This window comes from Proteus sp. TSJ240517, from assembly GCF_047921575.1.
Classification (GTDB): Bacteria; Pseudomonadota; Gammaproteobacteria; order Enterobacterales; family Enterobacteriaceae; genus Proteus.
Genome location: NZ_JBLRMH010000009.1, coordinates 1 through 115,343 on the forward strand (window position 1 = coordinate 1; position 115,343 = coordinate 115,343).

Annotated in this window: 104 protein-coding genes and 1 riboswitch (1 of these 105 running past the window's edge); of the genes, 58 read left to right on the forward strand and 46 right to left on the reverse strand. The window is 38.7% G+C overall.

Annotation, left to right across the window (positions count from 1 at the left end; genetic code table 11):
* Positions 1 to 209 precede the first annotated feature (209 nt).
* Together murI and btuB are read right to left on the reverse strand one after the other, a co-directional pair.
* Positions 210 to 1,076 carry a glutamate racemase gene (gene murI / locus ACNARN_RS14845; protein ID WP_109373439.1) on the reverse strand — a complete coding sequence of 289 codons (867 nt, stop codon included), beginning with the start codon at positions 1,074 to 1,076 and terminating at the stop codon, positions 210 to 212.
* Positions 1,021 to 2,877, reverse strand: coding sequence for a TonB-dependent vitamin B12 receptor BtuB (gene btuB / locus ACNARN_RS14850; RefSeq protein WP_109373438.1), 1,857 nt, complete (start codon positions 2,875 to 2,877; stop codon positions 1,021 to 1,023). The genes murI and btuB overlap by 56 nt, the downstream gene beginning before the upstream one ends.
* A 68-nt stretch (positions 2,878 to 2,945) precedes the next feature.
* A riboswitch (cobalamin riboswitch) is annotated at positions 2,946 to 3,154 on the reverse strand.
* A 112-nt stretch (positions 3,155 to 3,266) separates the two neighbouring features.
* Here btuB and trmA point away from each other — a divergent pair.
* Positions 3,267 to 4,364: a tRNA (uridine(54)-C5)-methyltransferase TrmA gene (gene trmA, locus ACNARN_RS14855; RefSeq protein ID WP_198626437.1), complete on the forward strand. Its 1,098-nt coding sequence runs from the start codon at positions 3,267 to 3,269 to the stop codon at positions 4,362 to 4,364.
* A gap of 123 nt (positions 4,365 to 4,487) precedes the next feature.
* Here trmA and ACNARN_RS14860 read toward each other — a convergent pair whose 3' ends face one another.
* On the reverse strand, positions 4,488 to 4,889 hold the full coding sequence (locus tag ACNARN_RS14860) for a YijD family membrane protein (protein ID WP_109373436.1): 402 nt from the start codon (positions 4,887 to 4,889) through the stop codon (positions 4,488 to 4,490).
* A complete protein-coding gene (fabR, locus tag ACNARN_RS14865) occupies positions 4,889 to 5,575 on the reverse strand; it encodes an HTH-type transcriptional repressor FabR (RefSeq protein ID WP_069366914.1) in 687 nt (228 codons plus the stop codon). Before fabR ends, ACNARN_RS14860 begins: the two co-directional genes overlap by 1 nt.
* A gap of 199 nt (positions 5,576 to 5,774) precedes the next feature.
* Between fabR and sthA the strand changes: the two genes are divergently transcribed.
* Positions 5,775 to 7,172, forward strand: coding sequence for a Si-specific NAD(P)(+) transhydrogenase (sthA, locus tag ACNARN_RS14870; protein ID WP_416304629.1), 1,398 nt, complete (start codon positions 5,775 to 5,777; stop codon positions 7,170 to 7,172).
* On the opposite strand, the gene oxyR is transcribed toward sthA, so the two are convergent.
* The 5 genes from oxyR to argC form a co-directional block, all read right to left on the reverse strand.
* Complete coding sequence (gene oxyR / locus ACNARN_RS14875; RefSeq protein ID WP_109373434.1) at positions 7,164 to 8,081, reverse strand: DNA-binding transcriptional regulator OxyR; 918 nt, start codon at positions 8,079 to 8,081, stop codon at positions 7,164 to 7,166. The two genes, sthA and oxyR, sit on opposite strands and share 9 nt — an antisense overlap.
* 190 nt (positions 8,082 to 8,271) lie before the next feature.
* Entirely contained in the window at positions 8,272 to 9,654 is a 1,383-nt protein-coding gene (gene argH / locus ACNARN_RS14880; protein WP_198626436.1) for an argininosuccinate lyase, read from the reverse strand.
* 93 nt (positions 9,655 to 9,747) lie between these two features.
* Positions 9,748 to 10,956, reverse strand: a complete 1,209-nt coding sequence (locus tag ACNARN_RS14885; protein ID WP_198620358.1) for an argininosuccinate synthase — start codon at positions 10,954 to 10,956, stop codon at positions 9,748 to 9,750.
* Between the two features lie 75 nt (positions 10,957 to 11,031).
* Positions 11,032 to 11,805, reverse strand: coding sequence for an acetylglutamate kinase (gene argB / locus ACNARN_RS14890; RefSeq protein ID WP_198620357.1), 774 nt, complete (start codon positions 11,803 to 11,805; stop codon positions 11,032 to 11,034).
* 20 nt (positions 11,806 to 11,825) lie between these two features.
* Complete coding sequence (gene argC, locus ACNARN_RS14895; RefSeq protein WP_198620356.1) at positions 11,826 to 12,830, reverse strand: N-acetyl-gamma-glutamyl-phosphate reductase; 1,005 nt, start codon at positions 12,828 to 12,830, stop codon at positions 11,826 to 11,828.
* A gap of 100 nt (positions 12,831 to 12,930) precedes the next feature.
* Between argC and argE the strand changes: the two genes are divergently transcribed.
* Positions 12,931 to 14,094: an acetylornithine deacetylase gene (argE, locus tag ACNARN_RS14900; RefSeq protein ID WP_165121916.1), complete on the forward strand. Its 1,164-nt coding sequence runs from the start codon at positions 12,931 to 12,933 to the stop codon at positions 14,092 to 14,094.
* 62 nt (positions 14,095 to 14,156) lie between these two features.
* On the opposite strand, the gene poxB is transcribed toward argE, so the two are convergent.
* Complete coding sequence (gene poxB / locus ACNARN_RS14905) at positions 14,157 to 15,881, reverse strand: ubiquinone-dependent pyruvate dehydrogenase (protein ID WP_198620354.1); 1,725 nt, start codon at positions 15,879 to 15,881, stop codon at positions 14,157 to 14,159.
* 567 nt (positions 15,882 to 16,448) lie between these two features.
* Between poxB and ACNARN_RS14910 the strand changes: the two genes are divergently transcribed.
* Genes ACNARN_RS14910 through ACNARN_RS14920 form a run of 3 tightly spaced genes read left to right on the forward strand, consistent with a single transcriptional unit; the run spans position 16,449 to position 18,894 of the window.
* Entirely contained in the window at positions 16,449 to 17,270 is an 822-nt protein-coding gene (locus tag ACNARN_RS14910) for a DUF3100 domain-containing protein (RefSeq protein WP_023583450.1), read from the forward strand.
* Positions 17,267 to 17,716, forward strand: coding sequence for a hypothetical protein (locus ACNARN_RS14915; protein ID WP_109373426.1), 450 nt, complete (start codon positions 17,267 to 17,269; stop codon positions 17,714 to 17,716). Before ACNARN_RS14910 ends, ACNARN_RS14915 begins: the two co-directional genes overlap by 4 nt.
* Complete coding sequence (locus tag ACNARN_RS14920) at positions 17,716 to 18,894, forward strand: M20 metallopeptidase family protein (protein ID WP_109373425.1); 1,179 nt, start codon at positions 17,716 to 17,718, stop codon at positions 18,892 to 18,894. The genes ACNARN_RS14915 and ACNARN_RS14920 overlap by 1 nt, the downstream gene beginning before the upstream one ends.
* 61 nt (positions 18,895 to 18,955) lie before the next feature.
* Here ACNARN_RS14920 and ACNARN_RS14925 read toward each other — a convergent pair whose 3' ends face one another.
* Positions 18,956 to 19,969, reverse strand: coding sequence for a LysR substrate-binding domain-containing protein (locus ACNARN_RS14925; RefSeq protein WP_109373424.1), 1,014 nt, complete (start codon positions 19,967 to 19,969; stop codon positions 18,956 to 18,958).
* A 709-nt stretch (positions 19,970 to 20,678) separates the two neighbouring features.
* Here ACNARN_RS14925 and proP point away from each other — a divergent pair.
* On the forward strand, positions 20,679 to 22,181 hold the full coding sequence (proP, locus tag ACNARN_RS14930; protein ID WP_198620353.1) for a glycine betaine/L-proline transporter ProP: 1,503 nt from the start codon (positions 20,679 to 20,681) through the stop codon (positions 22,179 to 22,181).
* Positions 22,182 to 22,191: 10 nt separating this feature from the next.
* Positions 22,192 to 23,619 carry a deoxyribodipyrimidine photo-lyase gene (gene phrB, locus ACNARN_RS14935; protein WP_416304630.1) on the forward strand — a complete coding sequence of 476 codons (1,428 nt, stop codon included), beginning with the start codon at positions 22,192 to 22,194 and terminating at the stop codon, positions 23,617 to 23,619.
* An 82-nt stretch (positions 23,620 to 23,701) separates the two neighbouring features.
* Here phrB and ppc read toward each other — a convergent pair whose 3' ends face one another.
* From ppc to metB, 3 genes are all read right to left on the reverse strand, one after another.
* On the reverse strand, positions 23,702 to 26,338 hold the full coding sequence (gene ppc / locus ACNARN_RS14940) for a phosphoenolpyruvate carboxylase (RefSeq protein ID WP_198620351.1): 2,637 nt from the start codon (positions 26,336 to 26,338) through the stop codon (positions 23,702 to 23,704).
* A gap of 920 nt (positions 26,339 to 27,258) precedes the next feature.
* Positions 27,259 to 29,697 carry a bifunctional aspartate kinase/homoserine dehydrogenase II gene (locus ACNARN_RS14945; RefSeq protein ID WP_416304631.1) on the reverse strand — a complete coding sequence of 813 codons (2,439 nt, stop codon included), beginning with the start codon at positions 29,695 to 29,697 and terminating at the stop codon, positions 27,259 to 27,261.
* Positions 29,698 to 29,706: 9 nt separating this feature from the next.
* Positions 29,707 to 30,867: a cystathionine gamma-synthase gene (gene metB, locus ACNARN_RS14950; RefSeq protein WP_198620349.1), complete on the reverse strand. Its 1,161-nt coding sequence runs from the start codon at positions 30,865 to 30,867 to the stop codon at positions 29,707 to 29,709.
* Positions 30,868 to 31,150: 283 nt separating this feature from the next.
* Here metB and metJ point away from each other — a divergent pair, with 283 nt between their 5' ends.
* Positions 31,151 to 31,468 carry a met regulon transcriptional regulator MetJ gene (metJ, locus tag ACNARN_RS14955; protein ID WP_006534139.1) on the forward strand — a complete coding sequence of 106 codons (318 nt, stop codon included), beginning with the start codon at positions 31,151 to 31,153 and terminating at the stop codon, positions 31,466 to 31,468.
* A gap of 201 nt (positions 31,469 to 31,669) precedes the next feature.
* Here metJ and yjjJ read toward each other — a convergent pair whose 3' ends face one another.
* The gene (yjjJ, locus tag ACNARN_RS14960) at positions 31,670 to 32,974 is read right to left on the reverse strand and encodes a type II toxin-antitoxin system HipA family toxin YjjJ (RefSeq protein ID WP_416304660.1); all 1,305 of its coding nucleotides are present in this window, start codon (positions 32,972 to 32,974) and stop codon (positions 31,670 to 31,672) included.
* Positions 32,975 to 33,188: 214 nt separating this feature from the next.
* Positions 33,189 to 33,401, reverse strand: a complete 213-nt coding sequence (gene rpmE / locus ACNARN_RS14965; RefSeq protein WP_006534140.1) for a 50S ribosomal protein L31 — start codon at positions 33,399 to 33,401, stop codon at positions 33,189 to 33,191.
* 203 nt (positions 33,402 to 33,604) lie between these two features.
* Between rpmE and priA the strand changes: the two genes are divergently transcribed.
* The 7 genes from priA (at position 33,605) to rraA (ending at position 41,623) form a co-directional block, all read left to right on the forward strand.
* Entirely contained in the window at positions 33,605 to 35,806 is a 2,202-nt protein-coding gene (gene priA / locus ACNARN_RS14970; RefSeq protein ID WP_416304632.1) for a primosomal protein N', read from the forward strand.
* A 305-nt stretch (positions 35,807 to 36,111) separates the two neighbouring features.
* Entirely contained in the window at positions 36,112 to 37,143 is a 1,032-nt protein-coding gene (gene cytR / locus ACNARN_RS14975; protein WP_100157721.1) for a DNA-binding transcriptional regulator CytR, read from the forward strand.
* Positions 37,144 to 37,213: 70 nt separating this feature from the next.
* Positions 37,214 to 38,005, forward strand: coding sequence for an SPOR domain-containing protein (locus tag ACNARN_RS14980; RefSeq protein WP_198630433.1), 792 nt, complete (start codon positions 37,214 to 37,216; stop codon positions 38,003 to 38,005).
* 112 nt (positions 38,006 to 38,117) lie between these two features.
* A complete protein-coding gene (hslV, locus tag ACNARN_RS14985; RefSeq protein WP_006534149.1) occupies positions 38,118 to 38,648 on the forward strand; it encodes an ATP-dependent protease subunit HslV in 531 nt (176 codons plus the stop codon).
* A 12-nt stretch (positions 38,649 to 38,660) separates the two neighbouring features.
* Positions 38,661 to 39,995 carry an HslU--HslV peptidase ATPase subunit gene (hslU, locus tag ACNARN_RS14990; RefSeq protein ID WP_099073971.1) on the forward strand — a complete coding sequence of 445 codons (1,335 nt, stop codon included), beginning with the start codon at positions 38,661 to 38,663 and terminating at the stop codon, positions 39,993 to 39,995.
* A 97-nt stretch (positions 39,996 to 40,092) separates the two neighbouring features.
* The gene (locus tag ACNARN_RS14995) at positions 40,093 to 41,010 is read left to right on the forward strand and encodes a 1,4-dihydroxy-2-naphthoate polyprenyltransferase (protein WP_109373415.1); all 918 of its coding nucleotides are present in this window, start codon (positions 40,093 to 40,095) and stop codon (positions 41,008 to 41,010) included.
* Positions 41,011 to 41,119: 109 nt separating this feature from the next.
* Positions 41,120 to 41,623 (forward strand): ribonuclease E activity regulator RraA, encoded by a 504-nt coding sequence (gene rraA / locus ACNARN_RS15000; protein ID WP_100157725.1) that lies wholly within the window; start codon positions 41,120 to 41,122, stop codon positions 41,621 to 41,623.
* Between the two features lie 94 nt (positions 41,624 to 41,717).
* Here rraA and zapB read toward each other — a convergent pair whose 3' ends face one another.
* Entirely contained in the window at positions 41,718 to 41,960 is a 243-nt protein-coding gene (gene zapB / locus ACNARN_RS15005) for a septal ring assembly protein ZapB (RefSeq protein WP_109373414.1), read from the reverse strand.
* Positions 41,961 to 42,254: 294 nt separating this feature from the next.
* On the opposite strand from zapB, the gene ACNARN_RS15010 reads away from it, so the two are divergent.
* Complete coding sequence (locus tag ACNARN_RS15010; protein WP_198620347.1) at positions 42,255 to 43,070, forward strand: MIP/aquaporin family protein; 816 nt, start codon at positions 42,255 to 42,257, stop codon at positions 43,068 to 43,070.
* Positions 43,071 to 43,112: 42 nt separating this feature from the next.
* On the forward strand, positions 43,113 to 44,645 hold the full coding sequence (glpK, locus tag ACNARN_RS15015; RefSeq protein ID WP_151436595.1) for a glycerol kinase GlpK: 1,533 nt from the start codon (positions 43,113 to 43,115) through the stop codon (positions 44,643 to 44,645).
* A 116-nt stretch (positions 44,646 to 44,761) separates the two neighbouring features.
* Here the strand turns inward: glpK and emrD are convergent, their stop codons facing one another.
* On the reverse strand, positions 44,762 to 45,946 hold the full coding sequence (gene emrD / locus ACNARN_RS15020) for a multidrug efflux MFS transporter EmrD (protein ID WP_198620346.1): 1,185 nt from the start codon (positions 45,944 to 45,946) through the stop codon (positions 44,762 to 44,764).
* 337 nt (positions 45,947 to 46,283) lie between these two features.
* On the opposite strand from emrD, the gene fpr reads away from it, so the two are divergent.
* Positions 46,284 to 47,030, forward strand: a complete 747-nt coding sequence (gene fpr, locus ACNARN_RS15025) for a ferredoxin--NADP(+) reductase (RefSeq protein WP_198620345.1) — start codon at positions 46,284 to 46,286, stop codon at positions 47,028 to 47,030.
* Between the two features lie 73 nt (positions 47,031 to 47,103).
* Here the strand turns inward: fpr and ACNARN_RS15030 are convergent, their stop codons facing one another.
* A complete protein-coding gene (locus ACNARN_RS15030; protein ID WP_198620344.1) occupies positions 47,104 to 47,535 on the reverse strand; it encodes a DUF805 domain-containing protein in 432 nt (143 codons plus the stop codon).
* Between the two features lie 97 nt (positions 47,536 to 47,632).
* Here ACNARN_RS15030 and ACNARN_RS15035 point away from each other — a divergent pair, with 97 nt between their 5' ends.
* Positions 47,633 to 48,268: a DUF1454 family protein gene (locus tag ACNARN_RS15035; RefSeq protein WP_198620343.1), complete on the forward strand. Its 636-nt coding sequence runs from the start codon at positions 47,633 to 47,635 to the stop codon at positions 48,266 to 48,268.
* 106 nt (positions 48,269 to 48,374) lie between these two features.
* Entirely contained in the window at positions 48,375 to 49,145 is a 771-nt protein-coding gene (tpiA, locus tag ACNARN_RS15040) for a triose-phosphate isomerase (protein WP_069366847.1), read from the forward strand.
* 101 nt (positions 49,146 to 49,246) lie between these two features.
* Here the strand turns inward: tpiA and ACNARN_RS15045 are convergent, their stop codons facing one another.
* On the reverse strand, positions 49,247 to 50,248 hold the full coding sequence (locus ACNARN_RS15045) for a sulfate ABC transporter substrate-binding protein (protein ID WP_416304633.1): 1,002 nt from the start codon (positions 50,246 to 50,248) through the stop codon (positions 49,247 to 49,249).
* Positions 50,249 to 50,505: 257 nt separating this feature from the next.
* Positions 50,506 to 51,483 (reverse strand): 6-phosphofructokinase, encoded by a 978-nt coding sequence (gene pfkA, locus ACNARN_RS15050; RefSeq protein ID WP_075673000.1) that lies wholly within the window; start codon positions 51,481 to 51,483, stop codon positions 50,506 to 50,508.
* A 532-nt stretch (positions 51,484 to 52,015) separates the two neighbouring features.
* On the opposite strand from pfkA, the gene fabG reads away from it, so the two are divergent.
* The 3 genes from fabG to ACNARN_RS15065 all read left to right on the forward strand — a co-directional run bounded on the left by fabG (position 52,016) and on the right by ACNARN_RS15065 (position 54,717).
* A complete protein-coding gene (gene fabG, locus ACNARN_RS15055) occupies positions 52,016 to 52,771 on the forward strand; it encodes a 3-oxoacyl-ACP reductase FabG (protein ID WP_416304634.1) in 756 nt (251 codons plus the stop codon).
* A gap of 126 nt (positions 52,772 to 52,897) precedes the next feature.
* Positions 52,898 to 54,055: a glycosyltransferase gene (locus ACNARN_RS15060; RefSeq protein WP_368887966.1), complete on the forward strand. Its 1,158-nt coding sequence runs from the start codon at positions 52,898 to 52,900 to the stop codon at positions 54,053 to 54,055.
* A gap of 137 nt (positions 54,056 to 54,192) precedes the next feature.
* Positions 54,193 to 54,717 (forward strand): serine acetyltransferase, encoded by a 525-nt coding sequence (locus tag ACNARN_RS15065; RefSeq protein ID WP_368887967.1) that lies wholly within the window; start codon positions 54,193 to 54,195, stop codon positions 54,715 to 54,717.
* 131 nt (positions 54,718 to 54,848) lie between these two features.
* Here the strand turns inward: ACNARN_RS15065 and cpxP are convergent, their stop codons facing one another.
* Positions 54,849 to 55,412 carry a cell-envelope stress modulator CpxP gene (gene cpxP / locus ACNARN_RS15070; RefSeq protein ID WP_416304635.1) on the reverse strand — a complete coding sequence of 188 codons (564 nt, stop codon included), beginning with the start codon at positions 55,410 to 55,412 and terminating at the stop codon, positions 54,849 to 54,851.
* A 198-nt stretch (positions 55,413 to 55,610) separates the two neighbouring features.
* Between cpxP and cpxR the strand changes: the two genes are divergently transcribed.
* The 12 genes from cpxR (at position 55,611) to trmL (ending at position 67,535) form a co-directional block, all read left to right on the forward strand.
* Complete coding sequence (cpxR, locus tag ACNARN_RS15075) at positions 55,611 to 56,309, forward strand: envelope stress response regulator transcription factor CpxR (RefSeq protein WP_023583423.1); 699 nt, start codon at positions 55,611 to 55,613, stop codon at positions 56,307 to 56,309.
* A gap of 12 nt (positions 56,310 to 56,321) precedes the next feature.
* Entirely contained in the window at positions 56,322 to 57,713 is a 1,392-nt protein-coding gene (gene cpxA, locus ACNARN_RS15080; protein WP_416304636.1) for an envelope stress sensor histidine kinase CpxA, read from the forward strand.
* Between the two features lie 342 nt (positions 57,714 to 58,055).
* A complete protein-coding gene (locus tag ACNARN_RS15085; RefSeq protein WP_198620337.1) occupies positions 58,056 to 58,940 on the forward strand; it encodes an ATP-grasp fold amidoligase family protein in 885 nt (294 codons plus the stop codon).
* Complete coding sequence (locus ACNARN_RS15090) at positions 58,937 to 60,139, forward strand: lipopolysaccharide biosynthesis protein (protein WP_269814413.1); 1,203 nt, start codon at positions 58,937 to 58,939, stop codon at positions 60,137 to 60,139. Before ACNARN_RS15085 ends, ACNARN_RS15090 begins: the two co-directional genes overlap by 4 nt.
* A 13-nt stretch (positions 60,140 to 60,152) precedes the next feature.
* Positions 60,153 to 60,950 (forward strand): glycosyltransferase, encoded by a 798-nt coding sequence (locus ACNARN_RS15095; protein WP_198620335.1) that lies wholly within the window; start codon positions 60,153 to 60,155, stop codon positions 60,948 to 60,950.
* Positions 60,947 to 61,456 (forward strand): acyltransferase, encoded by a 510-nt coding sequence (locus ACNARN_RS15100; protein WP_198620334.1) that lies wholly within the window; start codon positions 60,947 to 60,949, stop codon positions 61,454 to 61,456. The genes ACNARN_RS15095 and ACNARN_RS15100 overlap by 4 nt, the downstream gene beginning before the upstream one ends.
* Positions 61,453 to 62,610, forward strand: coding sequence for a glycosyltransferase (locus ACNARN_RS15105; RefSeq protein WP_198620333.1), 1,158 nt, complete (start codon positions 61,453 to 61,455; stop codon positions 62,608 to 62,610). Before ACNARN_RS15100 ends, ACNARN_RS15105 begins: the two co-directional genes overlap by 4 nt.
* Positions 62,597 to 63,781 (forward strand): hypothetical protein, encoded by a 1,185-nt coding sequence (locus tag ACNARN_RS15110; RefSeq protein WP_198620332.1) that lies wholly within the window; start codon positions 62,597 to 62,599, stop codon positions 63,779 to 63,781. The genes ACNARN_RS15105 and ACNARN_RS15110 overlap by 14 nt, the downstream gene beginning before the upstream one ends.
* Positions 63,759 to 64,826, forward strand: coding sequence for a glycosyltransferase (locus tag ACNARN_RS15115; RefSeq protein ID WP_198620331.1), 1,068 nt, complete (start codon positions 63,759 to 63,761; stop codon positions 64,824 to 64,826). Before ACNARN_RS15110 ends, ACNARN_RS15115 begins: the two co-directional genes overlap by 23 nt.
* Positions 64,826 to 65,992 carry a nucleotide sugar dehydrogenase gene (locus tag ACNARN_RS15120; protein ID WP_198620330.1) on the forward strand — a complete coding sequence of 389 codons (1,167 nt, stop codon included), beginning with the start codon at positions 64,826 to 64,828 and terminating at the stop codon, positions 65,990 to 65,992. The genes ACNARN_RS15115 and ACNARN_RS15120 overlap by 1 nt, the downstream gene beginning before the upstream one ends.
* Positions 65,993 to 66,017: 25 nt before the next feature.
* Positions 66,018 to 67,028, forward strand: coding sequence for an NAD-dependent epimerase (locus ACNARN_RS15125; protein WP_198620329.1), 1,011 nt, complete (start codon positions 66,018 to 66,020; stop codon positions 67,026 to 67,028).
* A 3-nt stretch (positions 67,029 to 67,031) separates the two neighbouring features.
* Positions 67,032 to 67,535 (forward strand): tRNA (uridine(34)/cytosine(34)/5-carboxymethylaminomethyluridine(34)-2'-O)-methyltransferase TrmL, encoded by a 504-nt coding sequence (gene trmL, locus ACNARN_RS15130; RefSeq protein ID WP_036933349.1) that lies wholly within the window; start codon positions 67,032 to 67,034, stop codon positions 67,533 to 67,535.
* 73 nt (positions 67,536 to 67,608) lie between these two features.
* Here trmL and ACNARN_RS15135 read toward each other — a convergent pair whose 3' ends face one another.
* The 5 genes from ACNARN_RS15135 to ACNARN_RS15155 all read right to left on the reverse strand — a co-directional run bounded on the left by ACNARN_RS15135 (position 67,609) and on the right by ACNARN_RS15155 (position 71,077).
* Positions 67,609 to 68,169 carry a serine acetyltransferase gene (locus tag ACNARN_RS15135; protein ID WP_198620328.1) on the reverse strand — a complete coding sequence of 187 codons (561 nt, stop codon included), beginning with the start codon at positions 68,167 to 68,169 and terminating at the stop codon, positions 67,609 to 67,611.
* Positions 68,169 to 68,990, reverse strand: coding sequence for a serine O-acetyltransferase (gene cysE, locus ACNARN_RS15140; RefSeq protein ID WP_036914561.1), 822 nt, complete (start codon positions 68,988 to 68,990; stop codon positions 68,169 to 68,171). The genes ACNARN_RS15135 and cysE overlap by 1 nt, the downstream gene beginning before the upstream one ends.
* A gap of 93 nt (positions 68,991 to 69,083) precedes the next feature.
* Positions 69,084 to 70,100, reverse strand: a complete 1,017-nt coding sequence (gpsA, locus tag ACNARN_RS15145) for an NAD(P)H-dependent glycerol-3-phosphate dehydrogenase (protein ID WP_198620326.1) — start codon at positions 70,098 to 70,100, stop codon at positions 69,084 to 69,086.
* Positions 70,100 to 70,570, reverse strand: a complete 471-nt coding sequence (gene secB / locus ACNARN_RS15150) for a protein-export chaperone SecB (protein ID WP_006534205.1) — start codon at positions 70,568 to 70,570, stop codon at positions 70,100 to 70,102. Before secB ends, gpsA begins: the two co-directional genes overlap by 1 nt.
* Positions 70,571 to 70,639: 69 nt before the next feature.
* Complete coding sequence (locus ACNARN_RS15155) at positions 70,640 to 71,077, reverse strand: rhodanese-like domain-containing protein (protein WP_109373443.1); 438 nt, start codon at positions 71,075 to 71,077, stop codon at positions 70,640 to 70,642.
* Between the two features lie 359 nt (positions 71,078 to 71,436).
* Between ACNARN_RS15155 and rimO the strand changes: the two genes are divergently transcribed.
* The 3 genes from rimO to ACNARN_RS15170 all read left to right on the forward strand — a co-directional run bounded on the left by rimO (position 71,437) and on the right by ACNARN_RS15170 (position 75,241).
* A complete protein-coding gene (gene rimO / locus ACNARN_RS15160; protein WP_006534208.1) occupies positions 71,437 to 72,765 on the forward strand; it encodes a 30S ribosomal protein S12 methylthiotransferase RimO in 1,329 nt (442 codons plus the stop codon).
* Between the two features lie 215 nt (positions 72,766 to 72,980).
* Positions 72,981 to 74,273, forward strand: a complete 1,293-nt coding sequence (envC, locus tag ACNARN_RS15165) for a murein hydrolase activator EnvC (RefSeq protein WP_198620325.1) — start codon at positions 72,981 to 72,983, stop codon at positions 74,271 to 74,273.
* Between the two features lie 2 nt (positions 74,274 to 74,275).
* Positions 74,276 to 75,241 (forward strand): divergent polysaccharide deacetylase family protein, encoded by a 966-nt coding sequence (locus ACNARN_RS15170; RefSeq protein ID WP_416304637.1) that lies wholly within the window; start codon positions 74,276 to 74,278, stop codon positions 75,239 to 75,241.
* Between the two features lie 51 nt (positions 75,242 to 75,292).
* Here ACNARN_RS15170 and tdh read toward each other — a convergent pair whose 3' ends face one another.
* Positions 75,293 to 76,318: an L-threonine 3-dehydrogenase gene (tdh, locus tag ACNARN_RS15175; protein WP_368887976.1), complete on the reverse strand. Its 1,026-nt coding sequence runs from the start codon at positions 76,316 to 76,318 to the stop codon at positions 75,293 to 75,295.
* A 9-nt stretch (positions 76,319 to 76,327) separates the two neighbouring features.
* Positions 76,328 to 77,527: a glycine C-acetyltransferase gene (locus ACNARN_RS15180; protein ID WP_198620322.1), complete on the reverse strand. Its 1,200-nt coding sequence runs from the start codon at positions 77,525 to 77,527 to the stop codon at positions 76,328 to 76,330.
* Between the two features lie 270 nt (positions 77,528 to 77,797).
* Here ACNARN_RS15180 and rfaD point away from each other — a divergent pair, with 270 nt between their 5' ends.
* Genes rfaD through rfaC form a run of 3 tightly spaced genes read left to right on the forward strand, consistent with a single transcriptional unit; the run spans position 77,798 to position 80,754 of the window.
* Positions 77,798 to 78,736 (forward strand): ADP-glyceromanno-heptose 6-epimerase, encoded by a 939-nt coding sequence (gene rfaD, locus ACNARN_RS15185; RefSeq protein WP_198620321.1) that lies wholly within the window; start codon positions 77,798 to 77,800, stop codon positions 78,734 to 78,736.
* Between the two features lie 9 nt (positions 78,737 to 78,745).
* A complete protein-coding gene (rfaF, locus tag ACNARN_RS15190) occupies positions 78,746 to 79,798 on the forward strand; it encodes an ADP-heptose--LPS heptosyltransferase RfaF (RefSeq protein WP_198626412.1) in 1,053 nt (350 codons plus the stop codon).
* The gene (gene rfaC / locus ACNARN_RS15195; RefSeq protein WP_416304638.1) at positions 79,795 to 80,754 is read left to right on the forward strand and encodes a lipopolysaccharide heptosyltransferase RfaC; all 960 of its coding nucleotides are present in this window, start codon (positions 79,795 to 79,797) and stop codon (positions 80,752 to 80,754) included. The genes rfaF and rfaC overlap by 4 nt, the downstream gene beginning before the upstream one ends.
* A gap of 21 nt (positions 80,755 to 80,775) precedes the next feature.
* Here rfaC and ACNARN_RS15200 read toward each other — a convergent pair whose 3' ends face one another.
* Both ACNARN_RS15200 and ACNARN_RS15205 read right to left on the reverse strand, forming a co-directional pair.
* Entirely contained in the window at positions 80,776 to 81,849 is a 1,074-nt protein-coding gene (locus tag ACNARN_RS15200) for a glycosyltransferase family 9 protein (protein WP_416304639.1), read from the reverse strand.
* Position 81,850: 1 nt separating this feature from the next.
* Positions 81,851 to 82,813, reverse strand: a complete 963-nt coding sequence (locus tag ACNARN_RS15205) for a polysaccharide deacetylase family protein (RefSeq protein WP_416304640.1) — start codon at positions 82,811 to 82,813, stop codon at positions 81,851 to 81,853.
* A gap of 159 nt (positions 82,814 to 82,972) precedes the next feature.
* On the opposite strand from ACNARN_RS15205, the gene rfaQ reads away from it, so the two are divergent.
* From rfaQ to coaD, 6 genes are all read left to right on the forward strand, one after another.
* Entirely contained in the window at positions 82,973 to 84,040 is a 1,068-nt protein-coding gene (rfaQ, locus tag ACNARN_RS15210; protein WP_416304641.1) for a putative lipopolysaccharide heptosyltransferase III, read from the forward strand.
* The gene (locus tag ACNARN_RS15215; protein ID WP_349443264.1) at positions 84,040 to 85,173 is read left to right on the forward strand and encodes a glycosyltransferase family 4 protein; all 1,134 of its coding nucleotides are present in this window, start codon (positions 84,040 to 84,042) and stop codon (positions 85,171 to 85,173) included. The genes rfaQ and ACNARN_RS15215 overlap by 1 nt, the downstream gene beginning before the upstream one ends.
* Entirely contained in the window at positions 85,170 to 86,273 is a 1,104-nt protein-coding gene (locus tag ACNARN_RS15220) for a glycosyltransferase (RefSeq protein ID WP_416304642.1), read from the forward strand. The genes ACNARN_RS15215 and ACNARN_RS15220 overlap by 4 nt, the downstream gene beginning before the upstream one ends.
* Before the next feature lie 81 nt (positions 86,274 to 86,354).
* Positions 86,355 to 87,632 (forward strand): lipid IV(A) 3-deoxy-D-manno-octulosonic acid transferase, encoded by a 1,278-nt coding sequence (waaA, locus tag ACNARN_RS15225; protein WP_349443263.1) that lies wholly within the window; start codon positions 86,355 to 86,357, stop codon positions 87,630 to 87,632.
* Positions 87,632 to 88,411 (forward strand): glycosyltransferase family 2 protein, encoded by a 780-nt coding sequence (locus tag ACNARN_RS15230; protein ID WP_198626405.1) that lies wholly within the window; start codon positions 87,632 to 87,634, stop codon positions 88,409 to 88,411. The genes waaA and ACNARN_RS15230 overlap by 1 nt, the downstream gene beginning before the upstream one ends.
* Positions 88,401 to 88,886: a pantetheine-phosphate adenylyltransferase gene (gene coaD / locus ACNARN_RS15235; protein WP_109419621.1), complete on the forward strand. Its 486-nt coding sequence runs from the start codon at positions 88,401 to 88,403 to the stop codon at positions 88,884 to 88,886. Before ACNARN_RS15230 ends, coaD begins: the two co-directional genes overlap by 11 nt.
* On the opposite strand, the gene mutM is transcribed toward coaD, so the two are convergent.
* Positions 88,883 to 89,707, reverse strand: a complete 825-nt coding sequence (mutM, locus tag ACNARN_RS15240) for a bifunctional DNA-formamidopyrimidine glycosylase/DNA-(apurinic or apyrimidinic site) lyase (protein WP_198620311.1) — start codon at positions 89,705 to 89,707, stop codon at positions 88,883 to 88,885. The genes coaD and mutM overlap by 4 nt on opposite strands.
* Positions 89,708 to 89,808: 101 nt before the next feature.
* On the opposite strand from mutM, the gene rfaL reads away from it, so the two are divergent.
* On the forward strand, positions 89,809 to 91,071 hold the full coding sequence (rfaL, locus tag ACNARN_RS15245) for an O-antigen ligase RfaL (RefSeq protein WP_198620310.1): 1,263 nt from the start codon (positions 89,809 to 89,811) through the stop codon (positions 91,069 to 91,071).
* A 1-nt stretch (position 91,072) separates the two neighbouring features.
* On the opposite strand, the gene ACNARN_RS15250 is transcribed toward rfaL, so the two are convergent.
* The 7 genes from ACNARN_RS15250 to radC all read right to left on the reverse strand — a co-directional run bounded on the left by ACNARN_RS15250 (position 91,073) and on the right by radC (position 97,100).
* Entirely contained in the window at positions 91,073 to 92,242 is a 1,170-nt protein-coding gene (locus ACNARN_RS15250; RefSeq protein ID WP_198626439.1) for a glycosyltransferase family 4 protein, read from the reverse strand.
* Positions 92,242 to 93,345 carry a glycosyltransferase family 4 protein gene (locus ACNARN_RS15255; protein WP_198620309.1) on the reverse strand — a complete coding sequence of 368 codons (1,104 nt, stop codon included), beginning with the start codon at positions 93,343 to 93,345 and terminating at the stop codon, positions 92,242 to 92,244. Before ACNARN_RS15255 ends, ACNARN_RS15250 begins: the two co-directional genes overlap by 1 nt.
* Before the next feature lie 3 nt (positions 93,346 to 93,348).
* Positions 93,349 to 94,350, reverse strand: coding sequence for a glycosyltransferase family 9 protein (locus ACNARN_RS15260; RefSeq protein ID WP_416304643.1), 1,002 nt, complete (start codon positions 94,348 to 94,350; stop codon positions 93,349 to 93,351).
* A 138-nt stretch (positions 94,351 to 94,488) separates the two neighbouring features.
* Positions 94,489 to 95,616, reverse strand: coding sequence for a glycosyltransferase family 4 protein (locus ACNARN_RS15265; RefSeq protein ID WP_198620307.1), 1,128 nt, complete (start codon positions 95,614 to 95,616; stop codon positions 94,489 to 94,491).
* A gap of 149 nt (positions 95,617 to 95,765) precedes the next feature.
* Positions 95,766 to 95,933, reverse strand: coding sequence for a 50S ribosomal protein L33 (gene rpmG / locus ACNARN_RS15270; RefSeq protein WP_006534250.1), 168 nt, complete (start codon positions 95,931 to 95,933; stop codon positions 95,766 to 95,768).
* Positions 95,934 to 95,944: 11 nt separating this feature from the next.
* Positions 95,945 to 96,181: a 50S ribosomal protein L28 gene (gene rpmB / locus ACNARN_RS15275; RefSeq protein WP_036914542.1), complete on the reverse strand. Its 237-nt coding sequence runs from the start codon at positions 96,179 to 96,181 to the stop codon at positions 95,945 to 95,947.
* A gap of 247 nt (positions 96,182 to 96,428) precedes the next feature.
* Positions 96,429 to 97,100, reverse strand: a complete 672-nt coding sequence (gene radC, locus ACNARN_RS15280) for a RadC family protein (RefSeq protein ID WP_198620306.1) — start codon at positions 97,098 to 97,100, stop codon at positions 96,429 to 96,431.
* Between the two features lie 302 nt (positions 97,101 to 97,402).
* On the opposite strand from radC, the gene coaBC reads away from it, so the two are divergent.
* The 3 genes from coaBC to slmA all read left to right on the forward strand — a co-directional run bounded on the left by coaBC (position 97,403) and on the right by slmA (position 99,771).
* Positions 97,403 to 98,614, forward strand: a complete 1,212-nt coding sequence (coaBC, locus tag ACNARN_RS15285) for a bifunctional phosphopantothenoylcysteine decarboxylase/phosphopantothenate--cysteine ligase CoaBC (protein ID WP_198626401.1) — start codon at positions 97,403 to 97,405, stop codon at positions 98,612 to 98,614.
* Positions 98,598 to 99,056: a dUTP diphosphatase gene (gene dut, locus ACNARN_RS15290; RefSeq protein WP_088494130.1), complete on the forward strand. Its 459-nt coding sequence runs from the start codon at positions 98,598 to 98,600 to the stop codon at positions 99,054 to 99,056. The genes coaBC and dut overlap by 17 nt, the downstream gene beginning before the upstream one ends.
* Positions 99,057 to 99,168: 112 nt before the next feature.
* Entirely contained in the window at positions 99,169 to 99,771 is a 603-nt protein-coding gene (slmA, locus tag ACNARN_RS15295; protein ID WP_109373373.1) for a nucleoid occlusion factor SlmA, read from the forward strand.
* A gap of 308 nt (positions 99,772 to 100,079) precedes the next feature.
* Here the strand turns inward: slmA and pyrE are convergent, their stop codons facing one another.
* Both pyrE and rph read right to left on the reverse strand, forming a co-directional pair.
* A complete protein-coding gene (gene pyrE / locus ACNARN_RS15300; protein WP_099073912.1) occupies positions 100,080 to 100,724 on the reverse strand; it encodes an orotate phosphoribosyltransferase in 645 nt (214 codons plus the stop codon).
* 81 nt (positions 100,725 to 100,805) lie between these two features.
* On the reverse strand, positions 100,806 to 101,522 hold the full coding sequence (gene rph / locus ACNARN_RS15305; protein ID WP_072064701.1) for a ribonuclease PH: 717 nt from the start codon (positions 101,520 to 101,522) through the stop codon (positions 100,806 to 100,808).
* A gap of 126 nt (positions 101,523 to 101,648) precedes the next feature.
* On the opposite strand from rph, the gene ACNARN_RS15310 reads away from it, so the two are divergent.
* Positions 101,649 to 102,512: a YicC/YloC family endoribonuclease gene (locus ACNARN_RS15310; protein ID WP_196533674.1), complete on the forward strand. Its 864-nt coding sequence runs from the start codon at positions 101,649 to 101,651 to the stop codon at positions 102,510 to 102,512.
* Between the two features lie 102 nt (positions 102,513 to 102,614).
* On the opposite strand, the gene murQ is transcribed toward ACNARN_RS15310, so the two are convergent.
* Positions 102,615 to 103,514 carry an N-acetylmuramic acid 6-phosphate etherase gene (murQ, locus tag ACNARN_RS15315; protein ID WP_198630104.1) on the reverse strand — a complete coding sequence of 300 codons (900 nt, stop codon included), beginning with the start codon at positions 103,512 to 103,514 and terminating at the stop codon, positions 102,615 to 102,617.
* Positions 103,515 to 103,622: 108 nt separating this feature from the next.
* Between murQ and ACNARN_RS15320 the strand changes: the two genes are divergently transcribed.
* Entirely contained in the window at positions 103,623 to 104,360 is a 738-nt protein-coding gene (locus tag ACNARN_RS15320) for a tetratricopeptide repeat protein (RefSeq protein WP_349443258.1), read from the forward strand.
* A gap of 94 nt (positions 104,361 to 104,454) precedes the next feature.
* Here the strand turns inward: ACNARN_RS15320 and ACNARN_RS15325 are convergent, their stop codons facing one another.
* Entirely contained in the window at positions 104,455 to 104,913 is a 459-nt protein-coding gene (locus tag ACNARN_RS15325) for a GNAT family N-acetyltransferase (protein ID WP_109373364.1), read from the reverse strand.
* 131 nt (positions 104,914 to 105,044) lie between these two features.
* Between ACNARN_RS15325 and ACNARN_RS15330 the strand changes: the two genes are divergently transcribed.
* Positions 105,045 to 106,532, forward strand: a complete 1,488-nt coding sequence (locus ACNARN_RS15330) for a PLP-dependent aminotransferase family protein (protein WP_416304644.1) — start codon at positions 105,045 to 105,047, stop codon at positions 106,530 to 106,532.
* A 50-nt stretch (positions 106,533 to 106,582) separates the two neighbouring features.
* Here the strand turns inward: ACNARN_RS15330 and ACNARN_RS15335 are convergent, their stop codons facing one another.
* Positions 106,583 to 107,146, reverse strand: coding sequence for a class I SAM-dependent methyltransferase (locus tag ACNARN_RS15335; protein WP_109373362.1), 564 nt, complete (start codon positions 107,144 to 107,146; stop codon positions 106,583 to 106,585).
* Positions 107,147 to 107,617: 471 nt separating this feature from the next.
* Here ACNARN_RS15335 and asd point away from each other — a divergent pair, with 471 nt between their 5' ends.
* The 3 genes from asd to pepT all read left to right on the forward strand — a co-directional run bounded on the left by asd (position 107,618) and on the right by pepT (position 112,006).
* The gene (gene asd / locus ACNARN_RS15340) at positions 107,618 to 108,724 is read left to right on the forward strand and encodes an aspartate-semialdehyde dehydrogenase (protein WP_100157779.1); all 1,107 of its coding nucleotides are present in this window, start codon (positions 107,618 to 107,620) and stop codon (positions 108,722 to 108,724) included.
* Positions 108,725 to 109,185: 461 nt separating this feature from the next.
* Positions 109,186 to 110,730 (forward strand): AbgT family transporter, encoded by a 1,545-nt coding sequence (locus ACNARN_RS15345; protein ID WP_198620297.1) that lies wholly within the window; start codon positions 109,186 to 109,188, stop codon positions 110,728 to 110,730.
* A gap of 40 nt (positions 110,731 to 110,770) precedes the next feature.
* Positions 110,771 to 112,006, forward strand: a complete 1,236-nt coding sequence (gene pepT / locus ACNARN_RS15350; RefSeq protein WP_232797631.1) for a peptidase T — start codon at positions 110,771 to 110,773, stop codon at positions 112,004 to 112,006.
* Positions 112,007 to 112,080: 74 nt separating this feature from the next.
* Here the strand turns inward: pepT and gyrB are convergent, their stop codons facing one another.
* Positions 112,081 to 114,495: a DNA topoisomerase (ATP-hydrolyzing) subunit B gene (gene gyrB, locus ACNARN_RS15355; RefSeq protein WP_198620296.1), complete on the reverse strand. Its 2,415-nt coding sequence runs from the start codon at positions 114,493 to 114,495 to the stop codon at positions 112,081 to 112,083.
* Positions 114,496 to 114,515: 20 nt separating this feature from the next.
* A protein-coding gene (gene recF / locus ACNARN_RS15360) for a DNA replication/repair protein RecF (RefSeq protein ID WP_109373358.1) crosses the window boundary here: on the reverse strand, positions 114,516 to 115,343 show its 3' portion. Its footprint extends 261 nt past the window's final position; the window shows 828 of its 1,089 coding nt (coding positions 262–1,089); the start codon falls outside the window, past its right edge; the stop codon is at positions 114,516 to 114,518.

The window sequence follows — 115,343 nt, forward strand, 5'->3', positions numbered from 1 at the left end:
CTGTTGCGAGGAGGTGCATTCTACATCTTCCTCATTCAGTGTCAAGCGTTTATTTTCAAGGCTTTTCACTTTTTTTCTTCGTTCTCTCGGCTAACTCACTTAGCGTGGTTTGCCGTGACAACGAGGGCGCATTATAGGGAGTTTTGTGAAGCTGGCAACACTTTTTTTGAGTTTTTTTACTGACCGTTGAATTTTCAATCAAATTGCACTTAAAGAGCCAGTTTTCTGAGCGATTCAAAACCAAAACCCGCTAAAACAGGTTTTAATAATTCGCTATTCTCATCTTCTTTTAAGCAATAAGCGAAGTTAATTTCATTTGAACCCTTTATTTTCGCTTGATTTACGACTAACCACGCAGTTCTTCGTGCAATTGCAGCGCCAGAATCGATAATTCGGGTACCATCAGGTAAAACAGAAAGAAGTTCATCAGCTAATAAAGGGAAATGAGTACAACCTAATACCACAGTATCCGGTGGCTCTTTCATTTTTAGCCAAGGTGTAAGGATTTTACGTAGCTCGTCTAAAGAAACGGCTTCACCATGAAGTTTTCTCTCAGCCAATTCCACCAGCTCTGCCGAACCTAAAGAGTGAACTTTGCAATCAGTCGCAAAGCGTTCAATAAGTTCATGGGTATAAGGACGTTTAACTGTTGCTCTTGTTGCTAATAATCCAACTACTCCATTACATGTTAATTTAGCTGCTGGTTTAATAGCAGGTACAACGCCCACAATAGGAATATCAGTAAACTTGGCACGTAAAGCAGGGAGGCTCACTGTGCTTGCTGTATTACAAGCAATAACGATGGTCGCGAGATCATGTTTTTCAGCAACCGCGCTAACTATTCGAACAACACGGTCAATAATGAAGTCTTGTGATTTCTCACCATAGGGGAAAGCTTCATTATCGAAAACATAGATATAGTGAGCATCCGGTAATTTTTCACGGATCTCACGATAAACAGATAAACCGCCAACCCCTGAATCAAAAACCAATACAGTAGGGTTAGCGGTAAGTTGTGCATCAGAAGTTGTAGCTTCCTGTGAGGAAGTATTCACGTCCTGGCGTGCGATAGCCATAAGCTGTCTCATAATCTTTATCAAACAGGTTGGCTATTCTACCACGAATTGAGAGATGTGATGTAATAGGATATGAAGCAGTTAAATCCCAAATACTCACACCACCTAAAGAAACATTCTCATAAGTCCCATAATCTTTATCTGTCCGTTGACCGATATATTGGTAAGTCACCCCCATATCGAGTTTCTCGACTTGCCAATCAAGCTGATATTTCAGTTGTTGACGAGCGCGACGATCAAGACGTTGATGCGTTTCTTTATTTCTTGCATCTATATATTGAAGGTTAAAGGTGTGATGAAAAATCCACGTATCCATTTCACCCGTAAATTCCACACCTTTAATTAAGGCCTTACCAACATTGTAGTTACGGTATGGATAACTCGATTCACCTTGGATCAAAGAATTTACATCATTACGATACGCAGTTAATCGCCACGCTAAAGGCCCCGTTAATCCTTCAAAGCCCCCTTCCCACTGTTTACTCTTTTCAGGTTGTAAGTCTGGATTACTTCCCCACTCACTATAAAGTTGCATCAATGTCGGTGCTTTAAATGCCGTACCATAACCACCAATCACACGATAACCCTCAACAAATTCCCAACCTAGGTTAGTTTGCCAAGTCGTATGCCAGCCATATTCAGAGTGTTTGTCCGAGCGTACTGATGCTTCAGCAATAATATCGCCTAACTTTTGCTGTCCAGTTAGATACAAACCTGTATTGTCGAAGTGTTCTTTATTAGGAAATCCACTAGAGCCAGCTTTAATAGATTGACGTTGCCAATCGACACCACCACCGATACTGCCATTCCCTAATAAAAGGTGATTTCCCCACTGCACATTATATTGTTCAGAGTTGGTAAAACGGCTTCCTTTACCATAGCGACCATAACGAGGATCATAGTCATAATCTTTGGTGTAGTTATAGCTGGTATTTAAAGAAGAAGAGTAGTTATCACGATTAAATTTCACACCACCATCATAAGTACGACTAAATAATGCTCTTGTATCCGTTAACATATCGTTATAACTGTCATAATAAGCATCATAAGCCGTGCGATTATCAAAACCATAAGCGCGTGCATATAAAGAAACATCATCGTTAATATCGTGATTAACCCCTAGCCATAATGACTTGTTCATAAAGCCATCACGATCAGGTTGTGGATGTCCACCAGTATTTCCATTCGCTTCTACATCATAACCTTTGGTATAGAGATAACTGCCAGCGGCTGTTAATGTGGTTTTATCACCGACTTTTTGTTTTATCGAGCCATCATATTCTTGATAACCATGAGAACCCATTGTGGCATTAAGTGTTCCTCCTTCCGTTTTTCTTTCTGTGAGGATATTAATCACGCCACCAATCGCATCAGAACCATAAACAGAAGAACGAGGCCCTCTTATATATTCAATACGTTGAACAAGAGAAAGAGGAATTTGGCTGATATCAGAACTACCAGACACATTCGCCTGATTTAAACGCACACCATCCACTAAAATAAGAACATGACGAGATTCAGCTCCACGTACATAAATAGAGCTCATCTGCCCTATTCCACCGTTTTGCCCCACATCAATCCCTGGCATTCTGCGTAATACATCAATAACACTATTACTCTGCCAACGTTCGATTTGTTCACGTTCAACAACTGTTATCGGCGCTAAAATAGAAGAGTTAGGCTCTTGAAAGCGGTTTGCTGTCACGCTTAACGTATCACTGTTATTTGCAAACGCACCAAAACTGCCCGCCATAACACTCAAAGCCACACTGGAAATGAAAAAAACTTTTTTATTATTCATGAAAATCTGCATCCAACAGAATAAGTAGCAGGATGCCGCCAAAATTAAATAAAACGCGTATTTAATTTAAGATGCGACAGGTCTTCGGCAGGTCTTCGGACTTTAGGTTAAAGAAACAAATTTATGTCTTTAAGATAATGACTTCCCACTGCACTTATATAAGTGCTTTGCAGTGTCTTTTATTATCCTTGATCCTATTACCGCTGCGCGTCAGTTCTGGCTTTGCACCAGATTCCCTTTTAACTCCTATTAGGAGACCGAATAACTATGCTACGATTTCAAATCCACTGAGTCCAGAAATTGAACATGAAGAATACTGGACATCTTCATGAGGATCTCTACAATTTCGCTCGCTTAACTTTATTACTGCCAAAAAAAGGCGAGATACCATGCAGAATTCATTACCAACGCAAACATATCAGTCTCAACTGAATGAAAAAACACAACGTCTACAAACAATGATGGCTCCTTTTAATGCGCCTGAAGCAGAGGTTTTTTCATCACCAGAACAGCATTATCGTATGCGTGCGGAATTCCGTATCTGGCATGAAGAAGATTCTCTATATCATATTATGTTTGACCAAGAGACTAAGCAGCGTATTCGTGTTGACCAATTTCCGGTTGCCAGCCAGCTTATTAATAAAATGATGGTTGCCTTGTTGGCAGAAATAAAAGATAAACCAACACTCAGAAAGAAACTGTTTCAGATTGATTATCTTTCTACGTTGAGTAATAAAATTATTGTTTCCCTGCTTTATCACAAGAAAATTGATGAAACTTGGCAGCAAGAAGCAATAGCATTACGCCAATCATTAATTGTTCAAGGCTTTGATGTTCAATTAATTGGTCGAGCTTATAAAACAAAAATTATGCTCGATAATGATTTTATTGATGAAGTGTTACCAGTGGCAGGTAAAGAGATGATTTATCGCCAAGTTGAAAATAGCTTCACGCAACCTAATGCACAGGTCAATATTAAGATGTTGGAATGGGCATTAAAAGCAACAGAAAATGCAAAAGGCGATCTGCTTGAACTGTATTGCGGCAACGGTAACTTTTCATTAGCGCTTGCACGTAATTTTGAGCGAGTACTGGCAACAGAAATTGCAAAACCGTCTGTTCATGCAGCCCAATACAATATTGCAATGAATCACATTGATAATGTGAAAATTATTCGCATGTCCGCAGAAGATTTTACGCAAGCAATGAATGGTGTAAGAGAATTTAAACGCTTAGAAGGGATTAATTTAAAAGATTACCAATGTGAAACCATTTTTGTTGACCCTCCTCGTAGTGGTTTAGATGAGAAAACTGTAGAATTGGTTAAAACTTACCCTAGCATTTTATACATTTCTTGTAATCCAGAAACACTGTGCGAAAATCTAGAAACCCTAATTAAAACACATAAAATCAGTAAATTAGCATTATTCGACCAATTCCCCTACACCCACCATATGGAATGTGGCGTATTATTAGAAAAAAGATAACAGCTTATTTCTCACGTTAGAATAGAAAATCTTTCAATAACGCCAATAAAAACAAAAACACCAGCAAGATAGCTTGCTGGTGTCAAAATTTCGCTGTGTTTACAACAAAGAGAGGAGTACAGGCTAGTACTGTTCTGCTCGTGATGCTTTTTCAGCTTCTTCTGCCTGTATACGTAAGCGTTGACGCTGTTTGAATTGACGATAAATCCACAATGCAACGATAACGATACAAACTGAAGAGAAGAAATTTGAACCCCATTCAGGGTTAACGGTTCTGGTGTAAGCGTTATAACCGAATAAGCCTAATAAAAAGAATGAAAAAATCAGCTTAGGCATACCATCGGTCATGGGTTGATTTAAGTAGCGCTGATATAAACAGTAAACTGCCAAAATTAAGCTGACGAGTGGGAAAACTGACCACGTCTCAATAAACGGGTTAAAAAGGCTTGAATAAGTACCATGTAAAGCGACACCAATGACTGTGGCAAGTAATAGCGTGCTTTTTTCACAGCGATTTTGTTCCATCATTTGTCTCCTTTCTGATGCGTTTTTTTCTTTATCTCTGGGTTATCTTGTAGAGGTATTTGCGTTTCTTGCTCACGTCGATACCAATAATAGGCACCTTTAGCAATCATTCGCAGTTGTATAACTAATCTTTCTTCTAATTGTTGACGCTTTTCAATATCGATATCCAGTGCTTCTGCGCCTGCACTAAATACAATAGTGACCATTGCTTCAGATTGCATTTCTGTAAAATAACGTGGCATATGGCTTTCTTGCTCAAGATAGTCTGCCAGTTCTGCAATAAAATGTTGGATCTCTCGTGCGACAGCCGCACGAAACTCAGCTGAAGTCCCTGAACGTTCACGAAGTAATAATCGAAACGCATTAGGATTATTACCAATGAATTCCATAAAAGTTGCTACTGATGTTCTGATAACACTGCCACCTTTCGCAATGCGTTGACGTGCTTGGCGCATTAGTTGACGTAACATCAATCCACTTTCATCAACCATGGTGAGCCCAAGTTCATCCACATCTTTAAAATGACGATAAAATGAGGTGGGTGCAATACCAGCTTCTCTAGCCACTTCTCGTAAACTTAGACTTGTAAAGCTACGCTCGGCACTGAGTTGGCTAAAAGCAGCTTCAATTAAAGAGCGACGGGTTTTTTCTTTTTGTTTAGCTCTGATGCCAATATTATTACTCACAGAAATCCTGATAATCCTAATTTGGTTTATACCCAATATATCAAACTTTGTTAAAAAAGCAGTGCGTACAATCATCTCTCAAGACACATTCTCATAAAAACTCAACAAAGTGTGACTAATGCCCTTAATGTCAGTTGGGCTATTATTCATTCTAATGTTAATATAGCGTTGTCGGTTTGTATAAAACAGGTCTTTTCCTATGCAACATTCTCATTTCGATGCAATTGTGATCGGTTCAGGTCCTGGTGGTGAAGGCGCGGCCATGGGGCTTGTTAAACAAGGAAAGCGCGTCGCAGTTATAGAACGTTATAACAAAGTCGGTGGGGGCTGTACTCACTGGGGAACCATTCCTTCAAAAGCCCTACGTCACGCAGTAAGTCGTATCATAGAATTTAATCAAAATCCGCTTTACAGTGACCAATCTCGCCTTATTAACTCCTCTTTCTCTCAAATACTTCGTCAAGCCAGTACCGTAATTAGTCAGCAGACTAAAATGCGTCAAGGTTTTTACGAGCGTAATAATTGTACGATGTATTCGGGTGAAGCTGCATTTATTGACGAGCACAGGATCAGCGTGCGTTATCCTGATGGTACGTGCGATATTCTTTCAGCTGATAGTTTTATTATTGCAACAGGCTCACGTCCTTATTGCCCGCAAGATGTCGATTTCTCTCATTCTCGTATTTATAACAGTGACACTATTCTCGATTTAGAGCATGAGCCTCACCATGTCATTATTTATGGTGCTGGTGTCATTGGTTGTGAATATGCCTCTATTTTTAGAGGATTAAGAGTAAAAGTAGACTTAATTAATACTCGTGATCACCTATTGTCTTTCCTTGATCAAGAGATGTCTGATGCACTTTCTTATCACTTCTGGAATAACGGTATTGTTATTCGTCATAATGAAGAATATGAAAGCATTGAAGGTGTCGATGATGGTGTTATTGTTCATCTAAAATCAGGTAAAAAAGTCAAAGCAGATTGCCTACTTTATGCGAATGGTCGAACAGGAAATACTGACACACTGGGCTTAGAAAACGTGGGTATTAAAACAGATAGTCGTGGACAAGTTTCTGTTAATGCTCATTACCAAACCAGTTGTGAACACATTTATGCCGTCGGTGATGTAATTGGTTATCCAAGTCTAGCTTCTGCCGCCTATGATCAAGGTCGAATTGCTGCTTTGGCAATTACCACTGGAAAATCAGAAACACATTTAATCGAAGATATTCCAACTGGGATCTATACCATTCCTGAAATTAGTTCTGTTGGTAAAACAGAGCAACAACTCACTGCAATGAAAATTCCTTATGAGGTGGGACGTTCTCAATTTAAACATCTGGCAAGAGCACAAATTGCAGGTATGAATGTAGGGAGTTTGAAAATTCTCTTCCACCGTGAAACCAAGCAAATTTTAGGTATTCACTGCTTCGGTGAGCGTGCTGCTGAAATTATTCATATCGGTCAAGCGATTATGGAGCAAAAAGGTGAAGGCAATACTATCGAGTATTTCGTTAATACTACCTTCAACTATCCAACAATGGCAGAAGCCTATCGTGTTGCCGCACTTAATGGTTTAAACCGCTTATTTTAATGCACTCTGTTTTTCTGCATAAAATGCGGTCATATGTTCACGGATTGTCTCTGCTAACTGTTCATAACGATTACGCAAAGGCGATCCGGGACGATAAACCAAAATAATAGAACGTGATGGATTGGGATCAGTACATTCTAGATAACAAACCCCATCACGTTTTTGTTCTTGAGGTACCGATAAATCAGGTAATAAGGTTATTCCACTACCAGCAGCGACCATATTACGCAGAGTCTCTAAACTCGTTGCTCTAAAATGAGTATCTTCTTTTGCACCCGCTTGGAAGCAGAACCCTAACGCTTGATCGCGTAAACAGTGCCCATCTTCTAACATTAATAAGCGCTGACCCGCTAAGTCGCCCATCGGCACAGATCCACGCTCATTCCACGGGTGTCCTTCATAAATTGCTAATTTCATTGGCTCTTCAAATAGGGGCACTTCAATAAACGGCGCACTCTCTTTTACCATTGCTAAAATAGCACAATCGAGTTTTCCGCTATCTAATTGAGCTAATAAGCTATGAGTTTGTGCTTCATGAAGATACATCTCTAACTTAGGGTAGTTTTTATGTAATTCAGGAATGATATGAGGCAATAAATAAGGGCCAACAGTAGGGATAAGCCCAATATGTAAAGGCCCTGCCATACTTTCGCCTTGCAATGAAGCCATTTCTTGTAGCACTTTGACTTCACGTAAAACGGTTTTCGCTTGATCCACCAGCAACAAACCTTGTTGAGTAAACAGAACCTTACGGCTAGTTCTTTCAAGCAACATCACACCAAGTTCATCTTCAAGTTTACGAATTTGACCACTTAATGTTGGCTGACTCACATGGCAAGAATCTGCCGCACGACGAAAATGTTTATGCTCAGCTAGAGCCACCAGATATTCCAAGTCACGGATATTCATTGCAGATCCCACATTTATTGCTGATAGTTAATGTCTATAGATAATATAGTAACTGATAAATTTTTCTATCAGTCGAATGTTATTCTGCCTCTCTTTTTCGATATTATCGGCAATTTAAAATAAAAGAACAGAGTGAGATCCACCCTGTTCTTTTTGAATAACAGTAAGTTGTCTTAGGTAAACGCTTTGCTTATTTATCCATATTTAAGACTTCTTTGGCTTTTACTATCGCATAAGCGACCTGTTTTTGAGAAACGCCCCCTTTTGCAAGACGTTTATCTAAACAAGATTGAAGCGATAAAATATCGTACACATCAATCATAATTTTACTATTAAACATCTGTAATTCAGAAAGAGGGAGCTCTTCAATCGCTTTACCTTGCTCAATGGCGCAAACCACCACTTCACCTACAATATGGTGAGCTTCACGAAATGGCACACCTTTCGCAACAAGATAATCGGCCAATTCAGTGGCATTAGCATAACCTTGCTTCGCGGCTTCTTCACAACGAGGGCGACGGATTTGGATCCCATCAAGAACAAGCGTTGCCATATGCAAACAATCAGACCATGTATCGATAGCGTCAAACAGCCCTTCTTTATCTTCTTGCATATCTTTATTGTAAGCGAGAGGCAGACCTTTTAAGGTCATCATCATGCCAGTTAATGCACCTTGCACTCGTCCACATTTTCCACGGATAAGCTCAAGTGCATCTGGGTTTTTCTTTTGTGGCATTAATGATGAGCCAGAAGTTACCTTGTCTGATAATTCAATAAAACCCGCTTCACCACTATTAAAGAAAATAAGATCTTCTGCAAAACGCGATAAATGCACCATACCAATGGCCGCAGAAGATAATAGCTCTAAGACATGATCACGATCGGAGACACTGTCTAGACTATTGTTGGTTGCACTCGCAAAACCCAGCCATCCAGCTAATTGTTCACGATCGATATCATAAGCCGTACCTGCCAGCGCACCACATCCTAATGGGCTGACATCTAAACGCTTCAACGCATCAGCTAAACGGCTTTCATCTCTAGCTAGCATTTCATTGTATGCTAAACACCAATGTGCAAAAGTCACCGGCTGAGCACGCTGTAAATGGGTGTAACCTGGCATCACCGAATTTTGATTTTGTTCTGCGGTGATAACTAAGGCTTTTTGTAGCTCAACAATGGCTTGGCGTAGATGAATAACTTCTTCTTTACACCATAATTTTAAGTCTGTTGCGACCTGATCATTACGGCTACGACCCGTATGTAATTTTTTACCTAAATCACCCACTTTGGCAATAAGCTTACTTTCAACCCAGCTATGAATATCTTCCGCATCACTCTGCAAAATAGACTGCGGGTTTGCTGTTACTTCTTCTGATAATTCATTTAAAGCTTGCTCAAGTTGAGCTTGTTCATCTTGCGACAATACGCCAACTGTGACTAACGCTTTAGACCAAGCTACTGAGCCAAAGATATCCTGTTGTGCCAGTCGAAAATCAAACCGCAGTGAATCATTGAATTGTTTAAACCGTTGATCAGCTTCCTGACTAAAACGTCCACCCCAGAGTGCCATAATCGCTTCCTGTATTTATTCTATGTAATAAAAGAGTGAGAGTGATGCCTTATATACTTATATAGATATATAGCATCACTCTATTGTTTAACCTTATTTCTTACTCAATGCACGGATACGTGATGGTAAGGAATATAAACGGATAAACCCTTCAGCATGGCTGTGATCGTAAACTTCATCTTCACCAAAGGTTGCAAACTCTTCAGAATACAGACTGTTATCTGATTTCTTCTGAATAGCATTAACATGACCTTTATACAGCTCTAATACCACTTCACCATTCACATCTTTTGCCAGTGACTCTGCCGCCGCTTGCAGTGAAGCGCGAATTGGCGTGAACCAACGACCATCATAAGCCACATAAGACATCTCTAAGCCCAGCTGTTGACGCCATTTAAAAGCATCTCTATCGAGTACAAGTTGCTCAACACCACGCAGAGCCGCCATCATGATAGTGCCCCCCGGAGTTTCATAGCAGCCACGAGATTTCATTCCCACTAAACGGTTTTCAACAATATCAATACGACCGATACCATGTTTAACGCCTAATGCATTTAAGGTATCTAAACATTCAAAAGGTGATTGTGTTTTACCATTTACGGCAACGACTTCCCCCGCTTTTACGGTGACAGTAACGAGTTCTGGTGTTTCTGGTGCTTTCTTCGGATCAACCGTCCATGCCCAACAGTCTTCGTTTGAGGCATTCCACGGACTTTCTAATACACCACCTTCTGTTGAGATATGCCATGCGTTTTCGTCACGGCTATAAATTTTCTCAAGCGTTGCTGTGGTTGGGATATTACGAACTTTCAGATAATCCAGTAATGCTTCACGAGAACGTAAATCCCACTCTCTCCAAGGCGCGACCACTTTAAGTTGTGGAGCAAGTGCCGCATAAGTACTTTCGAAACGAACCTGATCGTTACCTTTACCTGTTGCACCATGAGCAACTGCATCGGCACCGAGTTTTAAGGCTAGTTCAACTTGCGCTTTAGCGATAACAGGACGTGCCATTGAAGTACCTAATAAGTAGCTACCTTCATATAACGCACCCGTTTTTAATACTGGGTAAACATAGTCTTTGATAAATTCTTCGCGTAAATCGACAATATGACACTCAGAAGCACCTGATGCTAAGGCCTTTTGTTCCACACCCACTAAATCATCACGGCTTTGACCCACATCCGCGACAAAAGCGACAACTTCACAGTTATCATAATGTTCTTTTAGCCAAGGAATGATTGCCGAAGTATCCAATCCGCCAGAGTACGCCAATACGATTTTTTTTATACCTTTAGTCATAGTGATAACCTTCAATTCCTAATTTGTTTAAATTCTGCCAACTATCAAATAGCGATAAGGTTTCTAGAAAGATTTTTAAGCTAAAATACGGGTTCCGACTGCAACACCATTAAACAGAGCCGTTAGTTTTTCAGCATGGCGCCAACTTGCAATTTCAACTGGTCGTCCTAACGTTTTAGCCGCTTCCAATGCTGCGTTTACTTTCACTATCATGCCGTCAGTGATAATGCCTTGGTCGATTAATGTCTGTGCTTTTTCTGCTGACATCTCGGCTATCTTCTGGCCTTTACCATCTAAAATGCCACTGACATCTGAAAGCAACACTAAATCAGCACCTAACGTTTCAGCGATAGCAGTTGCCGCTTGGTCAGCATTCACATTCATCAGTTCACCTTTTTCAGTCATACCGATAGAACTGATAATAGGTAGATAGCCAGCACCCAATAATAAATTGAGTAAATCAGGAGAGCCGGGATTTGCATTTCCTACATGGCCTAGCTCTTCATTGATTTGAGTGACTTTAGCTAATTGTCCATCACCCAAAGAAAGCCCCACACCATTAAGCCCAAACTGAGTTGCCCACGATAACAAGGTTTTATTGGCACTTCCGGCAAGTGCCCCTGTGATGATGTCTATTTGATCAGCCGGTGTGACACGAAGCCCCTGCTTTTTCACCACAGGCAATTGCAATTTACCCATCAACTCATCCACCAAACAGCCACCACCATGTACGATGACTAAGGGGCGAGAATGTGTTGAACGATACTGTTGTAATGCAGTGAAAAACCGCGTTAACGCTTCTTCATTATCAAGGAGCACACCACCCAGTTTGATAATTAATGGTTCCATGAAACTTCCCTACTCATTATTTAAATAAGTGATTCGGTTTCAGCGAAACCAAACCGAATGTTCATACATTGCACCGCTTGTGCAGCAGCCCCTTTCAACAAGTTATCTTCAACACCGACCACAATCAGATGTTCACCTTGTTGAGCAAATCCGATATCACAGAATGCAGTTCCTACAACCGCTTTTAATGCAGGTAACCCTTTTTCATAAACACGCACTAATGGTTTATCTTGATAAGCATCTTCAAAGACTTGTCTTACATCCTCTTGTGTCACACCCACTTTTAACTTACAGGTGATAGTGGCTAAGATCCCTCTGGCAAAATTACCCAGATGAGGTGTAAAAATGACATCAATACCCAGATGTGTTGCAATTTCAGGTTGATGGCGATGCGTAAACACGCCATAAGGTTGCAAGCTCACTTCGCAAAAGCTACTGGTTAAAGAGGCTTTTCTACCAGCACCACTCACACCGCTGGTGGCATTAATCACTGGCCACTGTGCTGTATCTAAAAGTCCTGCTTCCACAAGCGGTTTTAGAGACAACTGAGACACCGTTGGATAACAACCCGGCACTGCAATTAATTGAGCCTGACTAATAATGTCGGCATTCCATTCAGCTAACCCATAAACTGCCTGTGATAACCAATCAGTATTCTTATGCTCGAATCCATAGTATTGTTGATAAAAATGCTTGTTTTGTACTCGATAGGCGCCAGATAAGTCGAACACCACGCAACCTTGCTCTAGAAAAATAGGGGCAATGTCATGGCTGACTTCATGTGCTGTTGCTAAAAAAACGATATCAATATTTTCAACGGCTTTAGCCACATCAACCATCGGCTCTAGTGGGAGATCTACTAAACCACGATATTGTGGATGAAGTTCAGAAAAGCACTTTCCTGCATCTGCACTTTGAGCTGATACCATCAGTCTGCTCAAATTCACATGAGGATGCTGCTGAAGATAGGCGGCTAATTCAGCGCCAGTGTAACCACTTGCTCCTACAATCAGAGTATTTAACATGTCATTCTTACCTTGTACTATGAACACAAACCGATTAATGTATTTTTATTCAAAAAAAGTGCATGAATATTGATACTATTATGAAGAAAGGCTGTCAACAGTGAATATTAAATTACCTACATTTATTGAGATTTATCGTCAATTAATTGCAACTCCCTCTATCAGTGCAACAGATGCTAAAAACGATCAAAGCAACGAAGCATTGATTAACCTGCTTGCTAATTGGTTGGAAACATTAGGTTTTTCAATTGAAATTCAACCTGTACCCGAAACGCGAGGAAAATTTAACCTTCTCGCAACATTAGGGACGGGGAAAGGCGGATTATTACTCTGTGGTCATACTGACACTGTGCCGTTTGATGAAGGCCGTTGGACGCAAGATCCTTTTACGCTGACAGAAAAAGAAAATAAGTTATACGGTTTAGGTACAGCGGATATGAAAGGCTTTTTTGCCTTTATTCTTGACGCATTACGTGACGTGGATACTAAAACACTAACGCATCCACTTTATATACTTGCTACCGCTGATGAAGAAACCTCTATGGCAGGGGCGCGTTATTTTGCCGCTAATACAGCAATCCGCCCTGATTTTGCCATTATTGGCGAACCGACATCGTTAAAACCTATTCGTGCTCATAAAGGGCATTTATCAAATGCAATACGCATTACTGGGCAATCAGGACACTCTAGTGATCCAGAAAAAGGGGTGAACGCGATAGAACTGATGCATGAGTCTATTACTCACCTTAGTACACTGCGCGATACGTTAAAAACTCGCTATAACAACCCTGCGTTTGTTATCCCTTATCCAACGATGAACTTTGGTTATATTAATGGCGGTGATGCAGCAAATAGAATTTGTGCTTGCTGTGAATTACATATGGATATTCGCCCATTACCGGGATTAACACTGCAAGACTTGGATGATTTACTTCACGAAACATTAGCGCCAGTCAAAGCACGTTGGCCGGGTCGTTTAAGTGTTGAGGCATTACACGATCCTATTCCGGGTTATGAGTGCCCAACCGATCATAAAATGGTTGCCGTGATCGAAAAACTATTGGGTGAGAAAGCGCAAACTGTAAATTACTGTACTGAAGCGCCGTTTATTCAAGATCTCTGCCCTACCTTAGTTTTAGGCCCAGGTTCTATTGAGCAAGCACATCAACCTGATGAATTTATTGATATGGCATTTATTGAGCCGACGCGTGAATTAATGGGGCAATTAATTGAAAACTTCTGTTTAACAGAGAAAGCCCAATAATAATAAAATAACCCTATCGATTTATTTTGATAGGGTTATTTATCTTCAATCTGACTTAATAACTAGCGTAACCAATTAGTTTTCGCGAGTTGAACAATCTCATCACCGCGACCATTAATAATCGCTTTCATCATATACAAGCTAAACCCTTTCGCCTGTTCGAATTTAATTTCAGGGGGCATTGAAAGCTCTTGTTTTGCGGTTACCACATCCACAATCACAGGGCCATCATGTTCAAAAGCTTCTTTCAGTGCATTATCCAGATCTTCACCTTTCTCAACGCGAATACCTTTGATGCCTGATGCGTTAGCAATGGCGGCAAAATCAGGATTATGCAAATCCGTACCATCCGTCAAATAGCCACCCGCTTTCATCTCCATCGCGACAAAACCTAATACACTGTTATTAAAAATAATCACTTTTACAGGCAAATTCATTTGAGCTAATGAGATAAAATCCCCCATTAACATGGTAAATCCACCATCACCACACATTGCCACAACTTGACGCTTTCTATCTAACGCCTGTGCACCAATGGCTTGAGCCATCGCATTTGCCATAGAGCCGTGATTAAACGAGCCCAGTAAACGACGTTTGCCATTCATACCCACATAACGTGCCGCCCATACCGTTGGTGTACCTACGTCACAAGTAAAAATAGCATCATCATTTGCCAATTCACTTAATCGACGAGCCAGATATTGTGGATGAATAAGCTCACGTTCACTAGGTTGTGCAAGTGCATCCAGATCTTCTCGTGCTTTAGCATAATGTTTCAGTGAAGCATCAAGATGAGTGGTATCTGTTTTCTCTTTTAAACGAGGCTGTATCGCATTGAGTGTGGCTTTAATATCGCCAATCATCGCCATATCGACATGGCAATGCGAACCAAGGCTACTTGGATTAATATCAATTTGAATAATATTGGCTTTTGATGGATAAAATGCACGATAAGGGAATTGCGTACCTAATAACACTAACGTATCGGCATTTTCCATCGCATGATAACCCGATGAAAAACCAATTAATCCAGTCATTCCTACACTATAGGGATTTTTCCACTCAATGTACTCTTTCCCTCGCAATGCGTGTACAACAGGGGCTTTTAATGTTTGAGCTAGTTTAATCACTTCGTCGCGAGCTTGAGCACATCCAGCACCGCACATTAAAGTGATATTTTTTGCATTATTTAGCGCATCGGATAATTTTTCAATTTCGAAACGATTTGGCATGATGAGTGGAGATTGCAACGGATACCAGTTTTCATGCGCATCTTCTGGGGCTGGTTTTAGTGCAACATCTCCCGGTAAAACAACAACAGCGACTCCTTTTTTCAAAATAGCGGTTCGCATTGCAATAGCAAGCACTTGGGGGATCTGCTCTGGGTTTGAGACTAATTCACAATAATGGCTACATTCGCGAAAAAGCTCTTGAGGATGTGTTTCTTGAAAGTAATTACTACCAATTTCAGCAGAAGGAATATGCGCAGCAATGGCTAACACTGGAACATGATTACGATGGCAATCAAAAAGCCCATTGATAAGATGTAAATTTCCTGGTCCACAAGAGCCAGCGCAAACCGCTAATTGACCATTAACTGCTGCTTCTGCTCCTGCGGCAAAAGCCGCGACTTCTTCATGACGGGTTCCCATCCATTCAATCGTTCCCATCTTTCGCAAGCTATCACTTAATCCATTGAGAGAATCGCCTGTCACGCCCCAAATACGTTTCACACCTGCATTATGGAGTACTTTAGCAATATAAGTTGCAACTGTTTGCTTACTCATGGTGATGTCTTTCCTCAGTTTTGGGTGAATTACGCCTCTGCGAGCTACACTTATCTCCTTCCCATATTCTGTTTCTCTTCCTCATCAGCTTGCAGAGAAAATTATCTTACTAACTAAAATATAAAGAATAACACCAATCACTATAATGTCACTGTGGGGATAAAATCAGCCCTCAAAAATACAAAAAATAAAATATCACTTCCAAATACATTCATTAAATTTATAATAACCGCATCAAATAAGAATACATCTCATTAATAACATATTATTCTTTATTAAATTATAGACAATACTTTCTTATAGTATTATTTTAATAATTAAAATAATTTTTAATTATGATTTTTCTCTTCACATTTTTATTAACAATTAAGCTGACTCATTTCAGCCTTACTCACTGTCTTTATTAAAAAATTTAACTTTCTCCTATTTGTTAATAAATTTATCACCATTGTATTATTTCATGCACCATGAAAAAGAGGTATGAAATAAACATGACATTGGTCACGCTACCTTTTGCTTTTTGTCCTCTAGAATAAAGCCTGATTATTTTTCAACGGAGATTAACGGATGGACAAAAGTAGAAGTCCGATAAAGGTTTTCTTTATTAGTATTCTTGCAGTCCTTTTCTTAATTTTTATTTCACAATATGTCATTGGTAAAAAAGAAATTAAGATTGGCATTGCGGTAATACCTATTTTACCAATGCTATTTGCTGTAATTATTGGTATGTGTATATCTGCTGGATTTACCCGTAAAAAAATTAAAGTATGGGGTAAATTATTCACAGAAAAAGAAGAAGGCTTCTGCGGTAAAATGGTAGGTTTCAGCCTACTTATTTTAGGTACGCAATATGCGGGAATGATTGTTCCTAATATTAAAATGATTTTAAGTGTCGGTATTCCTTTATTTGTTCAGGAACTCGGTAACTTATTGCCAGTATTAATTGCGGTACCATTAGCCATTAAATTTGGATTTGGTCGTCGTGCAATTGGTGCTTGTTCATCTATTAGCCGTGAACCGTCTATCGCTGTTATCCAAGGTAAATTTGGTACAGGCTCTCAAGAATATATTGGTGTATTAGCCATTTATTTATGTGGTTCTGTTATCGGTACTTTATGGTTTAGCGTATTAGGTAGTATTGCTCCACTAACTGGATTACATCCACTTGCTCTTGCAGCAGGCTCTGGTGTGGGTTCTGGTTCAATGTTAAGTGCTGCATCAGGCGCATTAATTAATGGTCTTGATGAAGCATTAGCACAGCAAGTATTAAGTGTTGCCGCTGCATCTAATTTATTATCTTCCGCATTAGGCGCACTGTCATTAACCTATTTAGGTTTACCTCTTTCAGAAAAAATTTATAAAATTTTCACCAGAGGCAAAACTGCATGAAAAATATAATTATTGATATGAAGTTTGTATTCGTTGCTATTTTACTGGCAATGTTTACTCAAACATTAACATCAGGGATCGCTCTTTATGCAATGTGGGATAGCTTTATTGCTATGTCATTAGTGGTATTTATTTCACTCGTTGCAAAACATTATTTACCTTCATCTTTACCCACATTTGCTTATGCAACAATTATCGGGATCCTTATTTGTTTACCCGAAACTCCGGTAAGAGATTTCTTTATTAGTTCTATTGGTAAAGTTTCTTTCTTATCTTGTTGTGTTCCTTTATTAGCATTTGCGGGTTTATCTGTTGGTGGTCAATTAGAAGAACTTAAGAAAATGTCATGGAAAGTTATTCTTATTTTCATGATTGTTTCAACTTGTTGTTTCTTTGGAGCATCAATCGTCGCGCAAATTGGATTTAGTATCCAGGGAGTTATCTAATGAATAATATTTATAATGTCAGTGAAAAACTCTTTCAATTAAATGACTTTAGTAAAAAAACACGACAAGACCTGCACAAAATACCTGAGCTATCAGGTGAAGAATATAAAACATCTAAATACTGTCGTGAATTAATGGAAAGTTTTGGTTATAAAATTAAAACTTTTGATGGATATACTGGTTTCACAGCAGACTTAATTGTTAATTCTGAATTTCCATTAATTGCTATCCGTGCTGATATGGACGGACTAGAAATGCCAGACTTAACCAATAATGAACACAGTTCAGTTCACCAAGGTTGTGCACATAACTGTGGCCACGATACCCATATGACCATGGCATTAACCAGTGCTAAGTATCTTGCCGAAAATAAAGAAGAGATGACGTCAAATGTCCGCTTTATTTTCCAAATGGCGGAAGAAGATATGCGTGTACCTGGCGCTGAAAAAATGGTGGAAATGGGTTGTATGGAAGGCGTTGATGAAACATACGCACTTCATAATGATGCCGCTATCGAAACAGGTTGTGTTCGCTTTAATGATGGTGTGATGTCGTCTTATGGTTCAGCATGGACATTAGATGTTTATGGTGTTTCTGCACATGGTTCAACACCACACAAAGGGTTAGATGCCATTCGTGAAGCAACGCGCTTAATTGACTATATGGATTATGTTGTTGCGAAAAAGACAGATCCATTTAGCCCTGCGGTATTTGGTTGTGGCATGATCAATGGGGGAACAATCCCTAATGCATTAGCTGATCACGTACAAGCGCGCGGTACTATCCGTTCTATGGATGAAAATACCGATCAAATACTGAAAGCCAGCTTCGACGAAATTGTTGCCCGCAGTACGGCTGGTGGATTTAAAACCACATTAAGCTATAGCGGATACCCAGCTGTTGTGAATCATCCAACTGCACATCAGCGTTTATTAGATGCGATGCGTAAATTCTTACCAGAAGAGAATATTGAATCAAACGGTAAGCCAATGACAGGCAGTGAAGACTTTAGCTATATGGTTAACGCCACAAAAGGTAAGGTCGGTGCCATGTTCTTCTTAGGAAGTGGTAACCAAGCGAAAGGGATTAATAATTACCTTCACGCCAATCCTTATTTTGTCGATGATGATTGTTTATTAGTGGGTGCTCAGATTTTTGTGAATATTCTGACTCGCTAATCTTTCTCTTGTTCTGCCTAAGCCCGTTATTGCCCCCGCAAAACGGGCTTTATTATTACTTTTATTCTGTCGCGATATTATTAATATTCACAGAACGCAAATCAGGCAATCCCTGATAGACCTCTTTACTGTGCCATTGTGTTTCCCACTGCTCTGGCATCTGAATAATATTTCTATCAATATGGGGGGCATAGAGAGAAATAAACTCATGCATATAATCTTTCATATGGGTATGTTTACTGACACAAATATGGGTATAACTCGGTTGCACTAAGTGATCGATATTAATACATTTTAGTGCGCCACCATCTTCTGTCTCATCATATGAAGCAGCTGCAATAACGCCGATACCTAAATGTCGCTTAACATAGTATTTAATAATCTCTGTATCCGTCGCAGTTAACGCCACATTAGGCTTAAGATTATTTTTATAAAATACCTTGTCTAATTTAGATCCTCTTGTAAAACCAAAAACATAAGTAATCAGTGGATACTCCGCCATCTGCTCGATGGTAACCAGCTCATCGTCTTTCAATAAAGCAAGAGGGTGGTCATAAGGGACTAATAAGCTACGAGTCCAGCGGTAACAAGGCAGTGTAATTAGATCTTCATAAAGGTGCATAGATTCTGTGGCAATCGCAAAATCCACATCACCATTTTTAACCATTTCCGCTAATTGAGCTGGTGCGCCTTGATGAAAATGTAGAGAAATATTGGGGTAATAGCGACGAAAGTGATCAATCACATTCGGCAATGAATAACGAATTTGCGTATGCGTTGTCGCAATATGTAAATCAACTTTTTTATTACGATCTTCTTCCGCCACAATGCTTTTGATTCGGTCAACTTGCCCAAGAATATCACAAGCAATTTTATGGACTTCTTTACCCATCGGGCTTAATGCTAATAAGTTATTATTTTTACGAACAAACAGCGATACACTTAATTCATCTTCTAATATCTTTAGTTGCTTGCTGATTGTCGGTTGTGAGGTATAAAGTTTTTCAGCCGCATTAGTAATGTTGAAATTATTTTTCACGACTTCAACAAAGCTTTTCAGTTGATTAATGTTCATAGAGGTACCTGGGTTAATTTGCACAAATACGCGGTTAATTATTAAATTTATAAGTTGTTATTCTAAATATGGGGAATGACGAGGCTATCTTTAATATCTCTGTCATGAGATCCCGTCATACTATCTTGATGTAATCAATAATAAGAATAGCGAGATCTATTCTATTATCCACATTTTCATCTTCACTATTCGAAAGAATAATAAAGTAAAATAAGGCGTTATTATTTTCTATTTACCTTTCGGTATTTGTATTATGCATAATGCTCATATAAATGCGTTAGCCTGTATCAAAAAACACAACAAATTAGATTAACCAATTGTTATTTATGATAAAAATCGATCTTATTTTTTGATTTTTCTTTTCGATATTTTAAGTTTACTTAACGTAAATTTAAAACCTCTCACACTACAAATTTTACACAAAAGCAGAATTACGTTATGATAACGATCACATTTTAATACTAGAGGCTATGTTTTGTTATATCAAAACGACAAAGAAAACTTCCTAAAATCTTATTTAATCTCATCTATACTTAATAAATATTCTCTTATCTATTAGCTTAATACCACTATTTAAAATAGGTAGAAGTAAGCTGTTTTTTAGTGAATTTTTATTACTCACTCTTCTCGCTATCAAATAGTCACTTCATTTCTTTTAATTAATTGAATAACAAGAAATTACGAATACCTTAATAAAAGGTCACTTAATATGAAAATGAAGAAGAAAAGAAACAAACCATTACAAATCAATGATATAACAATTATTGATGATAGTAAGCTGAAAAAAGCCATTACCGCCGCGGCATTAGGTAATGCCATGGAATGGTTCGACTTCGGTGTCTACGGCTTTCTCGCTTATGTTTTAGGTCAAGTGTTTTTCCCTGGCGCATCTCCAGGTGTGCAGATGATTGCAGCCCTTGCCACATTCTCTGTACCTTTCCTTGTAAGACCATTAGGTGGCATTGTGTTTGGGATGCTAGGGGATAAATTTGGTCGTCAGAAAGTGTTATCTGTCACCATCATTATTATGGCGCTCAGTACGTTTGCCATTGGTCTGATCCCTGCTTATGAAACTATTGGGATCTGGGCTCCCGTTTTATTATTACTCGCTAAATTAGCACAAGGTTTCTCCATTGGTGGTGAATATTCAGGAGCGGCGATTTTCGTTGCTGAATACTCACCAGACCGTAAACGTGGATTTATGGGAAGCTGGTTAGACTTTGGTTCTATTGCTGGTTTTGTTATGGGTGCAGGTGTTGTTGTACTTATTTCTACTATCCTTGGAGAAACAGCATTCCATGAGTGGGGGTGGCGTATCCCGTTCTTCTTAGCATTACCATTAGGTCTTATTGGTTTGTATTTACGTCATGCTTTAGAAGAAACGCCTGCATTCCAACAGCATGTTGATGAAATGAACAGCGATGACCGTAAATCTATCGAAAATCCACCGCGTGTTTCATTACGTGAAATCGCCTCAAAATATTGGAAAAGTTTGACCGTCTGCGTGGGTTTAGTGATTGCCACTAACGTCACCTACTATATGTTATTAACGTATATGCCGAGTTATTTATCCCATAACTTAAACTATTCGGCAGATCACGGTGTTTTGATTATTATCGCGATTATGATAGGGATGTTATTTGTACAGCCTGTGATCGGCTTACTCAGTGATAAAATTGGCCGTAAACCGTTTGTTATCGGTGGTAGTATTGGGTTGTTTATTCTTGCTTACCCTGCGTTTATGATGATTAACAGTGATGAAATCGGTTTAATTTTCTTAGGATTATTAATTCTTGCGGTTCTACTCAACTGTTTTACTGGGGTAATGGCGTCTATTTTACCTGCCATATTCCCAACGCATATTCGTTATAGTGCATTAGCTATTGCATTTAATATTTCTGTATTAGTGGCAGGTGCAACACCAACGGCAGCGGCATGGTTAGTTGAAGCAACTGGTGACTTATATATGCCTGCTTATTATCTGATGATTGTCGCCGTTGTCGGTTTGATCACAGGGATTAAGATGATTGAAACCGCAAATAAACCTTTACGAGGTGCAACACCTGCGGCATCAGATAGATCAGAGGCAAAAGAAATTCTGTCTGAGCATTATGATAATATCGAGCAACGTGTTGAAGATATTGAAGCTGAAATTGAGGCATTACAGAAAAAACGCCAAGCGCTTATCGATCAACATCCTAAATTAGATTAAGAGAGGTCACATGCACCCGTCTTCTGTTCATTTGGTCTGGTTTCGTAATGATTTAAGAGTGACGGATAACAAAGCACTCTTTAACGCTTGCCAAGATAAACAAGCACAGGTGCATGCTCTTTTCACCGTAACGCCTGAACAATGGAAAGCCCACAATATGGCTTTGTCATGTCAGGCGTTCATTCATAATGCTTTGCTGGATCTTTCAATATCACTGGCAAAACTCAATATTCCACTGACAATCGTGATTAGCGATACTTATTCAAATGCAGCCGATAAAGTGGCTGAGTATTGCCAACAGCATCAAGCCACCGCCCTTTTTTTCAATCACCAATATGCCTTTAATGAACAACGCCGTGATGAAAAAGTCACTGAGTTACTGAAGAATAAGACAACCGTTTATGCTTATCATGACAATGTGTTTATTCCACCAGGTAATGTAGTCACCCAACAAGGGGAGATGTATAAGGTTTTTACTCCCTTTAGAAATGCATTCCTTCGGCTCTTTTTTTCACAAAATAACGCTTCGTTACCTATCCCAGAGATCAGGACACATCAAAAAGCGGTATCACCTTTAAAAGCACCGCTATTTTCACTTGAAAATACAAGCTTGCCCTCTTTTATCTCTACTGAAGAAGAGGCACTTAAACGCTTAAAGCAATTCTGTTATGAAAGCGTCCCACATTATGCAAAATGGCGAGACATTCCCGCAGTTGATGGTACAAGTCGATTATCCCCCTATCTTTCGATTGGATTACTGTCTATTCGACAATGTTTTAATCGCCTTTATCAAACTGAACCTGATTTCTTAGAAAACAGCACATCAGGTGCATTTGTTTGGTTTAATGAACTTGTTTGGCGAGAGTTTTACCAACACTTAATTGTGGCAAATCCCAATTTATGCAAACACATTGCTTTTCAGCTTTGGACAGAAAAAATCAATTGGCGTAATAATCAAGATGAATTTAATGCTTGGACTCAAGGCTCAACGGGTTTCCCTATTATTGATGCTGCGATGCGACAGCTTAACCAAACAGGTTGGATGCATAACCGCTTACGTATGCTCACGGCGAGCTTTCTTATCAAAGACTTGTTAATTGATTGGCGTTGGGGTGAGCGTTATTTTATGTCACAACTGACTGATGGTGATTTCGCATCAAATAATGGGGGTTGGCAGTGGGCCGCATCAACAGGAACTGATGCCGTACCTTATTTTCGAATTTTTAATCCTACCACTCAAGGTCGTAAGTTCGATCCTGATGGTGAATTTATCCGCCATTGGCTTCCTGAACTCGCCAATGTGCCGAGTCGATATATTCATACGCCTCACGAATGGGCAGCAAAAACCAATAATTCTCTCGATTACCCATTACCCATAGTTGATCACGCAAAAGCACGAATAAGAGCTATTGAGTCTTATGAAGAAGCAAAAAAATAAAACCAATATCAGAGATAAGAAATAAAAAACAAAAAACAGCGCTATCATTACGCGCTGTTTTTATTTCTAAATACTGATGTCTCTAGCCTGTATTACGCATACCTGCCGCAATACCTGCAATAGTGACCATTAGTGCCTGTTCAATACGAGGATCCGACTCACTATGTGTACGAGAACGCTGTAATAACTCGGCCTGAAGTACGTTTAATGGATCAGTATAGACATTACGTAGTGCGATAGATTCTGCAACCCAAGGTAAATCTGCCATTAAGTGCTCATCTTTTGAAATCGCCAAAACACTCTTAATATCATCAGAAAGTTGCTGACGTAATTTAGCTCCTAGTGGCCATAAACGCTCTTCGACTAAACGTTGATCGTAATATTCCGCTAACCATAAATCCGCTTTAGCATAGACCATTTCCAACATCGCAATACGTGTATTAAAGAACGGCCAGTTCTCACACATATCGTCTAATACCGCTTGTTTCCCGCCATCAATTTCATGCTGTAATGCGGCACCAGCGCCCAACCAAGCAGGTAACATTAAGCGGTTTTGAGTCCATGCGAAGATCCACGGAATAGCACGCAAGGTTTCGACACCACCAGTAGGACGACGTTTTGCAGGACGAGAGCCTAATGGTAGTTTACCCAACTCGCCTTCTGGAGTTGCCGCTCTAAAGTAAGGAACAAAGTCTTCTTGCCCTCGCACATAGTCACGATACATTGCACAAGAAACGTCAGACAAAGAATCCATGACCTCAATCCAAGGTGCTTTTGGCTCTGGTGGTGGCAATAAATTGGCTTCTAAAATTGCACCAGCATAGTGAGCAAGACTGCTGATTGTGACTTGTGGTAGTCCGAACTTAAAGCGGATCATTTCACCTTGTTCTGTCACACGCAGACCGCCTTTTAAACTTCCTGGTGGTTGAGAAAGTAAAGCTGCATGTGCTGGCGCGCCACCACGACCAATCGTACCGCCACGTCCATGGAATAGTGTTAATGTTACGCCTGATTTTTCACAGAGTTTGATTAATGCATCTTGAGCACGATATTGCGCCCATGATGCCGCCATCACACCCGCATCTTTTGCTGAGTCTGAATAGCCAATCATCACCATTTGTTTGTCATCAATTAGATCACGATACCAAGGGATATTAAACAAACGGGTCATTACGCTTTCAGCGTTATTTAAGTCTTCAAGCGTTTCAAATAAAGGAGCAACAGGTAAGCGAATATTCGCACCAGCTTCTTTCAGTAATAGTTTTACCGCTAATACATCAGAAGGCACTTTTGCCATTGAAATCACATAAGAGGCAATAGAATCTTTAGGTGATTGTGCAATGACACGACAAGTCTCAAATACTTCTTGAGTCGCTGCGCTTGGTTGCCAATTTGTCGGGATCAATGGGCGTTTAGAATTTAATTCTTCAAGTAAGAAAGTTTGTTTTTGCTCTTCAGACCAATTTGCATAATCACCAAGCTCTAAATATTGTGTTAATTCAGAGAGTGCTTCAGTGTGATTGGTGCTTTCTTGGCGAATATCCAGTTTCACCAGTTGTAAGCCAAAACAACGAATACGGCGTAATGTATCTAACAGTTGCCCATTGGCAATAATACGCATACCACATTGAGTTAATGATTGATAACACGCGTATAACGGCTCCCAAAGTTCTTCATTATCAATCAATAAGCCTTCTGGCGGTAACGATTGTAGCCCTTTAATGCGTTGCTCTAGATAATCGCGAGTCACTTGTAAACGTGTACGCAATTGTTTAGCAATTTCACGATAAGGCTCTGCAACTTCAGCACCACCCGCTAATTCACGCAGTTCAGGTGTACTTTCTGTCATTGAAAGTTCTGAAACAAGGACTTGAATATCATTTAAGAATAAATCAGCAGCTTTCCAACGGCTTAATAGTAAAGCATGGCGTGTGATTTCAGCCGTCACATTTGGGTTACCATCACGATCTCCACCCATCCATGAGGTAAAACGAATAGGAGAAGCTTCTACTGGTAAGTTGTAATCAATGGACTCTCTAAGCTGCTCATTAAATTCACGTAAAAAAGCAGGAACACCTTCCCATAAGCTATTTTCAACAACCGCAAAGCCCCATTTTGCTTCATCAATTGGTGTTGGGCGAATTTTTCTAATTTCGTCAGTATGCCATGATTGAGCCACTAACTGGCGCAGACGGCGCATAATATTAGTACGCTCGTAATCCGCTAAATCATCGTGGTCGAGTTGAGATAAGCAGGTATTTACTTCAACTAATTTATGAATAAGTGTGCGACGTGCAATTTCGGTTGGGTGTGCCGTTAATACCAGCTCAATAGAGATTTGCTCTACGGCTTCTTTTAATTGCTCGTCGGTAAAATTCTTATCTTTTAGTCGGGTGATCAGTTTTGCCAATGCCACAGGATTGCTAGCCGCTTCGCCATGAGGCGAAATGCTATGGTATTGTTCTGCCACGTTCGTCAGGTTTAAGAATTGATTAAATGCTCTAGCAACAGGCAATAATTCATCATTAGAGAGATTTTGTAACGTCAACAACAGTTTTTGTCGCTGAACTTCATTACCTGCTCGTGACGATTTAGATAATTTTCGAATAGATTCAACCTTATCTAAAATTTCTTCACCGAGTGCTTCTTTTATCGTATCTCCAAGTAGCTTGCCAAGCATACTGACATTGCTACGCATAGCAGAATATTGTTGATTCATAAGACTCCTGACCTTGTCTTTGTGGCGGTAACAACATGCTTCTTCCTATTAGAAAAGTCATGTCCTCCCAGTTGTGTAATTAACTTTCATTTCTGATGTGACTTTATTTTGATTTTTGTGATAAGCCACACTGCTTTTTTTACTTAGCCTACTATTCATATCAGAAAATAATCGGTTTGGGGGATTTTTCTGAAATTTAATTACGGCTTTAGTGTTATAAGAATGGCTAATATTCATGTTGTTTTGGCTCAATTTTGCCAAAAATAAGGACATATTTTTGTTTCTTATCGACTAAGAAGCGTTTTTTACTAGAAAGGGCAAGATACGTGAGGGTTTATCTGGCGGTAAATTTAGATGATTTTTTTTAATATTGATAAATTGTCTGGTCTATTTTTTGATTCTTAGCTTATTTCACCGATGGGCTATAACTCATGTCTCTATTTTATTCCTTATTTTTCTTCTCTTTTACATTTTTACTCGATTAAATTTTCCGATTAAAATTTTCATAAGATAAAAACGAATAAAGCGCTGAATATCAGCGCTTTAAATTAAGAATAACGAATTGTTCTTTCAGTAAGTTAAGTTGTCTGTTGTAAAACATGTGGTAAATCGAATTGTACTCTTAATAACGTTTAAACACGTTGTAACTGTACTTCAACTTCCACTCAAGATGCTTAAATTTCACATCATGAGCTACTGACAAAAGTTCTCTTTAGCTTGATGGTTCACCTCCGTCATTTCATTTCTTAGTGGGACAATCTGTCTTACTACCTTTGACATCAATCGCTCCTTTGTGACTAGAGATAAATTAAGTATAGCCAAAGAAATTAAAAAAATTGGGTGATATGACACAAAAATGACAAAAGGTTATCAGCAGAAAATAACCCGCTGATAACCTTTATAAAAAAGAAATAATTAAATTACAGTAATTGAGAAAGACGGTTTAAATCTGACTGAATTGCGCCTGCGGTCACATCTCTGCCAGCTCCCGGCCCTCTGATCACAAGCGGATTATCACGATACCAACGACTTTCAATCGCAAATAAATTATCCCCTGGTAATAGCGAAGCGAGGGGATGATCTTTTCTCACGGCTTCAACACCGACTTTAGCTTTACCATTAGCATCAAAACGGGCGATATAACGTAATACCATGTCCATTTCATTTGCAGCAGCTAATCGTTGTGCCATTTGTTCATTAATCAGCGCACTGTTATCAAAAAATTCTCCTAGCGAACCAGTTTCAGCTTGCACAGGTACTAAAGATTCAACACGTACCTGCTCTGGCTCGATGTCATAACCCGCTTCACGAGCAAGAATAACCAGTTTACGCATCACATCTTGCCCTGATAAATCAATTCGTGGATCAGGCTCTGTTAATCCTTGTTGCCAAGCTTGTTCCACCAACTCACTGAAAGGAACTGTGCCATCAAATTGCAAAAATAACCAAGAAAGTGTGCCAGAGAAAATACCGCTAATGGATAAAATAGTGTCACCACTTTCACGCAGATCACGCACCGTATGATTAATGGGTAAACCCGCACCCACTGTAGCGTTATATAACCAATGGCGACCTGTTTTAGAAAACGCATCTCGTGTGGCACGATAGCGCACACCTGAAGCCGAGCCAGCAATCTTATTTGCACTGATAACATGAAAACCGTAGCTAGCAAAATCTTCATAAGAAGCGGCAAGAGACTCATTGGCAGTAATATCAACTACCACTAAATCATCATAAGGATGTGCTCTCATCCAAAGATAGAGTGACTCTTCCGTATGTTCAGTTGCTTCGTCATCAAAGAATGCCAAAGCACGACTAGGATTAATCCCTTGGTAGTCCAGCAAACTGCGACGGCTATCGACCACGCCCGCAAGGATAAATTCAAAATCACTGCGTGCTGATAAAGGCTCTTGTTCGCGAGCAAACAATTCTAACCAACGTGAACCAATATTCCCTTTACCAAACAGTACTAAGCCAATTTGTTTTTCAGCTCTAAATAACGTTTGATGCAAACCTTGCAGCAAGTGCTCAGTATAATTACGTAATACCGCAACTAAACTGATGTTATCTTCCGCATGCCAAATAAATTCAACTGGTTGGTCTTTAAGTTGTTGATAAAAACGATGACAATGCAGAGGATTTTTACAAACACCCGCCCCCACTAAAGCCACTAATGAGAAGCCTTCTCGTAAATGTAATTTACCTGGTAAAACTGCATCTTGTAGCACGTCCAATGCACTATTAGCCACTTCACTGGTATAGCAAAGTTGTAAAAGTTGACTGTCTTTATCCACACCAGTAGCTAAAGGGCGAATTTGTGCACGCTTAAGTAATTCATCAACCTCTTTCGCCACTTGTTCGAAATTTTGATGTGATGGAAGTTGGAGCTCAATCAAACAAACATCATCATGGCTAGTCACTATTTTAGCGCCCGTTCCTGATGCCAACACACGTTCTATACGTGTTGATCCTTGCTCTGGTTGATAGCTACAACGAAGTTGTAAATCAATATTACTGCCTGAAACGGGTTGAAGTGTACGCGTATGTAAAACTGGGGCGGCTAATCGAGCCAATTCACTCGCTTCATCTAAACGCAACAAGGGTAATAAACAAGCATCTTTTACTTTGCGAGGATCTGCACTATAAACACCCGCAACATCACTCCAAATTGTAACTTTACCAACATCGGCTAAAGCCCCAACTTGTGTTGCAGAGTAGTCACTACCGTTACGACCTAATAAGACCGTTTCACCTTGTTGATTGCGACTAATAAAACCCGTTACAACAAAACGGCTTTCAGGATGTTTAGCTAAGAGTGCTTGAAGTAATGGGCGAGATAACGTTTCGTTGACTTGTGGCTGAGCCGCCCTTTCAGCACACAAGAACTCACGCGCATCTAACCACACACTAGGTAAACCTTGCTCTGTAAGCAAATTCGCCATTAATCTTGCAGACCAAATTTCACCGTGGCCGACAACTTCTGCATAAGTTGCGTCTGTAATTGGTTTATCTAACAAATAACTTAAGCGTTCAAGATCAGCAATAAAGGCTTGGGAAAGTAATTCTGCATTCTCTTTTGAAAGTAACCCTTCAATTAAAGATAACTGGTAACGGCGCAACGTTTGCTGAACTTGATGGGCAGAAATACGATCACTTTGGCTAAGTTTCAGCCAGCTAATCAACTGATTCGTCGTGGAGCCCGCCGCAGAAACCACCATTAGGTCATTAGGTTGGCTATAGTTCGTCATGATATTCACGACACGTTGATAACATTTTATGTCCGCAAGACTGCTACCACCGAATTTATGTAACTGACGGCAAATCGGCTCCGCCTGTTGTTTAATCGCCACTACGCTCATGATCCATGGTTACCTTTTAGTTGCTGCATCAAACGCACTTTGCAAATCATTGATTAAATCCTGGCTATCTTCAATACCCACCGAGATACGAAGTAATGAGGGGCTGATCCCTGCTGTTTTTTTCGCTTCTTCTGACATACCTGCATGTGTCATGGTGGCAGGGTGACAAATTAAGGTTTCTACCCCACCTAAAGATTCTGCCAGTGTAAAGAGTGTTAATTGAGATAAAAAGAGTTTAATCACATCCAATCCCCCTTTTAACTCAAAACTTAACATTGCACCGAAACCTTGTTGCTGTTTTTTTGCTATTTGATGACCAACATGATTTTCCAGTGCGGGGTAATACATTTTTTCGACTAATGGCTGTGCTTGTAAAAACGCCACTAATGCCTGTGCATTTTCTTGCTGAAGTCGAATTCGAGGAACTAATGTTCTTATGCCTCGTAATAATAAATAGCTATCAAATGCGCCAGATGTGACGCCAATATTATTCGCCCACCAGCTTAGCTCCTCAAGCTGTTTCTGACACTGACAGATAACAACACCAGCGACAATATCTGAGTGTCCATTAAGATATTTTGTGCATGAGTGCACAACAATATCAGCGCCTAATGCTAACGGCTTTTGCAAGACAGGGCTCATAAAGGTGTTATCAGCAACCACTAAAGCACCTTGTTGATGAGCAAGTTCACTGATTTTTTGAATATCCGTTATTCTTAAAAGAGGATTACTTGGTGTTTCGATAAAAACAATTTTAGGCTGATGCGCTAAAGCTTGCTTAAGTGCAATATCATCATTTTGATCAACGAAAATCACACGGTAAGCACCACGCTCTTGTTGGCTGTTAAAAAGGCGATAGCTTCCTCCATAACAATCATGAGGCGCAACAATCACATCGCCAGGTTTTAGAAAAACCGTACAAATTAAATGAATAGCTGACATTCCACTGCTAGTGACAACTGCCCCCACTCCACCTTCTAGCTCGGCTAATGCCTTTTGCACCATATCGCGTGTTGGATTACCTCGACGAGAATAATCATGAGCACGGGGCTGATTAAACTCTAAAAAATTATAGGTACTAGAAAGATAGATAGGCGGTACGACACAACCAAATTGAGTGTCTTCATTTAGCCCATTATGGATAGCAATTGTTGCTGTTTTCTTCGTCATACAGGCACCTTGTCACAGCGATAAGTGGAAACGTCGAATGACAGCATATCCAATTAGACACCAAGACGTCAATACATCTAGCCATCTAAACTACTTTACGGATAGATTAAGTAATGGAATAATACACAGATTAAGAATATCGCCAGTGACTGTTACTTTTTCTCTCACCTTCAGCCAGAAGAGTCGGTGGTTTTAGAAAAGTCATGATAAACTGGTATTGCCCATCAGAATGTGGGTTAACCCTATTCTGACTTCAACTAAATGATATTAATTAAGGTAATCCATGGCTGAATGGAACGGTGAATATATCAGCCCTTACGCTGAGCATGGCAAAAAGAGTGAGCAAGTTAAAAAAATTACAGTTTCAATTCCATTGAAAGTGCTAAAAATTTTGACCGATGAACGCACTCGCCGTCAGGTTAATAACCTAAAACATGCAACCAATAGTGAATTATTGTGTGAAGCATTTTTGCACGCATTTACCGGACAGCCTCTCCCAAATGATGAAGACTTACGTAAAGAACGTAACGATGAAATCCCTGAAGAGGCAAAAGAAATAATGCGCCAGCGCGGGGTTGATCCCGATACTTGGGAGTATTAATCAGCGTCAGTTTTTGACTTATTGCTTGATTAACACGAACAAAAAAGCCCAAAGCAAAAACTTTGGGCTTCAGATTATGCCCCCCTAGCTTTTAGCGAGAGGGGGTTCTTTCGGTATGTATCGAAGATTGTTCTCATCAACCGCATGCACAAAATCCAGCAACACATCATCTTAAATTAATTTTTTTAGGTCTATTTGTCATCACCCTAGACGAGATATACGTGAACTTGCTTCATCAAGATGACTACGTAACGCTTTAAGGCATGGAGAAAAATTGTCAGAAAAACAATTACAGCTCTCAGCTAAAGTATAAAACTGCTCGGCCAACTCTAAACATTCCTGCCAGATTTCACAGCTGATCCCATCAAGTAATGTCACTGGACGAAGTGTATTGACTATTTCACCACCAGACTTAGGCGCAAATCCCATTGGTAAAATATCGTAGGCGGGTGAAAGCTCATATGGGCGGCCATGTCTACTGATAAACGATAAATTGCCATGATGCATATCAGTATTTCCAATCAACATACCAAATGCCCAACGGCGTGCCGTGCTAATCGCAGCCTCTGAATGAACTCGTTTTTGCTTAATTAGCTCATTAACTAATACTGGCCAAGGCTCCCTTGCCCGTCCTATAAACTCAGCATCTAGTGCTTGTAAAGAAAAAAGACCTATACGACCTAGTGGGCCTACACGATCAAATCGTGGGATTTCGAGGAAGCGTTGCCCTTCAAAATCAAATACCTCTGTTTCAACTCCAAGTACTTTTAATGCCAGATGCTCAGCTTGAAGCAGATCACGCCAACGCTCACTAACAGCATTATCGTCAGGCGCCGTAAATTTTACGATAACATGACCTTTCTCTGTATAGGTGCAGAATTTGGGTTGCTCCCCGCCAGCGGATGAACCAGGATCCTCTCCCGAACTAACAGCTCGTGCTAATGTGGGATAAGTTTTATCACGCTCAACAATTTCTGGTGTCTGCATACCCAAAAATTGATCTCTTGCCTGCTCTCCTATTAGGAGATTTCCCACTGCATCATGTCCATGAGTCAGTAATGCTCTGATTATATCGGTATCAGACCAACGATCTGGGTTTTGGGGCAAACCAAGCTCAGCCGAATAGGCTGAAGCATAAGCTCTCCCAAGATATCCTTGGGGGCGCATATCCAATAACCACCATGGCACACCTTCACTATGTCGGTTCACATTGTCTATCCGCTCCATGACGAAACCTTCTGGGAAAACTGGCGTCAATTTACCTAGCGGCTTGACCTTACCTTCTTCATTTATACGATAAATAGGAACTGAATTAAACCCACGGGAACTATCGCGTAAAGCATATTGAATAGAAGATCCTGAACCAATTCGCACAATATCATCACTTAGCGCGTTTAATGCCCGTGACAATGTTGGCTGGCTAATATTCATAATATCAGTAAGTTGTCTTGCTGACCTAGGTTCATTACGTAGTATTTGCCGTATCAATTCAGAGCGTATTGTCATGATATTAATTGCTTTATGAATAGGTAAGTGAATAGATGGATGAATAGATAATTTATCAGTTGTGATCTGGCTTGTCACTACCAAAAACGTTATCTAAAAAGAGAGGACTTTGCCCATAAAAAAAGCCCAAAGCAAAAACTTTGGGCTTTTCTTTTCAATTCCGAACTGTCTGCAAGATGCCAGACTAGGCTGACATCTTGTGACAACAAATATCTTATTTGCTGCCTGGAATTTTGAAGCGTTTGTTGAACAGATCAACACGACCACCAGTTGCAACATCACGTTGTTTACCAGTATAGAATGGGTGGCATTTGTCACAAACGTCCAGATTCAGGTTATGACCTGCAGTGGAGTTGATTTTCATAACGTTACCGCAAGAGCAAGATGCAGTAATTTCTTCGTATTTAGGATGGATATCTTTTTGCATGGAAAACCTCTACTAAGGCCGTGTCGCCATTCAGCCCACAGCCGAACACCACACGTCGTGTTGATTGAAATTAAGTGTTTGGTAATTTATCTACCAAAGGGGGCGGATCATACAGAATATCCGCTAAACGCGCAATGAAATCTGCACACTTTTTGTGATATTCTTAGTGTCATCTTTTCGCTAAAACTCTCGGAAACCCTGATATGACTATAGTTCAGGTAATTTTACCTGTACCACTATTCTCCTCTTTTGATTACCTGTTACCAGAAGGGATTGATGCGCCTGTTATCGGCAGTCGGGTGATCGTGCCTTTTGGTAATAAACGCCGCTCTCTTGGTATTGTCAAAGGACTCAGTACACACAGTGAGTTTCCTATCGAAAAGCTAAAGCCAATTGATGAGATCCTTGATAGCGAAACACTCTTTCCGGGTGTTTTGTGGGATATGTTAAATTGGGCATCGGCTTATTATCACTATCCTTTAGGGGAAGTGCTATTTCATGCTATGCCGATTTTATTACGACAAGGAAAACCCGCAGAATTCACACCATTATGGCAATGGTATGCTACTGAAGAGGGGATTAATCTCGATCTCAATAGTTTAAAAGGTGCAAAAAAACAGCAACAAGCATTAGCTGCCCTTCGCCGTACACCTTTATATCGCCATCAACTTGATGAATTTGAAATCACAACTGCAACACTTAATAACTTAAAAAAGAAAGAGTTTGCAGACCTTCGCCCTATTCAACCAGCTCCTATACACTGGCACAATGATCTTGCGGTTCAAGGCGAACGTTTTAAGTTAAACACAGAACAAACTATTGCAGTAGGTGCAATCACCGCGCAGGCTGACCAGTTCTCACCTTGGTTATTATTGGGTATTACAGGTTCAGGAAAAACGGAAGTTTATTTAAGTGTATTAGAAAAAATTCTCGCGCAAGGTAAACAAGCACTGGTACTGGTGCCTGAAATTGGTTTAACACCCCAAACAATCCGCCGTTTTAAAGCACGCTTTAATGCCCCTGTTGATGTGCTTCATTCAGGATTAAATGATACTGAACGCTTAGCCGTTTGGTTACGAGCAAAACGAGGTGATAACGCCATTATTATTGGCACACGATCGGCACTTCTAACCCCTTTTCAGCATCTTGGCATTATTATTATCGATGAAGAGCATGATGGCTCTTATAAACAACAAGATGGTTGGCGTTACCATGCTCGTGATCTCGCCGTTTTCCGAGCAAAGCAAGAAAACATTCCTATCGTGATGGGAACCGCAACCCCATCAATTGAAACTAGTTTTAATGTTGAGCAAAAGAAATATCAACAACTCACGCTGACTCAACGTGCAGGCAATGCAAAACCCGCAACAGAGCATTTAATTGATTTAAAAGGGCAACCGCTGACAACAGGGTTGTCTCCAATTCTGATTAAAGCAATAAAAGAGCACCTTAATGCAGGTAACCAAGTAATGCTCTTTTTAAATCGCCGAGGATTTTCACCTGCATTGTTATGCCATGAATGTGGTTGGATAGCAGAATGCCCTCGCTGCGATCACTATTATACTATCCACCAAAAACATGGCATGCTACGTTGCCATCAATGTGATAGTCAGCGACGAATTCCAGCACAATGCCCACAATGTGGTTCAACTAATTTAATCCCCGTAGGATTAGGAACCGAACAACTTGAGCAAGGGATTGGTGAATTATTTCCTGATACACCAGTGACGCGAATTGATAAAGATACAACAAGTCGCAAAGGTGCTTTAGAGCAACAACTGGAAGATATTTATCAGGGTGGCTCACGCATTCTTATTGGTACACAGATGTTAGCCAAAGGGCATCACTTTCCTGATGTCACCTTAGTGGCTTTACTTGATGTGGATGGCGCTCTGTTCTCCAGTGATTTTCGTGCAGCCGAACGCTTTGCTCAGCTTTATATACAAGTATCAGGTCGTGCGGGTCGTGCGGGTAAACAAGGCGCGGTGTATTTACAAACTCACCAGCCTGATCACCCTCTTTTGCTGACACTATTAGAAAAAGGTTATGACGCTTTCACTAAAGAAGCTTTGCAAGAGCGACAAGCGACTTTTTTACCGCCTTATTCTAGCCATATTATGATCCGCTCTGAAGATCACAATAATCAGCGTGCGCCTCAGTTCTTACGACAGCTCAAACAGTTTTTTGAACAACACCCAATGCGAGACGCGAATTTATGGGTAATGGGACCCGTTCCAGCAATTCAAGCTAAACGAGGTGGAAATTATCGTTGGCAATTATTGCTCCAGCATCCTTCACGGGGTTATTTACAAAAATTGATGTCTGTCACTTATCCTCAGATTGTCGCCTTACCTGAGAGTAAAAAAGTGAAATGGAATATTGATGTTGACCCAACAGACTGTTAAGGATCTTTCCTGCTCAAATTGGGAATATTTTAGTCAGACTTATGCTGCGGATACAATTTTGCTTGAATACTCGTTACAGCCCGAGATTATTTATCAATTTTGCGAACTACCTCATAAAAACGATTGGTATCACATTTTTTATGCAAACTAGGTAACAGTATCTATTTAAAAAGTGGGTAGAATAACAATTTAGAATATTTCTTGAATTAAAAACCGTCGATAAAATCCTTTTTTGAATATTGGCGGTTTTTTTGCAACAAAAAAGCAATCGTTTAACTAAACCATCCAGAAGGGAGGTATGGGGTTTGCAACAGAATAATAAAGATAATACGCAAGCAACAATGAAAGATGTTGCCCTTGCAGCCGGCGTGTCCACAGCAACTGTGTCACGTACTTTAATGAATCCGGAAAAAGTATCCTCACAAACCCGTCAGAAAGTTGAACAGGCTGTTCTTGATGTGGGCTATTACCCACATAACCTGTCAAAAAACCTTAAGCGTAACGAGTCAAAAACGATCCTTGTGATCGTACCTAACATCAGCGATCCATTTTTTACTGATGTTGTGTGTGGCATCGAAGAAACCGCTGCTCAACATGGTTATCTCGTGTTAATTGGTGATTGTAAACATCAGCAAAAACATGAAAATGCCTTTATTAATCTCATTATCACCAAACAAATTGACGGTATGTTACTTCTTGGCTCACATATCCCTTTTGATGTTTCCAAAGAAGAACAGAAAAATTTACCGCCGATGATCATGGCAAATGAGTTTGCGCCTGAACTCGAATTACCTACCGTGCATATTGATAATCTCACGGCATCTTTTAGAGCAACACACTATTTACAGCAAATGGGTCATAAGCGTATTGCATGTATTACAGGCCCTGAAGATATGCCTTTATGTCGTTATCGCTTGCAAGGCTATATTCAAGCCATGCGTAGAACAGGCGTACCTTTGCGTGAAGATTATATTATCCGTGGTGATTTTACCCATGAAAGCGGTGCAGAAAGTCTGAAAAAGCTGATTTCTTTACCTGAGCCACCAACAGCCGTGTTCTGTCATAGTGATATTATGGCAATTGGCGTTATGTGGCAGGCGAAAAAATTAGGATTAGAGCTCCCTAAAGATCTCTCTGTGATTGGTTTTGATAATCTTGATATCACACGTTATAGCGAACCAGCCCTAACAACAATGGAGCAACCTCGTTATCAAATTGGTCGTGAATCTATGTTGTTATTACTCGACCAACTACAAGGTAGACCTGTTGCACCTGGTTCTCGCTTATTAGATTGTGAGCTAATTATAAGAGAGAGTGTCTGTCGGCTTAAAAGCTAGGCAAAACACACTATGTTAAGTAACATATCGTTTGTGATACCTATTCCTTTAATTATCAGCGAATCGAACTGTGGCACAACGAGACTATGTGGGACGAGGGCAGACATCTGCTCGTCGTAAAAAGACAACGAAAAGTAAAAGCAAAAAGGCTGCTAAAGGGCTGCCTTTAACGACGCTTATTGCGGCAATCGCTATTGTGGCGCTGTTTATCGGCGGCCTCTATTTTATTACACATGATAAAAAAGAAGCCGTAGAAACAACGCCAACCATCACTGGGCAACATCCAGCGAATAGCCTACCGCCAAAACCGCAAGAGCGTTGGCAATATATTAAAGAATTGGAAAATCGTCAGGTCGGTACGCCTTTACAGCCTGAATATCCTTCATCGGGTAGCCAGATTAATCCGAAAGCAACACTTTCGCCTGAGCAGTTACGTTTTTTACAACAAATTGAAGCGGATAAGCGTCAACCTGCTGTTCAACTGCCAGAAGTGCCTTACAATGGTGAAGTACCGCGCTCACAAGTGGTTGTAACACCACCTGCAACAACAACACCTTCTGTTGCACAACAGCCTGTACAAACTCAACCACCGCAAGTACCTGCAATTGTTACACCGCCTAAACCTGCTGTTACTGAAGCAAACTTTTTAGTGCAATGCGGCTCATTTAAAAATACCGAACAAGCTGAATCAGTGAGAGCAACTCTGGCTTTTTCTGGTGTTGAAAGCCGAGTAACGAAAGGAAATGATGGTTGGATCCGCGTCTTATCAGGTCCTTACAGTAAAGAACAAGCCAACTCTGTGAGTAGACAAGCAGCTGGAGCTGGCGTATCAGGTTGTATTCTTCGCTCTTCTGGGGGTTGAAAAATAAATTTTCTCCCCCACCTATAATTCTAATTCACACAACGGGCAGTGCTTTATCTTAAATAAAGACACTTCCCGTCTCATTTTTATTGATTAAACCAGGGGCTGACTCATGACTACAATCGTAAGTGTTCGCCGTAAGGGCCAAGTTGTAATCGGTGGTGATGGACAGGCGACGATGGGTAATACCGTCATGAAAGGCAATGTTCGCAAAGTACGCCGTCTTTATAACGACAAAGTCATTGCGGGATTTGCTGGCGGCACTGCTGATGCTTTTACTCTTTTTGAACTGTTTGAGCGCAAATTAGAACTTCACCAAGGGCATTTAACTAAAGCTGCGGTAGAACTTGCTAAAGATTGGCGCACAGACAGAATGCTACGCAAATTAGAAGCGTTGCTTGCTGTTGCAGATGAAAATACATCTCTTATCATCACAGGTAATGGTGATGTGGTTCAACCAGAAAACGATTTAATTGCTATCGGTTCCGGTGGCCCTTATGCACAAGCAGCGGCTAGAGCTATGCTAGAAAATACTGAACTTTCTGCACGAGAAATTGCTGAGAAAGCACTTAGCATCGCTGGAGATATCTGTATTTACACTAACCATAATGTCAACTTTGAAGAACTCTCTTCAAAAGAGTAAGGATTAGAGAGCATGTCTGAAATGACTCCTCGCGAAATTGCCAGTGAACTTGATAGATTTATTATTGGTCAAGATAAAGCGAAACGTGCTGTGGCGATTGCCCTACGTAACCGCTGGCGTCGTATGCAGCTTGATGAAGCGCTACGCCATGAAGTCACACCTAAAAATATTCTGATGATTGGACCTACCGGTGTTGGTAAAACTGAAATTGCACGCCGTTTAGCAAAATTGGCAAATGCACCTTTCATCAAAGTCGAAGCAACTAAATTCACCGAAGTGGGTTATGTGGGTAAAGAAGTCGATTCTATTATCCGTGACTTAACCGACTCTGCGGTAAAAATGGTACGTAGCCAAGCAATTGAAAAAAATCGCTTCCGCGCTGAGGAAATGGCTGAAGAACGTATCCTTGATGTACTTATTCCACCAGCAAAAAATAACTGGGGCGTAACAGAACAAGCATCAGAACCTTCAGCAGCGCGTCAATCTTTCCGTAAAAAATTACGTGAAGGCCAATTAGACGATAAAGAGATTGAAATTGAGTTATCTGCAACACCAATGGGTGTTGAAATTATGGCTCCTCCAGGAATGGAAGAGATGACGAACCAATTACAATCTATGTTCCAAAATTTAGCGGGACAAAAGCAAAAAGCGCGCAAGATGAAAATCAAAGATGCGTTTAAGCTTATTGTTGAAGAAGAAGCTGCTAAATTAGTTAACCCTGAAGAGCTTAAACAGCAAGCTATTGATGCGGTAGAACAACACGGTATCGTCTTTATTGATGAAGTAGATAAAATCTGTAAACGTGGTGGACAAAGTTCTGGCCCTGACGTTTCTCGTGAAGGTGTACAGCGTGACCTCTTACCACTGGTTGAAGGTTGTACAGTTTCAACAAAACACGGTATGGTAAAAACAGACCATATTCTGTTTATTGCATCAGGCGCTTTCCAAGTTTCAAGTCCTTCTGATTTAATTCCTGAATTACAAGGACGTCTGCCAATTCGTGTTGAACTTCAAGCGCTGACAGCAGAAGATTTTGAGCGTATTCTAACTGAACCTAATGCATCGTTAACAAAACAGTATGAAGCATTAATGGCAACCGAAGGTGTGTCTATTAGCTTCACCGAAGACGGTATTCGCAAAATTGCTGAATCAGCATGGCGCGTAAACGAAACCACTGAAAATATCGGTGCTCGTCGTTTGCATACTGTTTTAGAACGTTTGATGGAAGAAATTTCCTACGATGCAAGTGAACGTCAAGGTCAATCAGTATTGATTGATGCAGAATATGTGAAACAGCATCTGGATGAGCTTGTCGCAGATGAAGATCTGAGTCGATTTATTTTATAATCAACTTGTGCGATCCTTATCAGCAATATTTACGTGGGAGGCTTGCCTCCCATTCTTATTTTTATAATAACAACGAACATGAGTATCGAATTTCAGCATGAGCTCTCTAAATTCCACTAGCCGGACCCAAGCCTGGCTTGAAAGTTTACGACCCAAAACTCTACCTTTAGGGTTAATTGCCATTGTGACTGGTTCCGCATTAGCGTATTGGATGGGTCATTTTGAGCTACCTATTGCACTGCTTGCTATATTGACAGCAGGAACGTTACAGATCTTATCAAACCTTGCCAATGACTATGGTGATGCCGTAAAAGGAACAGATACTGAAGAGCGTTTAGGGCCACTTCGTGGAATGCAAAAAGGCATAATAACAGCGGCTCAAATGAAAAAAGCGCTGATCCTAAATGTTATTATTTCCTGTATCTGTGGTATTGCACTGATTATTGTCGCCTGTAAAAAGCCAGAAGATGCTATTGGCTTCTTAGTGATGGGTTTACTCGCTATTGTTGCTGCGATTACTTATACCGTGGGTAAGCGCCCTTATGGTTATATGGGGCTGGGTGATATCTCTGTTTTAATTTTCTTTGGCTGGTTAAGTGTCATCGGAACTTATTACTTACAATCCAACACTTTTGATATTGTTACCCTACTTCCTGCCACAGCCTGTGGTTTACTTTCTGTCGCTGTTCTAAACATTAATAATATGCGCGATTTAGAAAGTGATATTCAGGCAGGTAAACATACATTAGCTGTTCGCTTAGGCCCTGCTGGCTCACGAACTTACCATACGTGTGTTATTTTTCTCTCTATTGCCTGCTTAATTATCTTCACTCTACTTTATATGCATCGCTGGACCGCGTGGTTATTTTTACTCGCCACCCCTATGCTTTTACTGCATATCAAACGTGTGAATGCCGATCATTCAGGTGAGGCGATGCGTCCACTACTCGAACATATGGTAAAAGCAGCACTGTTAACTAACGTTCTTTTCTCTTTAGGTTTAGTTTTAGAATAATTTCACTCGATTGTTGATTTGACTCACTGAATTTTCAGTGAGTCTTTTGCCAACCGCCCCTGTTAAGGGATATACTGGACTTTCCTGTGGCAACCTGACGTAATCTCCTATGAAATATGATACTTCTGAACTCTGTGATATCTATCAAGAAGATATCAATGTCGTAGAACCGCTTTTCTCAAACTTTGGTGGTCAAAGTGCCTTTAACGGGCAAATCATCACCGTTAAATGTTTTGAAGATAATGGCCTGCTTTATGACTTACTCGAAGAAAATGGCAAGGGTCGTATTCTTTTGGTCGATGGCGGTGGCTCTGTACGTAAAGCCTTAGTTGATGCTGAACTAGCGCGACTTGCTGTTTCTAATGAATGGGAAGGCATTGTCGTTTACGGCGCCGTACGTCAAGTTGATGCATTATCAGAGCTTGATTTAGGTATTCAAGCAATGGCTGCTATTCCTGCGGGTTGCCAAAGTGAAGGCATTGGTGAAAGTGATATCCGTGTTAACTTCGGTGGTGTTACCTTCTTCTCTGGTGATTATCTTTATGCTGATAACACAGGGATCATTTTATCTGAAGAGCCATTAGGCTTAGATGAAGATTTGATTGAAGAGTAATTGTTACTTTTTATCTGCGTTCTTACGATTTCAATACTCAAAAGCCACCTAACGGTGGCTTTTGTTTTTTTAGGCTTTAAGCAAATAAAGACAATTATTGCACGTCTTCCATTTTGCCTAACAGCGCGCGTAAACGCTCTTGCCAAGTTGATTGCTCTTGTTTCAGTTCTTCATTTTCACGAACAAGAGCTTCGCGTGATCCCGCTGCTTCTTGAACTTCTTGGCTCAGCGCGTTATTTTTTTCTTTTAACTCTTCGATTTCCATCTGTAATAACGTGATGGTATCAATTGCTTGTTGTACTTTTGATTCTAACTTCTCGAAAACTTCAAATGACATACTGTAATCCCCCATATAATCGATACTTCCGATTGTAAGTAGCCTATCAACAACTGTCTAGCATCTTCCGAGGAATTACATTCTTTTTTCAATTTATCAAAAATACTGGTCAGATCACATTACAAATGTCGAACAAGTCACTAATTAAGAGCGTTTTCACTCATTTTCTTGATGAGACACACAAATTTCAATTTCGCTTATTCTCGTTTACGCTCATTAACGATAAATTCACAGTTATCTTTTCAATTCGAAAAGAATACTAACAATAAATAACCCTCTTTCAGGATAGAATATATGAGCCAGACGAAAACCTCTCTTATGGGTCAATGCATTTCTGAATTTATCGGAACTGCGTTACTAGTCTTCTTTGGTCTTGGTTGTGTTGCTGCGGTACGTATTGCAGGCGCAGAGCTAGGACTGTGGGAGATAAGTATTATCTGGGGGCTGGGTGTTGCCTTAGCCGTTTATCTTACCGCGGGCACATCTGGTGCTCACTTAAACCCAGCAGTTACCGTTGCATTTTGGTTATTTGCTTGCTTTGAACGCAGAAAAGTTATCCCTTATATTATTGCACAAATGTTAGGTGGCTTCTTTGCCGCTGCTATTGTGTATTTTATGTACTACAGTGTTTTCCTCGACTACGAACAAGTTAATGGCATTGTCAGAGGCTCACAAGAAAGTCTCTTCACTGCTGGTGTATTTTCAACTTATCCTGCAGCTCAAATTTCCGTTGTACATGCCTTTTTTGTTGAAGTTATCATTGCCGTTATATTAGTTGGCTTAATTTTAGCCTTAACTGATGATGGCAACGGTGTACCTAAAGGTCCATTAGCACCTTTATTAATTGGTATCTTAATTGCCGTAATCGGTGGTGCATTTGGCCCATTAACTGGATTCGCCTTAAACCCAGCTCGTGACTTTGGTCCAAAACTGGTTGCGTACTTTGCTGGCTGGGGTGATATTGCGCTGACTGGTGGACGTGATATCCCTTATTTCTTAGTTCCAATGATTGCTCCATTTATCGGTGGTATCTTAGGTGCATTGGCTTACCGTAAATTAATTGGCCGTCACTTACCTTGCGATACCTGCAAAATTGAAGACGATAAATAAAATTAAGAGCAATATTGTTGATTATCAGAACAGGTTACTAACATGACGACAGAAACAAATACATCGAATACCGAGAAAAAATACATTGTTGCACTGGATCAGGGTACAACCAGTTCACGCGCCGTAGTCATTGACCACGATGCCAATATTGTCAGTATTTCACAACGTGAATTCACCCAAATCTATCCTAAGCCAGGCTGGGTTGAACACGATCCAATGGAAATTTGGGCGACACAAAGTGCAACCTTAGTTGAAGTATTAGCAAAAGCAGATATTCCATCCGACCACGTTGCAGGTATTGGTATCACAAACCAACGTGAAACCACCATTGTATGGGATAAAGAAACGGGGAAACCTGTTTATAATGCAATTGTATGGCAATGCCGTCGTACTGCGGATTTCTGTACTCGCTTAAAAGATAAAGAAGGTGTTGAAGAATATATCCGTCAAAACACGGGTTTAATGGTTGACCCTTATTTCTCTGGTACAAAATTAAAATGGATCCTCGACAACGTCGAAGGCGCTCGTGAAAAAGCAGAAAAAGGCGAATTGTTATTCGGTACTGTTGATACTTGGTTAGTTTGGAAAATGACACAAGGTCGCGTTCACGTTACAGATTTCACTAACGCCTCACGTACCATGTTATTTAATATCCACTCTTTAGATTGGGATCAAAAAATCCTCGATCTGCTGGATATTCCTCGCAATATGCTACCAAAAGTAGTGCCATCTTCAGAAGTTTATGGCCAAACAAACATTGGTGGTAAAGGGGGGACACGTATTCCTATCGCCGGTATGGCGGGTGACCAACAAGCTGCACTTTATGGTCAGCTTTGCGTACAAAGTGGCATGGCAAAAAATACCTATGGTACGGGTTGCTTCTTACTGATGAATACAGGTAAAGAAGCAGTTCGTTCTAATCATGGTTTGTTAACAACAATTTGTTGTGGTCCTCGCGGTGAAGTGAACTATGCCCTAGAAGGTGCGGTATTCGTTGGTGGTGCTTCTATTCAATGGCTACGTGATGAGCTAAAACTCATTGATGAAGCTACTGACTCTGAATACTTCGCAACTAAAGTTAATGATACTAATGGCGTCTATGTTGTTCCTGCATTTACAGGTTTAGGCGCACCATATTGGGATCCGTATGCTCGTGGTGCTATTTTTGGTTTAACCCGTGGCGCTAACCGTAATCACATTATTCGTGCAACCTTAGAGTCTATCGCTTATCAAACACGCGATGTGCTTGATGCAATGCAAGCTGATTCAGGCGCACGTTTACAATCACTGCGTGTTGATGGTGGTGCTGTTGCCAACAACTTCTTAATGCAGTTCCAATCCGATATTTTAGGTACGCGTGTAGAACGCCCTGTTGTTCGTGAAAGTACCGCATTAGGTGCTGCATTCCTTGCTGGTCTTGCTATCGGTTTTTGGAGTGATTTAGAAGAAGTGAAAAACAAAGCCGCTATTGATAAGGAATTCCGCCCTGGCATCGAAACCACTGAGCGTAACTATCGCTATAACGGCTGGAAAAAAGCCGTCGCTCGCGCTCAAGAATGGGAAGATCGCGGTTAATTCAGTAAAGGTTAATTGCAGTAAAACTGTTTGAGAGAGAAGTAGCCTAGGCTACAAAACCAAAATGCCGAGATTTTTATCTCGGCATTTTTTATTTCAGTCACTACATCAATCAACTAAATAGTATGTTCTTCATGGCTAAAACGATGAGCCAAAGGAAGCCAACAAAGCATAATCACTACTGACATAGCAAACATAATCATACCTAAACTGAATTGATTATGTTGTGGCAGTAAAGCAGAAAACCATGTTGCTACACCGGAACCTACATTTTGTAAACCACCCACCAGTGCACCTGCTGAACCCGCTAAATAAGGGAATGGCTCCATCGCCCCTGTTGTTGCTAATGGGAATAGCATACCTGCACCAAAGAAAAATAGTGCTGCGGGTACTAATAAAGTCCAAATATTAATAATATTTAGCCAACCGGGGATCCACATTAAAATCCCTGCGGATAAACAACAAAACACAGAATGCCACATCAGCTGTACAAAGGTTTTGCCTTCACGGCCTGCATACCAAGCACCAAAAAATGCAGCGGGAATAGGCAAAATAAATAATATACTGATAGTAATACTATTTAATCCCAACACGCCGCCCATCAATACACCGCTTGATGCCTCAAAGACCGCAATACCTGATAACGCACAAATCAGCATAATTAAAAAAGCACTAAAGGTACTGTTTGAAAGCAGTAAGTAAAATGATGATAACATTTTACGCTTTTCAACTTGTACAGGACGTGTTTCAGGCATCCAACGATACATACAGAAAAGAACGCTACTTCCCAATAATAATAAGAAAATATAACACGCATGCCAGCCAAAGAAGTGAGCGACAACACCACCAATCATCGGCGCTAATAATGGGCTAACTAAAACGCCCATATTTAACAAACTATTGGCGTAACGTAATGCAGTTCCTGTATATAAATCACGAGGTTGGGTACGTGTCATTACACCTGCAACACCGGTTCCCATCCCTTGTAAGGTACTTGCAATCACCAGTGTGGTTAAATTTTGCGAGAAAATCGCTACGAGTGTTGATAAACAAAAAATAGTCATACCAACTAAAATAACAGGACGGCGCCCTACTTTGTCGGAAATAGGTCCATAAATTAGCTGTGAAAAACCATAAGAAAAAAGATAGGCACCCATAACTTGCTGTACCGCTCCGGTTGGCTCACCAAAGTAAACGGCCATATCAGCAATAACAGGAACATAAATAGTTTGAGTCATTTGACCCACAGCAACCAGTGCAATTATCAATAATAATAGATTTGCATGCTCTAACTTTCTCATTTCTTTTCTTTGCTCAAGAATTTCAGATAAATAAATTAACGGACAGGCACACACCACAGAGAATTTATAAAAATAAACTCTGCAAAATGCATGCCTTTTCAGAATGAGACTAAGTTAACAAATTTGGAGAAATTTGCGAGATAGCCAACAATTTTTGTACGACACCTAATGTCAGAGAAAAACACCATAGCTGTCAATATAAATGTACATATTGTGTCATTGATTGACAAAATCTCAGATAAATAACATCACCACACCATCTTGATAAATAAAAAATCGCTTCCTATTTAGAATAAATAATCAACATAAGCATATTTATCAAAAGGAGATAATCTCTATGGCTAATTGGGTGAATGGAAAAGTTACTCAAGTTCATCACTGGACTGATGCGTTAATGAGTCTTGTCGTCAATGCTCCTATTGATAAGTTTACAGCTGGGCAATTTGCAAAATTAGCGCTAGATATTGATGGCGAGCGAGTACAACGAGCCTACTCTTATGTGAATGCACCTAATGATCCCAATTTAGAGTTCTATCTGGTGACTGTGCCTGATGGAAAATTAAGCCCTAAATTGTGCGCACTAAAAATAGGTGATGAAGTTCTTGTGACCGAACAAGCCAGTGGCTTTTTTGTATTAGAAGAAGTACCCACCGCGAATACACTTTGGATGCTTTCGACAGGTACCGCTATCGGCCCTTTCCTCTCTATTTTACAATTAGGTGAAGATCTTTCTCGATTTGAAAATATCGTTCTTGTCCACGCTGTTCGATATGCTAATGACTTAAGCTATTTACCTTTAATGGAAAAACTCGTTGAACGTTATCAAGGCAAATTACGCATTCAAACCGTTGTCAGCCGTGAAAATCATATTGGCTCATTAACAGGACGTATTCCTGCACTCATTGAAAGTGGGGCTTTAGAAAAAACAGTTGGCCTAACCATCAGCCCAGAAGAGAGCCATATTATGTTGTGTGGTAATCCACAAATGGTCAGAGACACTCAACAACTCTTGAAAGAGCAGCGGGAAATGCGTAAGCATTTACGACGAAAACCCGGGCATATCACCAGTGAGCAATATTGGTAATATGAAAAAGAGAAATAATAATAGGGGCGAATTCTTCTCTTTCGCCCTTATTAATTTATTTTAATAAAAAGTATTAGCGTAAGCGTCGGTAATCCACTTGCTCAGTTTGTTTACCAAAATAGTTTTCACCGTCATTACCAATAAATACACCACAATCAAGCAACATAATCATCCCAATAAAAGAAGGAAGAAAACGTCCAATCGCCCATTGCCAAAAAGGTTCTAAACTACTGGTATCGGCTAATCCTAACATCACGGCAAGTAAGAGTAATAAGAGCCATATTCCTCTTTTATTTCTATCATGCAGTCTTTTTGTAAAAATCGCGCATAAAGGATAAAGAATAAAAAAGATGAGTATCCACGTAACAATAGCTGGTAATGGATAAATCATATCATTAATAATAAATAAGCCTAAAAAAAGAGCAAAACAAGCCCCTAAACCAGCCCAGAAATCACGACGTCCAATTCGTCCTTTGAATGAAAATGCCCAATGTTGTAAGGTCATAAATTCTCAATAATTTACTTAATTTGTGAATTACACTGTCCATTTGGTACCAAATAATACAGACTAGCCAATAACAGCACAGATAAGCGGAGGACAGATGATAAAAGCAAACACACTTTCTACGTTATACCTGATAATCATAAGTATTGCTCTTTGTTTGCCAACTTCTGTTTTTGCAACAGAAATGTCTGTCACACAAAAACAGCCCACTAAAGATGATATTGCCTATCTTAAACAAGATGCACCTGTTTTTGAGATAACCATTCCAGAGCTAAGAGCTAAGTTCAATCAACAAAATCCGTTGTTATCGCTTAACGAATATAAAATTATTACTAATCACGATATTGCGATCCCTCTTGTTAGAGCTGCAACGCGTATTACGCCTTATCTCTATTCATCTGCAATATTAGAGCGCGGGAGCGAAAAAATAAAAAGTTTACAACTCACGCTGATCCACTCCCCAGATTCACCTGAATTAGAAAAAATAAATCGCGAGCTAACAACACAATACATTATCACTTTGATCGCCCAATTTGACTCATCAATAACCCAAGAGCAAATTCAAGAAGCTCTCAATTTATTCGCATTTAAAAATCAAAATTCTGATTACATTAGCCATGATGTGGGTGCTATTCGCTATATTATTGCCCATGAAGATGACCAATTAACCACCTTCGCCATTGAACCGATTAAGCTTTCTTTAAACAGCAAGATCGTTTCAGCTATTCCGTGATAAAAAACAAAGCTATTCTATTCATTGTTCTCTATACTGTTGTGCATCAACAGAATTCGTGTTTATTAGCAAACTAAATTTAAACCACTCGGTTGGAGGAAAAGTTATGCGCCATCCATTAGTCATGGGTAACTGGAAACTCAACGGCAGCATTCATATGGTTCATGAATTAATTGCTGCATTACGTAAAGAAGTTAGCGGTGTTGCGGGTTGTGATGTTGCTATCGCACCACCAGCAGTTTACCTATGCCAAGCACGCCATGAAATTGGTGGAAGCCGTATTGCATTAGGTGCTCAAGATACAGGTGTTAACTTATCAGGTGCTTTCACTGGTGAAACTTCAGCAGAAATGCTGAAAAACGTTGATGTTAAATACGTTATCATTGGCCACTCTGAGCGTCGTACTTATCATAAAGAATCTGACGAGTTTATCGCTCAAAAATTCGGCGTGTTAAAAGAGTTAGGTTTAACACCTGTATTATGTATCGGTGAAACTGAAGCAGAAAATGAAGCAGGCAAAACACAAGAAGTGTGTGCTCGCCAAATTGATGCTGTTTTAAATGCACATGGTGCAGCAGCATTTAAAGATGCCGTTATTGCTTATGAGCCAATTTGGGCTATCGGTACAGGTAAATCTGCAACTCCAGCACAAGCTCAAGCGGTTCATAAATTTATTCGTGATCATATCGCGAAAAAAGATGCTGCTATCGCTGAACAAGTGATCATTCAATACGGTGGCTCTGTTAATGATAAAAATGCAGCCGAACTGTTTGGTCAACCAGACATCGATGGCGCATTAGTTGGTGGCGCTTCACTGAAAGCGGACGCATTTGCCGTTATCGTTAAAGCAGCAGCACAAGCTAAAGCGAAAAAATAATTTTTATCTTTCTGGCCTATGCCATTAATCGATAAAAAATAGAGAAAATCACCTTACTGAAGATAAAGCAGAAGGTGATTTTTTTGTTTTTAGCCGTGTGATCAGCGACGACTTATTTCATCAAACACACCGCCTGTCGCAAAATGTGTTTTCTGTGCAGATTGCCAATCGCCAAAAACGTTATTAAGCGTAAATAACTCTAGTTTTGGAAAACTACTTTGATATTTTTCCGCTATCGCTTTATCTCTAGGGCGATAATAGTTTTTCGCAGCGATTTCTTGTCCTTGTGGTGAATAAAGATACTCTAAATAAGCGGTAGCGATTTCTCGTGTGCCTCGCTTATCAACCACTTTATCAACGACAGAAACGGTAGGCTCTGCAAGAATAGAAACTGATGGAGTAACAATTTCAAATTTATCAGCCCCTAATTCATTAATCGCTAATAAAGCTTCGTTTTCCCATGCAATCAATACATCACCAATGCCCCGTTCAACAAAGGTGTTTGTGGCTCCTCTTGCACCTGAATCTAACACCTCAACTTGCTGATAAAGTGCTTTGACGAAGGCTTTGGCTTTTTCACTGTCTTGATGATTGGCTTTTAATCCATATCCCCACGCTGCAAGATAGTTCCATCTCGCACCGCCTGAGGTTTTTGGATTAGGGGTAATAATTGAAACACTTGGTTTGATTAATGAATCCCAATCGACTATTTGTTTAGGGTTTCCTTTTCTGACCAGAAAAACGATTGTTGACGTGTAAGGGGCTGAATTATCAGGAAGTCGTTTTAGCCACCGTTTATCAATACTCCCTCTTTGAGCGATTGCATCTATGTCATAAGCTAGTGCTAAGGTAACAACATCCGCTTCAATACCATTTATTACCGATGTTGCTTGCTTTCCTGAGCCACCATGTGATTGACGAATAGTCACTTTATCTCCCGTTTTCTGCTCCCAATACTGACTAAATGCTTGATTATACTGCTGATAAAGTTCTCTCGTTGGATCATAAGAGACATTCAATAATTGAATATCTTTAGCCCATAAAATATTGGAAAAAAGTAATGCCATTAAAACGGTTGATAACACACCCCATTGTTTAAACATATCTATCCCCCTATCGTTAAGTATTTAACTAGGCTGACAGAAAGTTTTATAACGATGAAATAACAAAAAGCCGATGGATATACACAACAGGAATATATCTATCAATATAAAGGGGAGCAGAAGAAATAAAGGAGGATAGAGATCGCTAAATGAAATGTTTTCACTCGAGAAACTACTCTGACACAAAAAAGTATCAGAGCAGTTCACGAATAAGGATAGAACTCAGAAAGGCTTTGGTATTACGGTGAGGCTATTGCTTAGTACAACTTTTTCGCTGTTTCATACCAATCAGCCTTAAAGACACGTTTCATATTCATAACCGCATCAATAATATCATGGTGAACCAGTTTTTCGTTTTGAATACCGACACAACGACCGCCATAGCCTTCTAATAGCAGTTGTACAGAGTAAGCACCCATGCGAGAAGCAAGAATACGGTCGTAAGCAACTGGAGAACCACCACGTTGGATATGACCTAATACCGTTGCACGCGTTTCATGTTTAGTTTCAGCCTCAATAAAACGAGCCAATTCATGCACATCACAAACGTGCTCAGTGATTGCAACGATGGCGTGACGTTTACCACGTTCAATACCCGCTTTGATTTCTGCCAATAACTCATCACGATTAAAAGGTAATTCAGATTCAGGCAGAACAACAAATTCACAGCCCCCTGCGATTGCCGCAGACAGTGTTAAGTCACCACAGTAACGTCCCATCACTTCTACGATAGAGATACGTTTGTGAGAAGTTGAAGTATCACGTAAGCGGTCAATGGCTTCAACAGCCGTTTCTAATGCAGTGAAATAGCCGATAGTGTAGTCAGTACCAGCAACATCATTATCGATTGTGCCTGGTAAACCGATACATGGAAAACCTGCTTCCGTTAATTTTTTTGCACCTAAATAAGAACCATCACCACCAATAACAACTAAGGCATCAAGCTCATTTTGTTTCATGTTTTCGATAGCAACAGCACGTACATTGTCTTCACGGAACTCAGGGAAACGAGCAGAACCAAGGAATGTACCACCACGGTTGATCATGTCTGACACGCTAAAACGGTCGAGTTTTTTCATGCGATTTTCGTATAGCCCCATGTAGCCATCCATAATCCCATAAACCTCTAAACCTTCACTTAGTGCGGCACGGACAACACCACGGATCGCGGCATTCATACCTGGTGCATCACCACCACTTGTTAAAACCCCAATTCTTTTGATCCCATTGACCATGATTACCTCTGATTCTTATTCGATGTAATTATTGCAAAATTGTTGGAATAACTTTTTATTTCAATACCGGCTTATCTGGTGTAATTTTCCGATATCGTAAATGCTGAATTGATTCAACAATACCATTGTACGCATATTTTTTACCAGTTCATCATTATCGTACATTTTTTTTCATAAACTTGATGCGCATTAAACTAATCAAGTAGCCTGTATAAATATTATACTAGTCTATCTCAAACGCATTTCGCCAATAAGTTAACACTTTTTATACAGACACTTTACTGCCTTTTTGCATTCATCTCAAAAAAACGCTATTTACGCTAAAAAATAGCATCGGCATATTTTGATAAATATTCAGTTTTCTCTGGTGTGATGTTCTATCTACCGTTTATCTCTCTATTTTGTGATGTCATCCTTTCAACGAAAAAGATGATCTAGGGTACATTTGTGACCATCAACAAAGTTCTCTGGTTGATTTACCGCTTTTCAATCTAGACTGATACAGTGGAACTCACACTTAATAGGAGGTTTTATGTTTGATTTAACGGGTAAAATCGCTTTGGTTTCAGGTGGTGCAAAAGGTATTGGTAAAGGTATCGTTATTGCCCTAAAAAATAGTGGTGCGAAAGTGATTATTGCCGATATTGATGATGTTGCAGGCAATAAAACAAAACAAGAATTGAATATTGAGTTTATGCACCTTGATGTCACTCATCAATCTGCCTGCGAAAAAGTGGTTGATGAGGTAGTGAAAGAGTACGGTAAACTCGATATTCTTTGTTCCAATACTGGTATTTTCCCTCAAGCCACTATTAAAGAGATGACGGAAGCCGATTGGGATAAAATGCACACCGTTAACCTCAAGGGGATGTTTTTCTTAGTAAAAGCAGCCCTTCGCGTAATGGAAAAACAAAAACAAGGTCGTGTAATTATCACTTCTTCTATTACAGGCGCTATTACGGGTTACCCGGGTTGGAGCCACTATGGTGCAAGTAAAGCAGGACAATTGGGTTTTATGCGTAGCGCAGCACTAGAATATGCACGCCATGGTATTACCATCAATGCTGTGATGCCAGGAAATATCCTCACCGAAGGCTTACAGGCGCAAGGTGAAGCTTATTTAAATCAGATGAAAGCGTCTATTCCAACACATACTTTAGGTGAACCAGAAGATATCGGCTATGCCGCCGCATTCTTTGCGTCGAATGAAGCCAAGTATATTACAGGTCAAACAATTATCGTGGATGGCGGGCAGATTTTACCTGAATCTCCAGAGGCGTTGTTGTAGTATATTTAAGGGTAGAATAATAATCTGCCCTTATTTTTTAATTATAATTTATATAAGATTTTTGAGTTATAACTGATTAGTCGTGTTATTAGGCTATTTAATAAAGAATGGAACAGGTTTAGTATCATGAAAATACTTCATTTGATTAATTTACAAGGGTTTGGTGGTGCCGAACGTTTGTTTATTGAATATTTAAAAAATAGCTCATTTCAAAATGAGATCTTGTGCACTAGTAACTCTTTAAATAAAAACCTGATCCCTGAGCTTAAGAATTTTAATATAAAATACGCCAATAAAATTGCGTCTACTAAAATAAAATATCCTTCTTTTTTAAGAAAATACGTCTTAATAAAAAAAATTGAAGCAAGCAAAGCCGATGTCACTTTAGTATGGGACTTCGTTCCAAGGTTATCCAGAAAGCCTAAAAACACCAGCTTAGTTTATTATGATCATGGTTGTTCTTGGCAATATCCTATAAACCAAAAAACACAATTTTTTTTCCAGATCCTTGACTCTGCTATTGCTGTATCGAATGCTTCAAAAAGAGTAATGGAGTTAAGGTTTAAACCTCAATTTGATATTAATGTTGTCATCAATAGGTTACCTCATATAGCCCATAAAATAACACATACTTTTAAACAAAATATCATTACATTGGGAGTAGCTTCTCGACTTGTTGGGTTAAAAGGTATCGGAATTGCAATTGCTACCTTGAAAGAATTAAGAAATAAAAACATTTCTGCAAGACTCATTATTGCAGGGGATGGAGACCAGAGAAATGATTTGGAAAGATTGGCTTCTAGCTTGAATCTTGAAAATTCTATTGAGTTTATAGGTTATCAATCAGATATGTTAACTTTTTATTCAAAAATAGATATTTATTTAAGTACTCCAATATTAGAGGCTTTTGGATTATCTTGCGTCGAAGCACTATCAAATGGAATTCCTGTTATATTTCCTATATTAAATGGTCAACCTGAAGCAATAAAAGATAATTATTGCGGTATTGGTGTTAAACCAACATTATCAATTGATGAGTATCGCCAACTAACTGGACTAAATATAGATTTTTCATATGATGTATATGATCCTACCTTAGATGAATTAATAGAACCAAAGTTAATTTCACCTCAAAAATGTGCAAATAGTATTATAGAAATTATGGAAAATTATACATTTTATAGTAGTAATGCACTTAATTGGTCTAAAAAAGTTACAGACTATAATTTATTCATATCTGAGTTTGAAAGCTGTTTAAGTGAATTATCGCCACAAACTAAATAGTACCTTCTTCCTTCTAGTGTTTATTATTCAGAATAGGTTATTGATGTTGTTACTGGTAGGGTTGTTTTCAATTTTACAGTATTCTTTTTCTGCATAAATTATGCATACATTTGTTTCGAATCTAACAGGTAAAGATAGTGAAAACAAAAAATAAAACTGAGATAAGAAATATAATTACTGAAGATTTGCTTCGTTATACATCAGAAAGTAACTTTAAATCACTATTGAGAACATTCAGAAAAAATGAATCATTTAATTTTTCATTATGGTTCAGACTGTGTTCATATGAAAATAAGTGGATAAGAAAATTAGCCCGAAAAATATACAAAAATAAATGTAAAAAATACAATATCTACCTTCCAGTTGAAACAAAAATTGAAGGTGGGCTATATATTGGACATGTATCTGTTGGTGGGATATGTATAAATCCAAACACAATCATAGGAAAAAATTTCACATTAAGTCATCAAGTTACTATAGGTTCCAATAAACAACATCCGGCAGTTATAGGTGATAATGTTTATATCGCTCCACATGTTTGTGTTGTAGAAAATGTAATCATTGGAAATAACATAAAAATAGGGGCGGGTGCGGTTGTCATACATAACATCCCTGATAATGTAACAGCCGTTGGTGTACCAGCTCGAGTGGTAAAAAGATAACTCTCCATCAAAAAAAAAGCCCCTCTCCAGAGGGGCTGCAAAAGACAGGGATGGTGTCTATGGCAAGGAAAAAACTTCGTTGTTGCTACTTACTCTCTAACTAGGTACTACTTTACTACACTCTTACTTCATTACTGATTCTGTTGAGCTTGCTGGTCAACAGATGACATTTGCTGTTGGTAATTCTTTTCCAACTGCGCTTTCTGTTCTGGGGTTAACAGCTGATACATTTGGTTATGGACTTTTGCCATTTCAACATGGCGCTCAATTGCTTGTTTATCCATATCTTGCATCTGTGCTCTTACAGCCGCTTCATCAAATTTCTCAGCTGTGACTAATTTATGCATATTCTCATGACGCTGACGGAAATCTCCGTTATATCTGTCTTGATGATGCTGGCGCATTAAATCGCGCATTTGTGTACGTTGTTGCTCAGTTAATGTAATTCCGTTAAACATATAGGAGTCGCCGTAGCCATTCCCCATCATATGTCCACCGTTATTCATCATATGGCCACGTTGTCCACGGTAACCTCTATAATCACGGTCGCCATGCATTCCATTGCCATAACCGCAGTGGTAATTACCATTATACTGTTGCTCAGTAGGCGGATTGGTATTTGTAGTTTCAGCTAATACCATCGTCGGAGCTGCCAAAAACATTGATGCTAGTGCAACTACTGCTACTTTACGCATTGCTTCACTCCTAATTCGGTAAATTAATACCGACCTAATTAATATGACTTCAATGTGTATAATTCATATGTGTAATTCTTTGCTATGTGGATTACTATACCGTTGCGGCTGCAAACTAGCGTCAGAGCGTGTAAAAGAACGTAAAGTCATAGATTCGCGCTATTTATTATCGTATTTTTCTCTTGGAGGAATTGACGAATGCATAAAATCTTATTAGTGGATGACGATCGCGAATTAACATCGCTATTGAAAGAACTGCTTGAAATGGAAGGCTTTAATGTTGTAATCGCCTCTGATGGCGAACAAGCACTTAAACTTTTGGATGCTTCTATCGACTTGTTATTACTGGATATCATGATGCCACGTAAAAACGGGATTGAGACACTCAAAGAATTACGCCAAAATTTCCAGACCCCTGTCATTATGTTAACGGCAAGAGGCAGTGATCTTGACCGAGTACTTGGCTTAGAGCTAGGCGCTGATGACTATTTACCAAAACCTTTTAATGATAGAGAGCTTGTTGCACGTATCAGAGCTATTTTGCGTCGTTCTAATTGGAGCGAACAAAAACAGACTGACAGCAATACATCTCCAACATTACAGGTCGATAAGTTACAACTTAATCCTGGTCGACAAGAAGCAAGTTTTGATAATGAACCGCTAGAGTTAACAGGAACTGAGTTTACTTTGCTTTATTTACTTGCTCAGCATTTAGGACAAGTCGTATCACGTGAACATCTAAGCCAAGAAGTACTTGGCAAGCGCTTAACACCGTTTGATAGAGCGATTGATATGCATATTTCTAATTTACGCCGTAAATTACCAGAAAGAACAGATGGACAACCTTGGTTTAAAACGTTACGTGGCCGTGGTTATCTGATGGTTTCAATAACTTGATAAATATTCTTTATGATAAATAGTCTGTCAGCGCGCATTTTCGCAATATTCTGGCTGACGCTAGCATTAGTTCTCGTGCTAGTTATGATGGTTCCAAAGCTGGACTCGCGCCAGCTTACCCCTCTTTTAGAGAGTGAATACCGTCAAGGCGTTATGCTAGAACAACATATAGAAGCAGAATTAGCTCAAGATCCCGCTAACGATCTCCTTTGGTGGCGTCGATTAATTCGTGCTATTGATAAATGGGCACCACCTGGTCAACGCTTAATCATCGTTACCAGTGAAGGCCGTATCATCGGCGCTCAACGTAATGAGATGCAGGTTGTCAGAAACTTTATTGGCCAATCTGATAACGCCGATCACCCTAAAAAGAAAAAGTATGGCCGTTCTGAGATGTTAGGGCCCTTTTCTGTAAGAGATGGTGAAGATCATTACCAACTTTATCTCGTACGCCCTTCAAGTAGCCCTCAATCTGACTTTATCAACTTATTATTTGATAAACCGCTATTGCTACTCATATTCACCATGCTTATCAGCACACCATTATTAGTATGGCTTTCTTGGAGCTTAGCAAAACCTGCAAGACAACTTAAAAATGCGGCTGATGATGTTGCTAAAGGTAACCTCCGCCCTCACCCAGAGCTAGAGACTGGCCCTCAAGAGTTTTTAGCGGCAGGCACCAGCTTTAATCAGATGATAAGTGCTCTTGAACGTATGGTTGAAGCACAACAACGTTTAATTTCTGATATTTCTCACGAGTTACGAACACCATTAACACGCTTACAATTAGCTAGCGCATTGTTACGTCGTCGCAGTGGAGAAAGTAAAGAGCTAGAGCGGATTGAAACTGAAACTCAGCGTCTTGATGGCATGATTAATGACTTGCTGGTTCTTTCTCGTAATCAACATAAAAACGAGTTATTACGTGAAACAGTAAAAGCCAATGAATTGTGGGATGATATTTTAGATAACGCTAAATTTGAGGCCGAACAAAGTAATAAAACACTACAAGTGACAACACCGCCGGGAGCATGGCCTATTTACTGTAATCCATATTCTCTGGCTAGTGCATTTGAAAATATCGTTCGTAATGCCTTACGTTATTCCAACTCTCGCATTGAAGTTGCCTTTACTGAGCAGAACCAAGGTATCACCATTATTGTTGATGATGATGGCCCAGGCGTTAGCCCAGAAGATAGAGAGCATATCTTCCGACCGTTCTATCGTACTGATGAAGCAAGAGATCGTGAATCTGGAGGCACAGGCTTAGGTTTAGCGATTGTTGAAACCGCAGTTAGCCAACACAGAGGCCATGTTAAAGCTGACGATAGTCCATTGGGCGGGTTAAGAGTTGAGATTTGGTTGCCGAGGGCTGGGGCAAGTAGTAAATCAACAACTGCTTAATAGAGTAATTAAACTGTTGTATCAAAATATACTGCCATCTATTGAAGAATAGGTGGCATATTCTTTTAGTTAGCGTTTGTTGATGTAATTCAGAATGATCTGGCTGAATCGACCTCTATTCCGATATTTATATATACTCAATCAATGCTAAAATAGCCAGCTATTACTTGACCGTCTGGTTTGAAGAGTCTACTCTCACTGCGGTTTTTGCATATTGTTAAAGTATGCTTATATAACAAAACTCTTATACTACATATAGATAAGAGTTTTTCGAGATAAATTTTGGCGCTCTGGGGGCCGTAAACCCAGTGCGGTAGCTATGTATTTAAAAGAACAACTATTATGAATAAACCTAAGCATCCTTTATCACTAAGAGTGATCTACTTTTTAGCAAAAAGAAATTTTCTCTCATTTTTAAGCGATAGTTTGTATTTGAAAATTATTTTTTATTTACACAGAGGAGAAAAATTAGATCTACAAAATCCTAAAACTTTCTCCCAAAAAATACAGTGGCTAAAAGTTAATATAAAAGATCCACAACTACATATTCTTGTTGATAAGTTTCTTGTAAGAGACTACATAAAAAATAAAATCGGATGCGATATTCTCATACCTATGCTAGGAATTTATAACAATGTGGATGATATAAATTTTAACGATCTTCCGGATCAATTCGTTTTGAAAACAACCCATGGTTCTAGCCAAAATATAATATGTAAAGATAAAAAAAACTTAGATATAAATAAAACAAAAGCTAAATTTAAAAAATGGGAAAAAGTCTGTCTATATAAGATATTCAAAGAATGGGCGTATAAAGATGTAACACCTAGAATTATTTGTGAAGAATTTATTGGGCTAAATAATAATGTTCCAAATGATTATAAATTTTATTGCTTCAACGGAAAAATAGGTTTTATTCAAGTAAATCAGGATAGATTTAGTCAAAATCACACAGAAACCTTTTTTAATGAGAATTGGGAATTATTAAATTTTAATTACGGAGTAGAACAATCTAGTTCAAAAATACAAGAACCATCAAATTTTTTCGAGATGAAAGAAATTGTCAAAAAATTAGCAGAAGATCATAAGTTTATTCGAGTTGATTTATATAATGTAAATAACAAAATTTATTTTGGTGAGCTAACCTTTTATCCAGCAAGCGGTCTTGAATTAATGGAACCTGAATCTTTAGAAATGACTTTTGGTGATATGCTAAAAATATCATGAATATACGAAGCAATATAATATACATGTATATAGCATATTTATTTAATATGCTATTTCCATTAATCATTGTTCCGTTATTAACAAACAATTTATCACTTGAAAACTATGGAAAATACTCTTTAGTTTATACTTGTTTTTCATTCGCAATTATTCTATCTGACTTTAGCTTTAATATTACAGGCATCAGAAATTACTTAAGAGAAGATAGTAATTATAATAGAAATATTATATATCAAAAGATTCAATCTTCCAAAAAATTCATTTCATACATAACAACATTTTTATTAACACTCTACATTCATTACTTGTACCATAATACATATATTTCAATTATCTTTTTTTTATCGACCATATTAGGTTTACACGGCTATATAAACTTTAGTTCCTGGTATTTTCAAGCTATTGGAAGGCTAAAAAATAATACAATATACTTAATAATGATGAAAATACTATCATTGTTATTAATATTAATAGTAACTAAAATCGATAAAGATAATTGGATAAATATATACGCTTGCTCTACTGTTTTATATTATCCATTTGGTTTGATTATTGTAAAAAAAATAAATATAGAAAAAATAAAAATTAAAACAAAAAGTATATTAGTTTTAATAAAAGAAAATTTTGGTCTATTTCTAGCTGACTTTTTACCTAACTTATATAATTTAATACCTATCATAGTATTAGGTATGTATATTAGTGCTTCTGATTATGCTATTTTTAGCCTCAGTAATAGAATCGCACTAATCATTTGTGGTTTTATTTATGTATTCTTAAAGGCTGTATACCCATACTTTTGTACTAAAAACAAAATAAAAACCGATAATTTTATATTATTACTGGTTGCAATTACATCACTAGGATATCTAATAAATTATAATTTTGGAGAATACATAATTGCTTTTATCTTTGGTTCTGATTATCAATATGCTCAAGTTTATCTAAATTATATTTTTATAGGGATAATTTCAATATCCATATCTGAAACTATTTTGTACTCATACTTGTTACCTAAAAATAAAGATAGATTCATTGTAAGAATATCATTAATAATAGTATTCTTATCAGTAATACTATTGCTATTAACATTTAATTCATATAAACAATGGGCTGTAATTTATACAGTTATCTTTGCAAGAGTACTTTATTCTTTAATCTACATATCATATTATTATTTTTTAAAAAATGAAGAAAGTTAAAATAGTTATACTCATGTCTATTTATCAGAATGATAAGAAACAGTGGGTTTGTGATAGTATTAATAGTATACTAAATCAATCTGAATCTAATTTCCATTTATTATTATCTATCGATGGCTATATCGATGAATATTTAAAAGAAGGAGTAGATATTTTTAAAGAGCATAAAAATATCACAATGTTTTTCCATAACGAAAAAAAAGGATTAGCAACAAGATTAAATCAAATGATAGATTATGCCATATCTAACTTTGAATTTGATTATTTTGCCAGAATGGATGCTGATGATATATGTACTTTAGATCGCTTAGAAATACAGAGTAATTTTCTATTAAAAAATAAAGATATAGATATTATTGGTTCCAGTGTAATAGAAATTGATCAAAATGCAAAAGTGTTAAATATAAAAAGGATGGAACCTAAACATGATGTTTTACTGAAAAATATCATAAGAAAATGTCCATTAAATCATCCTACTGTCATGATGAGAAAGGAAATTTTCTTAAGAAACAATAGATACAATCAAAATTTAATGAACACTCAAGATTATATGCTCTGGGTTAACTTAATGGCGCATGGTTACAAATTTTCTAATATTGAGAAACCGCTTTTATATTTTAGAATATCTGATAATTTTTATAATAAAAGAGGAATAAATAAAGCAATAAATGATTTTTCTATTCGAATGATTGCAATGAAAAAATTACAATGTTTTTCATTTAAAAATTTTATTTTTACTAGTCTTATCTTGATGGTAAGAATATCTCCCACATTTATAAAAAAAATGGCATACAAATGGGGTCGTAGATGAAAAAAGTGAAAAGAATTTTTTTAGAAGAATTATGGTCTTTTTATCAATGGCTTTTTTTGTTTATTCCAGGCAGAATTGGCCATTATACGAGAGGATTTTTTCTTAGCTTATTTTTTAAAAAACATGGTAAAAAAATAACAATTAAAGAGAATGTTGAAATATATCATCCAGAAAATTTGATAGTAGGCACCCGTTCTGGCTTTGGAAGAAATAATATTATTGATTGTATTGGAGGAGTAACTATCGGTGATAATGTTAGGTTTGGTCCTAATGTAATGGTTGCTACAATGAATCATGCAAAAATAGGTACAGCCATAGGTTCTGTTCCCAAAGAAAAAAAAGCAGTTAAAATTGGAAATAATACTTGGATAGGAAATGGTGTTACTATTTTGCCAGGTGTAGAAATAGGTGATAATTGTATCATTGCTGCGGGATCTGTTGTTACTAAAAAAGTTTACTCAAACACAACCGTAGGTGGAATTCCTGCTAAGAGCCTTAATTCATGAAAATAATCTGTCTTTTAGGTGAAAAATTTTATAAAGAAGATAACAAATATTATTACAGTTCTAGCTCCTGTCTTTTCATAAATGAAACATTTTCTTCTGAAAATGTTTCATTTATGTCTCAAGTAAAAAAACATGAAAATGAAAAAACTATTGGATATCTAGAAAATATTGATTTTATTGAATTACCTTTTTTTGATTCTAATATCTCGTTAATTAAATACTTACTTAATCCAGTCAATTTTGTAAAACTCAATAAAAAAATGGATTCAGTAATAAGAAATAATCCCGATGCTATTTTTTGGGTGAGAAATCCAGCATTAATAAGCATTATATTTACAAATAAATTAATAAAGAACAATAGATTTTTTATATCTCACTTCTGTGCTGACGTAAAAGGTATATCAAGAAAAAAATATAAACCTGGCATTAAGTATATTTTATCTAGTTTATTAGAAAAATACATTTTGAATAAAATGAATCAGATCGATTCATATGAAAAATGTATTATTTTTTCTACAGGAGATATCTTAAATAAAAGATATAAAAACTCAAATCATCTATTAGATATCTCACTTCCAGAAAAAGAAAAAAATACAGGTAAAAATAAAAATGACTTTTTCTTATTCGTGGGTAGAATTCAGAAAGATAAAGGTATCATACAATTAATTGATGCATTTAATTCATTCAAAATAAATAATAGTAATTACAAACTAGTCATTGTTGGTTATGGTAAAGATTTCGATGAAATAAATCAATTAATTAAAAAAAATAACTATAAGGATATTATTCTAACAGGCCCTAAAAACACTATAGAGCTACAGTATTTTTATTCACATTGCCACTCACTTATTGTTCCATCTTGTAATACCTATGAAGGGTTTCCAAGGGTTATAGCTGAGGCCTGGTATTATGAAAAACCTGTTATTGTGACTAATGTGGGGGGGATAAACGCATTAGCAATTAATAATATTAATTCTTTAATTATCAATGATTCAGAGCCTAATACAATTAAAGATGCATTAGTAAAAATGACAAATGAAAAATTCTATGAAGAAATAAAAGCTAATATAAAAAACAATGAAGTATTATCTGAAAGACATTACTGGAATGAGTTAACAAGAAAAGCTATAAGTAGCCATTATGAAAAATTTTAGTCTTTTTCTCTCGTTATTTTTATCAACTTTATCAAACCATAGTGCAGGAACTATTCCATTAGCATTTATATTTATTATCATTTATTTTATTTTTAATAAAAAAAATATCTATATTTCTGCAAAAAAAATAATGATATTAACCATTTCTATAATATTTATCCTTATTCATTCAATACTCTTTAAATTTAATATATTAACCTATACTCCAGCAAATGAATTTATTGACTCTTTTGAAAAAAACTTTTATAAGTATGTAATTTTAGCATTTTATATTTTTATACTATCTATAGTTATACAATATGAAAAAAGAGAAATATTAATAAAAATATTAAGTTTTATATTAATTATCCACATTACTTCTTTTATAATTCAATTTATCTTAGTTTATTTAACTGGTTATTATTTTGATTTCATTTATCCAATTACACATGAACACTCTAGATACTTACTCTATGGTGTTGAAAGTAGCATTTCAATATATAGATGTACAGGTCTTTTTGTAGAACCATCTACTTACTCTATATCTATTTTTACAATTTTGTTATCATTGAAATCTTTAGGATGCAAGAATAATAAATTATTTTTAATAACATTCTTAACAATGATTCTTAGTTTAGCTAGTATTAGCTTCATATTGATTCTTCTTTATTATTTATTGAAAATTTTAAAAAAAATTAAATTATCTTATTTAATTACATCAATTTTACTTTTAATTTCCTTATCTTATTTTTCTCAAAATAGCTTTATCAAAACTCAATTTGATAAAATCAATAATACATCAAGCATTAGATTTAATCTTGTTCATGTTATTTTTGACAGAGATATTGATTTGTTGATAACAGGTTCTGGTCTATATGGTATTGAAAAAGAAATTATGGATGGCACAAAAGCTTCTTGCAATGAAGATAACTCCTGTTCGACCGAGTTAGTCAATAGAAAATATGCAACCCCTAATGATTCTGGGTTATTATTTTATACTTTTATAAAGTTCGGTTTCATAAGTATCATTATTTTATATTTTATATGTTACCCTTTTTTAAAAAATTACAGAAAAATGTCTTATTTTACTTGTATTCTCTTAACAAAAATACAATTTGCATTTCCATTATTCTGGATTTTTATATTAATACTTAGAAGAAAAGATTCAAATGAAAATACTCATTGCAGTTAAATGGCTTATTAATGGTGGTGCCGAAAACAATATCATTAGGATTGCTAACTTCCTTAATAAAAAAGGATTTAATATCGATATTATCGTTCTCACCGACACCTCCGAAAAGCCACTAATGAATATTATTAATAAAGGCATCAGCAATGTTTTTGTTATGAAAAATAAATATAATTTTTTAAGTTTTATTTTTAATAATAAAAAAACTTACAATACTATTATCTGTGGTGATCATCGTATTGGAGTTTATTTTTCAATATTTAGATTTTTGTATATGAAAAGAAAAACTCAATTAATATGCAGGTGTATTAACAATCTAGACTTATTAATAGGTTCCAAAAATATTCTATATAAGAAGCTATTTAATTTTTTCTTTAAAAAAATTGATATTATTATAGCCCAATGCAAAGAAATGGAAAATAATTTAAAAGACAGTTGGGAAGTTAAAAATATAATAACAATTTATAACCCAGTGAATAAATCAAAAAAAATAAAATCAACAATCGAAAATAAACATTTTATTTTTGTTGGTAGATTCAGCAAACAAAAAAGATTAGATTTCATGTTAGAGGCATTTAATCTAGCTTTAAAAGAAGATGATAATATTTACCTATCTTTAGTTGGATATAGAGACTGGATAAAGGAAGATAATTTAGTAAAAAAAAATCTGGATGATTTTATTACCACCAATAATCTTCAAGGAAAAATAAATATTATAAATTACTCCCAGAATACATTAGATCACTTATTTAACTCTGATATTTTTTTACTTACCTCTGAATATGAAGGATTTCCTAATGTATTATTAGAAGCAAACTCATTAGGATTACCAGTTATATCTGTTGATTGTCCTTTTGGACCTAAAGAAATAATAAATGAAAATAATGGATTGCTTGTAAATAATGACTCATATATAGAATTTTCTAGAAAAATTATTTTATCTACTAAAATTGATTGGGATCCTATAAAAATATCTGACTCAACTACTTTATATGATGAAAATAAACAGTATTCTAAACTTATAAATGTTATTAAAGGATTATCTTAATGAAAATCACCATCTCTGGGACCGGCTATGTCGGCCTATCTAACGGGATCCTTCTTTCCCAAAACAACAAAGTTGTTGCGTTAGATATCAATAAAGAAAAAGTTGAATTACTAAACAAAAAAATCTCTCCAATTTCAGATAAAGAAATTGAAGAGTTTTTAGTAACCAAAGAGCTTGATTTTACTGCAACATTAGATAAAGAACTCGCTTATAAAGATGCCGATTTCGTTATCATTGCCACACCTACCGATTACGATCCTAAAACAAACTATTTCAATACATCTTCTGTAGAGTCTGTTATTCGTGATGTTTTAGAATATAACCCAAACACCACAATGATTATAAAATCAACCATTCCTGTTGGTTTTACCAAAGAAATGAGAGAGAAATATAATACCAATAATATTATTTTCTCTCCTGAATTCTTGCGTGAAGGCCGTGCGCTTTACGATAATTTATACCCATCTCGTATTGTGATTGGTGAGCAATCAGAAAGAGCACAAAAATTTGCTGACCTTTTACAACAAGGCGCACTGAAAAAAGATATTGATGTTCTTTTTACAGATTCCACAGAAGCAGAAGCGATTAAATTATTTGCTAATACTTATTTAGCATTACGTGTTGCTTACTTTAATGAGTTAGATAGCTACGCTCAGGCTTACAACCTAAATGCAAAACAAATCATCGAAGGTGTCTGTTTAGATCCGCGCATTGGTCATCACTATAATAACCCATCATTCGGTTACGGTGGTTACTGCTTACCAAAAGATACTAAACAGCTATTAGCAAACTACGACTCTGTTCCTAATAATATTATTAGTGCAATCGTTGAAGCTAACCGCACACGTAAAGACTTTATTGCAGACTCTATTATTGCTAAATCACCAAAAATCGTGGGTGTTTATCGTTTAATTATGAAATCGGGTTCTGATAATTTCCGCTCATCTTCAATCCAAGGCATTATGAAACGCATTAAAGCTAAAGGAATTGAAGTGGTAATTTATGAGCCTGAGATGAAAGAAGAAACCTTCTTTAACTCAAGATTAGTTCGTGATTTAAACGAATTTAAATCAATCTCTGATGTGATTATCACCAATAGAATGTCATCAATGCTAAACGATGTTGAAGAAAAAGTTTATACTCGTGACCTCTTTGGTAACGATTAATTAATAAATACGGGTTAATTACGTAATGAAATATTTAGTCACTGGTGCGGCAGGATTCATTGGTTTTCATCTAATAAAAAAACTAATTCAACAAGGTGAAACTGTTGTTGGTATCGATAATCTCAATGATTATTATGATGTCTCTTTAAAAGAATCCAGACTTAACATTCTGAATCAATTAAATAACTTTTCATTTTCTCTTATTGACCTAGCTGATAGGGAAAAAATGGCTAGTCTATTTGAAACTGAGAGATTTGATAGAGTGATTCATCTAGCTGCACAAGCAGGTGTTAGATATTCACTAATTAACCCGTTTTCTTACGCTGATAGCAATTTAACAGGCTTTTTAACGATTTTAGAAGGATGCCGCCATAATAATGTTAAGCATCTTGTTTATGCTTCATCAAGTTCTGTTTATGGCTTAAATGATGAATTGCCATTTTCACCTCATGATCAGGCTAACCACCCTGTTTCTTTATATGCGGCAACGAAAAAAGCTAATGAATTAATGGCTCACAGCTATTCTCATTTATATGGTATACCGACAACTGGATTACGCTTTTTCACTGTCTATGGTCCTTGGGGTCGTCCTGATATGGCATTATTTAAATTTACAAAAGCCATTATCAACGATGATCCTATTGATATTTATAACAACGGTGAAATGAAGCGCGACTTTACTTATGTTGAAGATATCGTGGAAGGTGTGGCTCGCATCGCTGATGTAATACCAACACCACAACAAGATTGGAAAGTGAGTATAGGAACTCCAGCTAACAGCTCTGCACCTTACAAAGTTTATAATATTGGTAATGGTTCTCCAGTTAATTTAATGGATTACATTAGCGCATTAGAAACTCATTTAGGAAAAACTGCAGATAAAAACATGTTACCAATGCAACCAGGCGATGTTTACACCACATGGGCAGATACCGAGGATTTATTTAAAGCAACAGGTTATAAACCTCAAACAAGCGTAGATGAAGGTGTAAAACAGTTTGTTGATTGGTATAAAAATTATTATCAAGTTAAATAAATAATGCTCAATATCGTCTTATTTGAACCCGAAATTCCACCGAATACGGGTAATATTATTCGCCTGTGTGCTAACACAGGCTTTCATCTCCATTTGATCCAACCATTGGGTTTTACTTGGGATGATAAACGTCTCCGTCGTGCTGGGCTTGATTATCGTGAATTTGCTGATATTAAACAGCACCACGATTATTATGCTTTTTTAGAAAGTGAAGGTTTAAACCCTGATAATGCACAATCACCGACAGGTGCGCGTGTATTTGCTTTAACGACAAAAGGGACTCCTGCACACAGTAATGTGAGCTATCAAGATGGAGATTATCTCCTGTTTGGACCTGAAACTCGTGGTTTACCACCTTATGTATTGGATAATATGCCAACACAGCAGAAAATCAGAGTCCCTATGCTTGCAGATAGTCGCAGTATGAACCTATCAAATACTGTTGCCGTTGTAGTTTTCGAGGCATGGCGTCAACTTGGTTATCCTGGTGCATTATTAAGAGACTGAAATGTAAAAAGCGCTGATCATTAATAATGAGCAAGCGCTTTTTTTATTTAATCCAAAGATATTAAAACGTCATTTAATCTATTTCTGGTCGTTTTATTTCAGCAACAACCTTCGTAAGATACCGACACCCTTCCCCTACATCTTTCAACACCAATGCGTGGGCGCCAATCACTGCATTATCACCTATATCTATCTCTCCGCCAATAATCGATGAGTTACAGCCAATATAAACGTTATCACCGACTCGAATATCCGCTTTACCATCTTTCGCTTTTACACCGATTGTCACACCTTGCATTAAGGTCACATTCTCACCTAACTGACAGTAATTAGTTAGTACAATCCCGATGGGATGCGGTAATGAAAGACCTTTGCCTATACGTGTTCTTAGTGAGATATCGTTGCAATAATTACGATTATTGTTAGCACCAATGCGAGTGCCTAATTTTTTAAGAAAGCGATGATTAGAGAAATAAAAGAATTGGGCGACACGCCACCAAAATAGATAACGTGAGCGTTGGCAGAAAAAAACACGGTGCAAAAGCCTTATCCAACTAAAAGGCTTGTTATCACCAATATATTCAGCGTGTAAACAAGCCTTAAGTTCAGAGAGTGTGACTTCGGTTAATGCCATTAAATACCATCACCACATTCAAAACCGGGTACTACACCATTAAAGTGTTGATCCATATCGAGCGAAGGCTTGTCACTGGTCGGTTTACCCACAATGCGAGCAGGAACTCCTGCAACCGTAGTATGTGCTGGCACTTCATGTAATACCACTGATCCCGCACCAATTTTAGCACCGCGACCAATCTCGATATTGCCGAGTATTTTAGCGCCGGCACCAATCATCACGCCTTCGCGCACTTTAGGATGACGATCACCGCAAGTTTTACCTGTACCACCTAAGGTAACAGATTGTAAAATAGAGACATCATTCTCTACGATAGCCGTTTCACCAATCACAATACCTGTCGCGTGATCGAGCATTATGCCATGACCAATGCGGGCTGCAGGATGAATATCAACACCAAAAGTGACTGAAATCTGGTTTTGTAGGTAAATGGCAAGTGCTTTACGATCTTGCCCCCATAACCAATGGGCTATGCGATAAGCTTGTAAGGCATGGAAACCTTTTAGATAAAGCAGAGGTGTGGAGTATTTATCAACAGCAGGATCGCGTAAACGAACGGCGGAAATATCATAAGCGGCAGATTCAATCATAGAATTATCGCTACGATATGCTTCTTCAACAATCTCACGCACAGCAATCGCAGGCATTGTCTGAGTTGCCAGCTTGTTCGCCAACATATAACTTAAAGCACTGCCTAAATTTTCATGCTTGAGTAATGTCGCATGGAAGAAACTGGCCAAAATTGGTTCGCAATCTGCCAAACATCTTGCTTCATTTTTAATATGATCCCAGACTCTTTTTAGCTCTTCTAGCGACATACTCACTCTCATTCTTTTACATTGAAGCCTAAGCAAAAACTTAGGCTTCTTATGTTTAAAACAGAAATAAATAACTGACTATTTAAAATAGACTTAGAACAGATTGCTGTCTATCTCATCTTTCGTTGCGCGGCCTAATAAAGATAATGCCGCTTCTTTGGCATCTTTATGCTGATATAAAATCTGGTAGATCTGCTCAGTGATAGGCATTTCAACACCAACTTGTTCTGCTAATGCGCGAACTTCTTTGGTATTACGATAACCTTCAACTACCTGCCCGATTTTCTCTTGGGCAGTATCAACATCAAAACCTTGACCTAGCATCATGCCGAATCGACGATTACGAGATTGGTTATCAGTACAGGTTAAGACTAAATCACCTAACCCTGCCATTCCCATAAAGGTTGCTGCATCTGCACCTAATGCTTTCCCTAAACGGCTCATTTCAGCAAGACCTCGGGTAATCAGTGCGGTACGTGCATTAGCACCAAAGCCCATACCATCAGACATACCCGCACCAATAGCAATCACGTTTTTTACCGCGCCACCTAATTGCACACCGATAAAGTCAGGGTTTTTATAAACACGGAAGCTTTTGCCACAATGGAACAACTGTTGAAGTTCTTCAGAGAAGGTATTATCCGTTGATGCCACAGAAATCGCAGTAGGTAGACCTGCCGCAAGCTCTTTCGCAAAGGTAGGGCCTGATAAAACTGCTAGCGGGATTTCATTACCTAATACTTCACGCGCTACATCTTGCAATAAGCGACCAGTATGTGCCTCAAGTCCTTTTGTCGCCCAAACAACACGCGCATCCTGACGTAAAAAGGGTTTGATCTGTTGTAATACATCACCAAAAACATGGCTTGGGATCACAACCAGAATATTACGGCTGGCTTCAATGGCTTTTTGCAAAGAAGCTTCCATGTATAAACTATCAGGAAAGGAAACATCGGGCAGAAATGCCTGATTACAGCGAGCTTGCTCTAACGCAGCAACATGCGCAGGATCATGACCCCAAAGCACAACGTCATGACCATTGCGTGCCAGTGTAATCGCTAAAGCGGTGCCGTATGAACCGGCACCGATAACTGTCATAGAAGCGTTCATTAAGCTTCTTCAGCCCCTTCATTAGCGGCATCAGTTTGTTGCTGTTGTAAATAGTTCATAAACAACGCATCAAAGTTAACTGGTGCTAAATTCAGTTGTGGGAAAGTACCACGGCTGACTAAGTTAGTGATACATTCACGAGCATAAGGGAACAGAACGTTAGGGCAATATGCACCTAAGCAATGTGCTAATTGAGTGCCTTCGATACCTTCAACGGTAAAGATACCTGCTTGTTGAACTTCACACAGGAATGCAGTTTCGTTATCCATTGTTGCGGTTACAGTCACGCGCAGAATAACTTCATAGACGTTTTCAGCTAAAGTATTAGAAGAAGTATCCAGATCTAATTTAACTTCTGGTTGCCACTCTTTTTGGAAAACTTGTGGGGCATTAGGCGCTTCAAAAGAGATATCTTTTGTATAGATACGTTGAATTTGAAAAGTCATCTCTTGGTTTTGCTGTTCTGACATAATAATCTTACCTTTTTATATCCTTATTAATTGAATAGCAGTAAGTATAGAACTCAATCTGCCCGCTCGTTACTTTTTACCTTTAGCCAGTGGTAAATTCTCACCACTCCAGCCTGAAAGACCATCTTTTAAGATAAAGACTTTTTCAAAACCGAGTTTAATTAGGCTCTCAGCAGGTTTTGCACCTTCAATGCCTGATGGTGACACAACAATAACTGGCTGTGATTTATATTTCTCCAGCTCAGCAATATTATTACTTTTGATTTCAGAAGGCGTTAAATTGATAGAATCAATGATGTGTCCTTTACGGAACTCATCACGGCTACGGATATCAACACACACCGCATTCTCTTTGTTTATCAAAGAAATCGCTTCTGTACGGGAAATATTTTTCGTCTTAGAAAAAAGCCCTTTAAAGGTCAATACAATGACCGCCACCAGCAATGCGACCCAAACAAAACTTAACAGGGTGTGCCGGTTGAAAAATTGCATTACTTCTTGCAGCATAGGATGCAATCACTCTCGTTAGTTAAAAATAGTATCAAAGAGCCAAAGTATACCTTTGTCATGGCGCAATTACAGCCTATTCCTGCGTTTCTCTTTCTATTTTTGCGGAAAGTTTCTCAACAATCATTTTTTTTATTGACGGATTTATGTACCATTAGTGCCGGTTCCGTGAAAAATGATGAATTGAAAAGGCATTGCCTTTTTACTCTACAGGATCCCTCTTCAGGCAAGCTATTAATAAATCAGCATCCCTTATAATGGCTACTTACGTATAAAATCGCCCATTTTACGTAAGATTTATACCTGTCTGAGATACAACAACTATCTGTTATTTATTTAAAAGTATTGAGAACACGAGCATGTCGCAAACAAATCAAGTGCCTAAAATTGGATTCGTTTCATTAGGTTGTCCTAAAAATTTAGTGGACTCTGAACGTATCCTAACCGAACTGCGCACAGAAGGTTATCAAGTTGTTCCTACCTATAATGATGCTGATTTAGTCATCGTCAACACCTGTGGGTTTATTGACAGCGCAGTACAAGAATCGCTAGAAGCGATTGGTGAAGCACTCGATGAAAACGGTAAAGTGATTGTTACTGGCTGTTTAGGTGCAAAAGAGAACCAAATTCGTGAAGTGCACCCAAAAGTACTCGAAATCACAGGGCCTCATAGTTATGAGCAAGTTTTATCTCATATTCACCACTATGTACCAAAACCTGATCACAATCCTTTTCTCAGCCTTGTTCCTGAACAAGGTGTAAAATTAACGCCTCGTCATTACGCCTATTTAAAAATATCTGAAGGCTGTAATCACCGTTGTACTTTCTGCATTATTCCATCAATGCGAGGCGATTTAGACAGTCGTCCAATTGGTGAAGTATTAGGTGAAGCTAAAAGATTAGTTAATGCAGGCGTAAAAGAGTTACTTGTTATCTCTCAAGATACTTCTGCTTACGGTGTTGATACTAAACATCAAACGGGTTTTTGGGATGGAATGCCTGTCAAAACCAGTATGGTCAGTTTATGTGAACAACTGGCAAAATTAGGCATTTGGGTTCGTTTACACTACGTTTATCCATACCCACATGTTGATGATGTCATTCCTTTAATGGCTGAAGGCAAAATTTTGCCTTATTTAGATATTCCGCTTCAGCATGCTAGCCCTAAGATCTTAAAACTGATGAAACGCCCAGGCTCTGTTGAACGTACCTTAGAGCGCGTAAAACGCTGGCGTGAAATTTGCCCTGAATTAACCTTACGTTCTACCTTTATTGTTGGTTTTCCGGGGGAAACAGAAGAAGATTTCCAAATGTTGTTGGATTTCCTCACCGAAGCTCGTTTAGATCGCGTAGGTTGCTTTAAATACAGCCCTGTTGATGGTGCAAAAGCAAATGAACTGGCGGATCAAGTGCCTGAAGAAGTGAAAGAAGAACGTTATCATCGCTTTATGCAGTTGCAACAACAAATTTCGACTGAACGCCTGCAAGAAAAAATCGGCAAAGTATTGCTGGTTATGATTGATGAAGTCGATGAAGAAGGCGCGATTGGTCGTAGCATGGCTGATGCTCCTGAAATTGATGGTGCGGTTTACCTCAATGAGCAATTTGATGTAGAGCCAGGGCAAATCGTGCGTGTTCTTATTGAACATGCTGACGAATATGACCTTTGGGGTACTATCGTCGAATAATCTCTCTCGTGGACAGCGTGATATTCTATTGCGCTGTCACACAGATTGCCTCTTTTTTCCGCTCTCTTATTATTATTGCTTTATAATCTCTTATTAATTGAATAGATTACCTGTTAGGTATTATCTGAAATTTCGGCTTTATTTCGTGTTAGCTGGTCAGTTGTTTTGTGACATGAAATAATCTTACAAACTGTTATGAAAGGTACGTTGGTCAGATGGCAGAGAAAATGGATCTTCAAAAAAAAACACATCCGTCTTATCGTGTATTTTCTTTACCGTTAATCACGTTGCTTATTAGCACCTCTCTCTTTTCTGCATCACCTGTTTTTGCGAACACATTAACGGATAATCGTAATCAGCTAAAAGATTTACAAACCACGATTGCTGAAAAAGAAAAACAGGTTCAAGAACAACAAAAACAACGTACAGCCCTTCTTAATCAATTAAAAACACAGGAAACCCAAATTTCTAGCGCTGGTCGCTCTGTGCATGAAACACAAAACCGCTTACAAACATTAGGCAAAGAGATCAAAACCATTACCGCAAATATTGCACGCTTACAAAAACAGTATCAGTCTCAACAAGAATTATTAGCTCGCCAAATGGATGCGGCTTATCGTCAAGGTAAACATCAAGGTATAGAGCTTCTATTTCGTGGTGAAGAAGGCCAGCGTGAAGAGCGTATCTTAGCGTATTACAGCTATATTAATGATGCGCGTAAAGAAACAATGGCAGAGCTTGCTCAAACCTCAAAAGAACTTGAAGCGGAAAAAAACGCTCAACAAGCAAAACAAAATGAACAAAAACAAGTTCTCACAAAGCAACAACAAGAGAAGCAAAAGCTTGATAACGCATTAGCCGCTCGCCAAAAAACGCTAACTCAACTTGAATCAACATTAAAAGCGGATCAGAAAAATTTAGCCACTATGCGGGCTAACGAAGCACAGTTAAGAAATAAAATTGCACAAGCAGAGCGTGAAGCCAAAGCCCGTGCTGAGCGAGAGGCCCGAGAAGCCGCTCGCATTGCAGCAAAACAGCGTGAAGCACAACAACGAGGTTCAACCTATAAACCAACAGCCGAAGAGCAATCATTGATGTCTCGTACAGGCGGTTTGGGTAGACCTGCTGGACAAGCCATTTGGCCTATCAGAGGCTCTTTATTACACCGTTTTGGCGAGTCTATTTCTGGCTCTGGAGAATTACGTTGGAAAGGTATTGTTATACCCGCGGCGCAAGGTACCGAAGTGAAAGCTATTGCTGATGGTCGCGTGTTGTTAGCCGATTGGCTTCAAGGCTATGGTTTAGTCGTCGTGGTTGAACACGGTAAAGGCGATATGAGTCTTTACGGTTATAACCAAAGTGCTTTAGTGAATGTAGGTCAGCAAGTTAAAGCTGGACAAGCTATTGCTTTAGTCGGTAACAGTGGTGGGCAAGAGCGTTCAGCACTCTATTTTGAAATTAGACGTCAAGGGAAAGCGGTAAATCCAGTTCCTTGGCTTGGGAGGTAGGTTTGAAATTACTTGGCACATTACAACGCAAGCGCTCTTTTTTACTTAGTTTAATGTTGCTAAGTCTGGTTGTGAGTACTCCCGCATTCGCAGCCAAATTAGCCATTGTGATTGATGATTTTGGTTATCGTAAAAAAGAAGATAACCAAGTTTTACAACTTCCTACGGCAGTTTCTATCGCTATTTTACCTGATTCCCCTCATGGTAAAGAAATGGCAACTAAAGCTCATGCTCAAGGGCGAGAAATCCTGATCCACATGCCAATGGCTCCTATTAGCAAACAACCTCTAGAGCGCGATACCCTAAAACCTTCTATGGGACAGGATGAAATTAACCGCATTATTCAGCATGCTATTAGTAATGTTCCTTTCGCTGTCGGTATGAATAACCATATGGGTAGTGCGATGACCTCCGATAGACAAGCGATGGATAGAGTCATTAAAGCCCTTAATCACTCAAACCTCTATTTTTTAGATAGCGTGACCATTGGTAATACACAAGCGGCCATTGCTGCAAAAGCCGCAGGTGTTCCTTCTTTACGCCGTCATGTTTTTCTCGATAACGTACAAACCGAAGCTGAAACAAGACAACAACTCGCTCGCGCTATTGCTTTAGCACGAAAGAATGGCTCTGCAATTGCGATTGGACACCCTCACCCTTCAACCGTCCGAGCATTACAGCAGCAGTTGCCTTTATTACCTGCTGATATTCAACTGGTTGCACCGAGTACTCTATTAAAACCACAGGCAGAAAAACCAATACAACCAGAACCACCCAAAGTTGTACCGCCAACAGAACAACCACAAGAGCCAAAACCTGCGTCTTGGTTAAAACCCGCACAAGAAGCCATTATTTCGATGAAAAAAAGTACGCTGATTAATACCTTATCAAGCGGATTTAACTCATCAGAAAAAAAGAAAATACCGCCTACGCCTACTCCGAACGAAATCGGTGAAGTTGAAAAATAATGCAACAAAAAAGAGCCTTAAAAGGCTCTTTTTTTGCTTAGCTATCACATATCACAGCCAATCTAAAATCACTTTACCCGATTGACCTGAACGCATGATATCAAAGCCTTTTTGAAATTCATCAATTGGGAATTGATGAGTAATAATAGGCGAGAGATCAAGGCCAGACTGAATAAGTGCCGCCATTTTATACCATGTTTCGAACATCTCACGGCCATAGATACCTTTAATAAACAATCCCTTAAAGATAACTTGTCCCCAATCAATCGCCATATCAGAAGGCGGAATACCTAAAAGGGCAATACGACCGCCATGATTCATAGTATTCAGCATGGTACGAAACGCAGGTGGTGCACCTGACATTTCTAATCCCACATCAAAACCTTCTGTCATGCCTAGCTCTTTCATCACATCGATTAAGTTTTCTTTGCTGACATTAACTGCTCGGGTAACACCCATTTTTTTCGCAAGATCAAGGCGATATTCATTAACATCCGTGATCACCACATGACGTGCACCCACATGTTTACAAATTGCAGCAGCCATAATACCAATTGGGCCAGCACCAGAAACCAGCACATCTTCTCCCACTAAATCAAAAGATAACGCGGTATGAACGGCATTACCAAATGGGTCAAAAATAGCTGCTAATTCATCAGGAATATTGTCTGGAATTTTAAATGCATTAAAGGCAGGGATAACCAGATATTCAGCAAAACAGCCCGGGCGATTTACACCCACCCCAATGGTATTACGGCATAAATGCGTACGACCACCACGGCAATTACGGCAATGACCACAAGTGATATGCCCTTCACCAGAGACGCGATCACCAATATTAAAACCTTTCACTTCCTGTCCTATCGCAACAATTTCGCCGATATACTCATGACCCACAACCATAGGAACAGGAATTGTTTTTTGTGACCACTCGTCCCAGTTATAAATATGAACATCAGTGCCACAAATTGCTGTTTTACGAATTTTGATCATCACATCGTTATGACCAAGTTCAGGTACTGGAACATCGGTCATCCAGATACCTTCTTGCGCTTTTAATTTTGACAATGCTTTCATATGGGAACCTTATGCAATCACATTAAGTTGTTTGCCGATTTTGATAAATGCCGCCACTGCACGCTCAATTTGTTCAGTAGTATGTGCTGCCGACATTTGTGTACGAATACGAGCTTGGCCTTGTGGTACAACAGGATAGAAGAATCCTGTGACATAAATTCCTTCATCAAGTAAGCGGGTTGCAAACTCTTGTGCTAATTTAGCGTCGCCTAGCATCACTGGAATAATCGCGTGATCAGCACCCGCCAATGTAAAGCCTGCCGCACTCATTTTTTCACGGAAAAGCGAAGCGTTACGCCATAAACGAGCACGTATTTCATCGCCTGTTTTCAGCATATCTAAAACAGCAATAGAGGCAGAAACAATTGCAGGTGCTAACGAGTTGGAAAATAAATAAGGGCGAGAACGCTGACGTAACCACTCAACCACTTCTTTGCGTGCTGCGGTGTAACCACCCGATGCACCGCCTAAGGCTTTACCTAAAGTGCCCGTGATAATGTCGACTCTGTCCATCACATCACAATACTCATGAGTTCCGCGGCCTTGTTCACCCACAAAACCCACGGCATGCGAATCATCGACCATCACTAAGGCACCAAATTCATCCGCTAAATCACAGATACTTTTAAGATCTGCAATCACACCATCCATAGAAAATACGCCGTCTGTCGCGATCATAATGTGGCGAGCATTCTCTGCTTTAGCTTTTTCAAGTTGTGCGCGCAGTTCTGCCATATTGTTATTGGCGTAGCGATAACGCTTCGCTTTACATAAACGCACACCATCAATAATAGAAGCATGGTTTAAGGCATCAGAGATAATTGCATCTTCGGGCCCCATTAATGTTTCAAATAATCCACCATTGGCATCAAAGCAAGAGGAATACAAAATGGCATCTTCCATACCTAAAAATTCAGCAATTTTATTTTCTAATGTTTTATGTGAATCTTGAGTACCACAAATAAAACGTACAGATGCCATACCAAAACCGTGGCTATCCATACCTGCTTTTGCTGCTTCAATCAGTTTGGGATGATTAGCCAAACCTAAATAGTTATTGGCGCAGAAGTTAATAACATGGCTTCCGTCAGCAACGGCGATATCTGCGTTTTGTGAAGAAGTGATGATACGCTCATTTTTAAAGAGGCCATCTTGACGAGTTTGTTCGAGTTGTTGATTAATTTGTTGATAGAAAGAGTGGGTAGACATACTTTCTCCTAAGACTACAGGGCGAAAAGAGGTAACATACATTTTTGATTATAATGTAGTCGTTATTGTTTCTTATTCTATTCCTTTGTTCTATTAAAAACGACAAATGTAAATAAATAATGTTATTTATGTAATTAAGATCACTAATACACACTGTGTTTATCGAGAATTTCAGCCTGTTGTTCCGTGATGAATACTACCGTTAATGCTGTTCAGTGTTATTATAGACCTAGAGCTAATTTTTAGATTTTTATATGAAGGGGTAGCCACATGATTATCGTCACGGGCGGTGCAGGTTTTATCGGCAGCAATATTGTTAAAGCATTAAATGATGAAGGTTATACCGATATATTGGTTGTTGATAACCTTAAAGATGGCACCAAGTTCGTGAATTTGGTCGATCTGAATATTACCGATTACATGGATAAAGAAGATTTTATTGCGAGCGTTGTTGCTGGTGATGATTTCGGCGATATCGATGCAGTTTTCCATGAAGGTGCTTGCTCATCGACCACTGAGTGGGATGGCAAATATATGATGGATAACAACTATCAATATTCTAAAGAGCTACTTCATTTTTGTCTTGAACGCCAAATTCCTTTCTTATATGCCTCTTCGGCTGCCACTTATGGCGGTCGTACAGATAACTTTATCGAAGATAGAAAATACGAAGCACCTTTAAATGTCTACGGTTATTCAAAATTCCTATTCGATGAATATGTACGCCAAATTTTACCTGAAGCAGAATCGATGATTTGTGGCTTCCGTTATTTTAATGTTTATGGCCCTCGTGAAGGACATAAAGGCGGTATGGCAAGTGTTGCATTCCACTTAAATAACCAAGTAAATGCTGGACAAAATCCTAAGTTATTTGAAGGTAGCGAAACCTTCCAACGCGACTTTATTTATGTAGGTGATGTGGCTGCGGTTAATTTATGGTTCTGGCGCAATAATGTATCGGGAATTTTTAACTGTGGTACAGGCCGCGCTGAATCATTCCAAGCGGTTGCAAACGCAGTTATTGCGCACCATAAAGATAAAGATCTCTCTATCGAACATATTGAATTTCCAGAAAAATTGAAAGGTCGTTATCAAGCCTTTACACAAGCAGATCTCACAAACTTACGTAAAGCAGGTTATACCGCACCATTTAAAACGGTTGCCGAAGGCGTTGAGCTTTATATGCAATGGTTAAATCAAGGTAAGTAATCGCTGTTTATGAAAATCTTTGTGGTAGGGCCTTCATGGGTCGGGGACATGATGATGTCTCAAAGTCTTTATCGTACATTGAAAGCATTACATCCTGCGGCAACGATTGATGTGATGGCACCAGCGTGGTGCCGTCCATTACTTGAAAAAATGCCAGAAGTTGATAATGCCATCCCAATGCCGTTAGGCCATGGTGCATTAGCGATTGGTGAGCGTCGTCGTTTAGGAAAGCAATTAAGAGAAAATGGTTACACGCACGCTTATGTATTACCTAACTCGTTTAAATCTGCATTAGTCCCTTTCTTTGCAGATATTCCTAAGCGTACAGGCTGGCGTGGAGAAATGCGTTATGGCCTATTAAATGATTTACGCCCTTTAGATAAAGATGCCTTCCCGCTGATGGTTGAACGCTATGTGGCTCTAGCTTATGACAAGCAAAAAGTCCAAAAAGCGACAGATTTACCTCAACCTCTGCTTTGGCCTAAGTTATCGGTTACAGAGCGTGATATATCTACCACATTGACTCAATTTTCATTATCTACACAGCGCCCTGCCATTGGTTTTTGCCCCGGTGCCGAATTTGGTCCTGCAAAACGTTGGCCTCATTATCATTATGCAGCTTTAGCACAAAAATTAATTGCTGAGCAGGGTTATCAGATTTTCCTTTTTGGCTCTCAAAAAGATAAAGAAGCGGGCGAAGAGATAAAACAAGCCCTAACACCAGAAGCACGTGAAGCCTGTTTTAATCTGGCAGGTGAAACCAGCCTTGAACAAGCGGTTAATTTGATTGCGTCTTGCAAAGCCGTCGTCAGTAATGATTCTGGTTTAATGCATGTAGCAGCTGCATTAGAACGCCCATTAGTCGCACTTTACGGCCCAAGTAGCCCTGATTTTACACCTCCGTTATCCCATAAAGCGCGTGTGATCCGTTTAATTACGGGTTATCACAAAATCCGTAAAGGGGATGCTGAACAAGGCTATCACCAAAGCTTAATTGATATTCAGCCAGAGCAAGTCTTTGCGGAACTTGAACACTTGTTGTCAACGGAGCCATCAGCGTGAAGCGGGTATTAATCGTTAAAACCTCCTCTATGGGAGATGTTTTACATACATTGCCCGCATTGACTGATGCAATAAATGCGTATCCTGATATCCGTTTTGACTGGGCTGTTGAAGAAGGCTTTGCACAAATTCCAAGCTGGCACCAAGCTGTTGATACTGTTATTCCAGTAGCAATACGCCGTTGGCGTAAAAATTGGTTTAGTGCGCCTATTCGTGCTGAGCGCTCACAATTTCGTCAAGCGATTCAAGCTCATCATTATGATGCTGTGATTGATGCACAAGGTTTACTAAAAAGTGCATTTTTAGTGACACGCTACGCCAAAGGCACTAAACACGGCTATTCTCGTCAATGCGCCCGCGAGCCTTTAGCTAGTCTTTTCTACAATGTTCGCCATGATGTCAGCAAAAAAATGCATGCGGTTGAACGTATTCGCCAACTCTTTGCGCTGAGCTTAAATTATCCCATTCCACAATCTCAAGGTGATTATGGGATTGCACAGCATTTTCTCTCACTTCCATCCTTTGATGAACGCCCTTATTTGGTATTCTTGCACGCAACAACCCGTGATGAAAAACACTGGCCAGAATCTCATTGGCGAGAATTAATCGCCCTACTCGCTGATTCAGGATTGCGCATTAAGTTACCTTGGGGCGCAGAGCATGAACATCAACGCGCTATCCGCCTAGCTAAAGATTTTGACTATGTTGATGTATTGCCAAAAATGTCGCTCGCGGATGTTGCTCAAGTGATTGCTGGTGCAAAAAGTGTAGTTTCTGTGGATACGGGGTTAAGCCACTTAACCGCGGCATTAGATAAACCGAATATCACTCTATTTGGCCCTACCGATCCTGGTTTAATCGGCGGTTACGGTAAGGCACAAATGTCTGTGAAAGCAGAAGGTGGAGATATTGGTGAGATAAAGCCACAGCAAATATTCGACCTTCTTGATATTTAGTCTTATAAACCCTAAAGATCACTAGCCTTTTAGGGTTTTATTGACTGCATTAAAGACTTCATCAACCGTTATAAGATCCATTGATGCCTGTATTCCTTCATTTAAGCTAAGCTTCTTATTGATAATAGTATGTAAATGAAGATCTTGATAAGGCCCTGTCCATTTAGGATCTGCTGTTGCAAATAAACTCACTGTTGGACACTGTAATGTAATCGCTAAATGCAGAGGTCCAGTATCTCCTGTGACTAATACATCCATTATTTTTATCTGACTTAGCAACTCAGGTAATGAAGTTTTACCTACTAGATTTTCAATATTGTTATGATATTGCTCTGGCAACAATATAAAAAACGCTTCTGGTAATTCTAACTCTCTTGGTGAACCAATTAGCTTAATCCGTAAAGATGGGTCACTATCAATAAGTTTTTGAGCTAGCTCTACAAAGTATTTAATAGGCCACCTACGCTCTTGCGTTGATGCCCCCATCTGGAATCCAACAATATGATATTCGCCTTTATCTAATTGTTCTATTTCACACGGAAATTCCATTCTTGTATCCGTGCTATCTATTCCCAAATAACGAATAAGATTAAGTTTACTTTGGATAACATGTCCAGATGCGGGTTTATGATCAGCAATAATCCATTTCTGAAACCACTCTGGAATAACATGAAAAGTATTACGTAAAATATATTGGCAACCTGCCATTACTGCGAATAGCACATCATAAGGGAGGTGAGAATGTAAAATTACAGCTAATTCAGGCTTATATTTTTTTGCCTGTAAGGCAATAGGAAGTAAGTTTTTTATTTTATTATCCCAATAAATCACACTGTCTATTTGGTCATAGCTTTCAACTAATAACCTATTTTTCTCACTCGAAACTAATGTGATATGAGCATCTGGATAATGCGCACGAATGGCTCTTATCGCTGGGGTATTAAACATAAAATCCCCAAGCGCAGTCGTTGAAAAAATAAGAATGCTGTTAAATTGAATATCTGATGAAAATGTATCCGTTTTTTTCATCTTGCCAAAAAGTGGGTTATAGATATTTAAGAAGTTATGTACCCATTTCAGTTTTTTCAACTTCATTTTATTTTGCCTGTACTTTACTTTGATAATACTCAGCCAGCGTCATGCCCTGCACTTTATCTTTTAAGAAACTAAATAGCGTTTCTAAATCGTTATATAGCCCTTCGATATCTTTTTCTGTGCGGAATGTGGGGCTACCACCTGGCATAAATTCAGACGAGTGCAACATAAACTCAATATGATCATGACCTTGTGCTAAAGATTTTTCTGCTACTTCAATCATCTGGTGTACATTTCCGCCTTTAGGGCGTAGCCAATTTACAGAAGGTGCCCGCTGTTTACCTCTTAATTTATCGTAACCTTGCTTAAATTTATTCATTAAAGGTGAGTACTTATATTGAATACTCATCGGCACTTCTAGCAACGTAGAGTTCCCCTTTTTAGTGATATCCTCTAGATCTATAAAGTAAGCATGACTTGGAAAATCAGTGTAATTTGTTCCACCCGATTGCGCGGGATCACCTTTGGTAAAACGCCAATCCACTTTAGGTGTTACAGAGCAATCAACTTGATAACCAAATTCAACTAAAAGCTGTGCATAAATTTCATTAAATGCCCAACGACCCGCTCGATGACTTAACATTTTGGTTTGTAGTTTATTTTCAAGTAAGTCAGTCATTAACGCGATTTTTTCTCGCATTTGATCTTTAGGATATTCAATTAAATAAGGCTGATGATGTAAATCATCATTGGTTAAAGGTACAAGTGGTGGGCTATTCCATGCATGTAAGTGCATACCAATTTCACCCGTATTACGTGCAATAACATCACGAGCAAACTCAATATAGGCATCATCCATTACCATTTCGTAATTTGTTAGCCAAACGGGTTTAAAATGAAAATGCTCGCAAAGTTGCTGAAAGCGGGGTAAAAAATGCGTATTTTGTGTAGTGATATCACGTTCGTTTTCCCAAAGATTATCGCCTTCGGTATCTAATGTGATAATAAATGCTGGTTTAGTCATGCATTCCCCGCCAACTTATGGATTATAGGTTCATAATTGAATGAATTGTTCTATGTTACGCAGTAGAAAACGGCAATTCAATCAATATAAATACAGTATGGTAGATGCATTCTGTGGATTTGTTTACAATTAGAGTATCTCACTAAAGCTAAAGTAATTATGACTAATATAAATCAATCATTTAATAGAATACTGGTTATTAAACTCCAACATCATGGAGATATGTTATTAACGACGCCCGTTATATGCTCATTAAAATCAGCTTATCCTAATGCAACGATTGATGTTTTATTATACAAAGAAACATTACCTATGCTTGAGCACAACCCATTCATCAATAATATTTTTTATCTTGATCGTAATTGGAAACATCAAGGTAAATTCACTCGATTAAAAAAAGAGTGGGAACTTGGTCGAATATTACAAAAACAGCAATATGATTTAGTTGTTAATTTAGCTGATCAGTGGAAAGCTGCAATTTTTGCTTTGGTCACTAAAGCACAAGTGCGCTTAGGTTTTGAATTTGAAAAGCGCAAAAACAGTCAGTTTTGGAAAAAATGCCACAATATTATTGTCTCTACGGCAGATCATGGACAGCTACACACTGTTGAACAAAATCTGAGTATCCTTGCTCCACTTAATATTCCTATTATTTCAGATGTTATGATGGCTTATAGCGAAGCAGATAAACAGTGGTTAACTGAGACTATTGAAAAATATCATCTCCCTAAAAACTATATCGTTATACAACCAACCTCTCGCTGGTTTTTCAAATGCTGGGATGAAGATAAAATGGCGACTTTAATTACAAAGCTTCAGCAAAATCATTATTCCGTAGTGTTAACTTCGGGCCCAGAAGCAAAAGAATTAGAGATGATACAAACTATTTTGGCACGCTGCCCAAACAAAGATGTGATAACGGTTTTAGCTGGGCAAACATCTTTATCTCAACTTGCTGTATTAATTGATAATGCAGGACTTTTTATTGGTGTTGATTCTGTCGCAATGCATATGGCTGCTGCATTAAAAACGCCTTTAGTTGCTCTTTTTGGTCCTTCTAAACTTGAACATTGGCACCCTTGGCAAGCAGTAGGTGAAACAATATGGGCAGGCAATTATGACGATATTCCACACCCAGACCATATAAAGACAGACACCCAACAACGTTATCTTTCCGCTATTCCGGTTGATGTGGTTTACAACACAGCTATAAGGCATTTATCTTAATGAATCACCCGTTACGACTCGCCATTGTCAGACAAAAATATCGCCCAGATGGGGGAGCAGAACGCTTTATTGCGCGCGCATTAGATGCATTATCCAACGATGACCTTGAACTCAATGTGATCACGCGAGAATGGCAAGGTGATACTAATTCAGATTGGCATATTCACTTATGCAATCCACGAAAATTGGGCAGGATTAGCCGAGAATTGGGTTTCGCTAAGGCAGCTAGAGCATGTTGGCAGGAAAATCATTTTGATATTGTTCAAAGCCATGAACGTATCGCAGGTTGTGATATTTTTCGTGCTGGTGATGGTGTACATCGCCGATGGCTATTACAACGCCAAAGAATATTGCCTAATTGGAAAGGGCGTTGGCTATTTTATGATAGATACCACCGCTATGTAATGAATGCAGAAAAACAGATGTATGCCGATCCCGCATTAAAACAAGTTATCTGTAATTCACAGATGGTTAAAAATGAAATTATTGAGGATTTTGGTGTTTCTGCCGATAAAATAACTGTCATTTATAATGCAATTGACCATAATGCTTTCGTACCTGCAACAAGTTCTCAAAAAGAGACCTTAAAAACACAATATAATATTCCACACGATGTACCTTGCTTTATTTATGTGGGATCAGGCTTCGAACGTAAAGGCTTAGCAGCTGCTATCTCAGCAATAGCAAAGACATCAGCTATATTGTTAGTAGTTGGAAGTGATAAAAATCAGCGTAAATATGAACAACTCGCAACACAATTAGGTTGTGAGCAACGCATTTTCTTTTTAGGTATGCAGAAAAAAACACTCGATTTTTATCAAATCGCGGATGCATTACTACTTCCTACTCTTTATGACCCTTTTCCTAATGTTATTCTTGAGGCATTATCGTGTGGTTTACCGGTGATCACCTCAACGACTTGTGGTGGTGCAGAGTTTATTCAACATGGTAAAAATGGATTTGTTTGTGATGCATTAGATATTTCAGCATTAACTGATGCGATTACACAGATCCCAAAAGAAACAGCGTGGACTGAGATGTCACAAGTGGCGAGAGAGACCATTCTCCCTTATACACCACAACGATTATCAGGCGAGCTTATTTCACTTTATAAACGGATATTAGCCTTGTGAGTCAACAACATATACTTTTTATTATTGATGGATTACCGGGTGGTGGCGCTGAAAATGTCACGCTCAGGCTAGCTAATGGTTTTCATCAAGCAGGATACCAAGTCACATTATTATCCTTACATAATAAATTAGCGTATGAACTACCTGATTTTATTGATTATATTGTTGATCATGATAACTATCGTGGAATTTTTAGAAAATTAACTGAAATATCGCGTAGAGCAAAATCGCTTGATAATGTACTCACTCAACTTTTTGCTAAAAAAGGGCGCCCAGCGCTTGTTCTTTCTAATTTACATAAAACAGACCGTATTGTTTGTCGCTCTAAACAACTAAAAAGCTGCAATGTTTGGTACTGTATTCACGGCATTTACTCTCAATCTTATCTTGGTAATAAATCAGGATTTTCATATTGGTTGAAAAAAATAAAAATCCAACGAGTTTATCGAGATAAAAATCTCGTTTGTGTTTCTAATGCGGTAAAAGATGATCTAATCAATGCCATTGGTATTCATGCTGAACAACTAAAAACTATTTATAACCCATTTAATATTGAAGAAATACAGCAAAAAGCTACCCTTTCTAATCCATTTGCCGAACAAGATTATATCTTGCATGTGGGTCGATTACATGAAGTAAAAAGACAAGACAGATTAATTGAGGCTTTTGCTAAAGCCGATTTACCTTGCCAACTCATTATATTAGGTGAAGGTACTCCCACCGTTAAACAGCAATTAAAAGCTCAAATTAAACAACTTAACTTAGTGGAGAAAGTAACACTTGCGGGTTTTATCCCAAACCCTCTCCCTGCAATCAAAGGCGCTAAAGTGGTTGCATTAAGCTCTGATAGTGAAGGGCTTCCTACTGTATTAATTGAAGCATTAATATGTGGTGTGCCTATCGTCAGTACTCGATGCCCTGGTGGGGTCAGCGAAATTATGACAGACGAGCTTTCTGATTACCTCTCTACAATGGATAGTGACTCTCTCGCAGAAAAACTTCGCCTTGCGTATTATTCACAGCCTCAAATATTGCCATCATCCTATGCAAAATTTGAACTAAACCATATTTTAAAGCAGTATATCGCTTTAATTCCTTAATCCGCGCTTACTTGTTTTACACACTTTCTCTCACACAGTGTGATACTATAAGCGTTCGTCCAGATAAGTGAATTTGATAGCATGTTGTTGCGTTTATATCAGGTACTTCTTTACCTTATTCAACCTCTGATTTGGTTGCGTCTTTTATTACGCAGCCGTAAAGCACCCGCCTACCGTAAACGGTGGGGAGAGCGCTATGGCTTTTGCAAAGGCAAAGTCGTCCCTCAGGGTATATTATTGCATTCCGTTTCTGTCGGTGAAACACTCGCCGCAGTGCCGCTTGTTCGCGCCCTTCGTCATCACTATCCTGATTTACCCATTACCGTCACTACTATGACGCCAACTGGCTCAGAACGTGTGCGTTCTGCATTTGGTGATGATGTTTACCATGTCTATCTTCCTTATGATTTACCCGGTTCAGTTAATCGTTTTCTTAAAACGGTTGACCCCAAATTGGTGATCATTATGGAAACGGAGTTATGGCCTAACCTAATTTCAAAACTTCATCAACGAAAAATCCCGTTGATTATTGCTAATGCACGTTTATCAGAGCGCTCTGCTGCGGGTTACCAAAAATTGGGCAGCTTTGTCAAAACGATGCTCCAAAAAATCACTTTGATTGCCGCTCAAAATCAGGAAGATGGTGAACGATTTATCGAGCTTGGTTTAAAACGTTCACATTTACATGTTACAGGTAGCCTAAAATTTGATATTTCTGTCACCCCAGAGTTAGCTGCAAGAGCGGTTGCTTTGCGCCGTCAATGGGCTGCTCACCGCCCAGTTTGGATAGCAACAAGTACCCATGAGGGTGAAGAAACCATTATTTTAGAGACACATAAAAAGCTACTGACACAATTTCCTCAGCTTTTGTTAATTTTAGTCCCTCGCCACCCAGAGCGTTTTCCTAAAGCCGAACAATTAACGCGCGAAGCAGGGTTAAAATATACCTTACGAAGTACCGATGCTGTGCCAGATGCACAAACGCAAGTGGTTATTGGCGATACAATGGGCGAGCTTATGTTGCTCTATGGTATTGCAGATTTAGCCTTTGTTGGAGGGAGTTTGGTTGAGCGTGGTGGTCATAATCCTTTAGAAGCCGCCGCTCACGCTATCCCTGTTATCATGGGACCTTATACTTTTAATTTTAAAAATATCTGTGCCAAGCTTGACCAAGCTGAAGGATTAATTACGGTTACAGACAGTGAATCGATGGCGACTGCTATTGCTTCATTGCTTAATGATGAAGATTATCGCCGTTATTATGGTCGTCATGCAGTTGAAGTGCTTCATGAAAATCAAGGGGCATTACTGCGTTTACTTACCTTACTTTCACCTTATCTTCCTCCACGGAGTCACTAATGAGCCAAGGTAAGCGCCTTTCTGTGGTGATGATCAGCAAAAATGCAGCTGATATCATTGGTGAATGCTTAGACTCAGTACAATGGGCTGATGAAATCATTGTATTAGATTCTGGTAGCCAAGATGACACCTGCCGTATTGCGACAGAGAAAGGGGCTAAAGTCTTTATCAACAGTGAATGGCCTGGGTTTGGTAAACAACGCCAATTAGCGCAGCAATATGCCTCTGGTGATTATATTTTTATGATTGATAGTGATGAACGCGTCACTCCTGAACTCAAAAGCAGTATCCTCGCAGTATTGCAACAACCTGAAGAAAATGTCGTTTATAACTGTGCTCGCCGTAACTTATTTATGGGGCGATTTATGAAACACAGCGGTTGGTATCCCGATAAAGTGACACGTTTATATGCCCGTGAGCATTATCAATATAACGATAATTTAGTGCATGAATCATTAGAAACAAAAGATGCAACAGTAAAAACCTTGCAGGGTGATCTACTGCATCTTACCTGCCGTGATTTAATGGAATTTCAGCAAAAACAGCTAAAATATGCCTCCGAATGGGCAAAAGAACGCCATCAACAAGGTAGAACAACAAGTTATAGTTCTATCTTAAGCCATACTGCTGGTGCTTTTTTTAAGACATGGCTGTTAAGAATGGGTTTTTTAGATGGGAAACAGGGATTAATACTGGCATTTGTTAACGCACAGTATACCTTTAATAAATACGCCTCTTTATGGGAACTCAGCCAGAAGACTGTAAATCATGAAAAATAAAGCTATCTATCCCGGAACTTTTGATCCTATCACTTATGGTCATATTGATATTTTAACGCGTGCGGCAGGTATGTTTGATACGGTTTTATTAGCGATTGCTGATAGCGCCCGTAAAAATCCTATGTTCACCTTAGAAGAGCGGGTTAATTTAGCCAGAGAAGTGACAAGCCATTTACCTAATGTTGAAGTGGTGGGATTTAGTGAACTGATGGCTAACTTTGCTAAGCAACAACAAGCCACCATTTTAATTCGCGGTGTCCGCTCTGTTTCTGATTTTGAATATGAATGGCAGCTTGCGAATATGAACCGTCACTTTGCGCCTGATCTTGATAGTGTATTTTTACTGCCCTCTCAAAATCTTTCATTTGTCTCTTCATCGTTAATTAAAGATGTGGCGCGCCATGACGGTGATGTCTCTACGTTTTTACCTGAAGTTGTCACCACCGCCATGCTAAAAAAACTCGGTAAAATTTAGCTCTCATTTTCACCATGTTGGCAATATCGGCAGAAAAATGTGCTACGTTGCCCTTGTTTAATACTTTCTATCGGTTGACCACAAATTAAACAAGGCTTGTCTTTACGCCCATAAACAAATAACTCTTGCGCAAAATAACCCGGCTTACCGTCTGACTGCAGAAAATCTTTTAGCGTTGTGCCACCTTGTTCAATAGAACGGGTTAATACGCGCTTAATCGCCGTGACAAGAACCGCACATTCTTCTTGCGTTAAACTATTGGCTTTTCTATCTGGCATAATACCCGATGAAAATAGCGCTTCGTTAGCATAAATATTACCGACACCAACCACTAATTTATTATCCATTAACCATGGTTTTATAGCCGTTTTTTTATTTTTGGATTGTTGATAGAGATATTCGGCATTAAATTCATCTGAAAGTGGCTCTGGCCCTAAATGCGCTAATACAGCGCTTGTGGCTAAGTCTTCACACCATAGCCAAGCTCCAAAGCGTCGTGGATCGGTATAGCGGAGCACTTTACCATCACGAAAAATCAAATCGATATGATCATGTTTCTCTTCAGGTTGTTCCTCTAATAGAATACGAACACTCCCTGACATTCCTAAATGAATAATGATCCACCCAGTATTAAGTTCGATTAGCAAATATTTAGCACGTCGCTTTACACTTAAAATAGGTTCATCTAGTAACGTTTTTATTTTTTCTGAAACAGGCCAACGTAATTTGCTATTACGTACAATGGCATAGTGCAACACATTGCCCACAAGATGAGGCTCAATACCTCGGCGACTAGTTTCGACTTCCGGTAATTCAGGCACAGGTTGCTCCATGATTATCAGATAAGAGATACAGCGATAAACACATTTTTATTGTATGATCGCCACTCTATCAAAAGTATAAAGGATGATGGCAGATTATTATGATGGTGTTTAAAGACTATAGTAAAAAATCCCTGTGGAATTTATCCATTATTGGGCTTTACATTATATTGATCTACTTACCAGATATCACTCGCTATAAAAATATTGTGATGGGGTTGATTGGTGCAACAGCACTGTGGTATCTGGTACGTGATTTTAAGACTATCTGCAAAATATTTAAAAATAACCTGTCATTCTCACTGCTGTTTTTATTACTGACTATTGGTTATTCCATCCTAATTTCTGTCGAGCCCAGTATTAGTATTAAAGAAGTAAATAAGCCTATTTTAAATGGCTTACTGCTATTTTCTATTACCTTTCCGATTATATTGTATAAAGAAAAACCTACCGATATTGCTAAAATGGTGATGATAGCTTTTGCAATTGGGCTATTAGTGATTATGGTAAAAGATTTACTACTATATTACTTTGAATATAAAAAAAAGGATATTTGGCCATTTACTTGGCGTAGCCTACCATCTCATAGAGATTTTTCTTATAGTTTACTTTTCTTCTTTCCATGTATTTTATGCGCTTGGTTTTTAGCAAAAAAAAATAAAGTAATTAACTTAATTCTTCTCTGTATAATTAGTTTTTTATTTATATTTACTATATTGGGGACTTTGGCAAGAGGCGCATGGATTGCACTAGCAATAATTATAATATTTATAGTGCAAATAAATCGCCAATGGTTATTATTAATTATAGGTTCTGCAGTATCTCTGTTATTATTTATATCTATAGTAAATACTCCTTTTGGAGATAGAGCGACTAAAACTCTACAATATAAATTAAATCAATCAGACAGTGGACTAAGATTTAGTAACGGTACCCAAGGTTCAGCTTTAGATCTTATTTTAGAACACCCGATAAAAGGCTATGGTTATGGCAATCAACTTTACCATAACGTCTATAATGAACGCGTTAAAGAGCATCCAGAATGGAAATTCAAAAAATCCATTGGACCTCACAATGTCTTTTTAGCTTTCTGGTTTGCAGGTGGTATTTTAGGGTTGATTGGTATTCTCTATTTTTGCTCTTCCATTATTGCCCAAGGTATTCAGCTAATAAGAAAAAACCAAGGTATTATTCGCCAAGCATCCCTTGTATTACTTATGTCTTTCCTAGGTGTTTATGTACTGCGTGGATTATTTGAAAATGCCTATATCAATCAGGTGGGTATTTTGGTGGGATTAATGTTGGCGTTGCGACACGCTTTACTCAATAATCAATCAGCAACACTGTTAGATAAACAGCAATAGATCACTGAATTAACGTCTCTATTGTCTTTAGAATAACCTCAGCCCGTTTATCCCAGTTGTAATAGTTTTCAACTAATGAGCGGGCATGGGCGGTTTTTTCACTTGCTCGTTGTGGATTATCTCTTAACTGTATTATCTGTTTTGCAAAACTTTGTGCATCGCCACTATCTGCAAAACTTACCGATTTTTCATCTACAACATCACGGATTGAAGGAAAATCTGAAATCACCACAGGTTTTTCCATCGCCATATACTCAAATAACTTAAGTGGTGAAGTATAACGGCTTCCAATACTGGTTAACGTCAGTGGGAGTACACAGATATCGTGCTGAGCAATCGCTTCAAAGCGTTTTTTCGGATCAATAAACCCCAAAAAATTGACCTTATCTTTTACATCCATTTCTTGCGCTAATAAGGTTAATCCTCCGATCTGCTCTGGCGTTCCCCCTGCGATATTCAACCGTGCGTTATCAAGATATTTCATTGCTCGCATCATGGTAGGAATACCCTTCCATTTATGCAGGCTACCTAAATACAGCACTTCAGTTATAGTTTTATCTAATAAAGAAGGAGTAATCTGATAATCCGTCGCGGCATGTAAATCAACACCATCAGGGACAACCGTTATTGGTGTAGTAACTTGATATTGCGAAACAATATCATCTCTGAGTAATGAAGTAAGAACAAAAATACCTGTCGCTTGGCTGTAAACCAATTTTTCCATTTTTAATAACTTATGATATTTAGCACGATTCTTTTTTTTCTCAAATGAATGAGACTCGGCAAAAGATTGCGCAAATATTTCATGGCTTTCAAAAAAAAGAGGAATTTCTGGATAGCTTTCACAAAGATAACAAGCCAGTTTTAAATTACGGGTAAACAACGCATCAACATTATTTTGCTTAACCCAACGCGCTATCTGTAATGAGAAAAGTTTTTGTGAATTAAATGGAAAATACCATTTACGACGAATATCTCTTAAGGAAACTAAACTTGCATTAGCATGGATTGAACGACCTAATATATCGCTATCTCGATATTGTCCTTTTGGTGTAACTAAAGTGACATGTGCCCCCGCTCTGGCAAAAGCATCAACATTTTGCAATATTTGCAATGAAGCAACTCGTAAGTCAGGAACTGGGTAAGGATCAAGATAGGCAATCTTCATTATTATGACGCCAATGTCTGTAATAAACGTTGTGCAGAATGTTGCCAAGTATAACGTGTTTCTATACGTGAACGTGCATTCTCGCCCATTGTTTTACCTCTGTCGGGTAATTGGCGAAGATGATTAACTGCCATCACAATTTCATCTGCATTGCCTGGTGCGACCAATAACCCTGCAGTGCCCTCATTACCCACCACTTCAGGAATACCCCCGATATGGCTAGCAATAACCGGTTTGGCACATGCCATCGCTTCTGCAATCGTAATGCCAAATGCTTCATCCCCAGTACTTGGGAAAATACCAGCATCACTGGCTGCATAAAATTCAGGTAATTGGTTATGCTCAACGGGCTGATGAAAAATAACTTGTTCAGCAACGCCTTTCGCTACCGATTTACTCTTCAATCGTTCTAGATCATCACCCGTACCGATAATCAAGAGCTTAACATCTTCACCTTTTAGCTTTTCAATGGCATCTATTGCGACACTCAAGCCTTTCCAACCAACTAATCGTCCAGCAAATGAGAGTAAAAAAGTAGACTCACCTATTCCTAATTGCTCACGTAACGAGGTAGTCATAGGTTTAAATTTTTCAATATCCACACCATTATAAATCACACTAGGGAATTGCTTAAAATGATGTTGGATTTGCCAAGCATTAAAATGGCTACATGCTACCCATGCTGAAATCTTTTTACCTAATCTGCGATCACCTTTAAAAAAACTGGTGCCTCCACTCATATAGCAAAAACGCGTTGAGGATGATTTAGGCATCATAGAAGGCCAAAAAAAATCAAAAGGTTTCGTTAAAATAACCCAATCGAATTTTTGATTGATAACATCTTTTTTAGCGTGTCGTGCAAAAGTGTAGCGCTCAACAATACGACGAAAACGACCACCAAGATCGATAACTTTATCTCGCGGTGTATAAGGATAAGTGTGTACCTGTATTTGGCGTCCAGCCAGATTGTGTCGAATATCGCCATTACCACCATAAAGATGAACTTCATGCCCCGCATCATGCAATTGCTTAGCCAGTTCCCAAACCGCTGTTTGGATCCCGCCATAAGACATGGTGATTGTGACATCAATTATACCGATCTTCATGGATTACTTTTTCACCTTCATTCCATCAATGATATTACGCACTGCACCCCACACTTCTTCGACTGATATATCAGCCATATTATCTTCACGGCGGGCATTGTCCAACGACGTTGGATGCTGGATAACCTGACAACAAGAATGCTGTAATGGCGCTAAATAACACCCTGGGTGATAACTATGATATAACGCCACCATTGGGATATCTAAAGCCCCAGCTAAATGTGTGGGACCTGTATCTACCCCAACATAAAGCGATAAATTCGCCATAATTGCCGCATTTTGCCGCATTGAAACTTGACCCGCTAAGGCTAAACAATGTTGTTCACCCATTTGTTTAGCTAAATCAATGGATAATTGTTCACTTTCCTTACTACCTAATAGCAAAAAGTACGCACTCGCGTCATGGGTAATAATCTGTTTTGCTAATTGTAGAAAATTTTCCACAGGCCAATCTCGATAGGCTTTAGCTGGAAAACTTTGCAGTTGAAAACCAATAATATTCTTATTAATTAATGAATTATCTTTTAAAAACTGTTGTGCAAAAGTCGCTTCTTCCTCATTGATAAAGTAACGCAATTGCCAACAACTCGGATAAATCCCTAATGCATTAATTAATAAGGCACGTTCTTTTTGTGCAACTATCGGCGACTTGGGACGAGCAACCCAAGTCACATTGCCTTGTTGCTGAGAAATATCAGCAAAAGCAACGGTATGATGAGATTGGCGACGAGCATAATTCACCAAATCACGATCATTACCGTATACCAAAGCCAAATCATAAGGCTTATGAGGTAACCAACCAGCCCAAACCGCCCTTTTTTTAGAAAAATGCCTAATGCTATCAATATCAGGGTTATGCTCAAGAATGCATGCGCTACGCTTATGTGCAAATACATGAATATGAGCATTGGGCCAGCGCTGTTTTAAGGCATGAATAACGGGAGTGATAAGTAATGTATCACCAAAACGCGCTACCGCTATAACCAATATATTTTTCGGATCCATATGCTTTTTATTTGGCTTAAATGATACATTTACTTCTCAGACTATACACTAAAAAGTATTACAAATATTCATCAATAAGATGAATACACCAAGTTGATAATAGAGATAATCGTTTCACGGCTTTATTATCAACATGAATCATACTGATTTATTTTTATTGTTGATTGCCTGAATAAAGATCCTTTCCATCTTATCTAACATATTATCTAAACTAAATCGTGAAACGGCATGTTCAAGCGCTGCTTTTCCCATTTGTTCACGCAATTCATCTGAGCTCATTAATTTAGCTAAATGACGGGTTAATAATTCTTGTACTTGCGGTACTAATGTAAATCCTGTTTTACCATCAATAACTGCTTCGCTAATCGCGCCAACCGTAGTTGACACGACAGGTAAACCACATGCCATCGCCTGCATAATACCTTGTGGCACACCTTCATTACCAAAAGAGGGTAACGCAAAGAGATCCATTGCATTTAAACAATCAGGCACATCATTACGATTACCAAGGAAAAAGATACTCTGTTCTAAACCAGCCTCTTTCACCATTGGCTCTAGGTTTTTACGCTGAGGTCCATCACCTACAAAAATTAATTGCCAGTCTGGAAACTGCTGATGTAACAATTTCCATGCTTCTATTAAATATTTATGTCCCTTCCATACTCGCATAGTCGCAACAATACCTAATGTCGGTTTATTTGGTATTCCAATTTTCTCTCTAGCTTTTTGTTTATCTTGTGGAAAGAAACGTTGCAAATCAATTCCTGTAGGAACTGATGTCATTTTTTCTAATGGAAATTTATTATGCTGATGGAGTGTCTGGCGTAATTTCTCACCCGTTGTCACAATATGGGCACTGGATGAAAGATAAAGCCATCGTGTTGGTAATAAACGTGAAACATCCGTAGAAACATGACGAGTTCGAACAATAACGGGTGAATGACGTAATGTGGCACAAGAAGCGGCAACTAACCATGCATCAGTTGAACTATGGGTATTGATAACATCAAATTGATGACGATGTAACTTTAACCATTGGCGAAGTGCTTTTAATGCTGAACCGCGTTTTTTTTCAATCGGTAGAGTGAAAACCTCAATACCATAATCCGGTGCAGCCTTAGCAACTTTAGATGTAGGGCAACACACTAATGCAACTCGGTGCCCTCTGCGGATCATGCCTTGAGATTCCGTCAGTATTCGAATTTCCTGACCACCCCAGCCACAAGATGACTCTGTGTGTAATATTGATAATACTGACTTGCTCATCCGCAATCCATTCACCCGATGATTTTAAAAGAGCCATAGTATAACTAAAGAGTAAGCGAAGATCACAATAGCTTTACTTTGTTATACTTAGCGGGCTCCAGATAACAAAAAACCCGACACTAAGGTCGGGTTTTTTAAGAAAACTAAAATTATTTAATTTTAGCTTCTTTATAAAGCACATGTTGACGAACAACTGGATCGAATTTTTTCATTTCCAGTTTTTCTGGCATAGTGCGTTTGTTCTTCGTAGTGGTATAGAAGTGACCTGTACCAGCAGAAGAAACGAGTTTAATTTTCTCGCGAATACCTTTAGCCATTTTTCAGCTCCTTAGAACTTCTCACCACGGGCACGTAAATCTGCTAATACAGATTCGATGCCTTTCTTATCAATCACACGCATACCTTTAGCAGATACACGCAGAGTTACGAAACGTTTCTCAGACTCAACCCAGAAACGGTGAGAGTGCAGGTTTGGCAGAAAACGGCGTTTAGTCGCGTTTAATGCGTGAGAGCGGTTGTTTCCACTCACAGGACGCTTGCCGGTAACTTGGCAGACTCGGGACATGTCTATTCTCCAAAAATCTAATCAGCTCGAGCTTTAATATCAGGTTTGACCGCCTCGTCAGGCTTTGGAGCCCATCTCAGCAACTTTTAACGATTGAAAAACTGTGTAAACACCTCAGAAAAAACTTGCTGAGATAGGCTCTTCTCGCCAAACCCAAGATCCTCAAAGGTGGCGTAGTATACGCCCAATGGCCTCAACGCTCAAGACCCGTACAAATAAAGATTGACAATAATTACAAAAATATTTGCTATAACCAACCACGTTCTGCAAAAGAAACACAGTTATCATGCCCTATCACAAGGTGATCGAGTACATTTATGCCAACCAACTGACAAGCAGTAAAAATTTTTTCAGTCAATTGTTTATCTGCAAGGCTTGGTTCTGAATGACCAGAGGGATGATTATGAGCAAGAATGATAGATGTTGCATTCTTTTTTATCGATTGACGGACAATTTCTCTCGGATGAACCTCTACTCGGTTAATTGTTCCTTTAAACATTTCTTCAAATGCAATCAATTGGTTTTGATTATCAAGAAACAACACCACAAACACCTCTCGGTCTCGCCAATGAAGTAATTTTTGCAAGTAATATTTTGTGTCTTCGGAAGAAGAAAGTACATTTTTATACATAAATTGTGTTGTAGAAAAACGCTGAGCCATTTCATTGATAGCTTGCAACTGGGTAAACTTTCCCACGCCAACACCTTTAAAACGCCCTAATGTTTCATAATCAGCATTAATAACGTGATAAAGAGAGCCACATTCTTTAAGTAAAAAAGCAGCAAGCTCTAATACAGATTTTTCATAAGTGCCGGTGCGTAAAAAGAGCGCCAATAACTCAATATCAGTGAGTGATTCCACGCCATAAAGTAATAGTTTTTCTCTAGGTAAAAGTTCACTAATCGATTGATTTTCCATCCGTGGACTCCTTAATAAGTAAAGGTAGTGGCATTAATGATCTATTTTATTTATTCACATAAGCAATAGGATTTAGGGGAAACATTACTCATCATTAAATGCTAATCGCAAAACAACTGTTGTTTTATACAGTTAATTTACTATAAACTGCTAATCTTGTATAAAAAAGACACATATCAAATTTATGCGAGATGAATCGCAAAAATTTAACCTATAAAACATGAAGTTACATAGAATTCCGAATTCACGATTACCTTGTGGTAAAATTACGGGCAATTATTTATGTACTTAGGCATTTCATCATGACTACACTTCACGACAAAAAGATTATTCTTGGTATCAGTGGTGGTATCGCGGCCTATAAAGCACCAGAACTTGTACGCCGTTTACGTGATAAAGGCGCAATTGTACGAGTTGTAATGACACCCGCTGCTCATGCATTTGTGACGCCTTTGTCACTACAAGCGGTTTCTGGTTTTCCTGTTGCTGATGATTTACTTGATCCAGCAGCAGAGGCCGCTATGGGACATATTGAATTAGGTAAATGGGCTGATTTAATTCTACTTGCACCCGCGACTGCCGATCTTATTGCACGTTTACGAGTGGGTATGGCAAATGATTTACTTACCACACTCTGTTTAGCGAGTAGCGCGCCTATCGCTATTGCGCCTGCAATGAATCAGCAAATGTACAGAGCCACAATTACACAAGAAAATTTATCTGCTTTAGAACAACGTGGCTGTTTAATTTGGGGGCCTGACTCTGGTAGTCAAGCTTGTGGTGATGTAGGCCCAGGACGAATGTTAGATCCTCTAACTCTCGTCTCATTAGCTGAAAAACAACTTGCTTTACCGCCACAAGATTTTGCCGGTAAAAAAATCACGATAACCGCAGGGCCTACTCGTGAAGCCTTAGATCCCGTGCGTTTTATCAGCAATCATAGCTCAGGAAAAATGGGGTTTGCAATTGCACATGCAGCCGCATTACGTGGGGCTGATGTCACACTTATCGCAGGACCTGTCACATTACCGACACCGACTTGTGTTAAACGTATTGACGTTGAAAGCGCACAAGAAATGTACGAACAAGTGATGTTAATCGCACCTTCACAAGATATTTTTATTGGTTGTGCAGCTGTTGCCGATTACCGCGCTAAACTTATCGCGACTGAAAAAATAAAAAAACAAGGTGATGAAGTCACCATCACTATGGTAAAAAACCCCGACATTGTCGCGAGTGTTGGAAAAATGGTTGAACACCGTCCTTTTGTTGTTGGATTTGCAGCTGAAACCCAGAATGTGGAAGAATATGCCCGCAAAAAACGAGAACAAAAGCAGCTCGACTTAATCTGTGCCAATGATGTTTCAGCAGAAAATCAAGGCTTTAACAGTGACAATAATGCATTACACCTTATTTGGGCTAATGGAGAAACGCGCTTACCACACAGTAGTAAAGCACAACTTAGCCATCGCCTACTTGACGAGATAGCCAAACATTATGATGAAAAAAATTGATGTTAAAATCCTTGATGCACGTATTGGTCAAGAATATCCACTTCCTGCTTATGCCACAACAGGCTCTGCTGGTTTAGATTTACGCGCTTGCCTTGATACACCATTGGTTCTTGAACCAGGGCAAACCGAATTATTACCTACAGGTCTTGCTGTACATATTGCCGATGAAGGATTAGCAGCAATGGTGCTTCCTCGTTCAGGTTTAGGCCATAAACACGGTGTTGTATTGGGTAACTTAGTTGGACTGATTGATTCTGACTACCAAGGTCAACTTATGGTATCAGTTTGGAATCGCGGTCAAACAGCATTCACCATCGAACCGGGTGAACGTATTGCTCAAATGATCATCGTGCCCGTAGTTCAAGCTGAATTTAATATTGTTGAAGATTTTACTGCAACGGAACGTGGTAGCGGTGGCTTTGGTCACTCTGGCCGCCAATAATAAAGACGTCTTGCATTAATTATATCAATGACGATATCACTCCCTTTGCACTAAAAACCTTAGTGCAAAGGTTTACTGATTTGTTTTGCTTTTAGCAGGGGCCTTATCAGTCATGGCAGAAGAAAAAGAAACCAAAAAGAAAAGAAATAGACGGGATGAAATCTTACAGTCACTTGCCCAAATGTTGGAATCAAGTGACGGTAGTCAGCGCATTACAACGGCGAAGCTTGCCGCTACTGTTGGTGTATCTGAAGCTGCGCTCTATCGACATTTTCCAAGTAAAACCAAAATGTTTGATAGCTTAATTGAGTTTATCGAAGATAGCTTAGTCTCTCGTATTAATTTGATTTTAAAAGACGAAAAAGACGCTGTGGCAAGAATTCGCTTAATTCTTGTCTTGATCCTTGGTTTTGCTGAAAAAAATCCAGGGTTATCTCGTATTTTAACGGGTCATGCTTTGATGTTTGAACAAGACAGATTACAAGGGCGAATAAACCAGCTTTATGAACGCATTGAAGTCCAGCTTCGACAAGTTATCAAAGAACGTAAAATTCGTGAAGGGAGTGCCTTCTTACATGATGAAGCATTACTTGCTTCACAATTACTCGCTTTTTGTGAAGGCATGCTAGCGCGCTTTGTACGCACAGAATTTCGCTATCAACCCACTCAAGAATTTGAAGCCCGCTGGCCATTAATTTTGGCACAGTTACAATGAAATGATGGACTCGTGATTTAACTCAACAATTTGAAATTTACAGATATGCCGTTTTTTTCTTATTTGTGTTAACATGCGTCCTCTGGTACATAGTTACCTAAATGTATTTATCAGGAATGGCACTCGTGCAGTTCCTACATTGTGGCATTAGCGACTCGCTTTGCCCCTGCTGTAAAAGTCCTTTTTATATTTCAATATCTGTGATAATTGTCGCAGAAGATTCATTGTACTACTCACCCCGCCCATAATTGGGCGAGGGCTTTTTTTTATCTATAATCGGCCAACTCGTTTATCGCGTATTAACTTTATTAATTCACACCGTAGCGTTCACGATAAGCTTTAACCGCAGGTAAATGCTCAGACAGAGTCTCACTCTCACTTAGGTAGCTAATTAAATCATCCAAAGTAATAATCGAATACACTTGGCATTGATAGTCACGTTTTAACTCTTGTATTGCAGAAAGTTCTTCTCGCCCTTTCTCTTGTCTATCCAAACTTAATAACACCGCAGAAAGCGTTGCATCATGCTGTTTGATGATTTCCATTGACTCACGAATTGCAGTACCTGCTGTAATGACATCATCAACAATCACTACATTACCTTTCAATGGGCTTCCTACTAATGTTCCTCCTTCACCATGATCTTTAGCCTCTTTGCGATTAAAACAGTAAGGGATATCGATATCATGATGTTCAACCAATGCGACTGCCGTTGTAGTTGCAATAGGGATCCCTTTATAAGCAGGTCCAAACAACACATCACAAGACACATTATTATCTAATAATGTTTGCGCATAGAACTGCCCCAATAAAGCCAAATCACGCCCTGTATTAAATAAACCGGCATTAAAAAAGTAAGGACTCACCCTTCCTGATTTCAGCGTGAACTCACCAAATTTCAGGACATTTTTTGCTAATGCTAGTTCGATAAAGCGGCGTTGGTAGGCTTTCATTTCTTTCTCCTCTCTACGTTACTTGATGACAAATTTTAGGCATAAAAAAAGCGACTTCTCAGTCGCCTTTAAAAATAGAATTTATTGCTTAAGCGCCTCTTTTTGCGCTTCAAATATTTTCTCTAATCCTCCCTTCGCAAGGGCGAGTAAAGCAAGTAATTCTTCATGGCTAAATGGTGCGCCTTCTGCCGTACCTTGAACTTCAATCATACGACCATCATCGATCATCACCACATTCATGTCTGTTTCTGCTGCTGAATCTTCAACATATTCAAGATCGCATAATGGTTCACCATCAACAATACCCACAGAGACTGCAGCTACCATTGATTTCAGAGGGCTTTTTTTCAGTTTGCCTTCTTCAACCATTTTATTTAAAGCATCAACTAATGCGACACAAGCACCAGAGATAGATGCAGTACGTGTACCGCCATCCGCTTGGATAACATCACAATCTACAGTGATGGTAAATTCACCTAGTGCTTTTAAATCAACCGCGGCACGTAATGAGCGAGCGATTAAACGCTGGATCTCCATAGTACGACCCGTTTGTTTACCGCGAGCCGCTTCACGAGCATTACGACTATTTGTTGCGCGAGGAAGCATGCCGTATTCTGCGGTCACCCATCCTTGCCCTTGTCCTTTCAGAAAACGAGGTACACCGTCTTCTACAGTGGCATTACACAAGACTTTAGTATCACCAAATTCGACTAATACAGAACCTTCAGCATGTTTTGTATAGTGGCGAGTAATGGTAATAGGGCGTACTTGGTTTGCTTGTCTGTCTGCTGGACGCATGGTGTTATCTCCGCTTTCTCTGACATATTGGGGGCGCATTATACGACCTAAAATGGCTTATGCCTATCCTTGTATTGATGCATAGGGTTATAATCATATCATCTTTTACATTATTGAGACCCTATTATGATCCGTAGCATGACCGCTTTTGCTCGCCGAGACATCAAAAAAGACTGGGGCACTGCCGCTTGGGAACTGCGTTCCGTAAACCAGCGCTACCTTGAAACTTATATTCGTTTACCTGAGCAATTACGTAGTTTAGAGCCTGTTATTCGTGAACGTCTACGTAATCGCTTAACGCGCGGTAAAATTGAATGTAACTTACGTTTTGATCTTAATGCTCGCTTTCAAGGTGAATTAAATCTTGATGAAAATCTCGCAAAACAACTGATTGTTTCTGCAAATTGGGTAAAAAGCCATAGCCATGAAGGCACTATCAGCCCTTTTGATATTTTACGTTGGCCGGGTGTGATTTCAGCACAAGAGCAAGACTTAGATGCGATTGGTACTGAACTTTTAGCCGAATTAGATCTAGCAATCGATGCTTTTATTGCTAGTCGTGAAGCCGAAGGACAATCACTCAAAGAACTTATCGAGCAACGTTTAGATGCGGTTAGCGCAGAAGTCGTTAAAGTAAGAGCTCAAATGCCAGAAATTTTACAATGGCAACGCGAGCGCTTAACCAGCAAATTAGAAGAAGCACAGGTTCAAATTGATAATAATCGTTTAGAACAAGAGTTAGTGATGTTAGCGCAACGCTTAGATGTCGCAGAAGAATTGGATAGATTAGAAGCTCACGTTAAAGAAACGCGCAAAATTCTTGTTAAAAAAGAAGCGGTAGGTCGTCGTCTTGACTTTATGATGCAAGAATTTAACCGTGAATCCAACACATTAGCCTCAAAATCAATTAATACTGAAGTCACCAATTCAGCCATTGAATTAAAAGTTTTAATTGAACAAATGCGCGAGCAGATCCAAAATATTGAGTAAGATTTCTTAGCTGTTTACAGCCCATCATTAAGCCAGCCAATATCTTGTATTAGCTGGCTTTTATCAAGAATAAAATTTAACATTCTCTTTAATAAATGAAAATCACTCACCCAACGCCTTTCTAATAAATCCTTTATTTTGGTTAAGCATCTGCGTGGCTTGCTGTGCATCTACGTTTGCTAAGATCATCAAAATTGCCGTTTTACAGTGACGCTGACATTGTGATAACGCTTCTTCTGCAATAGCTCTTTCACACTCTGTTGCTTGCATCACAATACGAACTTGGCGCTCAACAAGCTTGGCATTGGTGGCTTCAACATCCACCATCAAATTACCAAACACTTTGCCGATTTTTATCATCGCACCTGTCGTGATCATATTAAGAATAAGTTTTTGTGCTGTGCCCGCTTTCATTCGTGATGATCCCGTGACTACCTCGGCTCCCACAATCGGTGTAATAGCGATATCTGCAATTTGTGCAATAGGGCTTTCAGGATTACAGCTGATGGCACCTGTTGTCGCCCCTAATGATTTTGCATAATTTAAAGCACCAATGACATAAGGGGTTCTGCCACTCGCAGCAATACCCACTAATACATCTTTTTCATTAAAATTAAGTTGGCGTAAATCTTGTTCACCTAATTGAATATTATCTTCTGCATTCTCGACAGCTTGTAAAATAGCCTTGTGTCCACCAGCAATTAAACCAATCACCATATCATGAGGTGTACCATAAGTTGGAGGGCATTCACTGGCATCTAAAATCCCTAATCGTCCCGATGTACCTGCTCCGCAATAAATAAGGCGACCACCTTGAGAAAAAGCAATTGCAACTTTATCAACTAATTGAGCAATTTCAGGTAACGCTTTCTCGACTGCTAATGGCACTTTTTTATCTTCATTATTGATGACTTTTAGCATATCGAATGTTGAAAGTGTGTCTATATTTTCACTGTTATGATTTCTACTTTCAGTGACAAGATTGCTAAGGTCAATCGCCATTATCGCTCTCCCAATATTGTTATTTGTTTGATTAAGTCGAAGAAATAAACTGCTTTTATACCATTATTATTGGTAAGATTTTCAAAATCATTACAAACGGTACTCTACATGACATTTATTAAATCTATTTCGACCTTTATCAGTTTAATGACCCTTTTCTTCTCTTTTTCTTTGCATGCTAATTTTGAAGAACAAGAAAAAAGAGTGTTTGAACAAACCCGCACAGAAGCACTAAACCATAATGCACAAGCTCAATATCAATTGGCTGAAATGTATTTAATGGGAACGGGTGTAGAAAAAAATCTCTTCAATGCACAACTGTGGGCTAATGAAGCCATAAAAAATGATTATGCCGATGCCTACGCACTACTTGCTGATCTCTATTTATTTAATACTGACCCTTATTTTAAAAATCATTATGTTGATGCAAGAAAATTAGCAACAATCGCAGCGAATAAAGGAAGCATAAGAGGAAAAATAAGTCTAGCAACAGCGCTGATAGCACCTTTATCTGGTGAAACCGATTATAAAAAAGCAATTGCGTTATTAGAAGAAGCCGCAGCAACGCATCAACCTGAACTGGTTTATGCGCCGATTTGGTTAGGTGTTCTTTATAGCGGAGTAGGTAATGTCCCTGTAGATACTAAAAAAGCGAATATGTGGTTTGCAAAAGCCAACGAAATAACTTTTGAAGGATTTGCTCAAGCAATGGCCTCTTTTATGTTCTCTGGTCAATATCATATTATCGAACAAAATAAGCAAAAAGCTGACGAATTAATGAAACAGGCTTGTGAAGAAGCCAAAAAAGTTGGCAATGAATTCTATTGCCAACAAGCATTTAATTAACCGAAATTTAATCTAATAAATAACCCTAACTCAGAAAAGAGATGGTAAATATTGCCATCTCTTTTATACCCTATCTGCCCTACCTAACGTTCTTTTACAGCGCCATACGGTATTCAATCACACCTGGTTTTTCTGCCACCCAGTTATATAAACGTTGACCGCGTAAGTTGGTTTCCTGTGTATGCCAATATAAACGAGCACAATCACGCTGTTTTGCTTGTTGATTAACAAATTCAATAAGTTGCTTACCTACGTGGCGGCCGCGTATATCTGGTGAAACAAATAAATCTTCTAAATAACAAAAATCACTTTCAGCCCATGTTGAACGATGAAAAAGGTAATGAACAAAACCCAATACCTTTTCACCTTCCATCGCTACGGCACAATAAACAGGCTCTTTTTCATCAAAAAAACGTGCCCATGTTTTTAATGTAATTTCTTCTGATAACTCAACTTTATAAAATGCTTGATAACTTAACCAATGTGGCAACCATTGAGCATAATGCGCTTGTTCAACAAACTGAATTGAAACAGTTATTGGTGTTGTGCTCATCTCTTCGCTTCCTTCTACTTTCATAAACGGTATAAACAAAAGGTATCACCCTGCCTTTAATCGTTGCCATGGTACGTTTAATTTTGGTTCTCAATAAGGTACACTTTTTGTGTTTTTATAGGATCCACTTTATGAAACAGAAAAAAACAACTTATTTTCCTAACCTTGTTTTAGAGGAAGGACCTATTGGTTCTCAGATTTATCACGCGATTAGAAAAGCTATTTTAGATGGGCGTTTATCTTCTGGTAGTCGCTTACCATCAAGCCGTACCTTAGCTGAAATGATGTCGATTTCCCGTAATTCTGTTATTGCAGGATTTGAACGTTTAATTGATGAAGGTTATTTATTTACTCGACGCGGTGCAGGTACTTTTGTCGCAAGTACAATCCCTGATGCCATTATTTCTGATAAGTGGGTTAAAACAACCAATCCAGCCTCTTCTTTGTTAATAGAAAATCCGTTAGAAATGCTAAATCCGAATATGCAAAAAGCACAGGATTTTTGGCAACAATCGCAACCCAATATAAACAGTAACCCTATTTTTCACGTCGGAGTCGGATGTGTTGATCTTTTTCCACATGAACTTTGGGGAAGATTATTAGGGCGTGTTTGGCGGCAATCAAAAAAAGCACTCGCAACATTTAATTCGCCAACAGGCTATACCCCATTAAAAGAGATGATATGCCAATATATGCAATCAACTCGTGGTCTTTATTGCCAACCTGAACAAATCATTATTGTAAATGGAACACAGCAAGCGATTAACCTCACCACCAGAGTATTATTAAAAGAAGGCGATGCCGTTTGGTTAGATGATCCTGGTTATGACAGCGCACGAGGGATCTTCACATCTTATGGTATAAAATCACACCCAATAAATTCAGATATTGATGGAATGGATATTTTTCAAGGAATAGAGCAGTGTCCTGAAGCAAAACTTGTTTTTACAACACCTTCACATCAATTCCCTTTAGGTAATACCCTCTCACTTTCACGCCGTATTGCGTTATTAGAGTGGGCATCATCCCATGATGTGTGGATCTTTGAAGATGACTGCAATAGCGAATTTCGCTATCACTCTAAACCCATTCAATCTCTACAAGGTTTAGATAAATACCAGCGCGTTATTTATGCCGGTACATTTTCAAAAATGATGTATCCCGGATTTCGTTTAGGCTTTTTAGTCGTGCCTCAAACTTTAGTTGACGCTTTTAAAGTCGCTAAATACTACACCGACTCTCACTCAGGCTTTTTAGAGCAAGCAACATTAGCGCTGTTTATTTCTCAAGGTCATTATGCACGCCATGTTCGGCGAATACGAAAAGCCTGCTATGAACGCTATCAAGTATTAACTAATGCCATAAAAACACATTTATCTCATGTTTTCTGTGTTGAACCGACAGACTCTGGGATCCATATTATCTGCTGGCTACTAGCTGGCTACACAGAAGAATATATTGTTAAAAAAGGGCAAGAAATTGGCTTAGCTATACAGCCTTTATCACGTTACTGTATACAAGCTTATCCTAAACAAGGCGTATTATTAGGATATGCGGCTCATAATCCTACCGAAATTGAAAACAGTATTATGCGGCTTGCTCAAGTTTTATCTGAATAAATAATATTGATTATTTACAATATAAAAATCGAATAAGCTTTATATTCACCCTATTTTATTTTTGGTGTGCAATAATAAACCCAAGCAGGAGGAACATTTCGTATTACACGTCTTTTTTCCAAATGAAAATAACGAGATAATGTCTTTTCATATCGCGTTGTATATTGAAAAAGAACAAAGCAACCTTGTGTTTTTAATAACTCACTATGAACCCGTTTTAAGATTTTTAATCCTAATTTTCGATTAATAGATAGAAAAGGAAGCCCTGAAATAATCATATTATAATGACTATCTAATTTCTCTGCTGATGTGGTATAAATCCTTAAGCGTTTATCATCAATTTTACGCAGTTCAGTGGCGAAACTCGGTTCTATTTCAAAGACATCCAACGATGAATGTGCAGACATTCTTTTTAGAATTTGATGCGTAATAACGCCAGTACCCGCACCTAATTCTGCAATTTGAACATCTTGATGCCAGTTGAGTTTATCCAGCATTTCATAACATAACCAACGAGATGAAGGTGCGATAGTACCCATTGTGGTTGGTGAAATCACAAACCGCTTTAAATATGAGTAATACGTAGATAATGGAATGAATGTAGATATATCCATTTGCGCCTCCTAAAACCTTTTTATCAAGGTAAAATAAAAATCAGATAAAATGAAGAATATTCATCGTTATTTTTTATTTATGAATTTATGTCATCTCTTGGATAACGTTTTTCAGTATAAAGCTTGGAGCCATATCTAAGTAAATACGTTTTTCTTATATATTACACTATTTTACATTTTTCTATTTTTACTCTATTTTCTTAAACAAGAATATATTTTTATTTATTAAAAAAACGAAATAAGAAATAACAGAATATTCTTACACTTTAATGACTCATCCATTTTGCTTTTAACAAATTATTGATATTTGTTCGTTCTGTGGTTTCCTTTTGTTAACTCTATGCAGACTATAAGAAACGCTTCTAATTCTTTGGCAAATAATCAATAAATTCACTTGCACCTATCTCTATATTTTGTCAGGTTAGTGTGAGGTCTCTCACTATTCCTACAGACAAAGACAGGGTAATTACAATGAAAAATGTTGGTTTTGTGGGCTGGCGTGGTATGGTCGGCTCCGTTTTAATGCAAAGAATGGTTGAAGAACGTGATTTTGATGGGATAAACCCTGTTTTCTTCACCACATCTCAATTAGGTGAAGCAGCACCTGCTTATGGTAATCACCGTAGTACTCTGCAAGATGCTTATGACATTGATACCTTAGCATCACTCGATATTATTATTAGTTGCCAAGGTGGTGACTACACCAATGAAATCTATCCCAAACTACGCCAAGCCGGTTGGCAAGGTTACTGGATTGATGCCGCATCAGCACTGCGTATGAATGATGATGCAGTGATTATTCTCGATCCTGTTAATGGACAACATATTCAAGACAGCTTAAATAAAGGCATTAAAGCCTTTGTCGGTGGTAACTGCACCGTCAGTTTAATGCTAATGTCATTAGGTGGTCTGTTTGCTAACAATCTAGTGGAATGGGCAAGCGTATCTACTTATCAAGCGGCGTCTGGGGCTGGTGCTCGTCATATGAGAGAGCTACTGTCACAGATGGGTTCTTTACATAATCAAGTGGTTAAAGAGCTAGAAAACCCAGCCTCTGCAATCTTAGATATTGAACGTAAAGTCACTAACTTTACGCGCAGCGGTACAATGCCTACCGAACAATTTGGTGTTCCTCTTGCAGGTAGTTTGATCCCTTGGATTGATAAACAACTAGAAAACGGTCAAAGCCGCGAAGAGTGGAAAGGGCAAGCTGAAACTAACAAGATCTTAAATACAGGTTCTAATATCATTCCTGTGGATGGTCTTTGTGTTCGTATTGGTGCATTACGTTGCCATAGCCAAGCATTCACCTTAAAACTGAAAAAAGACTTACCTGTTGCAGAGATTGAACAGTTACTCGCAAGCCATAATGATTGGGTAAAAGTCATTCCTAATGATCGTGAATTAACTATGCGTGAATTAACACCAGCAGCAGTCACAGGTACATTGAGCACACCAGTAGGCCGTATTCGTAAACTAAATATGGGCCCTGAATTTATTTCAGCCTTTACAGTGGGTGACCAGCTGTTATGGGGTGCCGCAGAGCCTTTACGTCGTATGTTGAATATTCTGCGTTAAAATTCATTCTTTAGAATATCGGCCATTTTAAGAAAATAGAAATGGTTGATATTCTTATTTTCAATAGTTATTAGCTTCATTTCTTATTTTCCTCACATCTTTTTCTCATAAAACTATTTTTTAATTTTTCTTATTTTATTTATTTTTAATTTTATAGATCTTTATAAAACAAGTTTTCTACAATAATTTCAAAAACAACTCTAAAGAATTCAGGATGATTATTCAGCATAATCTACCTATTTTTATTCAAAATAGAGTGTAAAAATAAATAAAGCATTTTTTAACAACTGAAAAATAATGACGACAAAAATCTAAATATAATAATTTCTAATATATTATTCCTTTTCTCTTTCTTTTATATGAACCTCGGTAACTACTTATTATTTAAAAATAAATTTACTTTTTATTGTCATTTATTTAAGGTGATTTTTATTACTTTTATAAAAAGATGCATTATAAATATGACAACACAAACACAACCCAATAAAAAAGGTTTTTTAAACCGAGTCGAACGCATTGGTAATATCATGCCTGATGTTACGATGTTGTTCGTTTACGCCTTAGTGATCTGCTGGATATTTTCATTCTTCCTCTCATTTGTACATTTTGATTATTTCCACCCAGTGACTAAAGAGAAAATCGCCGTTATTAATATGTTTCAATATGAAGAGATCATATTATTTGTGACAAGTGCGGTGAAAAATTTCATTAGCTTTCCTCCACTTGGAATAACGATTGTTGCAACATTAGGAATTGGTATTGCAGAAAGCAGCGGTTTTATTAAAACGGCTCTAAAAAAAATGCTTTCGTTTATTTCTCCTAAAATGCTGACACCAACGGTTGTTTTTGTTGGTATTGTTGCACACTTAGCTTCCGACTCTGCTTACGTTATTCTTATGCCAGTCTCTGCGATGATGTTCTATGCCAGTGGTCGTCATCCTTTAGCTGGTATCGCAGCCTCATTTGCAGGTTTGGCGGGTGGATTTACAGCAAGTTATACACCGTCAATTATTGACCCAATAATGCAAAGCTTTACTCAAGAAGCAGCACAAATTATGGCTCCGGGATATAGTGTTAACGTTTTATGTAACTACTTTTTTAGCGTAGGTGGAACATTTGGCGTTATTTTAACTTGTTGGTATATCACTGAAAAAATTGTAGAGCCTTGGTTAAATAAAAACTGCCCTTTCTCTTCTAGTATTGATACTAAAGATGCAGAGTTAGGTGAAATCACACCAATAGAAAAACGGGCATTCCGTTTTGCGGGTTGGGCAGTGGTGCTAATGGGAATTGGTTTATTTGCACTGTTATTACCAGAAACCTCACCATTACGTTCACCAGAAGGCAGTTTAACCAGCCCTAAAGCCCCAATTATGCAAATTGTGGTGCCTTTACTGTTTATCTTCTTTTCTGTACCCGGTTTAATTTATGGCTATATGACAAAGTCTTTTGCGTCTACAAAAGATATTGTCAAAGCAATGGAAAATATCACCAAATCACTGATCCCATTTATCGTTTTCGCCTTTTTTGCGGCTCAATTTCTTTACTCTTTTCAGCACTCAAATTTAGGTACACTATTAGCATTATCAGGTGCGGAATTACTGCGCACGCTTAATATGCCTTCAGGTATGACTGTGTTGGGTGTGATATTGCTGACTGCAATCTTAAATATCATGATCACCTCAGCAACATCGAAATGGGCAGTGATTGCACCAGTATTAGTGCCAATGTTAATGGCTGTCGGAATTTCACCTGAATTAACGCAAGCCGCGTTCCGTGTTAGTGATTCTGCAATGAATGTGAGCACACCAATGTTCCCATTCTATCCACTGATTTTGATGTATTGCCAAAAATACTATAAAGGTGCAGGTATCGGTACACTATGCTCAATGATGATCCCCTTTACTATTGGCTTGCTTATTGTATTAACCACCACACTGTTTATCTTTTGGGGATTAGATATCCCTCTTGGTTTTGACAGTGGATATACATGGCAACCTGCATAAATCATTCTTATAAAATAACAGTATTAGGAACAACATTATAATGAACACCCTAGGTCAAAAGTTAGAACAGCGTTTCTTCCGTTATCTGGCAGTTGAAAGCCAAAGTGATGCATCTGCTTCTGTGGTACCCAGCACACAAGGGCAACTTGAGCTAGCAAAGTTACTGGCTAAAGAGCTAGAAACTTATGGATTAAAAGATATTTATATCAACTCTCATGCCATTTTATATGCGATGAGACCAGGTAATAATCCCAATGCGCCTAAAGTGGGTTTTGTTGCTCATCTTGATACGGTTGATGTGGGAATATCACCCAATATTCACCCTCAAACACTGCGTTATGAAGGTATAGATCTCTGCTTGAACCAAGAGAAAGACATCTGGTTTAAAGCTCAAGAACACCCTGAAGCTGTGCCTTATATCGGTGAAGAGATTATTTTCAGTGATGGCACAAGTGTATTAGGGGCTGATAATAAAGCGGCGATCACCGTTGTGATGGAATTAATGGATAAACTGCAACAAGCTGATTTTGATTGTGGCGATATCTATGTCGCGTTTGTACCCGATGAAGAAATTGGATTACGCGGTTCTAAACTGATGGATTTATCTCGCTTTGACGTTGATTTTGCTTACACTATTGATTGTTGTGCATTAGGTGAAGTGGTGTATGAAACCTTCAATGCCGCGTCAATTAAAGTGTCTGTAAAAGGTGTTACTGCGCACCCAATGTCCGCGAAAAATGTATTGTTAAACCCAATTCGTGTTGCTCATGATTTTATTGGCTGTTTTGACCGCTTTGATACACCAGAGCATACCGAGCATCGAGAAGGTTATTTCTATGTCACCGATTTAATAGCCAATCCTGATAATGCAGTGATTAAAATGGCTATTCGTGACTTTGATAAACAAAGTTATGAAGCTCGTAAACAGTTTATTAAACAGTCTGTTGCTTTGATCCAAGCTCGCCATCCTCGTGCACAAATCAACTATGAGATTGTCGATGTGTATAGCAATATCAGTGATTCGATTGGAGAAGATCGCACTGCTATCGAACTTATTTTTGAAGCATTAAAACAATTAAATATTCAACCTAATGTGATCCCAATGCGAGGAGGTACAGATGGCTCTGCGCTTTCAGCAAGAGGATTACTCACACCAAACTATTTCACTGGTGCACTGAATTTCCACTCTCGTTTTGAATTTTTACCTGTTAGCTCATTTGAAAAGAGCTATTTAGTGACAGAAATGCTGTGCCGTTTGGCTGGGCAACGCGGATAGTGTGATTGTTGTAGCCAACAAAAAAGCGGAGCCGTTTTCACAGCTCCGCTTTTTTTATCTAGTTTAGAATAAAACTAGATATCAATATTTGCCGCTTTCAGCGCATTCTCTTCGATAAAGGCACGACGAGGTTCAACTGCATCACCCATTAAGGTGGTAAATAATTCATCAGTTGCGATCGCATCTTTCACGGTGACTTGCATCATACGACGTGTATCTGGATTCATGGTGGTTTCCCATAATTGCTCTGGGTTCATTTCACCAAGACCTTTATAACGCTGTACAGCAAGACCACGACGTGATTCTTTTGTTAACCACTCAAGTGCTTCTTCAAAGCTTGAAATTGGCTGACGACGCTCACCACGCTCAATAAACGCACCCTCTTCAATTAGGTTACCGATAATGTCACCTAAATGCGTAATGCGTTGATATTCGCTACTGTGGATAAAGTCATAATCCAATTTGTAGTCTGTATCCACACCATAAGTACGAATACGTAATACAGGTTCGAACAGACGATTTTCATCATTTTGAGCGATGGTGTAGCTATAAGTGCTGCCTTGATCTTCGGCTTCGTTTAAGCGGTTAACCAAGCCACTCATCCACTCTTCAACTTTGGCTTTATCAGATAACGCATCTTCTGTCAGCGTTGAGTGATACACCAAGCTGCTTAACATGCTAAGTGGATAGATACGCTCCATACGACGAATAATCTTGTGCGCTGCATGGTAATCAACAACCAATTTTTCAAGTTGCTCACCGTGCATTGCGGGTGCGTGTTCACTCACATAAAGTGCTGCGCCATCAAGAGCGATCGACATCAGATACTCGTCCATTGCGTCATCATCTTTGATGTATTGCTCTTGTTTACCTTTCTTCACTTTGTAAAGAGGCGGCTGAGCAATAAAGATATGACCACGTTCGATAATTTCTGGCATTTGACGATAGAAGAAGGTCAGTAACAGAGTACGAATGTGAGAACCATCGACGTCCGCATCCGTCATGATGATAATGCTGTGATAACGCAGTTTATCTGGGTTATATTCATCACGACCGATACCACAACCTAATGCAGTGATTAACGTTGCAACTTCTTGAGAAGCCAACATTTTATCAAAGCGCGCTTTCTCAACGTTTAGGATTTTACCTTTTAACGGAAGAATAGCCTGTGTTTTACGGTTACGCCCTTGTTTTGCAGAGCCACCCGCAGAGTCCCCTTCCACTAAATACAGTTCAGAGAAAGCAGGATCACGTTCAGAACAATCCGCTAATTTACCTGGTAAGCCACCTAAATCTAATGCGCCTTTACGACGTGTCATTTCACGCGCTTTACGTGCAGCTTCACGCGCACGAGCAGCATCAATGATTTTACCAACAACGATTTTCGCGTCATTTGGATTTTCTAACAGATATTCCACCAGCTTCTCATTCATCAGCGTTTCTACCGCTGTTTTCACTTCTGAAGAAACCAGTTTATCTTTTGTTTGTGATGAGAATTTAGGATCTGGGACTTTAACAGAGATAACCGCAATCAAGCCTTCACGAGCGTCATCACCCGTTGCACTGATTTTCGATTTCTTATTAAAACCTTCTTTATCCATATAGTTGTTTAACGTACGTGTCATTGCAGTACGGAAACCAACTAAGTGAGTACCACCATCACGTTGTGGGATATTGTTGGTAAAGCAATAAACGTTCTCTTGGAAACCGTCATTCCACAACATTGCCACTTCAACACCAATATTGTCTTTTTCTGTTGAGAAATAGAATACGTTTTGATGAATAGGCGTTTTGTTACGGCTTAAGTATTCAACGAATGCTTTAATACCGCCTTCATAGTGGAAATGATCTTCTCGGTTATCACGTTTATCAATTAAACGGATAGAAACGCCTGAGTTTAAGAATGACAACTCACGAAGACGTTTTGCTAGGATCTCATACTGGAATTCAGTCTCACCTTTAAAGGTTTCAAGACTTGGCCAGAAGCGTACAAATGTCCCTGATTTTTCAGTATCGCCAATCACTTTTAAGCGATCATCAGGCACACCATGACGATAAATTTGTTGATGGATATTTCCATCACGATGGATTGTCAGTTCAAGTTTTTCAGACAACGCATTAACAACAGAAACCCCTACACCATGAAGTCCACCAGAGACTTTATAGGAGTTATCATCGAATTTACCTCCCGCATGCAGAACGGTCATAATAACCTCTGCTGCTGAGACACCCTCTTCTGGGTGAATGCCGGTTGGAATTCCACGACCATCATCTCGAACAGAGACGGAGTTATCTGAATGGATAGTGACAATTATCTCATCACAGAAACCCGCGAGGGCTTCGTCGATTGCGTTGTCGACCACCTCGAAGACCATGTGATGCAGACCGGTTCCATCATCTGTATCCCCGATATACATCCCCGGGCGCTTACGCACCGCATCCAGCCCTTTTAATACTTTGATACTTGAGGAGTCATATGTATTCGACATCAACGTTTCTCGCTTTATTCCTATGGTTTAACCTCTATTTTGCCACGTTCTACGCTAAATAGCCTGCTATTTACATCTAGCATATCTTTCACTTGCCCTTGTGTTATCGCACTGACAAACACTTGAGCTTGCGTAGACTTTAGACGCTCGGCTAATAACTGACGCCGACTCGCATCTAATTCGGAAGCAAAATCATCGAGCAGATACAGGCATCTTTGCCCATTCTTACGAGTGAAATATTCACCTTGTGCCAGCCTCAAAGCACACATCAACAACTTGAGCTGGCCTCGTGACAACATATCTTCTACTGGCGTGCCGTTTGCTCTAATACGTAAATCCGCCTTATGAGCACCAAGTGAGGTATACGCTAACATTTTATCACGTTCAAATTGACGTGCTAGCAACTCACCATAATCAGTTTCTTTATCCCATCCCCGTTGAAAGCTCACTTTCAACGAAAATTCAGGTAAAAACAGACGGCACGTTTCTTCAATATCTTTAGCGATATCTTCGGTATATTGAGCTCGCCATTCACTTATCTGTTCTGTTAATAAGATAAGCTCTTTATCCCAAGGCATCAGTTGTCGATAAGACGTTGCTTGCCTCAGTGCTGCATTACGTTGTTTTAATACACGTTTTAAATCTGACCATGCAGCAAAAAATCGAGGTTCATTATGGAAACAACCCCAATCAATAAAAGCGCGACGATATTTAGGCCCACCATTCAGAAGTGTAAAACCTTCAGGTGTTATTAATTGCATAGGTAACAATTTTGCTAATTCTGCAATTTTATGACCATCGCTGCCATCAATACGCACTGTACTATTGCCTTCGCGATCTTTACTTAA

What these genes read in the sequence shown, in the direction of transcription:
- murI (WP_109373439.1), bottom strand. Translation starts at nt 1,076, where the DNA reads ATGGCTATCGCACGCCAGGACGTGAATACTTCCTCACAGGAAGCTACA.
- btuB (WP_109373438.1), bottom strand. Translation starts at nt 2,877, where the DNA reads ATGAATAATAAAAAAGTTTTTTTCATTTCCAGTGTGGCTTTGAGTGTT.
- trmA (WP_198626437.1), top strand. Translation starts at nt 3,267, where the DNA reads ATGCAGAATTCATTACCAACGCAAACATATCAGTCTCAACTGAATGAA.
- ACNARN_RS14860 (WP_109373436.1), bottom strand. Translation starts at nt 4,889, where the DNA reads ATGGAACAAAATCGCTGTGAAAAAAGCACGCTATTACTTGCCACAGTC.
- sthA (WP_416304629.1), top strand. Translation starts at nt 5,775, where the DNA reads ATGCAACATTCTCATTTCGATGCAATTGTGATCGGTTCAGGTCCTGGT.
- oxyR (WP_109373434.1), bottom strand. Translation starts at nt 8,081, where the DNA reads ATGAATATCCGTGACTTGGAATATCTGGTGGCTCTAGCTGAGCATAAA.
- argH (WP_198626436.1), bottom strand. Translation starts at nt 9,654, where the DNA reads ATGGCACTCTGGGGTGGACGTTTTAGTCAGGAAGCTGATCAACGGTTT.
- ACNARN_RS14885 (WP_198620358.1), bottom strand. Translation starts at nt 10,956, where the DNA reads ATGACTAAAGGTATAAAAAAAATCGTATTGGCGTACTCTGGCGGATTG.
- argB (WP_198620357.1), bottom strand. Translation starts at nt 11,805, where the DNA reads ATGGAACCATTAATTATCAAACTGGGTGGTGTGCTCCTTGATAATGAA.
- argC (WP_198620356.1), bottom strand. Translation starts at nt 12,830, where the DNA reads ATGTTAAATACTCTGATTGTAGGAGCAAGTGGTTACACTGGCGCTGAA.
- poxB (WP_198620354.1), bottom strand. Translation starts at nt 15,881, where the DNA reads ATGAGTAAGCAAACAGTTGCAACTTATATTGCTAAAGTACTCCATAAT.
- ACNARN_RS14910 (WP_023583450.1), top strand. Translation starts at nt 16,449, where the DNA reads ATGGACAAAAGTAGAAGTCCGATAAAGGTTTTCTTTATTAGTATTCTT.
- ACNARN_RS14915 (WP_109373426.1), top strand. Translation starts at nt 17,267, where the DNA reads ATGAAAAATATAATTATTGATATGAAGTTTGTATTCGTTGCTATTTTA.
- ACNARN_RS14920 (WP_109373425.1), top strand. Translation starts at nt 17,716, where the DNA reads ATGAATAATATTTATAATGTCAGTGAAAAACTCTTTCAATTAAATGAC.
- ACNARN_RS14925 (WP_109373424.1), bottom strand. Translation starts at nt 19,969, where the DNA reads ATGAACATTAATCAACTGAAAAGCTTTGTTGAAGTCGTGAAAAATAAT.
- proP (WP_198620353.1), top strand. Translation starts at nt 20,679, where the DNA reads ATGAAAATGAAGAAGAAAAGAAACAAACCATTACAAATCAATGATATA.
- phrB (WP_416304630.1), top strand. Translation starts at nt 22,192, where the DNA reads ATGCACCCGTCTTCTGTTCATTTGGTCTGGTTTCGTAATGATTTAAGA.
- ppc (WP_198620351.1), bottom strand. Translation starts at nt 26,338, where the DNA reads ATGAATCAACAATATTCTGCTATGCGTAGCAATGTCAGTATGCTTGGC.
- ACNARN_RS14945 (WP_416304631.1), bottom strand. Translation starts at nt 29,697, where the DNA reads ATGAGCGTAGTGGCGATTAAACAACAGGCGGAGCCGATTTGCCGTCAG.
- metB (WP_198620349.1), bottom strand. Translation starts at nt 30,867, where the DNA reads ATGACGAAGAAAACAGCAACAATTGCTATCCATAATGGGCTAAATGAA.
- metJ (WP_006534139.1), top strand. Translation starts at nt 31,151, where the DNA reads ATGGCTGAATGGAACGGTGAATATATCAGCCCTTACGCTGAGCATGGC.
- yjjJ (WP_416304660.1), bottom strand. Translation starts at nt 32,974, where the DNA reads ATGACAATACGCTCTGAATTGATACGGCAAATACTACGTAATGAACCT.
- rpmE (WP_006534140.1), bottom strand. Translation starts at nt 33,401, where the DNA reads ATGCAAAAAGATATCCATCCTAAATACGAAGAAATTACTGCATCTTGC.
- priA (WP_416304632.1), top strand. Translation starts at nt 33,605, where the DNA reads ATGACTATAGTTCAGGTAATTTTACCTGTACCACTATTCTCCTCTTTT.
- hslV (WP_006534149.1), top strand. Translation starts at nt 38,118, where the DNA reads ATGACTACAATCGTAAGTGTTCGCCGTAAGGGCCAAGTTGTAATCGGT.
- hslU (WP_099073971.1), top strand. Translation starts at nt 38,661, where the DNA reads ATGTCTGAAATGACTCCTCGCGAAATTGCCAGTGAACTTGATAGATTT.
- ACNARN_RS14995 (WP_109373415.1), top strand. Translation starts at nt 40,093, where the DNA reads ATGAGCTCTCTAAATTCCACTAGCCGGACCCAAGCCTGGCTTGAAAGT.
- rraA (WP_100157725.1), top strand. Translation starts at nt 41,120, where the DNA reads ATGAAATATGATACTTCTGAACTCTGTGATATCTATCAAGAAGATATC.
- zapB (WP_109373414.1), bottom strand. Translation starts at nt 41,960, where the DNA reads ATGTCATTTGAAGTTTTCGAGAAGTTAGAATCAAAAGTACAACAAGCA.
- ACNARN_RS15010 (WP_198620347.1), top strand. Translation starts at nt 42,255, where the DNA reads ATGAGCCAGACGAAAACCTCTCTTATGGGTCAATGCATTTCTGAATTT.
- glpK (WP_151436595.1), top strand. Translation starts at nt 43,113, where the DNA reads ATGACGACAGAAACAAATACATCGAATACCGAGAAAAAATACATTGTT.
- emrD (WP_198620346.1), bottom strand. Translation starts at nt 45,946, where the DNA reads ATGAGAAAGTTAGAGCATGCAAATCTATTATTATTGATAATTGCACTG.
- fpr (WP_198620345.1), top strand. Translation starts at nt 46,284, where the DNA reads ATGGCTAATTGGGTGAATGGAAAAGTTACTCAAGTTCATCACTGGACT.
- ACNARN_RS15030 (WP_198620344.1), bottom strand. Translation starts at nt 47,535, where the DNA reads ATGACCTTACAACATTGGGCATTTTCATTCAAAGGACGAATTGGACGT.
- ACNARN_RS15035 (WP_198620343.1), top strand. Translation starts at nt 47,633, where the DNA reads ATGATAAAAGCAAACACACTTTCTACGTTATACCTGATAATCATAAGT.
- tpiA (WP_069366847.1), top strand. Translation starts at nt 48,375, where the DNA reads ATGCGCCATCCATTAGTCATGGGTAACTGGAAACTCAACGGCAGCATT.
- ACNARN_RS15045 (WP_416304633.1), bottom strand. Translation starts at nt 50,248, where the DNA reads ATGTTTAAACAATGGGGTGTGTTATCAACCGTTTTAATGGCATTACTT.
- pfkA (WP_075673000.1), bottom strand. Translation starts at nt 51,483, where the DNA reads ATGGTCAATGGGATCAAAAGAATTGGGGTTTTAACAAGTGGTGGTGAT.
- fabG (WP_416304634.1), top strand. Translation starts at nt 52,016, where the DNA reads ATGTTTGATTTAACGGGTAAAATCGCTTTGGTTTCAGGTGGTGCAAAA.
- ACNARN_RS15060 (WP_368887966.1), top strand. Translation starts at nt 52,898, where the DNA reads ATGAAAATACTTCATTTGATTAATTTACAAGGGTTTGGTGGTGCCGAA.
- cpxP (WP_416304635.1), bottom strand. Translation starts at nt 55,412, where the DNA reads ATGCGTAAAGTAGCAGTAGTTGCACTAGCATCAATGTTTTTGGCAGCT.
- cpxR (WP_023583423.1), top strand. Translation starts at nt 55,611, where the DNA reads ATGCATAAAATCTTATTAGTGGATGACGATCGCGAATTAACATCGCTA.
- cpxA (WP_416304636.1), top strand. Translation starts at nt 56,322, where the DNA reads ATGATAAATAGTCTGTCAGCGCGCATTTTCGCAATATTCTGGCTGACG.
- ACNARN_RS15085 (WP_198620337.1), top strand. Translation starts at nt 58,056, where the DNA reads ATGAATAAACCTAAGCATCCTTTATCACTAAGAGTGATCTACTTTTTA.
- ACNARN_RS15090 (WP_269814413.1), top strand. Translation starts at nt 58,937, where the DNA reads ATGAATATACGAAGCAATATAATATACATGTATATAGCATATTTATTT.
- ACNARN_RS15095 (WP_198620335.1), top strand. Translation starts at nt 60,153, where the DNA reads ATGTCTATTTATCAGAATGATAAGAAACAGTGGGTTTGTGATAGTATT.
- ACNARN_RS15100 (WP_198620334.1), top strand. Translation starts at nt 60,947, where the DNA reads ATGAAAAAAGTGAAAAGAATTTTTTTAGAAGAATTATGGTCTTTTTAT.
- ACNARN_RS15105 (WP_198620333.1), top strand. Translation starts at nt 61,453, where the DNA reads ATGAAAATAATCTGTCTTTTAGGTGAAAAATTTTATAAAGAAGATAAC.
- ACNARN_RS15110 (WP_198620332.1), top strand. Translation starts at nt 62,597, where the DNA reads ATGAAAAATTTTAGTCTTTTTCTCTCGTTATTTTTATCAACTTTATCA.
- ACNARN_RS15115 (WP_198620331.1), top strand. Translation starts at nt 63,759, where the DNA reads ATGAAAATACTCATTGCAGTTAAATGGCTTATTAATGGTGGTGCCGAA.
- ACNARN_RS15120 (WP_198620330.1), top strand. Translation starts at nt 64,826, where the DNA reads ATGAAAATCACCATCTCTGGGACCGGCTATGTCGGCCTATCTAACGGG.
- ACNARN_RS15125 (WP_198620329.1), top strand. Translation starts at nt 66,018, where the DNA reads ATGAAATATTTAGTCACTGGTGCGGCAGGATTCATTGGTTTTCATCTA.
- trmL (WP_036933349.1), top strand. Translation starts at nt 67,032, where the DNA reads ATGCTCAATATCGTCTTATTTGAACCCGAAATTCCACCGAATACGGGT.
- ACNARN_RS15135 (WP_198620328.1), bottom strand. Translation starts at nt 68,169, where the DNA reads ATGGCATTAACCGAAGTCACACTCTCTGAACTTAAGGCTTGTTTACAC.
- cysE (WP_036914561.1), bottom strand. Translation starts at nt 68,990, where the DNA reads ATGTCGCTAGAAGAGCTAAAAAGAGTCTGGGATCATATTAAAAATGAA.
- gpsA (WP_198620326.1), bottom strand. Translation starts at nt 70,100, where the DNA reads ATGAACGCTTCTATGACAGTTATCGGTGCCGGTTCATACGGCACCGCT.
- secB (WP_006534205.1), bottom strand. Translation starts at nt 70,570, where the DNA reads ATGTCAGAACAGCAAAACCAAGAGATGACTTTTCAAATTCAACGTATC.
- ACNARN_RS15155 (WP_109373443.1), bottom strand. Translation starts at nt 71,077, where the DNA reads ATGCTGCAAGAAGTAATGCAATTTTTCAACCGGCACACCCTGTTAAGT.
- rimO (WP_006534208.1), top strand. Translation starts at nt 71,437, where the DNA reads ATGTCGCAAACAAATCAAGTGCCTAAAATTGGATTCGTTTCATTAGGT.
- envC (WP_198620325.1), top strand. Translation starts at nt 72,981, where the DNA reads ATGGCAGAGAAAATGGATCTTCAAAAAAAAACACATCCGTCTTATCGT.
- tdh (WP_368887976.1), bottom strand. Translation starts at nt 76,318, where the DNA reads ATGAAAGCATTGTCAAAATTAAAAGCGCAAGAAGGTATCTGGATGACC.
- ACNARN_RS15180 (WP_198620322.1), bottom strand. Translation starts at nt 77,527, where the DNA reads ATGTCTACCCACTCTTTCTATCAACAAATTAATCAACAACTCGAACAA.
- rfaD (WP_198620321.1), top strand. Translation starts at nt 77,798, where the DNA reads ATGATTATCGTCACGGGCGGTGCAGGTTTTATCGGCAGCAATATTGTT.
- rfaF (WP_198626412.1), top strand. Translation starts at nt 78,746, where the DNA reads ATGAAAATCTTTGTGGTAGGGCCTTCATGGGTCGGGGACATGATGATG.
- ACNARN_RS15200 (WP_416304639.1), bottom strand. Translation starts at nt 81,849, where the DNA reads ATGAAGTTGAAAAAACTGAAATGGGTACATAACTTCTTAAATATCTAT.
- ACNARN_RS15205 (WP_416304640.1), bottom strand. Translation starts at nt 82,813, where the DNA reads ATGACTAAACCAGCATTTATTATCACATTAGATACCGAAGGCGATAAT.
- rfaQ (WP_416304641.1), top strand. Translation starts at nt 82,973, where the DNA reads ATGACTAATATAAATCAATCATTTAATAGAATACTGGTTATTAAACTC.
- ACNARN_RS15215 (WP_349443264.1), top strand. Translation starts at nt 84,040, where the DNA reads ATGAATCACCCGTTACGACTCGCCATTGTCAGACAAAAATATCGCCCA.
- waaA (WP_349443263.1), top strand. Translation starts at nt 86,355, where the DNA reads ATGTTGTTGCGTTTATATCAGGTACTTCTTTACCTTATTCAACCTCTG.
- ACNARN_RS15230 (WP_198626405.1), top strand. Translation starts at nt 87,632, where the DNA reads ATGAGCCAAGGTAAGCGCCTTTCTGTGGTGATGATCAGCAAAAATGCA.
- coaD (WP_109419621.1), top strand. Translation starts at nt 88,401, where the DNA reads ATGAAAAATAAAGCTATCTATCCCGGAACTTTTGATCCTATCACTTAT.
- rfaL (WP_198620310.1), top strand. Translation starts at nt 89,809, where the DNA reads ATGATGGTGTTTAAAGACTATAGTAAAAAATCCCTGTGGAATTTATCC.
- ACNARN_RS15255 (WP_198620309.1), bottom strand. Translation starts at nt 93,345, where the DNA reads ATGAAGATCGGTATAATTGATGTCACAATCACCATGTCTTATGGCGGG.
- ACNARN_RS15260 (WP_416304643.1), bottom strand. Translation starts at nt 94,350, where the DNA reads ATGGATCCGAAAAATATATTGGTTATAGCGGTAGCGCGTTTTGGTGAT.
- ACNARN_RS15265 (WP_198620307.1), bottom strand. Translation starts at nt 95,616, where the DNA reads ATGAGCAAGTCAGTATTATCAATATTACACACAGAGTCATCTTGTGGC.
- rpmG (WP_006534250.1), bottom strand. Translation starts at nt 95,933, where the DNA reads ATGGCTAAAGGTATTCGCGAGAAAATTAAACTCGTTTCTTCTGCTGGT.
- rpmB (WP_036914542.1), bottom strand. Translation starts at nt 96,181, where the DNA reads ATGTCCCGAGTCTGCCAAGTTACCGGCAAGCGTCCTGTGAGTGGAAAC.
- radC (WP_198620306.1), bottom strand. Translation starts at nt 97,100, where the DNA reads ATGGAAAATCAATCGATTAGTGAACTTTTACCTAGAGAAAAACTATTA.
- coaBC (WP_198626401.1), top strand. Translation starts at nt 97,403, where the DNA reads ATGACTACACTTCACGACAAAAAGATTATTCTTGGTATCAGTGGTGGT.
- dut (WP_088494130.1), top strand. Translation starts at nt 98,598, where the DNA reads ATGATGAAAAAAATTGATGTTAAAATCCTTGATGCACGTATTGGTCAA.
- slmA (WP_109373373.1), top strand. Translation starts at nt 99,169, where the DNA reads ATGGCAGAAGAAAAAGAAACCAAAAAGAAAAGAAATAGACGGGATGAA.
- pyrE (WP_099073912.1), bottom strand. Translation starts at nt 100,724, where the DNA reads ATGAAAGCCTACCAACGCCGCTTTATCGAACTAGCATTAGCAAAAAAT.
- rph (WP_072064701.1), bottom strand. Translation starts at nt 101,522, where the DNA reads ATGCGTCCAGCAGACAGACAAGCAAACCAAGTACGCCCTATTACCATT.
- ACNARN_RS15310 (WP_196533674.1), top strand. Translation starts at nt 101,649, where the DNA reads ATGATCCGTAGCATGACCGCTTTTGCTCGCCGAGACATCAAAAAAGAC.
- murQ (WP_198630104.1), bottom strand. Translation starts at nt 103,514, where the DNA reads ATGGCGATTGACCTTAGCAATCTTGTCACTGAAAGTAGAAATCATAAC.
- ACNARN_RS15320 (WP_349443258.1), top strand. Translation starts at nt 103,623, where the DNA reads ATGACATTTATTAAATCTATTTCGACCTTTATCAGTTTAATGACCCTT.
- ACNARN_RS15325 (WP_109373364.1), bottom strand. Translation starts at nt 104,913, where the DNA reads ATGAGCACAACACCAATAACTGTTTCAATTCAGTTTGTTGAACAAGCG.
- ACNARN_RS15330 (WP_416304644.1), top strand. Translation starts at nt 105,045, where the DNA reads ATGAAACAGAAAAAAACAACTTATTTTCCTAACCTTGTTTTAGAGGAA.
- ACNARN_RS15335 (WP_109373362.1), bottom strand. Translation starts at nt 107,146, where the DNA reads ATGGATATATCTACATTCATTCCATTATCTACGTATTACTCATATTTA.
- asd (WP_100157779.1), top strand. Translation starts at nt 107,618, where the DNA reads ATGAAAAATGTTGGTTTTGTGGGCTGGCGTGGTATGGTCGGCTCCGTT.
- ACNARN_RS15345 (WP_198620297.1), top strand. Translation starts at nt 109,186, where the DNA reads ATGACAACACAAACACAACCCAATAAAAAAGGTTTTTTAAACCGAGTC.
- pepT (WP_232797631.1), top strand. Translation starts at nt 110,771, where the DNA reads ATGAACACCCTAGGTCAAAAGTTAGAACAGCGTTTCTTCCGTTATCTG.
- gyrB (WP_198620296.1), bottom strand. Translation starts at nt 114,495, where the DNA reads ATGTCGAATACATATGACTCCTCAAGTATCAAAGTATTAAAAGGGCTG.